Source organism: Pseudomonas sp. TE24901, from assembly GCF_054058375.1.
Genome location: NZ_JBSSAF010000006.1, coordinates 228,370 through 337,444, shown reverse-complemented (window position 1 = coordinate 337,444; position 109,075 = coordinate 228,370). Strand labels below are relative to the sequence as shown.

The following is a 109,075-nucleotide window of genomic DNA, read 5'->3' as shown; positions in this document are numbered from 1 at the left end:
AGGAGCGTTACGACGCTCAGTTCCCTCCAGAGGTCAGCGACAGCGACGAGGTTACGGACTGGCTTGAGCATTCGGCGGAGCGCCTGGTGTGCGGCGTCGACATCAAGTGGAAGCGCCGCTACGGCCAGTCCCAAGCGGTGACGTTCGATCGGTTCTGCACTGTTCTGCAAGGCCACCTGAACCAGCGCCAGATCGACGGCCTGGACCAGCGCGATTCGTTTGCCCGCCTGCTGCTGTCGGCAATGCTCGGCAGCCAGAGCGATGCCCGCGCCCACGCTGCCGACTTGCTGGGCCAGCAGCGTCCGATTGAGGCGGTCAAGAAGATCGCTGTGGCGCTGCTGAGACCCTACGCCGCCGACGCAGTAGCAGCGGAACGGGAAGAGGCAGAAGACGACGTGGATGCAGACCTATGAGCCCGCACATCCTGATCGATGAGGCGCTGGAAGCCCTGGAGCATCCCGCCAGCGAGCCCGGCGCCCAGGCGGTGGTGGTGCGGATGATCACCAACATGCTCACCGGCGACGCGATCACCGTCGAAGAATTCAACCACTACTGCCAGCGCCTGCTGAAAATCACCAGGCATCGCAAGGAGGCCGCATGAGCACCGCACCGGTTAAATTGCTGATCGACGAGCAGCTCGATGAAGTTGAGTCGAACCTGATCATGATGGGCTTTGGCCTTCCCTTCAATGAAGTGATCGGCCAGCCGCGTGAGCGCGCCGTGGCCACGCTGCCGAAGCGCTTGGCGGCAACCATGAAGGGCGGGCGGATCGCGGTGAGGGTTCGGCCGTGACCACGCACCAACGCACCCGGCGCCTAATCATCTGGCGCGGCTCTTTCTCTGCCCTCTCCGTCTGTACCTTCCTGATGTTGCTCAGCGCCCTTGCTGATCGAATCACTCAATAAACAACACCTCACAGCGCCTCGCAAGGATGGCGCGGGAGTATTGCCATGCTCGCAGCTATTGCAGATCGCATCCGTTCCAAGTCCTACGAACTTCCCCTGTCCCGCGATTACGTCCGCCACTGGGGCCTGAAAGAAGCCATACGAGAGCTGGTACAGAACGCCCTGGACAGCGAGTCGCCGTTTGAATACGCCTTCGCCGAAGGCCAGCTATTCATCACCAGCCGCTTTGCAAGGCTGGAGGCCAGCACCCTGGTGCTGGGCAGCACGTCCAAGTCTGACCGCGCCGATGCCATCGGTAGCTTCGGCGAGGGCTACAAAATCGCCCTGCTGGTACTGACCCGGAATGGCTACGACGTGAAGGTGCTGAACGGCAACAAACAATGGGTACCAGAGTTCCGGCACAGCGACCAGTTCGACGCCGAAGTGTTATGCATCAACGAGACCCCGGCGCACCGGCAGAATCAGGGCGTTGAGTTCGTTGTCTCCGGTCTCACTGAGGATGACGAAGCGGAAATCCGCAGCATGTGCCTGCGCATGCAGCCGCCAATGAGCGACGTCATCGGCACCAAATACGGCCACATCCTGCCTTCCCGGCCGGGGAAGCTCTACGTCGGCACGCTCTTCGTGTGCGACACCGACCTGACCTACGGCTACGACATCCTCCCCGAACACCTGCAGCTTGAGCGTGATCGCCAGACGGTCAGCGGTTGGGACTTGAAACAGGTATCTAAAAACGCCTGGATCGACACCGGGCGCCTGGATGAAGTGGCGGAGAAGATCGAGGCAGGAATTCCCGACGTTGAATACGTCGAGTATGGCAGCACTGAGCTTGTGAAGGAGGCCTGCTACAGGTTGTTCCAGCAGAAGCACCCCGGCGCCATTGCAGTTCAATCCCAGGAAGAGCTGAACAACCTGGTCAAGCAGGGAATGACCAACACCGTAGTGGTGAGCCGGACCTTCCACTCTCAGGTTTCAAACTCGACTTCGTACAAGCAGCAGGTCTCCCACGTCGTTGCCATCCAGACGCCCAAAGCCGCCTTGGAAGAATGGTATCGCGACCACAAAAAATACATGAGCAGGCTGCCGTCGGCTTCCTTCAAGGAGCTGGCCAAGCGTGCTGACAGCTGGAGGAACAAGTGATGTCTGAGAACACCAGGATATGGGATCAGGTCGAAACTACCGACCCCGAGGTCACCAAAAAATTTACGGGCGCAGGCGGTTTCAAGGGGACCGCCATCAGGCCCACTTACCTGATGCATCGGGCCACAGAGCTGTTTGGCCCGTGCGGTGAAGGCTGGGGCTGGACAGTGCTTGAGGATCGCTTTGACGAAGGCGCGCCCCTCCAGGCGCCAACGAAAGAGTGGCCTGGAGCACCAATGATCTGCGCGAAGGTGCATACCGTAAAGGTAGAGCTTTGGTACACGGGCAAGGCCGGGCAGAAATGCACAATCCAGCAGTACGGCCACACACCATTCGTATACCTGCAGCAGGGGAAAATCCTTACTGACTGGGATACGGCGAAAAAGTCCCTCACCGATGGCATCGGTAAGTGCCTGCAAGCCTTGGGCTTCGCGGCTGACATTTACCTGGGCATGTTCGACGACCCCACCTACGTCGACACCATCACCGAAGAATTCAAGATTGAGAAGGCTGAAGACAAAGACGCCGAAATTCTGCGCCAAAAACAGGAGCGCATTGACTGGCTCGCCTCGGCTGTCGAGACCATCGGCAAGGCGGTAACCGCCTACGAGCTGAAAACACTGAACGTGAAATACATTCGTGAGGCAACACGCCGCAACGAGCCGGCTTTCATCGCGCGGATCACCCGGGCGTTCGAAGAACGTAAAGCCACCCTGGAAAAATTGACTGAGGACGCAGCATGACTCAACTCTACGCACTGACCGGCAAGCTGGCTGAGCTCCAGGCCATGGCCGACACCGATGATGAGGGCCTGAAAGAGGCTCTTCAGCACGCCATGGACGAAGTGCAAGGTGACTTCAACGACAAGGCCGACAACATCGTCATGTTGCGCCGGAACATCGAAAGCGACGTGACAGCGATCGACAACGAGATCGAACGCCTGGCCGAACTCAAACGGATCAAATCCAACAGCTTGTTGCAGATCACCGATTACCTGCGCCGCAACATGGAAGCGGCCAACATCAAGTCGATTAAACGCCCGCTCTTCACCATCACCTTAGCCATGGGCAGCGAGCGCGTGATCGTGGACAACGAAGACGCAGTGCCGGACGAGCTGACCGCTGTGAAGTCGAGCATCACGCCGGACAAAAAGGCTATCGCCGCCAAGCTCAAGGAAATCCGCGATCACAACGCCGAAGTGCGCCAGCGAATGGATGCTGGTGAAGACGCAGAACACGAACTTCTACCCGAACCGACCTGGGCTCACTTGGAGCGCGGCGACAGTTCGATTCGTATCAAGTGAGGTCAGCATGATCAGCAATCACCTCAGCATGGTCGAGCAACTGCGCCCGGCCTCGGATGAACTCGCCGCCGCGGTCGATCAGTTCCTGGCGTCAGGCGGCAAGATCGATATAGCCGAGCCGATCGGCTACAAGCCAAAGCCCATCACCTACAGCAACCAGATGCCGCCGGCGCCAAAGCCTTTTGTTCGGCGCCGGGTTGAGCCGGTCGCCCCGCCGCCCCCTACTCCGCTGGAGATTCAGCAAGAGCAGCGCCGTAAGCGCGTTGAATGGGTGATGGAGCTTGCGCCCAATCACACCCAGAGCGAAGTGATCGACATCACCGGGATCGGCAGACGAACCTTGCTCAGCATGTCGAAAGAGTTCGACTTCAAGTTCAAGCGGTCCACGCACGGTGGGCACAACAGCCCTGGACGAATTAAGGCCGCAGCCGAGCGAGAAACAATCCTGATTGAGCGCATCAATGCATTCAAGACGCTCGGAATCAGCCGGCGCCGGCTCTGCGTGAAGCTTCACATCACCGGCACCACGCTGTCTCGGCTGCTTGAAAAGCACTCAATTGATTATCCGAAGTCTCGTGCAGGCGGCCAACGATGCGCCGCATAGCCCGCATCCAGCAACGCAAACGTCAAACCTGGCTCGCACTGCCGGCCAGCGGAATAGAAGAGGTAGGCCATGGCCATGGATCAGAAAGCGCGATCTGCAAAGAGCGCGGCGAAACGCAAGGAGCTTGGCGAAGAAGAGCTGAGGCACCGAGTACGGGCTGGCGAGAAGCAAATGCTCGCCGACCTCATGGCCTGGACTGAAGACACTGAACAGGCATCAGTGATGGCCGGCTCCCTCCGCTATGCCCACTCCCTCGGCCCCGCCGGTGCACGGGAGGCGCTTCGTTCGCTCCACAAAATCGAAGTTGACGAAAACGTGGCGGCAGAAATCTACGCCATAGGCCGGCGCCAAGCATCACGGCTCGACGCCGAAGAAGCATAACCCACCCTACTCGCTGCATCCGGTAACGGAGGGCGAAAGCGGTGTGAAATTGGCACTTTGGGATGTAGCTAGACCTTCGCTGCGCTCTTGATAATCCAAACACCAAACAGAACAAACACTGCTGATTTAGCCACGGCGAACAGAGAATCTCTTCCAGCAAACAACTCGAAAGCCGAAAATAGTAGTGAGATCGTCCCTACTACCACCAAACCATAGCCAACCGGGCGCACGTACTTGGGGAACATTTATTCATCTCCATGATAAAACAGAAATTGTAAATTTCCCCGCCCAGTAACGCCATCAATCATTCCGCCTCCATCCGATATCACGGAGGACGGCGCCTGACTGGAGATAATCCAATGCAAATTCAACGCGAAGGTTGCGTGTCGTTCGGCGAGGCGCGCCTGGCCGTGTGGGAGGAAGGTATTCCTCGCGAATGGGATGCCAAGGTGATCTGGGAACGCAAGTTCAAGCGCGAAGTGTTCAAGCGGATCATTCAAACGCTCAATCGGATCGGCTGGACCGTCGGCGAGCAGACCCATATCTTCACCGACAACAATTCACGTCATTGCGTGAAGGGTGACCTACAAGCCGACCTCAAGATCAGCGGGCGCAGCATCGAGCTGGAGTTTTTCCAGTCCGTGAATACACCGGATCGCGCAGACCACGGCGGTCGGTACCAAAGCGACAAAGAAAAGCACATGCCATACCTAGCACGCTTGGAAATGCAGCGGACACGCGCCCGCATTCGTGACTACCTGTGCAACGTCTTCACCGGCTATACGTTCAAAGCGCCAGGGCGAAAGTGTGGCTTGGGCGGAATGACCAATACCGAGTGGATAAATGCCGACTACGTGAGCGCTCGGCGCTTTGGCCCGCCTACCATTCCTGCCGCCGACTACAACTCAGGATCAGGCGACAAGAAAACCATTGAGCATGGCGCGAAGGTCTGGACGACCGACCGCAAAGGCCGCTGGTACCAGGGCACTGCGTTCGTGAACATCAACAACATGTGGTGGGTCGCTCATGGCAAGTACGGCTACGACAACAAGGCTTGCTTCGAGCTGTTTGTTGAGCGGCCGACAGACATCAGAGCCAAGAAGAACGAGCGAGCCCGTCGCCAGCGACTGGAAGAATTGATCGCCAGGGCGGTGGCCGGGATGAACTATCAGCGCGCAGAGGTGCTGCGCAAGGTGCTTTTCCCGGAGCCTGAGCCTTTGTTCATGATCCTTAACGTTAAGGATGGGGTCTACTTCCGGCCAAACTACAGCGGGTACACCAGTGACACGATCAGGGCTGGAAAGTACACCCGCGCAGAGCTGAAGCCCTACCTGGGCGATGCCGACGAGAAGGACGACCTGAAGGCTGTGCCGATTTCACAGGCTGCCTGATCCGGATCCATGCCGGTCACCCGTAATAACCCATATCAACGAATCACGCCAGCCGGCAAGTAACCATTTCAGAAAAATCAGTTTAAAAAAGCCTGCTTTTTGACCTCGTAAGATGAGCTATTGTCTTCATTTACATAAACGAAACGAAACTCTTGAGCGTTAATACGACCACTTCGAGTTTTGTATTCCACAACGATATTAAAGTCCTCCCACTCATGAAGCCCGCTAAATCTCACGAATCGACTCCCGCCGTTAATAAGTGGCTCTAGATCCCGCCTTTTGGGAGGACAATGCTGCGAGAACAATTTCATGCAAATAGACTCGCAATACTCGCCAGAGTTAACCAAGTCCAAATCAATTACGAAACCATCTTGGGTAAAATCTGCGTCTTTAACACTTATGTGCAATATCGGCTCCATCGATCTTTCATAATTCCGCAGACTTTCTTTCTGAGCAGCAACCAGTTCACTTTGCTGCGCGACAGAATTACTAAGCTCCTGCGCTTGTAGCTTTAGCGCCTTGGTGCCCTGACGAAGCTCGTCTCCTTGTTGGAAATACCCAAACACGAGCCACGCCAAAGCCAAAGGCCCAAAGACCCCTGCCAAAAAATCACCTAATGCGCTGAGTTGAAGACCAAAAAACTCTGACCACTTGAATGCAATAAGTAGTGCAATTCCAACTAGATATATAGCTGTGAACCACACAGCTATTTTCGTCCTGCGGTCCATATGCCCCTCCATTTTCTCGGACTATACCGACGAGGAACCAACATGCCCATCACTTACGGAAGCGTGTGCAGCGGTATCGAGGCTGCAACGCAGGCCTGGCATCCGCTGGGCATGCGCGCCGCCTGGTTCGCCGAAATTGAGCCGTTCCCCTCGGCGGTCCTGGCCCACCACTACCCCGACGTGCCGAACCTCGGCGACATGACCAAACTGGCAGCCTTGGTGCTGGCCGGCAAGATCCCGGCGCCGGACGTGCTGGTCGGCGGCACCCCGTGCCAGGCCTTCTCGGTCGCCGGTATGCGCGAAGGTCTCACCGACCCGCGCGGCGCCCTCACCATCAAATACGTGGAGCTTGCAGATGCAGTTGACTATGTTCGCGCTGGCCAGCGAAAGCCCGCCAGCGTTATCGTCTGGGAGAACGTCCCCGGCGTCCTCAGCGACAAAGGGAACGCCTTCGGATGCTTTCTTGGCGCGCTTGCTGGGGAAGACTGCGAGCTGCAGCCTCCAGGGAAAAAATGGCAGGACGCTGGTTGTGTGTATGGACCCAAAAGAACAATCGCGTGGCGGGTCCTGGACGCCCAATATTTCGGCCTGGCCCAACGACGCCGTCGTGTGTTCGTTGTCGCAAGTGCTCGTGACGGATTCGATCCCAGCGAGGTACTTTTTGAGCGAGAAGGCGTGCGCCGGGATACTGCGCCGCGCCGAGGCCAGGGGCAGGACGTTACCGGAACAGCTCCTTTCGGCCCTGCGCTCCAGTGCGGAGAAGGATGCGAGTACGTCTTCCCCGAGCAGTTAGGTGCCTATGGCTGCCCGAACTGCGAGGGTGACTTTGGTCCTGCCGTATCGATGTTCGGCGGTATCCCAGCCTTCGGCGCTGGGCGAATGTCCGGATCCATCGAGAAGGCAGGCACCCTCACCCACCACGAAGGCCGCAATGACCTGGACAGCGAGACGTTCTTTGTTCAGGACAAGCCAGTAGCTGCGCTGACAGCGAACGGTGTTGGCACTTGCGGGGCTGACGACAACCAGGCCCAGGCCGGGCACTTGATCGCAGGCACACTCAACGCCAACGGCAAGGCGGCTGGCAGCGCCACCAATCAGGATGCCGAGTCTGGCCTACTGGTAGTGCATGGCACACAAGACCCCGGCGTCAGCAACAAGCTCGCCTTTGCCCTGGGCAGGAACAACGGCCAGGAAAACGCGGTGCTCGCCTTCTCTTGCAAGGATCACGGCGCCGATGCTGGGGTTATCGCCCCTACCCTGCGGGCAATGAATCACTCAGGCAGCCACGCCAATGCAGGCGGGCAGGTCGCCGTGTGCATCACTGGAGACATCACGCACACGCTCAAGGCTGAGGGGTTCGACGGCAGCGAGGACGGGACCGGGCGAGGCCAGCCGATTGTGGCTGCATTCGCTGAGAACTCACGGGCCGAATTGCGATATGAAGATGGTGACGGCGGCATCACCGGCGCCCTCAGCGGTGGCGGTGGCAAAGCAGGTCAGGGAATGCCATCAGCTCAGATTGGCTCATCCGTCCGGCGTCTGATTCCGCGCGAGTGCGAACGCCTACAGGGCATGCCCGACGATTACACCCTGATCCCCTGGCGCGGCAAGCCAGCCAGTGAGTGCCCGGACGGCCCCCGCTACAAGGCGATCGGCAACAGCAAGGCCGTCACCGTGGTTCGCTGGATAGGCCGTCGCCTCCTGTCTCAGGTTGACACTACGTAGCGAACAGCTGATATGCCGCAACCTCCGCGCGGGAAATCACGGCAGGTTTGCCGGCAGCGATAAAACTATTTATGCATGACCTGGTGGCCGGGATATTGAAGCGGCTACCTCTTTTCCTCATCTCGTCCAGCACCGTTAACGATATCAAGTATTTTCCGCAGTCGGAGCACTCGACATCTCTGAACTCCCCCGGCGAATACCTTTCCTTGCCTTTCCCGCCACAGATAACGCAAACGTAATTGTCCATCACCACCTCCGTTTGGCTGATTGCTGAACTGTAGCTGATCCCCTTTCAAACTCCACCGCCCGGGCATGGCCCGGTAAGGACTCCCCGTGAAACGGATTTACCTGAGCGGCCCCATGACCGGACCGCCCGGCCTCAACTTCGCCGCCTTCCACGCAATGACCACCAACCTGCGCGCCGGAGGCCACACCGTCAGCAACCCCGCCGAGATCAACCCCGACGGCGGCACCTGGAACGATTGCATGCGCCGCGACATTGCCGCCCTGATGGACTGCGACACCGTGGCAACCCTGCCCGGCTGGGAGCATTCAAAGGGTGCCCGCCTGGAAGTCCTGATCGCCGAACGCCTCGGCATGACGGTTGTGAATGCCCATGATCTGGTAACGAGGGAGGCTGTATGAGCGAAGTTCATCGATACAACGTCGTGACGATGCTTTCAGCAGCGGGCGCGACCATTGGCTACGATCCGCATGGCCCTGAGGTTGTGATGGCTTCCGCCTTTGATGAGACCACTCGCCTGTTCTTGGATGCTGCCGAGCGCTGTGTTGCCTCGGAGCGCCGCGAGAAGGAGCTGCAACAGCGCCTGACCGCAGCGGATGAGCGCTGGGACGAGTTGGTCAGTGCGGTAAGGTCAATCAACCGCAGCCCGCACCATATGGTCAAAGCGATTGACGACGACCAACCGCAGTACAGGCAGCGCAAGGAATGGATTGATTGGGTGCTTGAGCTTTGCGATGCAGCGCCTACCTCCACTGAGCGATCCAACAAGGACTACGCCATCGAGCACGCCGAGTACATGGCCAAGTCAGCCGATGACGTGCAGGCGAAGTTCCAGGCGTACGGCCTGGCTCTGCTGGCCGTTGATGAGGGCGGTGACGACGGCGAAGGTGAGCTGATGGAGAATATCGATTCCGCCCGCGGCGACCTCCAGGAGTCACTGGTAGATCTGCGCAGCATGGTTTACGAGTTCCGCAAGCGCGCCGCGAAAACCCGATAGGAGTACATCCGTACTCCACCCGCAAAACCTGTACCCCCTCCCCCTTCAAAGTCAGCCGCTATAGCGGCAAGGACGAAGTCATGCCCAGAAAAAACCACCTGATCGTCGACTCAGGGTGCACTCAGGATAACGAGCGCTGGGCGCTCTCGGCCTGCGGGCTTAACGAAGATTCCGAGGTGGCGTGGGACGGTACCCACCAACGCGATTTTGTCAGCTGCAAACGGTGTCAGGCAAAAATGGCTAAGCCGCGCCCGGCGCCAGAGCCGCTCCATAAAGAGCGGCCCATTCTTTTCAACGGTGCAATGGTTCGCGCGATTCTGTCCGGACAAAAGACCGTCACGCGCCGCCTGGTCAAAGGCAATCAGATCCCGAGCCCTAGCAAATCCGATTCCCCGGAGCATCAGTGGATTGCCGTTGTTCAGGACCATCCGCGCTGGGGATTCGCCGCGTTCGGTGCGACCGAGCAGGAATGCGCCGCCGAGCTTGCCATGTACGGCGGCTGCCCATATGGCCGGAAACGCGATCGCCTTTGGGTGCGCGAGACGTTCATCGATCTGCGCGGCACCGGCGTCGAGCATCGACCAGACCCGGACGGCCCTCTCCAGCGCTACGCCTACGCTGCCGACTGCCGCCCAGGGTCACACAGCGATGAGGCCAGGAAAGACTTCGGACTCAAATACAAACCCAGCATTCACATGCCCCGCGCCGCGTGCCGCATCCTGCTGGAGATCACTGAAGTTCGCGTCGAGCGCCTACAGGCCGGCGAAGGCGAGACAGCATTCGAAAGCCGCTACGTCGCCGAGGGCATCAACCGAATCCATCAGGGCGACGGTGATTACGCTTTCCACCCATTCAAATCCGAACCAGGCCCGGGCAGCTGGACTGATCCTTTCGACGCCTGGCGCGAATTGTGGGTGGGGATCAACGGCGCCGAGTCCTGGAACGCCAACCCGTGGGTCTGGGTGGTCGAGTTCAAGCGGGTGACGCCATGATCGCCACCCTCTGGTTCGCCTACGTGTTCATCTACAGGGGGCCAAGGCCATGAGCAAGCGCCAACCAATGCAGCCGGTTGAAATAGCTGCAGATCAAGTCGTCAGGTTCAAGAAGAACCAAATCATCTGCGATATGCAGGAGTTGTGTGCACAGCATGGCCTGGACCTGAACGATATCGCCTTTCGCGAATACTCGAAGGATGATCGTTCCCAGCTCATGCAGCTGATCGGCTACAGCGTTTCTGCTTATGGCGGCCTTAGCTGCGCCAGAGCGAAGCACACCATGCGCGCCGATGAAAAAGCTGCCGCCCTTCGCGACAACGAACTTCCAAAATAACCCCAATCCCCCTACATGCCTGCCGGTGAGCGGCGGGCGGAGCTATTTCATGCCTAACTGGATTACGAACAAAGTAGAAGCCCCTCGCGAAGTTCTGGAAAGCCTGCTCAACGCAGAGGGCCGTATCGACTTCAACGCCATCATCCCCTTCATGGGCACCTACGATTGGAATGGTATCGATTGCGCGGCCGAGGAAGCGGCTGAGGTGATCACAGCTCAGCCCCTGAATGATCACCCGCTTATCGCATCCCTGCAGCGCGACAGCCGCACGAAGGTGGACGTGCTGAAATTAAGCGATGAGGGCTTCGAGCAGTTCGTGCAGATGCTGCGCAACAAACGCCAGCACGGGTACTTCCACAGCATGGACTTTGCCCGCGATCAGTGGGGCACCAAGTGGAACGCCTGCAATCAGGCTTTAAATCTGGATGATCAAGCGTTTGAGTTCGAGACAGCCTGGTCGTGCCCGCGCCCCATCTACAAGGCGCTCTCTGCCAAATTCCCTGACGCCACGATCGTCGTTCGGTTTGCTGATGAGGATATCGGCAGCAACTGCGGAACAATCGCCTGGAGCGGCGGCGAGGTGTCATCCGAGGATGTTGCAGGTAACTGGAACGAGATGAGCCGGCAAGACCAAGACAAGTGGAGCGCTTTTGCGCGCGACCTGACCGGGCGACCAGCTGACGACGAAGACGACGAATAACCCACCTTCTGCCGCCCAGCGCGGCAAGGACACAACATGACGACCAATTCAGCGCGGCCCGGAATGGGCTGCGGGAGATAGCTATGGGCGCTCAACAGCTGATCCCTCGATTCATCAGGGCAAAGGAAGCGCCTGGATACCTGGGCATGTGCCGGGCAATTTTCGACGAGACCGTCAGACCCTTCGTCAGCGAGTTCCCCATCGGCGGGCGCGGCGTCGGGTTTGACCGCCAGGAACTGGACGACTGGGCCACGGCGTACGTCGAGGCAAAGGCGATTGATAAAAAAGGCGCAACGGAGCAACAATCGCCCCGCAGCGAGCGCCAGAAAGGAGATAAATCATGGCGCGAAAATCGATCACAGGCCTCTCCCAAAGGAAAGGTATCTGGCATATCGACAAGAAAATCAACGGAGAACGACTTTACGAAAGCACTGGAACTGGTGACCGGGAAGAAGCGGAACGCTACCTGATCTACAGGTTGGAGCAGATCCGGCAGCAGAAGGTGTACGGCGTGAAGAAGGTCAGGACCTGGCGGGAGGCGGCAACTCGCTTCCTGCTGGAGTTCAAAGACCAGCCGTCTATCAAGCTTTCGGCGCATCACCTCTCACAGCTCGACCCATTCATTGGCGACATGCCGCTGACCCATATTGATGATCAGGCCCTGGTGCCTTTCATCAAAGACAGGTTGGCGACCAAGAAGCTGGAAGATGGGAAGGTGAAGAAGGGTGTCAGCAACAGAACGGTAAACATCTCGATCGAGCGTGTGGTTCGGGTTTTGTCGTTGTGTGCCAGGAAGTGGCGAGATGATGAGCGTAGGCCGTGGCTGGATAGCGTGCCGATGCTCACGAAACTGGAAGAGAAGAAGTCGAGCCGAAAGCCGTACCCGATGTCATGGCCGGAGCAGTCGATTCTTTTCGGAGAGTTGCCGGCTCACCTGCAAACCATGGCGCTGTTCAAAGTGAACACCGGCACGCGGGAGCAGGAGGTCTGCAAGCTGAGATGGGATTGGGAGATTGCGGTACCCGAACTGGGCACCAGCGTATTTCTGATACCGGCCGACTTTGGCGGTCGGCATGAGCGCTCAGGCGTGAAGAACGGTGACGAGCGGCTGGTGGTGCTGAACAGTGTGGCCAGGTCGATCATCGAGAAGCAGCGCGGCATCAGCAAGGAATGGGTTTTCCCATACAACGGCACCGCGATGCACCGCATGAACGACTCAGCCTGGAAGAAGGCGCGGGTGAGAGCGGCGAAACTCTGGCAGGAGGAAAACCTTCGCCCCGCTCACCCTGGGTATGCATCCATCAGGATCCATGACCTTAAACACACGTTTGGCCGGCGGCTCCGCGCAGCAGGCGTAACCGAGGAAGACCGCAAAGCCCTACTGGGCCACAAGAACGGCAGCATCACCAGTCACTACTCGGGCGCCGAGCTCGGGCATTTGATCGAAGCTGCGAACATGGTATCAGCAACCGATTCTCGCGGACCGGTTCTGACAATTTTGAAGAGGAAGCAGGCGTGAGAAAACGACAAGTCACGCAAATGTCACGCACATGAAAAAGGCCAATGCTGTAAACATTGGCCTAAGTCATTGAAAAATATGGTCGGGACGGAGTGATTCGAACACTCGACCCCTAGCACCCCATGCTAGTGCGCTACCGGACTGCGCTACGCCCCGACTAGGCGTGTTACTGGGTTCGCTTCTTGACGAAGCGAACCGGAATATACCGCAAGCTTTTGAAATGTGGAAGTATTTTAAAAGCTGAAATTATTTTTTCAGCACCACCAGCACATCTTCGAGTTCGGAGATCATCTGGCGGATCAGTTGCTTGTATTGGGTGGTGTCGTCTTTGGCTTCATCACCGGACATACGCTGGCGCGCGCCGCTGATGGTGAACCCCTGGTCGTACAGCAACGCACGGATCTGTCGGATCATCAGCACATCCTGGCGCTGATAATACCGACGGTTCCCGGTGCGTTTGACGGGGTTGAGTTGAGGAAACTCCTGCTCCCAATAGCGCAGCACGTGCGGCTTGACCGCACAGAGCTCGCTGACTTCACCAATGGTGAAGTAGCGTTTGCCTGGGATGACGGGTAGCTCGTCGTTATGACTTGGTTCCAGCATAAGCCTCAACTCGGGCCTTCAACTTCTGCCCTGGACGAAAGGTGACCACACGGCGAGCCGTGATCGGGATTTCTTCTCCCGTTTTTGGATTGCGGCCAGGCCGCTGGCGTTTGTCCCGCAGGTCAAAATTGCCGAAACCGGACAATTTGACCTGTTCGTTGTCTTCCAGAGCGTGTCGGATCTCTTCAAAAAACAGCTCGACCAATTCCTTGGCCTCGCGCTTGTTCAGACCCAGCTCTTCGTACAGACGTTCCGCCATCTCAGCTTTCGTCAAAGCCCCCATACGTCACTTCCTTAACGTGGCGTTCAACCTTTGTTCGAGCGAGGTGAGGATATTTTGTGTCGTGGTATTCACCTCATCGTCATTAAGAGTGCGCGATGGATGCTGCCAGGTCAAGCCAACTGCAAGGCTTTTTCTATGCGGATCAATGCCTTTACCCTGATAGACGTCAAATAGCCTGAGGTCTGTCAGCCATTCCCCTGCATTTTCACGGATTACATCCAGAACGGCAGTGGCGGCCACTTCACGGTCGGCAATCAGCGCGAGGTCACGACGCACTTCAGGGAAGCGCGACAACTCGCTGAATTTAGGCATCTTGCCCGACGCGACTTCAGCCAAGACTAGCTCAAAAACGAAGACCGGGCGGTCCAGGCCGAGGGTTTTCGACAGCTCAGGGTGAATGGCGCCGACAAAGCCCACCAAACGACCTTCACGCTCGATACGCGCAGTCTGGCCAGGGTGCAACGCTGGGTGGCTGCCAGGCAGGAAGGTAAAGTCATCCAAGGCACCGGCAAAGCCCAGCACCGCTTCCACGTCTGCCTTGACGTCGAAGAAGTCCACCGCATCGCGACCTTGCGCCCAGCCTTCCGGCAGGCGGCTGCCGCACACCACGCCCGCCAGCATCGGCTCTTGCTTCAGGCCGTCCAGTTGACCGACAAAACGCAGGCCGCTTTCGAACATGCGCACGCGGTCTTGCTGACGGTTCAGGTTGTGGGACAGGGCCTTCACCAAGCCTGGCCACAGCGACGAACGCATTGCGGCCATGTCATTGGAGATCGGGTTGGCCAGCAACAGCGGCTCGACGCCCGGGTTGAACAGTTCGAACTGCTTGGGATCGATGAAGCTGTAGGTCACCGCTTCCTGGTAACCACGGGCGACCAGCAGGCGACGCAGCTCAGGCAGGTGCGCACGCGCTTCGGCCTTGGGTTGCGGTGCCAGACGTGCTTGCGGGTAACGAACCGGCAGGCGGTTGTAGCCATACAGGCGGGCCAGTTCTTCGATCAGGTCGACTTCCAGGCTGATATCGAAGCGATGGCTTGGCACTTCAACGTGCCACTGCCCTTCCCCGCCGGCAGTGATACCCAGGCCGAGGGCGGACAACAGTTGCTCGATTTCAGCCGGCTCGATCACCAGGCCGAGCATTTGCTCTACGCTCTTGGCGCGCAGGGTGATCGGCGCAACGGACGGCAGGTGCTGCTCGCTGACGGTTTCAGTGATCGGGCCGGCTTCGCCACCGGTGATTTCCAGCAGCAGGCCAGTGGCGCGCTCCATGGCTTCACGGGCCAGCTTCCAGTCCACGCCACGCTCATAGCGGTGCGACGCATCGGTGTGCAGGCCGTAGGAGCGGGCCTTGCCAGCGATGGCGATCTGGTCGAAGAACGCGCTCTCAAGGAAAATGTCGCGAGTGGTGTCGGACACACCGCTGTGCTCGCCACCCATCACGCCGGCAATCGCCAGGGCACGGGAATGGTCGGCGATCACCAGGGTGTCGGCGCGCAGGCTGACTTCCTGGCCGTCGAGCAGCACCAGCTTCTCGCCTTCTTCGGCCATGCGCACGCGGATGCCACCGTTGATTTCGGCGAGATCGAAAGCGTGCAGCGGTTGACCCAGCTCCAGCATCACGTAGTTGGTGATGTCGACGGCCGCATCGATGCTGCGCACGTCGGCGCGACGCAGACGTTCAACCATCCACAGCGGGGTTGGCTTGGACAGGTCGACGTTACGGATCACACGCCCCAGGTAACGTGGGCAGGCGTTTGGCGCCAGCACTTCAATCGGGCGCACTTCGTCGTGCACCGCAGGCACGGCCGCAACGACCGGGCGGGTGACCGGGGCGTTGTACAGCGCGCCCACTTCACGGGCCAAGCCGGCCAGGGACAGGCAGTCGCCGCGGTTCGGGGTCAGGTCGACCTCGATACTGGCATCTTCCAGTTCCAGGTAAACGCGGATGTCCTGGCCCACGGGCGCATCGGCCGGCAGCTCCATCAGGCCATCATTGCCCTCGCCCACTTGCAGCTCGGCCTGGGAGCACAGCATGCCGTTGGACTCAACGCCACGCAGCTTGGCTTTCTTGATCTTGAAGTCGCCTGGCAACTCGGCACCGATCATGGCGAACGGGATTTTCAGGCCCGGGCGCACGTTGGGCGCTCCGCACACGACCTGGAAGGTTTCCGCGCCATTGCTGACCTGGCACACACGCAACTTGTCGGCATCGGGGTGTTGCTCGGTGCTCAGCACTTCGCCCACTACCACACCACTGAAAACACCGGCGGCCGGGGTAACGCTATCGACCTCAAGGCCGGCCATCGACAGACGAGCGACCAGCTCGTCGCGACCTACCTGCGGGCTTACCCAGCCACGCAGCCATTGTTCACTGAATTTCATCCTGCTCTCCTAAAGGTTCGTTACGACTAGCGAAATTGCGCGAGGAACCGCAAGTCGTTGTCGAAGAACAGACGCAAGTCGTTCACGCCGTAACGCAGCATGGCCAGACGCTCAACGCCCATGCCGAAGGCAAAGCCCGAGAATTCTTCCGGGTCGATCCCGGACATGCGCAGCACGTTCGGGTGAACCATGCCGCAGCCCATCACTTCCAACCAGCCGGTCTGCTTGCACACACGGCAGCCTTTGCCGCTGCACATCACGCATTCCATATCCACTTCAGCGGATGGCTCGGTGAACGGGAAGAACGATGGACGGAAACGCACCGCCAGCTCTTTCTCGAAGAACACGCGAAGAAACTCTTCGATGGTGCCCTTGAGGTCGGCGAAGTTGATGTCGCGATCAACCAGCAGGCCTTCGACCTGGTGGAACATCGGCGAGTGGGTGATATCGGAGTCGCTGCGGTACACACGGCCTGGGCAGACGATGCGGATCGGCGGCTTGTTCGCTTCCATGGTGCGGACCTGTACCGGCGAGGTATGGGTGCGCAACAGCATGTTCGCGTTGAAATAGAAGGTGTCGTGCATCGACCGGGCCGGGTGGTGGCCAGGGATGTTGAGCGCCTCGAAGTTGTGATAGTCGTCTTCGACCTCAGGGCCCTCGGCAATGCCGTAGCCAATATGGGTGAAGAACTGTTCGATACGTTCCAGAGTCCGGGTGATCGGATGCAGGCCGCCCGAGGCCTGGCCACGGCCAGGCAGGGTTACGTCAATGGACTCGGCGGCGAGTTTGGCCGCGAGATCGGCCTCCTCCATCGTCGCCTTGCGCGCATTGAGAACCTCTGTGACACGCTCCTTGGCGACGTTGATCAGCGCACCGACTTGCGGACGCTCTTCAGCCGGCAAATTCCCCAGGGTCTTCATCACCTGAGTCAATTCACCCTTTTTGCCAAGGTAGTGAACCCGGATTTGCTCCAGGGCATTGATATCTTCAGCGCTTTGCACAGCCTCAAGAGCTTGAGCGACGAGCGCGTCCAGGTTTTCCATGTACAGACTCCAGATACAAAATAGGGGAAGAGCTTGAAGGCTCTTCCCCTATTTATGACGTTTACCACCCTGGGCTGCAGGAGCAACCCAGAATGACTGTCGGGGGTACTTAAGCCAAGGTGGCTTTAGCTTTCTCGACAATCGCGGCAAACACCGCTTTTTCGTTCACTGCCAGATCAGCCAGAACCTTACGGTCGATCTCGATGGACGCTTTTTTCAGGCCAGCGATGAAACGGCTGTAGGACAGACCGTTAACACGTGCACCAGCGTTGATACGAGCGATCCACAGAGCGCGGAACTGACGTTTTTTCTGACGACGGTCACGGTAGGCGTATTGGCCTGCCTTGATTACCGCTTGCTTGGCAACACGGAATACGCGTGAACGCGCGCCGTAGTAGCCTTTAGCAAGTTTCAGAATTTTTTTGTGACGTTTACGGGCAATGACGCCACGCTTTACACGAGCCATGAGTTACTTCCTCTATTCTTGATCCAAAAATTAACGAAGGCGCAGCATGCGCTCGACTTTTGCCACGTCAGACGGATGCAGCAAGCTGCTACCGCGCAGTTGACGCTTACGCTTGGTCGACATTTTGGTCAGGATGTGGCTCTTGAAAGCGTGCTTGTGCTTGATACCGTTAGCAGTTTTCAGAAACCGCTTAGCAGCACCACTTTTAGTCTTCATCTTTGGCATGTTCGGATACTCCGCATTCAGTTGATAAACATAATCAGAAGGCCTGCCGTGCCCTGTTGATTACTTCTTCTTTTTCGGGGCGATGACCATGATCAGCTGGCGTCCTTCCATCTTAGGATGCTGCTCGACGGAACCGTACTCCAGCAGGTCAGCTTCAACCCGCTTGAGGAGTTCCATCCCCAGCTCCTGGTGGGCCATCTCACGGCCGCGGAATCGCAAGGATACCTTGGCCCTGTCCCCATCACTCAGGAAACGTACCAGGTTGCGCAGTTTTACCTGGTAATCCCCTTCCTCCGTCCCTGGACGAAACTTGATTTCTTTTACTTGAATCTGCTTTTGGTTCTTCTTCGCCGCAGCAATCTGCTTCTTCTTTTCGAAGATCGACTTGCCGTAGTCCATCACCCGGCAAACAGGCGGGACTGCGTCGGCGGAGATTTCCACCAGGTCCAACTTGGACTCTTCAGCGATACGAAGCGCTTCATCAATCGAGACGATGCCAATCTGCTCGCCGTCAGCGCCAATTAACCGAACCTCGCGTGCCGAGATATTCTCGTTGATCGGGGCTTTCGGTGCAGCTCGTTTATCTTGTCTCATTTCACGCTTAATAATAATTACTCCGAATCTGGGCGACCACGCCGGGAAACCGCTTGCGCGAGGAACTCAGCGAACTGGGCGACGGGCATCGAGCCCAGGTCAGCACCTTCACGAGTACGCACAGCGACAGTCTGCATCTCGACTTCCCGATCTCCGATAACCAAAAGATAGGGAACCTTGAGCAAAGTATGCTCGCGGATTTTAAAGCCGATCTTTTCATTTCTCAAGTCGGACTTGGCACGAAACCCGCTTTCGTTGAGAGTTTTTTCAACTTCAGCGGCAAAATCTGCCTGTTTATCAGTGATATTCATGATCACTGCCTGGGTCGGAGCCAACCACGCAGGGAATGCACCCTCGTAGTGCTCGATCAGGATCCCGACGAACCGCTCGAACGAACCGAGGATCGCCCGGTGCAGCATAACCGGGTGTTTGCGGCTGTTGTCTTCGGACACGTATTCGGCGCCCAGACGGATCGGCAGGTTAAAATCGAGCTGCAGGGTACCACACTGCCAGACACGACCAAGGCAATCTTTCAACGAGAACTCGATCTTCGGACCGTAGAAAGCACCCTCCCCCGGCTGCAGGTCGTACGCAAGGCCCGCGCTGTCAAGCGCTGCGGCCAGTGCCGATTCGGCGCGGTCCCACAGCTCGTCGGAACCGACGCGCTTTTCCGGACGAGTGGACAGCTTCATTTCGACTTCGGTAAAGCCGAAATCGCGGTAGACATCCATGGTCAGCTTGATGAACGCAGCAGACTCGGCCTGCATCTGCTCTTCGGTGCAGAAGATGTGGGCATCGTCCTGGGTGAAGCCGCGTACACGCATGATGCCGTGCAACGCACCCGATGGCTCGTTGCGGTGGCAGGCACCAAACTCGGCCAGGCGCATCGGCAACTCGCGGTAGCTTTTCAGGCCCTGGTTGAACACCTGCACGTGGCATGGGCAGTTCATGGGCTTGATGGCGTAGTCGCGGTTTTCCGACTGGGTGGTGAACATGTTGTCGGCGTAGTTGGCCCAGTGCCCGGATTTCTCCCACAGGCTACGGTCAACAACCTGCGGAGTCTTGATCTCCAGGTAGCCGTTGTCGCGCTGAACCTTGCGCATGTACTGCTCAAGCACCTGGTACAGGGTCCAGCCGTTCGGATGCCAGAACACCATGCCCGGCGCTTCTTCCTGGAGGTGGAACAGGTTCAGGCGCTTGCCGATCTTGCGGTGGTCGCGCTTCTCGGCTTCTTCGATGCGCTGGATGTAGGCAGCCAGCTGCTTCTTGTCAGCCCAGGCAGTACCGTAGATGCGCTGCAGTTGCTCGTTCTTTGCATCGCCACGCCAGTAGGCGCCGGACAGCTTGGTCAGCTTGAACGACTTGAGGAAGCGCGTGTTCGGCACGTGCGGGCCACGGCACATGTCGACATATTCTTCGTGGTAGTACAGGCCCATGGCCTGCTCGTCCGGCATGTCTTCCACCAGGCGCAGCTTGTAGTCTTCGCCACGGGCGGTGAATACGTCGATCACTTCGGCGCGCGGCGTGACTTTCTTGATCACGTCGTAATCTTTTTCGATCAGCTGATGCATACGCTGCTCGATCGCCGCCAGGTCGTCCGGCGTGAAAGGACGCTCATAGGCGATGTCGTAATAGAAGCCTTCTTCGATGACCGGGCCGATCACCATTTTCGCGGTCGGATACAGCTGCTTGACCGCGTGGCCAATCAGGTGAGCGCAAGAGTGGCGAATGATCTCCAGCCCCTCTTGGTCCTTGGGCGTGATGATCTGCAGGCTGGCATCGGTGGTGATCAGGTCGCTGGCATCGACCAGCTTGCCGTCGACCTTGCCGGCCACGGTGGCCTTGGCCAGGCCAGCACCAATGGATGCGGCGACATCGGCTACGGAAACCGCATGATCGAATGAACGTTGACTGCCGTCGGGAAGAGTAATAGTTGGCATGGCGCCTCCTCTCCTAGTGGTGACCCCTACCAAAGGTCACGTGGGTTGGGATGAGCCAGTACAAGATCCAATACCAGGCCGTTCAGTGATGAACGCCTGCCTTACAGCGGCAGGAGCCTTTCGGCCAACCGATAATCGAACCAGAGTGACTGGAGTGAGCTAAAAAGAACATGGCAAGGCGGCAAATGGCGCGCCTGGAAATAGCCAGGTCGACGATGCTAGCACAGATGAACGGTCGTCGTGCTTGCGCCATGTTATGTAATTACAAATTAGTCGTTGAAGCGGGGAAAGTGAACTTGAGCTGTACGCCACCCCTCAAACCCATCGAGAATTGCCGTTCGTCCTCACGACCTTAGGAGCATTTAATTATGCGTTTTTCCTCGACCTTCGCTCTTGCAGCATCCCTCACCCTCCTCTCCCTTGGCGCACAAGCCGCCGCCCCCTCGAACTGGCCTGCCGGCGCCCGCGATAGCTTCGTCAAGGATTGCAGCGCAGCAGCCCAGCAGAACGTCGACGCCAAAACCGCCAAAGACCATTGCGAATGTGGCGCCGACAAGATCAACGCCGAACTGACCACGGCGGAAATCACGGAGCTCATGAAAAACCCGAACGCCAGCCCAGCGCTCAAAAACAAAGCGGTCGCGGCGATTTCGTCCTGCAAAGTCGTAAAGAAATAAGCAGCCGCATCACTGTTCAGACGGTCGTCTCACTGAAAAAACACCCTGAAAACTGCCATTTCTCACAAATTACGCAGCTTTTACGGCTTTTTTTAACAGCTAATATTTCGTTCCAAAGCCCCGTAGATCGGGGCTTTCAGCCGATCGACGCACTAAACGCAACGCTATTGATTAGCAAACAATGCCTTGGGGGGGCTCCCAAGCCGAACATTTCGACTATGATAGCCCGGTGTGCCCAGTTGGCCTGAGCAGCACAGCACTACTGAAAATATATGTTTCTTGGAGATACACCATGTCTAATCGCCAAACCGGCACCGTTAAATGGTTCAACGATGAAAAAGGCTTCGGCTTCATCACTCCTCAAGGTGGCGGTGACGACCTGTTCGTACACTTCAAAGCTATCGAAAGCGACGGTTTCAAAAGCCTGAAAGAAGGCCAAACCGTTTCCTTCGTGGCTGAGAAAGGCCAAAAGGGTATGCAAGCTGCACAGGTTCGCGGCGAGTAATTCTCCGCTGAGCTAAAAAAACCCCGTCCATGTGACGGGGTTTTTTATGGGTGCTGCAAAAGCCTTGAAGCTATCAGCCGCAATTGACCCGCGTGATCACCAGGTTGTCGTCGGTGTTCAGGTTCAGGCGGTCGGAGCGGTATTCCAGGGTAATCATGTCGTTTGGCTTGAGAATCCGTGCGTTCTGCGCACCGGCACGGGTACGCGCCTGCTCCAGCAACTGGGGCGAGGCCTTCTGGCCGATTGCAAACTCGGCAGCTTTCGACTCACAGCGGGTATGAGCGACGTCAGCTGCGGCGGTTGCTTTGCCTGGCTCAGAGGCACCCGGGGTGCTGCAACCCGCCAACGCGAGTGCTGCCAACAAAGTACCGAATGATGCGAGCTTCCAAGGCATGAAGCCTCCTATGATAAAAAATGGACAGAGATCGTGCGACAGCGATATGACGGATTGGTTTCAAGACGTAAACCGCCGCAGGGCAAGTCTGCCCTACTCTCCAGCGGCATTCGCCCGATCAATCGTCACCAGATATGAACGCACTCAGTAGATATCGATGTAGTCGGACGAAGGCTTTGGCCAGTTCTGCTTCAGCGCATTGAAAATCTGGGTGACCCAGACCTCATCACTGGCAGCCACCTTACCGACGTAGCCTGAGCCCTTGGCCCAGGTCTCCAGGCGAAACAGCAGCCCTTCGATCTCGACGCCGCCCACCGCCCTGCCAGAAGAGAGATAAGCGATCCCAGCCTTGGTCACCCGCAACTGGGCATGTTCATCGTCACTGGCACTGGCAATCAACTGGCGCACTGTTGCCAAAGTCAGGTTTTCGGGGTTGTTCAAATCGATCTGCACGTGGTCATCCCCGGCAATTAAACAGGGCATCAGTGTCGCATAGCCCTTCCTTCATGCCTAAGTAGCAGTGCCAAACGCGGCGCAAAATGGTTAACTGCGCCGGCAAGAACCGCGTTCCAGCGCACTACCCAGTACTTTCAACACCGCGAGACAGCCATGAGCACTGTAACCCTCCAAGCCGATATCAAAGCCAAGTGGCCCCAAGGGCAAAGCTCCTACAGCCCCGGAAGCCCGGAAGAATTGGCAATCATCGGCATCGACCTGCTGGTCAAGGAATTGGGCACCCAAGCGGCGCAAGCCTTTATCGGCCAGGTATTCGAAAAATACCCGGCCGATCACATGGGCGCACACGACCCCGAGCGGGAATAAGAACCGGTCGACGAGCGTCGACCGGCAAACACCTTACTTCAAGCGTGCCAGGCGCTCAGTCAGCAGATCGAAGAAGCCCTGGGCGTCACCATTCTCGACCCAGAACACATTCTTTTCCTGCTTCAGGCCGTCGTACCAGTCGACGATGGTCTGACCGAACGTGGGGCCTTCGCGGCTATCAACCACCATATTGGCCTGACGGCCGCTGAACAGCGAAGGCTTGAGCAGATACGCAATCACCGTGGCATCGTGCACCGGGCCGCCGGGGATGCCGTAGTGCTCCATATCGCCTTTGACGTATTCGTTGAGGATATTGCTGACCACCTTGCTCGCGTTGTTGTTGAGATCGGCGATCTTCTTCAAGCGCGTTTCGCTGGTCAGGACCTTGTGGGTCACGTCCAGCGGCAAGTAGGTCAACTTGACGCCACTCTTGAGCACAATCTCGGCCGCAACCGGGTCGGCGAACAGGTTGAATTCAGCCACTGGCGTAATGTTGCCGCCATTGAAGTGCGCACCGCCCATCACCACGACTTCCTTGATGCCTTGAGTGATCTCCGGCGCCTGGGTCAGTGCCAGCGCCAGGTTGGTCTGCGGACCAAGCATGGCAATCGTGATGCTATGGGGCTTGGCGCTGCTCAGCGTCTTGATCAGGTAATCAACCGCATTGCCTTCGGCCAGGCCTTTCTTCGGCTCGTGCACGGTAACGCCGGAGATACCTTCCTTGCCGTGGATATTCTCGGCGTAGATCGGCGTGCGCAGCAGCGGCTTGGGCGCGCCGGCGTAGACCGGAATATCTTCGCGCCCTGCCCACTCGCGAGCCAGCCGCGCGTTGCGTGAAGTCTTGTCCAGGCGCACGTTGCCGGCAACAGTGGTCAGCGCTCGAATGTGCAACTCCTCAGGAGAAGCCATGGCAAACAGCAAGGCCACCACATCATCGGCACCCGGGTCGGTGTCGATGATCAGGTCGATTTTTTCCGCCGCATGGGCGCTGGCTGCAGTGAGTGCGGACAAGAGCAGGACACTCCGGAACAGGTTTTTCAGGGTGGGTAGACCACGTTGCATAAAACACTCCTTGTCATGGGTAACGCTAGAAAGTGACGCCGGACACCAGCGCGATGTTGCAATAAGGCTGGCACTCGCCCGTGCGCACGACGGCGCGAGCCTTGCGGCTCAGCTGCTTGAATTCTTCATGGCTGACCAGGCGGCGCTCGCCCAGGGCCGCCTGGTCGGTCAGGGTATTGAGTGCCGCCAGCGCCGGTGGCTGCTTGAGCAGGATCTCCTCGGCCAGCACATGGCTTTCCACTTGCATCTCGCTGAGCACAATGCGCAAGGTGCTGATGAAATCCGGAATACCTTGGGTCAGCGCCAGGTCGATCAACTCGACCCCTGGCGGCACGGGCAGGCCAGCGTCACCGATCACCAGCACATCGCCGTGACCCAGGGATGCGATGACGCGTGACAGCGCAATATTGAGCAATGGTGTCTTTTTCATGAGGGTACAAAACCTTGAACGTCGTGCAGCGTAGGAATAGAGGGTTGCGCACCGGCACGCGTCACTGACAGCGCCGCTGCCACTTGGCCAAATCGGATGGCCTCGGCTTCGCTCTTGCCATTGGCCAGTGCCGCCGCAAAGCCTCCGACAAAGGTGTCACCGGCCGCCGTGGTATCCACAGCCTTGACCTTTGGCGCCACCAGGTGCTCGAAGCCCGTGCCATCGGCAAACAGCGCGCCCTGCGCACCCAGGGTGATGATGACTTTGCCGGCGCCGGCCTTGATCAGGTGTGTCGCGGCAACCTTGGCGCTATCAAGGGAGTCCACCGTCACGCCGCTGAGGGCCGTGGCTTCGCTCTCATTGGGGATCAGGTAATCGATCGAGGCATACCAATCGTCCGGCAAAGGGCCACTAGCCGGCGCCGGGTTCAGAATGACCGTCTTGCCCAGTTCACGCCCGCGCTTGAGCGCATGGCCAACGGTCTCCATCGGCACTTCAAGCTGGCAGATGATCACATCCGCCGACTGCAGAACGGCGTCCGCGGCGTGCAGGGACTGTGGGGTCAGCTCGCCATTGCTACCAGCCACAATCACGATCGCGTTCTGGCTGCTGTCGTCCACCACAATCAATGCCACGCCGCTGGAGCCCTCCACCGTGGCGACGGCCTGGCAATCAATGCCTTCCACCCGCAGTGCATCGCGCAACTGAGTGCCGTACGCATCAGTACCCACGCGACCGACCATCGCCACCTCGGCCCCCAAACGCGCTGCCGCCACCGCCTGGTTGGCACCCTTGCCGCCAGGCACCGTGGTGAACGTCTGGCCGATCAGGGTTTCACCGGCGCGGGGCAACCGGCTGGCACGGGTCACCAGGTCCATGTTCAAGCTGCCTATTACCACTACTTTTGCTGGCATACATCAATACTCATCAATTCGGTTCAGCGGTATTGGGCGAAAACCCCGGCAAACGGTGCCGTGGACTCTCGCAACACAATACTCGGCGTCACGATGCGTTGATCGATCGGCAGTTGGGGGGTTGCAATTCGTTGCAGCAAAAGCTCGGCCGCCGTCTCGCCCAGTTGCACGATCGACTGCCCGACCGTGGTCAGCGCCGGGTACACGTAGCGGCCCATTTGAATATCATCAAAACCGATCACCGACAGCTCGCCCGGCACGCGGATGTTGCGCTCGGCCGCTGCGCGTAACACGCCGAAGCCAATCATGTCGTTGCTGGCGAAGATCGCGCTCGGCGGGTTCTGCGCCAATAGCTTCACCGCTGCGGCATAACCACCGGTGCTGGTGAAATCGCTTTCTTCGGTGCGCCCCGCTGCCACTTCCACGCCCGCCTCACGCAGCGCACGGTGATAGCCCGCCAGACGCATCTGCGCCACGCGGGTGTGCCCCGGGCCGCCGATGCAGGCAATGTCCCGGTGGCCAAGCTCAAGCAAATGCCGGGTTGCCAGGTAGGCACCCTCTTCATGGTCGATGCGCACCAGGTCGACATCAATACCGTCCAGTGCCCGGTCGACAATCACCATGGGCGTGCGCACCGCGCTCAAGCCGGCCGCGAGGCCGCTGTCGTCACCGCCCACCGAAGTCACGATCAAGCCGTCGATGCGTTTCTCCAGCAACACACGCAAATAGTTGCGCTGCTTTTCAGCGTTGTCGTCGGAGTTGCAAAGGATGACGCAGTAGCCATTGCGCTCGCAGTAATCCTCGATGCCCCGCGCCAGCTCCGCGAAATACGGGTTGAGGCTGTTGGGCACCAACAGGCCGATGGTGGCGGTGGTCTTGGCCTTGAGCGAGCGCGCAACCGCACTCGGCACATAGTCCAGTTGCTTGATCGCCGCCTCGACCTTGATCCGCACAGGCTCGCTGACCGGGCGCGTCTTGTTCACTACATGGGACACCGTGGTGTAGGAAATACCTGCAAGCGCTGCCACATCCTTGATCGTTGCCATGGTTCAGCCTCGCCGACTGGCGCGCTGGCTGCGGTAGGTATCGAGGACCACGGCGATCACGATCACGGCACCGGTAATGATGCGTTTTGTGGGCTCCGTGGCACCGATCTGCGCCAGGCCAGCCGCCAGTACCGAAATAATCAACACACCAAAGAAGGTGCTGATGACCGAACCGCGCCCGCCCATCAGGCTGGTGCCGCCGATCACCACGGCGGCGATCACCTGCAGCTCCAGGCCGGAGCCAGCATTCGGGTCAGCCGCTTCCAAGCGTGAAATCTGGAACAGTGCCGCCACGCCGGCCAGCAGCCCCATCAGGCTGAACACCAGGATCTTGTAGGGCTTGGGATTGATCCCCGCCAGGCGCACGGCCTCTTCGTTGGTGCCGATGCCGATCAGGTAACGACCGAACACCGTACGGGTCAACACCAACTGAGCCGCGATGATCACCAGCAGCGCAATGATAAACGATGGCGAAATGCCGAACGCCACCGGGTTCGACAGCCAGGCGAAGGAATCACCGATGTACGCCGTGCGCGAGCCCGTCATCTGGTAAGCGACGCCGCGGGCCATTTCCAGCACGCCGAGGGACACGATAAACGACGGAATCCGCCACGCCACGGTGATCGAACCGGTGATAGTACCGGCCAATGCCGCACAGCCCATGCCGAGCACAGCGGCCGGCAATACGCTCCAGCCCCAGCCCAGGATCGCCACGCTGACCGCCGACGCAGCCAGTGCCAGCACCGAGCCTACGGACAAGTCGATGCCACCAATGATGAGGATGAACGTCATCCCCACCGCCAACACCATCAGGTCCGGAATCTGGTTGGCGAGGGTGCTGAAAGTGTCATAGGACAGGAAGTGATCGCTGAGCACCGAGAACAGCGCAATCATCGCCAGCAACGCACCCGCCAGCCCAAGATAAGTGCCCAGGCCGTAGAAATTGCCGCCGGTTTTACCAGGGGAAGTTGTTGTTTTCATGGGGTATCCCTAAGCACTGCGTCGTTGAGCAGCGCATCACGTTTCTGATAGCCGGCAAAGGCGGCGGCGAGCAATTCATCCTGGGTCCAGCTGTCGCGCTCGAATGTCTCGATCAAGCGCCCGGCCGAGAGCACACCAATGCGATCGCAGATCAGCATCAGCTCACGCAAGTCACTGGACACCACCACCAGCGCTTTGCCCTGGCGAGTCAGTTCGCCGAGCAAGGCATAAATGTCGAACTTGGCCCCCACGTCGATGCCGCGGGTCGGCTCGTCGAACAGCATCACCGCACAATCACGCTCCAGCCAGCGGCCAATTACGACCTTCTGCTGGTTACCGCCCGACAACTCGGACACCAGTTGGGCCGGGCTGGAACTGCGGATGCGCATGGCATCGATCTGTCGCTTGGCCAACGCTGTTTCATCGCGTGCATTCACTACGCCACCGCCGGAGATTTCCGGCATGTTGCCCAAGGCAATGTTGGCGCTGATGGATTGGGTCAGCAGCAAGCCTTCGCCCTTGCGGTCTTCGGTGATCAGGGCGATGCCATGCCCGACCGCGTCCACCGGCGAACGGATGCTCACCACCTGGGCTGGAGACCCCAGGGCAACGGTACCGCTGTCTGCCAGGTCAGCACCGAAGATCAGGCGCAGCAATTCAGTGCGTCCGGCGCCGATCAAGCCGGAAATGCCGTAGATCTCGCCAGCACGCACTTCAAAGGACACATCGCGGACCTTGTCCGAGCGGGTCAAGCCTTTCACCGTCAGGGCCGGGCCGCCGATAGTGCGCGGCCCCAGGTCGATCTGCTCACCCAGTTCGCGACCGACCATCAAGGTGACCAGTTGCTCACTGTTGTAATTGGCCATCGGCTCGACACAGACCAGCTTGCCATCACGCAGTACCGCAATGCGCTGGGCGACACGGGCGAGTTCTTCGAGCCGGTGCGAAATATAAATGATCGCCACGCCGCGGGCCTGCAGGCGGGTGATTTGTTCAAACAGCATCTCGACTTCACGGGCGGTCAACATCGCCGTGGGTTCGTCGAGGATCAGCACATGGCAATCGCCAATCAGGTTGCGGGCGATTTCCACCATCTGCTGGTGGCCGATACCCAGGGTACCGACGAGGGTGTCCGGGTCAATCGCGTCCAGACCGACCTGGGCCATGGCCTCGATGGCGGCCTTGCGCAGTTGCTTGCGGCTGATCCAGCCACAGTGGCTGGGCAGGTTGTCCAGGAACAGGTTTTCAGCCACGGTCAGGGTCGGCAGCAGGTTGAGTTCCTGCATGACCATGCGCACGCCCAGCTCTTCAGCCTGGGTGCGGCTGCCCGGACGGAAGTCCTGGCCATTGAACTGCATGTGCCCGGTGGTGGGCGTGACCAGCCCGCCGATGATCTTCGACAAGGTGCTTTTACCAGCGCCGTTTTCACCGGTCAGCGCCAGCACTTCCCCACGGTTGAGCGTCAGGGTGATGTCGGACAGAACCGGCTGGGCATAGGTCTTGCCGATACCGCTGACCGAGAGGACAGCGTTCGGGGCGGAAGATGACATAGGAAAATCTCCAGGCGCCCGCTCAGGACAAGCGGGCGCTGTTGGGTGCTGCCAGGATTACTTCTTGAGGACGAGTTCGACCGGGGTTTCGATCACGCCGTCTTTGGCATCGACTTTCTCACCCTTGACCAGCTTGAGTGCGTTCTGGATACCGAACACAGCCTGCTGGGCCGCAGCCTGGTCGGCGGTGGCCAGGACACGGCCGTCCTGCAGCATCGGCTTGATGGCTTCGATGTTGTCGTAGCCTACCACCAGCACTTTGCCGGCCTTGCCTGCCGCACGTACGGCAGAAACGGCGCCCAGAGCCATGTTGTCGTTACCGGCCAACAAGGCCTTGAGGTCCGGGTACTCGCTCAGCATGGCGGAGGCCACTTTCTGGCCCTGGTCGATCTCCCAGTTACCGGACTGGGTGGAGACGATCTTCATGCCGGCAGCGTCCATCGCATCCTTGTAGCCTGCGGTACGTTGCTGGGCGTTGGTGGTGGTCGGAACGCCTTCGATGATGCCGACCTTGTCCCCCGAGGAAAGCTGCTTGGCCAGGTAATCGCCAACCAGCTTGGAGCCTTTGCGGTTATCCGGGCCTACGAACGGGATGTCGAGGTTTTTGCTTTTGAGCACGTCCGGGTCAAGACGGTTGTCGATGTTGACGACCTTGATACCGGCATCCGAAGCCTTCTTCAGCACGGTGACCAGTGCCTTGGAGTCGGCAGGGGCGATCACGATCGCGTTCACTTTGGCGAGGATCATCTGGTTGACGATATCGATCTGCGCGCTGGTATCGGTTTCGTTCTTGATCCCGTTGGTGATCATGTCGAAATCGGCGGCATGTTCTTTCTGGTAAGTTTTGGCACCGTCTTGCATGGTGACAAAGAATTCGTTGGCGAGGGATTTCATGACCAGGCCGACCTTGGGTTTGGCGGCGTCATCGGCAAATGCAGAGGAGAGAGGCAGGGCAGCGGATGCGGCAGCAAGCACAGCGACAGCAAGAAGACGTCCAGCAAATGGCAGCTTCATGGGTTCACTCCGATCTTATGATTATTGTGAGCAACGCTTGCACCGAAGAACGCTTCGGCAGCCGGCCCACCCGGGTGGCTGATACGAGCTGTCACGATACGCCAAGGGTGCATCGTGAAACATCTCGCAAACGTTTGCGTTACACCAAACTATGAGAACCTTGTCGAGATTTGTCAACGGGAGAAAACAGCCTTTCATCCACGCCCTCCCACCCCGGTCCTCGGGCCCCATGGTTGATCCTGTTAAACCTTCAACTGCTTGGGTCGTTCTCTAAAACGACAGGCGGCGCCGCCAGCCCCTGACGCTGACCGAGCACGTTTTCGGACAACCGAACGCCAGCCTACCCTAACGTTCGGAAAGCCGGACACCCACTCAAACTGAAAATCCGAAAATCAAAAACAAACTGATTAAAATCAATAAGTTAATTTATAACCACAGACACAATCGGCCTGGTACAAATCCTGCTCTTTCCCTGCACCTCGAGGCATTCAGAACTGCCCGGGTGTTCTAGATGAACCTGCACCAGCACTCATCAAAAACCAGAGAGAAAAATAATGAAATCTGCACTGAAGAACTTTGTTCCGGGCGCGTTAGCCCTCCTGCTGCTGTTCCCCCTTGCCGCCCAGGCAAAGGAAGCTGAAACCAAGGCCAAACTTTCCAACGTGGTCATCCTTGCCACCGGCGGCACCATTGCCGGCGCTGGCGCCAGCGCGGCCAACAGTGCCACCTACCAGGCGGCCAAGGTTGGCATCGAACAATTGATCGCCGGTGTTCCTGAGCTTAGCCAGATCGCCAACGTTCGCGGCGAGCAAGTGATGCAAATTGCATCTGAAAGCATCAACAACGAAAACCTGCTGCAACTGGGTCGCCGCGTGGCCGAACTGGCCGACAGCAAGGACGTGGATGGCATCGTGATCACCCACGGCACCGACACCCTGGAAGAAACCGCCTACTTCCTGAACCTGGTCGAAAAGACCGACAAGCCAATCGTCGTGGTCGGCTCGATGCGCCCAGGCACCGCCATGTCGGCCGACGGCATGCTCAACCTGTATAACGCCGTGGCCGTCGCCGGCAGCAAAGACGCGCGTGGCAAAGGCGTACTGGTCACCATGAACGACGAGATCCAGTCGGGTCGTGACGTCAGCAAGATGATCAACATCAAGACCGAAGCCTTCAAGAGCCCATGGGGCCCACTGGGCATGGTGGTCGAAGGCAAATCCTACTGGTTCCGCCTGCCTGCCAAGCGCCACACCATGGATTCCGAGTTCGACATCAAGACCATCAAGAGCCTGCCCGATGTTGAAATCGCCTACGGCTACGGCAACGTGAGCGACACCGCCGTCAAGGCCCTGGCCCAGGCTGGCGCCAAAGCCATCATCCATGCCGGCACCGGCAATGGCTCGGTGTCGTCCAAGGTCGTACCGGCCCTGCAGGAACTGCGCAAGCAAGGCGTGCAGATCATCCGTTCTTCCCACGTGAATGCCGGCGGCTTCGTTCTGCGCAATGCCGAACAGCCTGACGACAAGTACGACTGGGTTGCCGCCCATGACCTGAACCCGCAGAAAGCACGGATCCTGGCCATGGTTGCCCTGACCAAGACTCAGGACAGCAAAGAGCTGCAACGGATGTTCTGGGAATATTGATTCCTGACAACCTCTCGGCACGGGCGGTTGATCCGCCCATGCCACCTCCCCCCCTACACCCCGCCTGCATGAATTCGCCCAAACAGCCGTCAGATCTAACTCCTGAAGTTTAAGCAGTTGCGAAATTGCCCACAGTTAAATACTGTATGCACGTACAGCTCATTAAGGAATTCTCCGTGGCAACGTCCTCTTCCGCACTGCCGACTCCACCTGATGCCTACGAGCGCCTGGCCATTCGGGTGCAAAAGATCATCAACTCGACCCCCGCGCAGAAAGCCAAGGCCGCCCTGATCTTTCGTCTACCGGATGAGCCGGAGGAGGAATGGGAACGGCTGCTGGAAGAAATCGCGGAGAACGACAACGTCACCCTCGCCTACCGGGATGACGGCGGCGTGCAGATTTTCTGGGTTGTGCCGAAGGAAGATTGATTCAATGAGTATCCGTTTTACCGCTGTGGTTTGCTTGTTGTTTGCCGTCACCGCCCACGCCCAGGCGCCCCGAACCTTCAGCGAGGCCAAGAAGGTCGCCTGGAAACTCTACGCCCCACAATCCACTGAGTTTTACTGCGGCTGCAAATACAACGGTAATCGGGTAGACCTGAAAGCCTGTGGTTACGTCCCGCGCAAAAACGCCAACCGCGCCGCTCGTATCGAGTGGGAACACATCGTCCCGGCCTGGCAGATCGGCCATCAACGCCAGTGCTGGCAAGCTGGAGGACGCAAGAACTGCACACGACACGATGATGTGTTCAAGCGCGCCGAGGCCGACCTGCACAATCTGGTTCCCAGTATCGGCGAGGTGAATGGCGACCGTAACAACTTCAGTTTTGGCTGGTTGCCGGTGCAAAGCGGGCAGTACGGCTCCTGCCTGACTCAGGTGGATTTCAAGGCCAAGAAGGTGATGCCGCGCCCTTCCATCCGAGGCATGATCGCCCGCACCTATTTCTATATGAGCAAACAGTACGGTTTGCGCCTGTCAAAACAGGATCGCCAACTCTATGAAGCCTGGAACAAGACCTACCCGGTGCAACCCTGGGAGCGCCAGCGCAACCAGACTGTCGCCTGCGTGATGGGGCGCGGCAACGAATTTGTCGGCCCGGTGAACCTCAAGGCCTGCGGCTGAAAGGGGGCGGGTAACCCGCCCAGCCTTCCGCTTACTGCGCGGTCTTGTGTTCGATGACCTGCGACTCGGTATCGTTTTTCTTGGCGCGGGCCAGCTTCTCGGTCAACAGCGCCTGCTTGGCTTCGGCTTCGGACTTGCTGGCGAACGGCCCCAGCAATACCTGGTCCTTGCCGTCTTCCTTCACGATATAAAAATTGAAACCATGTTCCAGCAGCCAGGCGGTCAGGTCGGTAAGCGCCTGCAGCTTGTGATCCGGCGGGCCCACCCATACATCCCATTCCTGGGCAGCAATAGCGCCGGTCTGTGGCTGGCTTTCGGTCACGGCAGGCTTGGCCTTGGGGGCGTCGACGCTTTTGCCTTCACCGCAACCGGCCAAGGCCAACACCGCAATTGCCATCGCTACTTTACGCACTGCCCTGCTCCTTTAAGGATAAAGAGGCAACTTTATCATTCACTGTCTATTCTGGCCGTCATAAACGTTGGCTTAAACAATGCGAATGATGTACCGCAGACCTGTATGATGCCGCCATGGGAATTAATGTCGCCTCTATGCGTCTTAAAAGAGGCAGTCACAGGGAAGCGCTTAGCAGTAAGCTACACACATCCGACACCTGCCCTGTCTGAAACATGTGTCCTTAAAAGTAATCAAGGAGAAGTCCATGCTTATACTCACCCGCAAAGTTGGTGAAAGCATAAACATCGGTGATGACATCACGATCACCATCCTGGGCGTCAGCGGCCAGCAAGTACGAATCGGCATCAACGCTCCCAAGGATGTTGCCGTGCATCGCGAGGAGATTTACCAGCGCATCCAGGCTGGCCTGACTGCTCCGGATAAAAACCAGACGCCTTGATGCCCCCTCAGTAGCCAGCCCTTTCGTTCACTGTAACGGCTGGCGAAAACCCCTTTTGGACTGTTTACGGCGCTATCGCGTGATCAGTGCCCCCTCCCCCTGACTTCTCCGCAAGATGAAACTGTTTTAACACCCGGAACTTGTTGCGCCATTTGTAGCCGAAACTCCTGACCCACTCCCTGCCATCCGAGTGCACCCGGGAGCATATCGATGAGGCGAAGCACTGCGCAGCCCTTTGCATCTAGGTCCTGGGCGATCACGCTGCTGATAGGACTGGCCTTCGTGGGGCTGGAATATGGCTTGAGGTGTAAAGTTCAGACGGCTGACGCACGCCAGGCCCACTCCTGGCTGGACCTGACGTTATTCCTTTGTGCCTACCTGTTCATGTTCTGCCTGAAGCCAATCCAGAGGGCCGTCCAGCGCAAACTGTGCCAGCGTGCGCTCCACGCCTCACGCCCTAAAACCGCACGCTGACAGGCCCTGCATCGCGATTGGATCGCGGGGTATTTACAGCCTCACGGCAAGTTCTATGCTTGGGTTTGCACGGTCCGTAAAAGGCGCAAAAACAGATGGATACCCTGAGTAAATCCGAAATCGAATCCGCACTGGCAGCGCGCCTGCCCAGTTACAAGATCGCCTGCACGCTGCACGCCGACGGCACGCTGTCGGCCATTCTCAGTGGTCCCGAAACAGATCATTTCGCAATCACCGGCATCGTCCGCGCGCACTATCGTGGTGCCGAAGCCATTGCCCGGCTCGCCAATGAAATCCTCAGGGAGATGGTGCTGTCGCGCCAGGGCATGAAGAGCAGCCGGCTACAAACATCGCCTCTCGACAGCAACGAGGGCCACTAGCAGCCGGAGCCTCAGCCCACACGGTTCGATATCGACAATAACCCGCCATCGTCGCGCCGTACCTGCAACTGCCCATACCCATCGATCGAAAGGTGCGGCGTGTGCATTGGTTTCAGGTGCGTCGACGTCACCACGACCACATCTGCCCCCGCAGCCTCCCCCGCCCGAATACCGACCGTTGCGTCTTCGAACACCAAGCAATCCTGCACCGGCACGCCCAAACGCTGCGCGCCCAGCACATAACACGCCGGATCCGGCTTGCCCACTGCCACATCCTCGGCGGTCACCAGCACCGACGGCGGGCTGATACCGGCCGCTAGCAGGCGTCGCAACGCGAGTTCCCTTGGCGCAGAGGTCACCAACGCCCATTGATCGCCAGGCAAGCCCTTCAGGAACTCGACAGCACCAGGAATCGCCACGACCCCCTCGACATCCTTGATTTCAGCCTCGGTAATCCACTGCGCCTCAACCTCTGGATCAACGCCCGGCAACGCCTGGCGAGTAATGGTATCGATGGCCCTTGCCCCGTGAATGGTTGCCAGGAACGCCGCCACATCCAGGCCATGACGCGCCGCCCAAATGCTCCACACGCGCTCGGCTGCCGCGATTGAATTGAGCAAGGTGCCGTCCATGTCGAACAGAAAGGCGCGGTAACGTCGGGCAAAAATGGCAGGGGCGGAGATGGACACTGCTGGACTTCCTCTTGGGCAGGGACACGTAAAAGGCCCGATGCAATCTACGGATCACACCCGCGCTTGTAAACGACGACGGCGCAAACCGGGCCGATTGGATTACAGCTTTGTAATGAAGCTGTCAGTCTAGGCAGCACCCTCACTTCATACAGTGGAGTCGTCAGTCAGCCACACCGGTTGACGCCACTTCCCACTGATGAAAAAGGGTCCACCCATGAAGCCTGCAAGCAAACTTTGCCTGATCGCCGCCAGCCTGTTGATGCTGGGTACCGGCACCGCCATGGCCGGCACCGTCGCGCCGGTCAAAGCCAACAACGTGGTACTGGTGCATGGCTCCTGGGCCGATGGGTCGAGCTGGTCCGAAGTGATCACTCGCCTGCAAGCCGCCGGCCTGCACGTCACCGCGGTGCAAAACCCGCTGACCTCGGTCGCCGATGACGTTGCCGCGACCAATCGCGTACTCGATCAACAGGACGGCCCTACCGTGCTGGTCGGCCATTCCTACGCCGGCACCGTGGTCAGCGACGCTGGCGCGAACCCGAAAGTCAGCTCGCTGGTGTACGTCGCCGCCCGCGCGCCGGACGCCAACGAAGACTTCGTCGCCCTCTCGGCCAAATACCCGACCATGCCAGTACGTGCCGGCGTGGAAGACCACGATGGCTACCTTACCCTGAACCAGGACGCGTTCCTCAAGTACTTCGCCGCCGACGTGCCACGGGCCAAGGCCCTTGAGCTGTACGCCGTGCAGCAACCCATCACCAAGACCTTGTTCAGCGGCCGCACGGTGAACGCCGCCTGGCACACCAAGCCGTCCTGGTACGCAGTGTCGGCCAATGACCAGACCATCAACCCGGACCTGGAGCGCTTCCTCGCCAAGCGCATGAACGCCACCACCATTGAGCTGCCGTCGAGCCACCTGTCGCTGGTCTCCCACGCCAAGGAAATCACCGACCTGATCCTCGAAGCGTCCGGCCGCCAGCCTTAAGCCCTTCATTACGAACTTGTCATCATCCTGTTGGCTGGCTGTTTGCGTCACCTGGTTACCGTGAACTCACTGCCAGGACCTGGCAGCCAACCCTTAAAGAGAGATACCGCCATGAAACTGTTTATCCTCGGCTTTGCCGCTTTGCTCGCCACCGGTTCAGTGTTTGCTGCCGACACCGCCTCCGCCACCAACGTGATCCACGACAAGGTCGGCTTCTTTGTCCACCTGGATGTCGACAAAGTGCTGTCGAGCACCGACACCTACGGCCAATGCGGCATCGTCCCCGCCCGCCTCGACTACCTGGACCACCAGGGTCGCGAACACGTGCTGGACTACCAGGTGCAAGGCATCGGTTGCGCCAGTGACAATTGATCGGGCTACACTTGCGCAACGCGACGAACCAAGGCACTACCCATGAATATTCTCGTAGTCGAAGACGAACCCAAGGCCGGCAATTACCTGCTCAATGGCCTGCAAGAACTGGGCTACTCCGTGAGCCTCGCCCGTGATGGCGTGGACGGGTTGCACCAGGCGCTGGAAACGCCGTTCGACGTGATTGTACTGGACGTGATGATGCCAAAAATGGACGGCTGGGAAGTGTTGCGTCGCTTGCGCAAGGAAGCGGATACGCCCGTGTTGTTTCTGACCGCTCGCGATGACATCGCCGACCGCATCAAGGGCTTGGAACTGGGTGCCGACGATTACCTGATCAAACCGTTTTCCTTCGCCGAACTGGTCGCACGCCTGCGTACCCTGACCCGTCGTGGCCCCAGCCGCGAAGAGGAACAGCTGCAGATCGCCGACCTGCAAATCGACGTGCTCAAGCGCCGCGTCACCCGCGCCGGCACGCGCATTACCCTGACCAACAAAGAATTCGCCCTGCTGCATCTGTTCGCCACGCACCAGGACCAGGTGCTGTCGCGCTCGATGATCGCCTCGCGGGTGTGGGACATGAATTTCGACAGCGACACCAATGTGGTGGACGTGGCCGTGCGGCGCCTGCGCCTGAAAATCGACGACCCGTTCCAGCTCAAGTTGATCCACAGCGTGCGGGGCATTGGCTACCGCTTCGATACCCAGCCATGAACCGCACTCGCCATTACTCCCTGACCCAGCGCCTGGCGTTGATCTTCGCCTTGCTCGCCTTTGCGCTCCTGGCCACCCTGGGCGTGGCGTTGTATCGCGAGCTGGAACGCGAGTTGATCAAACGTGACGACGCCGCGCTGATCTATCGCGCAGACCAGTTGCGCAACCTGCTCAACGACAGCAACACGCTGGACCTGATCAAGACCAAGCCGGAGCTGTTCCAGAACATGCTGGGCAACAGCGAGTCAGTGCTGAGTATCGCGGCACCGGGCCAGACACCGTTGCTGCTGGTCAACCCGGGCAACATCGAAATGCCTACCGTGACCCCGGTGCCACGGGGCCATGAGCTGGGCTTTTCCGACGTGCACCATTTGCCTGGCGTGAATGGCGTGCCTTTCGCAACCGTGGCCGCCTCCATCGACTCCGGCGACCTGGGCAGCCTGCAGGTCACCACCGGGCGCTTGATGACCGAACGCACGGCCATGCTCGCCAGCTATCGCCTGAGCGTATTTGTGTTGGCGACCATTGCCGCGATCATCCTCGCCCTGGTGGGTTACCTGTTGGTCCACCGCGGTCTCGTGCCTCTGCGGCGCCTGGCCAAGCACGCCCAAGGCATCGGCGTGGGCAACCTGGCCGAACGCCTCGATAGCCACGGTGCGCCCAAAGAACTGCTGCCGATGATCGACTCCTTCAACACCATGCTTGAGCGGTTAGCCAAGGGCTTTGTGCAACTGGGCCAAGTGTCCACCGACATGGCCCACGAGCTGCGCACCCCCATCAACAACCTGTTGGGGGAAACCCAGGTGGCGCTGCAACAGCACCGCAGCATCGAGAGCTACCAGCAACTGCTGGCCTCCAACGTCGAAGAACTCGAACGCCTGGCGCGGATGCTCGACAACATGCTGTTCCTGGCCCGCACCGACCCCGCCAGCGCCTTGCGCCAGCGCCAGGAGCTGAGCGCAGCCGACGAAGTGGAGCGCATGGCCGATTACTTCGAAGGGCCGGCGAGCGATGTGGACATCAGCATTCTCGCGCAAGGTGACGGCGTGATCTGGGCCGAGCCGATGTTGCTGCGCCGCGCCCTGGCCAACCTGTGTGCCAACGCCATCAAATACGGCGCGCCGAGTTCCGAGCTGGTGATTGCGGCAGTGCCGAACGCCGAAGGCATCAACCTGAGCGTCAGCAACAGAGGGGAAACCATTGCGGCGGAGCATTTGCCCAGGCTGTTTGAACGCTTCTACCGGGTGGATGAGTCGCGGGAACGTTCGGCTCAGTCCAACGGGCTGGGATTGTCGATCGTGGCGACCATCATGCAGTTGCATAACGGGCGGTACAGTGTGAGCAGTGAGGCGGGAGTGACGCGGTTCGAATTGTTCTTTCCGCGTCGGGAAGCGTGACAGCTCCGCGCCACGGGCCGGTCAACTGACCTGCCCGCCCGCTTCACTGATATCCACTGTTGTTTGCCAGGCCGCCAAGACTGCCACCCGCAAGCCTTCAACCACCGTTTCCAGCGCCATCGAAGGCTGCCCCGCTTCCATCACCTGCTCCGGCAGGTTTGGCACATGAATAAAGCCACTGCGCACGCCAGACTCAACCAACGCGTGCTGCAATCGATAGAACACCAGGTTGCACACAAAGGTCCCTGCCGTTTGCGAGACTGAAGCCGCAATGCCCGCCTCTCTTACAGCCCTGACCATGGCCTTGGTCGGCAACGTGGAGAAATAGGCAGCCGGCCCATCAGGCACCACGGTCGTATCAATCGGCTGCGCCCCCAGGTTATCCGGGATTCGCGCATCGTTAAGGTTGATTGCCACTCGCTCGATTGAAATATCGCTACGCCCAGGCCCCAGACCTGTCGCAATCACCATCGACGGTCGCAACTGGTCGATCAACTGAACCAGGCAATCTCCCGCCGTGGCAAAAGCGCATGGCAGTCGACGCGCAACAATTTGCACATCGCTACCGACTTGCATGCCATCCAGCTGGCGAACCGCCTCCCAGGAAGGGTTTACCACGTCTTGATCAAAGGGCTCGAAGCCCGTCAGCAAAACAGTGTGCATCGTTAGCCTCACATCAACAGGTAGAGCAGGACAATATTGACCACCAGCATCATCAAGGCGGTCGGCAGCTGCGCCTTGATCACGGCATTCTTGTCGGGCAACTCGAGCAACGCTGCCGGCACGATATTGAAGTTGGCCGCCATCGGCGTCATCAGCGTACCGCAGTAGCCGGAAAACATGCCGATCGCAGCCATCACCGCCGGGTTACCACCATAGATCCCCACCAGCACAGGGACACCCACGCCTCCGGTCATCACCGGGAACGCGGCAAAGCCGTTGCCCATGATCACGGTGAACAAGGCCATACCCAGCACATAAACCATCACCGCGACCAGCTTGAAATCCAGGTTGATGTAAGTGGTGGTGACATGCGCTACCGCCGTGCCGACCCCGGCTTCGTTGAACAACAGCCCGAGCATGGCCAGCATCTGCGGCAGCACCATGGCCCAGCCCAAGGCTTCGGTCAGGCGTCGTGACTCGCGCAGGGCCTGCACCGGCGTGTCACGGGTCAGCCAGCACGCCAGGCCAAGGGCGATCAGGCAGCCAATGCCGAGGGAGACGAACGTGGTGTTCTTCGGGTCCAGCAACGCCACGCCGCCGATTTGGGTGTTCTTGAGCAGTACAGAACCAATCACCGTGGTCAACGGGATCGCCAGCGCCGGAATAAACAGTTTGTGGCCCAGGCGACCGGCACTGGCGCGGGCAGCCTTGTCGTGCAATTGGCCATGGGCCCCGCGCCCTACACCACCCAACCCTGCGATCAGCGCCATGACCACCACGCCCATCCCAATGACCACCGGCGGCAGGCGCTCGCCCACCAAAAACGGGATGGCGAAGAGTAACCAGAACAACGCAGTGGACCAGCGTTTGGGGTGGGTTCGATCCAGCAGGATCATGCCCGCCGTGATCAGCAGCAACACACCGGCCAGCCAGTACAGGTATTGAATGGAGATGATCATTGCGCAGCCTCCGCCGAGGTGGCTGCCGGCGTCATGTCGCGGGTGAGCCTTCGGTCAAATCGATGCAGGCGGATCGCGTGGATGATGAAGGCGCAGATCGCCGTCGGGATGCCCCACACGGCGATGTGCAGGGGCTCCACGTCGATACCTGAGCCCAGCAGGAAGGTGTGCATCAGTGCAATCGCACCAAAGGCGACGAAGATGTCCTCGCCAAAAAACAGGCCGACGTTGTCGGTCGCCGCGCACATGGCCAGCACTTTGTGGCGCAGTTTATCCGGCAGCTTGCCATAGCGTTTTTCCGCCGCGCCTTCCGCCATCGGCGCCAGCAACGGGCGCACCATTTGCGGATGCCCACCCAGGCTGGTCAAGCCCATGGCCGCGGTGGATTCGCGCACAAACAGGTAGATGATCAGCAGACGCCCGACCGTCGCACGCTCGAACCGCGCGATCCAGTTCTGTGCGTGCAGGCGCAGGCCATGGCGCTCCAGCAGGCCAATGACCGCCAGGGGCAATAACAGGATCAGTTGCAGGGCGCGGGTCTGAAGGAAACCTTCACCCATGCTGGCGAGAATTTTCTCCAGCGGAAACTGCGCTGCCAGCCCGGTGGCGATGGCGGCTGCGGTGACCACCAGCAGCGGATTGAAGCGCAAGACAAAGCCAACCACGATGACGAGTACGCCGATCAACGGCCATAGGTTCACAACAGTTTGCATGACGGTGAGGTCCTTGAATGCGCGCTGCGGCGCCGTGATAGCAGGTTGTGAACCAAGGGTTCACAGCATGAAGGTGGCGTGCAGCCCGGCGCGGTTTTTTATTGTTGACCTTGAAGGTCGAGCGTCAGTGGCGGCAACTTTGCTGCTTGGGGACGGGGGTGTCCAACAAGAAAAATTGTTGCTGCAAACCAATAATTCTTGTGGGTGATTGCAGGGCCGGAAGTAACAAGATGTGGACAAACAACCGGGTGGTCGAGCATCGTAGCGCCGCCCGATTCTCGGGTGCGGCGCCGACACCGGCGCCCCAACCTGCTGTGGATATGGAAATTCAATGAAAGCCCCAAAGGTCTTGATCGCTCTCTCGTGTGCTGTAGCCCTGTCCATGCTGGGTGGTTGCGCCGCCAAGGTAAAAAGCGGCGGTAGCGGCGCGCTGGCCATCCCCGAATCGGCCAAGCAGAACCTCGTGGTCAGCATCAAAGGCGAAAACCAGGTGGAGCAGAACCCGGACTGGAACCTGCTCAAGCGTGATTGGAACAACGCGCTTGCGGTGGAAGCGCGCCAGGCCGGCTTCAACCTCACGGAAAGCCCGTCGGTGGCCACCGGTGCCGAAGATGGCGTAGGCATCAGCATCAATGTGAGCAAGTTCCGCTACATCGAACCGGGTTCGCGCTACGTCGCCGGCGCCCTGGTGGGCAATGCCTGGGTATTCTCGCGTGCCGACTTCTCTGACCTGAAATCCGGTGCGCCCATCGGCTCACGCACCTACGACACCTCGTCGTCCGCCTGGGAAGGGATTGCCTCGGCGATGACCCAGAAACAAGTGCAGGCCATTGCCAAGCAATTGATCAGCGACATCAAGAGCGCCAAAGCCAAGTAATTCGCCTGCAAGAAAGCCTCGCTGATGGCCTGAAGGTCATCAGCGAGCCCTCCTCATTCACTCCGGCTTGAGCAACGCCTCATAATCCGGGCTGATCTCGGCCAGGATCATCAAGGCCGCCGCCCCCAACGCCACCGCATCCTGCCCCGCCGCGCCCATCTGAATACGCGGGTACTGGCGGCCCGAACGGCTGCTGATCGAACGGCTCAAGGGCTCAAGGCGGGTGATCAAGCGCGCCAGAATGGCGTCGGGCAGAAAGCCGCTGATCAAGATAGTCTGCGGGTCGAGCACCGACTCAAGAATGTTGATCGCCTGGCGCAACGCCGGCACCGCCTCATCCAGCCAACCCTCTACGCGCGCGTTGAGCACCTGATCGTTGGCGTCCCAGGTGCCGAGGTCATGATCGGCTGGATACCCCAGGTGCTCCAGCAACGCAGCGATGGAAATGTAGCGCTCCAGGCACCCCTGGTTGCCGCAGAAACACGCCTTGCCACCCGGAATGACGGTCATGTGACCGATCTCACCGGCATTGTGCCAATGGCCGGAATACAAACGGTTACCCAAATACAGGCCGGCGCCCAGGCCGCTGCCGATAAACAAGTGCACAAAATTGTTCAGGTCGCTGGCGATACCGTACAGGCGCTCGCCCATGGTTGCGGCGGTGGCGTCGTTTTCGATCAGCACCGGCAGGGCGATCTCTTGCTGCAAGCGCAACGGGATAGCGGGATCGTCCCAGCCAGACATCGCCGTCGGCCCCACGGCCGTCATGCCCTCGACGCTGAAAGGCCCGGGCAACGCGATGCCCACACCGAGAAAGCGGCCCCCAGGCCTTTGCTGCCGAAAGCCTTTGACGTGCTCAAGGATCAGCGGCAACGCCTGCTCGAAAGTGGGATAGCTGACCGTCAGGGTGACTTGAGCCACCGTCTCACCGAGCAGGTTTAGCAATACCCCGATGATGCGGTGCTGCTCGATATGAAACCCAATGGAATAGCCGCCCTCAGGGTTCAACGACAGCGGCACCGGCGGCTGGCCTCGCCCGCCCTTCTCGGCCGCGTGGGCCAGTAGCACGCCCTCCTCCTGCAACTCGGTGACGATGTTGGAAATCGTCTGCGCGGTGAGCGAGGTCAGCCGCGTGAGGTCGGCACGGGTCAGACGTCCGCTCTGGCGAATGGCTTCGAGAATCACCCGGCGATTATGCAAACGGGCGTGTTCGGCGTTGGTGCCGGTGGTGACGGTGCGTGTGTTCGGGAGGTTTTTCATGGGCCGATAATCCGTGCAGGCGATTAATTAAATCAAGTTGAATTAATACTCCTGCTGTGGTTTTCTAGGCGCCTCGGTCTCTCGCACCCACTGCGAATGCCGGTTACGCCCCATAAAAACAATGACGGGTCGACAGCACCCTCGATGGCAAGCAGGCCCTTTTGCAATCTGCCCTCACGCGTCTGTCACTCGAACAAGAGGTCGTCCCCATGAGCACGCTGACACCCGTCGATCCGGATTTGCCCAACGGCAAACGCAAAATCGGCCTATTCCCCGCCATCACCCTGAACATGAGCCAGATGTGCGGCGTGGGGCCCTTCATTACCATCCCGGCCATGATCGTGATCATGGGTGGCCCCCAGGCCTACCTGGGCTGGATCCTCGGCGCGCTATTGGCGCTGTGTGACGGGCTGGTCTGGGCCGAACTCGGTGCGTCGCTGCCGGGTGCAGGCGGCACTTACGTCTACCTTCGCGAAGCCTTTGGCAAACGCACCGGCAAGCTGCTGCCATTCCTGTTCGTGTGGACGGCGATGCTGTTTATCCCGCTGATCATGTCCACCGGCATCATCGGCTTCGTGCAATACCTCACCTGGTTCTGGCCCGACATGAGCCCGACGGCCGGCAACCTGATCGGCCTGGCCGTCATCTGGCTGATCATCGTCATGCTTTGGCGCAAGATCGAATCCATCGCCAAATTGAGCATTGTGCTGTGGGTGATCATGCTAATCAGCATCGGCGCGCTGATCGCCGCCGCGCTGTCCAACTTCCACGCCGACCTGGCGTTCACCTTCCCGGAAGGCGCGTTTAACCTGGCCGACAGCGGTTTCTGGTTCGGCATGGCGGGTGGCCTGACCATCGGCATCTATGACTACCTGGGCTATAACACCTCGGCTTACCTGGCTGGCGAAGTCGAGCAGCCGGGCCGTGTGATTCCCAAGTCGATCATCCTGTCGATCGTCGGCATCCTGACGATCTACCTGGTGATGCAAGTCGGCGTGCTGGGTGTGGTGGACTGGCACCGCATGCTCGATCCGGAATCGGCCGCGTACAAATCCGTCGCCTCCGTGGTGCTCAGCGAAACCTGGGGCAGCACCGCTGCGGGCATTGTTACCGTGCTGATCCTGATCACCGCCGTTGCCTCGGTGTTCGCCGGCTTGCTCGGCGGCTCCCGCGTGCCCTTCGAAGCGGCCAAGGACAACGTATTCTTCAGCGCTTTCAGCAAGACCCACCCCAAGCATGAGTTCCCCACCTGGGGCATCTTGAGCATGGGCCTGCTGACCTCCGTGGGTTTCATGATCGGCCGGCTGACTGACTTGAACACGCTGATCCAACTGCTGACGGCGGTGATGATTCTGGTGCAGTCGGTGGCGCAGATCGTCTCGTTGCTGGTGCTGCGCAAGACCAAGCCGCACCTGGCACGGCCTTACAAAATGTGGCTCTACCCAGTGCCCGCGCTGATTGCGTTGCTGGGCTGGGTCTATATCTATATGGCGTCCAACCACAATGCGCCCGGCGCCTACCCTATCCAGTGGTCGCTGGTGTGGGTGCTGGCCGGCAGCGTGGCCTACCTGTTCTGGGCACGGGTCCAGCGGTTGTGGCCTTTCAATAAGTGATCAATGCAATGCACCAGACAATGGAATCAACGGGCGCTACGGCGCCCTGGCAAGGCTTGCTGCTGGCGATCGACGTGGGCGGCACCAAGACGCAGGTGGCCTGCTACGACACCGCTCGCCAGCGCATGAATACGCGGATCCTCGCCACCCACGCCGACGGTTTGTCTGGCGTGCCGGCTTTGCAGCGCATCCTCGACGCCGCGCGCGACTGCGTGGCGGAGTTCGACAGCGCCCAAGTGCTGAGCGTGGCTGCGGTGTTCCCCGGCGTGGTTCGCGGCCCCACCTTGCTGATGGCGCCCAACACACCAGGCTTCGAGGGGCTCGACTTACAGGCATTGATCGCCCGGGCCTTCGGCAACGTGTGCGTCACCCTGGACAACGATGTGAAAGCCGGCGCCCTGGCGGAAGTCCGCTGGGGCTCATTGGCCGGTGTCGACAACGCGATCTACCTGAACCTGGGCACTGGGCTTTCTGCCGCCGCCATCGCCAATGGCAAGCTGATACGCGGGCATAACGGCGCCGCGATGGAAATCGGCTACTTGCTCTCGCCCTTTATCGACCCGGCGCACCCTGAGCAGTGGGCAACGTTCCAGAACGGCAACGCACCTCTGGAAGAACTGTTTTCCGGCAATGCGCTAAGCCGCTTGGCTGACGAAATACTCGGGCACGGGCACCAGCCGCTGGATCTGTTTACCAGCGCCAACCCCGACGTGCGCAGAGCCCTTGAGCTGCGCATCGCCGCGTGTGCCGTGCAGGTCGCCAACCTGGCGGTAGCGCTGGATGTGGAGCGCATCGCGATTGGCGGCGGCCTGTATCGCCAGGCCTCCCTGCTGGCACCGATGATCGAGCAACTGATCCAACGCGTGGTGCCCTTCCCACCCGCGCTCACCACCGCGTTTTTCACCCACGATGCGCCGCTCTGGGGCGCCTTCAGCATGGCCATGGACGCCGCCGAGTTGAACGCCCTCGCCCACCAGTTGATCGCCGCTGGCGAGTCCATCGACGCCCTTGGAGATTGATCATGTCGTTCATGTTGAGTGAAACCCTGTCCATCCCCGCGATCCTGCAGCGCATGCTCGACGAGGACAGCGCCGTGTGTGCACTGAGCCAGCAATGGGCGCAGGCGCTGCCCGAACTGATGATCACCGTTGCACGCGGCAGCTCGGACCATGCAGCCGCCTATTTCAGCTACGCCCTGATGAGCCAGGTGGGCGTGCCGAGCCTGTCGATTCCGTTGTCGCTGGTCAGCCTGCAACAGCCGCCACTGCGCCTGAAAAACGCGTGGGTCGCGGCTTTTTCCCAATCCGGCAAGAGCCCGGACCTGATCGACAGCGTGCACTACCTGCAGCAACGCGGTGCGCGCTCGGTGGCGCTGGTCAACACACCGGCCTCGCCGCTGGCGGCGGTGAGCGATCATGAAGTGCTGTTGCCGGCCGGCCTGGAACAAAGCGTGGCCGCCACCAAGAGCTATGTGGCGATGTTGATGGCGGGCGCTCAATCCGTGGCCTACCTGGCCGACGCGCTGGCCATCGACAGCGGGTTGAGCCAAGCCCTGCACACGCTGCCGGAGCAAATGCGCCAGGCGGCTAACGAAGACTGGTCGGCGCTGCACACGTTATTGGCGAGCGCCGACAAGATGATCGTGATCGGCCGAGGAGCAGCCTTACCTATCGCGCAGGAGGCCGCGCTCAAATTGAAGGAAACCTCCGGCATCCAGGCCGAGGCATTTTCCAGCGCCGAAGTGCGTCATGGCCCGATGGAGATCATCGAGGAAGGCTACCCCGTGCTGGTCTTCGCCCCTTCGGGTCCGGAGCAGCCAGGCAGCCTGGCATTTGCCGAAGAAATGCGCGCCCGCGGCGCCCAGGTGTTGGTGGTGGCCCCGCGCGGTACCGCCTGCGAAGGCTTGTTGCCCAGCGTACCGACGGCGCATCCATTGCTGGAGCCGTTCACGATGATCCAGGGGTTTTATCTGAGTGCTGCGCAGTTGGCGGTGGCGCGCGGGCGTAATCCCGATCAGCCGAGGTTTTTGAAGAAGGTGACCCAGACTCGCTGATGCCAGCCGTTAGCGGAACTCTGCGTGCCAGTCGTAGGGCCCGGGCGCCTCGGAGCGGCCCAGTAGCGCGACAAACTGATCGATGCTGCGAAGCACGTTCTCGTCGAACTTCGACGGGATCAGGCTGAGCACATCCTCCAGCTCGCACGCGTCCATCACCAGGTTGCAGAGGTCCGGGGAAATCCCTCGGTCCATCAACAGCTCATAGGTCCTGGGGGTAAAAAGCAGTTGTTCGGCTTCCTCCAGGCTCATCACGCCCCGCTGCACGGAGGTCAGCAGGCCAATCGCCAAGGCGGACAAAAACCGCACCACTTCCTCGGCGCCAAAGACCTCCGAGACCAGTGAAAACGGGGCCAGCGCATTGGCGTTGCCGCCTGCCAGGTAGTGGGTATCAAAGGTCATGGAGTCCACAATCTCCTGCAGTTTTTCAGGGTCAGCAGCACGGCCGAAATGGTACTCCAGGTATTTGGCGCCTTCAGGCGTCTCATGCCGTTCAACTCGGTAGCACAGGCACAGGTCTGCGCTGAGCACCTTGTCCAGCCACACGGACCTGCGCTCACCCAGAATGCGGAAAAACGCGCCGCTGGGGCCGCTGGGGCCGCTGGTGATGATGACGCGTTCACCGGTGTTGTGATCAATCATGTCAGCAAGGGCCTCCAGCAGGTTATGTGGCAGATACAAAAATGGGCCAACCTTTCGGTTGACCCATTTTTTTATCCAAGGTCAGAGCTGCTTGAGGGTTTCGCGCGACACTTCCTGCAAACCGGCCTCGGTGATCTTCTTCCAGTCGTTTTCAGTGACTGCCTGCATGCTTTCGTTTTTACGGGTGACCACATTCAGCTCAGTGGCGCCCGGTGTTTCGATGCGCAGGTGAGACTTGTTGCTGACGTCGACGTAGAAGAACCCCGGGGTGAACCACGACCAGAACTCAACGATGTGCACCTTCACGGCCGTTGCATCGGCGGTGCCCGGCTCGGTCACCACTTGGTAGCCAGCCTGCTTGTAGGCAGCGGCGACCGACTCATTCACCAACTGGGACACCGTGCGCCCCGACGGCAGCAGCACATCGCCCAGGCCTTTGCCATAGCTGTTGCGCTTGCGCGCAATGGCGCGCTCGGTGATCGACTTGTCCGTCACTTCATCGTTTTTCAGGGAGGGGACATCGGGGCTGCGAGGAGAGATCTGGAAGACACGATCATCGACGGTGCTGATCAGCACCTTCTTGCCATTGCTGGCGGCAGCCGCCTGCGTGGCACTCAGCGGTGCAACATTGACATCCACTTCCGAGCGGCTAGTGGCACAACCTGCCAACATCACCAGTGCTGCAACCCCAAACGCAATCCGAACGCTCATAACCACCACTCCCTATCGCCATCATTGGCTCGACCGGGTATCGGTCGGGGGCAATTGTACATAGATGATGGCACTTAGGCATTACTGATCAGATGTGAAAATACAGGGTTTCCATCGCCTCGCAGGCACAGTGCCAGCCCAACAGTGACGAATTCTGTTACAGACCTATACTCAATTCAGGCCTTGCGCGTTCCCGCGCATCGCCGACGGCACTGTTGCCGATCAAGAGGGTAGCCGCTATGTACGCCGGACAAATGGGAATGGCGACAACGAATGGTGAAATACGCTGCCAGATGGTTGTACAAATCATCTGCCTGCTGTCGGTGGCTACGCTTTTCTGCTGACTCTCCTGTAGCAACCGATATTGGCGATTCGGGCCAAGGCAGGTGCTCGCCCAAATTTCAGGCAACAAAAAAGGGCTCACCTTTCGGTGAGCCCTTCTAGACCGCCCAGCAGAGCGGATTTTGTTTGGTAGGCGCGATTGGACTCGAACCAACGACCCCCACCATGTCAAGAGCCACCATGCTAGGCGCTAGGCCACGCAGCCTATAGCACTAAGAGAACGCCCATTCACATTATGAGGCGTCAATCATGGCTAACATTCGATCCCTTCCCTCTGGCAACTGGAACGCTCAGGTTCGGTTGAGAGGAAGTCCCCCGCAATCCAAAACATTCCCCACTCAAGCATTGGCCCAGGCATGGGCAGACCAGTTAGAGGCTGTCACTAAGACGCACCAGACGCACACCCTGTACACGCTTGGCGTGACCTATTGCGAAACCATGCTCAAGGGCAAGGGTAGCTATGACCATGCAATCAAGATCGTTGATCAACTCTTTGCTGCCTTCCCTCAGTCAATCCATGACATCACCCCTCAGCTAGTCAATGACTTCAAGCTGAAGCGTCTACAAACGGTCAAGCCTGCTACCTGTCGCATACAGTTAGCGTTCATGTCTCGTTTCTTCAGGTTCGCTAAGCGTGGCCTGCTCATAGACATACACAACCCCGTAAGTGACATAGCCCTACCCAAGCCCGACAAGTCGAGCGACAAGGTAATCAGTGCTGGCGAGCTTAGACAGTTGCTCAACAAGCTCTCCCCAACCATGGCCCTAATCGTGGAACTGGCCTATGAGACAGCCATGAGACGCTCTGAAATACTCAAGCTCACAACCCAATGCCTTCACCTGGATGAGCGTATTGCGGATGTAGTGGATGGTAAGAACGGCACTAGGTCTGTGCCCTTGACCATGCGTGCCATAGAGCTATTGAAAGAGGCACAGAAGCTGGCTCTAGCAAACAAGGCACACAGAGGGAGACTGTTTATTGTGACGCCTCATGCAGTGTCACAGGCCGTTAGGCTGGCACGAAACAAGGCAGGACTTGACTGTAGCGTTAGGCTTCACCAGTTAAGGCATACGCGTATTACTAATGTAGCCAAGAAGGGATTCAACAACGCTCAGATAATGATTGTATCGGGGCATAGAGATACTAGGTCAGTGGCTAGATACTCACATTTGAATGCGAAGGATGTACTTCACCTCATTGATTAATCCACCTGTGAGCGCCCAGGAACGGCGATAGGCGATCAACTGCTATCCATATAGCAATGTAATTCTGCAGCCCCCCACAGGGGCTTACAGTGGCAAAGAGTAAAGGAATGGGTGTAACTGAGAGTTACGGATAGACATTATTTTTGAGATTCCTTGTCTCCGTTCCTCTCAGATTTAAGTATATACATATAGGCACTGAAAATATTTATGCCACGCCTTGTAGACCTTTACCCCAAAAAACCAGTATAGCTTATACCAGTATGAAGATTGCTTCCTCACACTGCTTACTCAGAGTCAGTAGGTTGCAGTCTTTTTTATTGCCTGGACAGTGAGCTTTCCAAAACGATACAGCTGAAGAGGAATCCATAGAGAGGACAATAATGGAAATCGAAAAAATCATAGAAAGTAAAGCCATGAGCCTTAACACAACTGACCGAAAGCTCATGTACTTGATGATCAGAAATAATAGCAACGATGGCGTACGCTGGTGTGAAATCTCTCTCACAGAGTTTTCTTCAGCAACAGGCAAGTCTCCTAGCGCATGCAGCAAAGTGATTCAACATCTAGTAAAGCATGAACTCATAGCCATCCGAAAGGTAAGACTTGGGTCTTCATATCGCAATCAATTTAAAACAATCCCCCTGGAGTATGACCAATGAACACAATAACCATGACAGAAATCAACGAACTCGCACGCCAGACAGGTAACACCTCCATGGCAGTTCTAACAGACCTTATCGAGCGAGGCTATCAGCTAGTAGAGGAACCACCTGCACCTAGAGGCAACCCGTTGACTTCATCTAAGGATGCCTTGGCACTATGGAAGGCATCTAAGCAGAAGGTACAAGACGAGCTCTATAAAGCGGACCCGCTTGTTCGACAGCTTACTGACTTGGATACAGCATATAACTCATCCGCTCAGCAGGCCAAGCAAAGCATTGTCCAACGTGATGCGTTTGGAAATATTACAGGCACCACTAAATCTGTACTCACTGGCGCGACCCAGAAAGAGCAAGCGGAACTGATGGCAGCCATTCGCGCAATGTACAACCAAGGAGAATAACTATGAAAGCAGTAGACCTAACACCAGCAGAAATTAAAGTACTAGAACAACGTCGCTCAGCGCTAGGCGCTATCGACTGTAGCATTGAGCAAAAGAACAAACTCATCTCAGGCATTAGGGACTACAAAGGGAGTGAGTATGGCATGACTCAATATGGTTCATATCAGGTGTTGTCTGTTAATGGTAGCAACTCGCTGCCCGCTGAGCTTGAGGGTACTTTCACAGACTCCAGACATATCACCAGAACGATAGATAACTTAATCACAGAAGGGAAACTGATTGAAGCCAAGTAACCCGAAGGTTATTTACGTAGCAGAAGCTACCCCAGGCACAGGTAAGACAGAACAATTCATTAAAGAACTGGATGCCGCCCCCTACAAGCGATACGTATACGCTGCTCCTACCAAGGTACTTACCAAAGACGTTGTGAAGCGTATTCATGCAATCGACATAGCTCATGCTTACGTAATCAATAGCGACACCCACAAGAACGTAACTGATACAGTAGAATGCTCACTCCTTGAAGATGACCCCAAGGTTCTTATCATTACACATAAGACCTTGCTAGACCTTGATCCTTGCTACCTACAAGATTGGATTGTAGTCATTGATGAAGTGCCCTCAGTCGCCAACAATCTTACCAAAGATATTGGCGACCATGCTTACACTAACTTCCTAGAGAAATTCATTGAGATTGATAGCGTATCCACCAGAGCGTCTATCAAGCAAGGAATGACGAAGGAAGCCAGAGCCACCTACTCTGACGTGGTAAACGACAAGGGCATGTCAACCATCTGCACCTGCCTTGGTGCTCTTCTAAGGGGTAAGGCTGATGTATTCATCAAAGAATACGTAGATAAGAAAGACAGCAGATGGAAGTGGCAAGTCAGGGTAATTGATTACTTTGACTTAAGCGGGATCTATGAGGCGGCTCAGGAAACACACATCCTAGGTGCCAACGTCACGGGTACGTTAGCTTACCAGCACGCCTTGACCAAGGGATACACTCTTGAAGTCTCCAATTTCACACCAGAATACAGGGGCTACAAGTTTCCAAGCTATATCTTTCCATTGATTGGCGGGAGCAAGGTTAGCAAGACCATGCTACTTACCCTCCCTGACGGCAGCATGGCCGATGAGTGGAGTGACAGAGTATACGGGCACACGCTTTTACGTGACGCCATTGAATTCGTACAAGGTGAACCCATCCTTGTTCAAGTTCATGAATGGTGTAAGTTTCCATTCGAGGATTACCCTAACGCAATACGTATACCTTTTGACGCTAGGGGATTGAATGGATATTCAAACGTACACCATACGCTCTCCCTGATTCATGGCAATCCAAACACTGTAGAGGATCAGAATAACTCTGAGATGCTTTGCAAGATGGCTATCTCCACCACAGTTGGCAAGCAAGCTCTACGCAATGAGCGTTATAGGGAGCTGATATTTCAAGCAGCTACACGAAGCAGCATTAGGACTTTCAATAACGACAGACCTACTATGCACTTCGTACCTACAGAAGAATCAGGACGACACCTAGCGTTCGATCTAACCGGGTGCCACTACATTCTAAAGGATCTAACTAGACTCGCCCCTACCAGTAACGCAAAGGGCAAGACTCAAAGCAATATCCTTACAGCAAAAGGATTGTCATCTGATGGACTCTCATTGCGAAGCATTGCAGCGACCATGGGCGCTAGCAAAAGCATAGTATCTAAGTGGTTAAAGTCTGAGCAATGAAGCTAGTCCTGTCCACTTTCTCTTAGAACTCTCTAAGGAAAAGTGGACACCTCCTACATCCACTTAAGATCAAGAGCAACGTCGGCAGAGCCGACAAAGAGCACGCATTAAAAAAGAATCAAAAGCAGAGCATGTACCAGTGTATCGCTTTTGATCTTTCTTTATGCGTATGCCACTCCGTGGCGTGCTCTTGCTTCTTTCACGCAGTGACGTTAAGAAAACTCACCCAGGACAATACAATGTCAGACAATGATAATATTAGAATACCTGACTTCACCTCCTTCGTAATTCATAGCATCACCATACGAAGGGGTTTAGCCAAAGAAATTATTGCTAAGCGTAAGGACCACCAAGCGTTGTATGACATCTCATACAACCAAGGTTTTTCCCTTCAAGCGGTAGGCTATCTATCAAGATGTAGGCTAGATAAAATTGAGGAAGCGTCAGCTATTAAAACGTGACCTACCTCTTAAGCGCCCTACTCCTCATACAATACACCCAGCTAGTAATACTTCAGATCATGCATGACTATAGCTTCATAGCTATAACACTTAACATCATCTGTTATTTACTCACCCTTATTATAACAATCAAATACCGAGACAAGCCATGAACCTTACAGACACAGACAAGACAGAATACATTGAGACAAACTCACATTGCGTCCTAGCCAAGCGCTTAGGCGTCAGCATGATTACGCTTGACACTTACGCAGAAGAACAAGGATGGAAAGAGGAACACCGTATCTATTGGCATGACAAATCAATTGAGATATTGAAGCAAGAGCTAGTCAATGGAAACATTGCTGCCGTTAAGGAGATGCTAAAGGTAACTGGTGGCGTAAGACCAGTAGGACGCCCACGTAAATTAGAGGCTGAACGTGAAATTGCTATCGACAAGCGCATTCAGGAAGAATACGACGCAGATATTCGACGAATGAAGCTTGTAGACAGAAAACCAGGATAATTATTTATTAAGACAGGAGGGATGCATTGACCCTGGAGGCTAGCGTTCAATTTAAAACAGTGGTATTGGACATAGCAAGGGCAGATAGAGCGTGATGCTCAGACTCTAGGCTAACCTAGATGCCCCTCAAGGGTGCTCAATGCGTTACCACACTGGCCGTTCTTCATAGAGGCGAAGCCCTCTATGCCTGATAGTTCAGCTACCAGTCACCTGCCCTTCTAACCACGCCAGAAGGGGTAAGCGTTCCACGTCTGAGCGTGGCTACTCCCACCGGTATTTAAACCACCGGCACTGTCCTCTCAGCGTTCACGCCACCACTACACCATCGAAGGTTCGCTATGACACTACTGACATTGAGGCGTCTCGCTCTCTGAGACGTACGGTTCAGCATCTGCCAGGGCCGTTTCCCACTTGTATTAATCTCCTTGAACCCCTGAAAAGTCAACAGCCAACTTCCATACTACCTTGGCGTCGAGTATCTTCTACGCATCGTCAGGAGTTTGTACTATGGATACGCTAGCACCGGAAGAATTGCTCCACTACGTTCGCATTGTTAGAGAGCTTAAAGAGCTAGCAGGCGGAAACAATCCTTGGGTGCCCCTTTGGTCAACCATTGCAGGCGCCCTACTCGCCTACATACCCTTGGCTGTAGGTGGATGGTGGCGCGCCAGAAAGGCAACCCAAGCAGTTCAGGCAGCGTTAATTGCTGAAATCTCTTATATGGTCGGGATAATAGAACTTCGTGGATACTTGAAAGGCCTTATAAGCACCCACAAAGAACTCGAAACGGACAACCTGAGAGACCGAGAATTCAGTCGCGTTAACAACACATTTTTCTCCGAGAACACCGAAACCACACTGATCACAATACCTGATGACTACAACAAAATTTACAAAGCCCACCTTGAAAAAATTGGGGCCCTACCTCCTAAAATCGCTACTGATATCGTTACGTTTTATGGATTGATAGATGCAGTTGTACAAGACTTAAGACCCGAGGGGGTTCTTAGAAACGAGGGTTACGCAGAGCAATACCAAGAAGCGATTCAACTTATGGAGGCGGCGCTTAAAATCGCCAACAAATTAACCAGATGACCAGAGCATGTAATTTTTCCTAGATATTTAAAACCACCATTGCATATATAAGCACCCCACCCCACACCCCCTGCCCCACCCCTAGAGAGACGCCCCCCGCCAGCCCTACAGCAGCACATAGAGCGTTCAGGATTCACCACAGAGCGTAGGGTGTTGAGCGTGGCCGACAGGCGTACCCGCCTCACAGCAGGCACGTAGCTCAGTTGGTTAGAAGCCTGCCCTTGCGAGGTACGAGCAACGGGCAAGGGAGTGAGCCTGCGAACGTACCACCACCTAGACAAGATAGTGAACGAGCCATGCATATCAATGGGTTAGGTAGAGTCGTTCACAAATCTGAGTGTGAACAGAGGCAGGCATGAATCCACGTTCACATTGCCTTGTGTGAACGAAGCCTATAATTTGTGAACGTTTTCTTAGGCAAAGAAAAAGGGGAACCCTTTCGGATTCCCCTTCACACCGCCCAGCAGAGCGGATTTTGTTTGGTAGGCGCGATTGGACTCGAACCAACGACCCCCACCATGTCAAGGTGGTGCTCTAACCAACTGAGCTACGTGCCTGCTGTGAGGCGGCATTCTACGGAATTCCGAAGGGGTGTCAACATCTTTTTTGCAGCTAACCCTATGAATATGCGAATTTTTTATTTGCGTGGGGTACACCCGTGGTTTTCGGGTGGCTGGCAGGCAATTTTCAACTCAGGTAGGATCTGGGCACTCGTAAAAAATATAAAACAGAGGTTCCAGGATGGCGAACACCCCCTACCCCCAGTCGTATTACGCCGCGTCCGCCAATGCGGTCCCGCCTCGCCCAATGCTGCAAGGGGAAGTCGAAACCGATGTGTGCATCATTGGCGCTGGCTATACCGGCCTCTCCAGTGCGCTGTTCCTGCTGGAGAACGGTTTTCGCGTCACGGTACTGGAAGCCGCCAAGGTGGGGTTTGGCGCGTCGGGCCGCAATGGCGGGCAGATCGTCAACAGCTACAGCCGCGATATCGACGTGATCGAGCGCAGCGTGGGCCCGAAGCAGGCGCAACTGCTGGGGCAGATGGCGTTTGAAGGCGGCAAGATCATTCGCGAGCGGGTCGCCAAGTATCAGATCCAGTGCGACTTGAAGGACGGCGGCGTGTTCGCCGCCCTCAACAGCAAGCACATGGGCCACCTGGAGTCACAGAAGCGCCTGTGGGAACGCTACGGGCATACGCAGCTGGAACTGCTGGACGAACGCCGTATCCGCGAAGTGGTGGCGTGCGACAACTATGTCGGCGGCCTGCTGGACATGAGCGGCGGCCACATCCACCCGCTCAACCTGGCACTCGGCGAAGCGGCGGCCGTTGAATCCCTGGGCGGCACCATCTACGAGCAATCGGCAGCAGTGCGCATCGAGCGCGGCGCCAACCCGGTGGTGCACACCGCAGAAGGCAAGGTCAGGGCCAAGTTCATCATCGTGGCCGGCAACGCCTACCTGGGCAACCTGGTGCCGGAGCTGGCGGCCAAGTCCATGCCCTGCGGCACGCAAGTCATCACCACCGCCCCACTGGGTGACGAGCTGGCAAAAACGTTGCTGCCCCAGGATTACTGCGTCGAGGACTGCAACTACCTGCTCGACTACTACCGCCTCACCCGCGACAAGCGCCTGGTCTTCGGCGGCGGTGTGGTGTATGGCGCGCGTGACCCGGCCAACATCGAAGCGATCATTCGTCCGAAGATGCTCAAAGCGTTCCCGCAGCTCAAGGACGTGAAGATCGACTATGCCTGGACCGGCAATTTCCTGCTGACCCTGTCGCGCCTGCCGCAAGTGGGTCGCCTGGGCGACAACATCTACTATTCGCAGGGCTGCAGCGGCCATGGCGTGACGTACACGCACTTGGCAGGCAAGGTGCTGGCCGAGGCGCTCAGAGGCCAGGCAGAGCGTTTTGATGCGTTTGCCGACCTGCCGCACTACCCGTTCCCGGGCGGCCAGCTGTTGCGCACACCGTTTGCCGCCATGGGTGCCTGGTATTACGGCCTACGCGACAAATTGGGATTCTGACTCAGCTTGCGGGCGATGGCGATTTCACGGATGCCATCGCCCGCGAGCGGGCTCCTACAGATCGTATTTATCAAATCGCAGAAACAAAAAACCCCGGTCTTTCGACCAGGGTCTTTGCTATCGGATCAAAGTAGCCAGTGGCTTTCTTTGTGCTTCAAGGCGTTCAGTGGGCCTCGAGGCAGATATGGCGCAGCGGACGGGACTCGAACCCGCGACCCCCGGCGTGACAGGCCGGTATTCTAACCGACTGAACTACCGCTGCGTATCGCTTGACTGATTGAGCGAAACCCCTCAACCGTCTTTAAACATCTGATCGACCAGCCTTGGCTGTTCAATCTCAAGCCCGACGTATCGAACCTGGAAAATATGGCGCAGCGGACGGGACTCGAACCCGCGACCCCCGGCGTGACAGGCCGGTATTCTAACCGACTGAACTACCGCTGCGCGTCGGTGCAACCTTTAACGTTGCGTCTTACCCTAAAGCAAAACTCTCAAGAAGTGGTGGGTGATGACGGGATCGAACCGCCGACCCTCTGCTTGTAAGGCAGATGCTCTCCCAGCTGAGCTAATCACCCTTTGCTTCGTTGAGGCCGCGAAATTTACGCAGGTAACGGACCTAAGTCAATACCCTGCTTGAAGTTTTTCTGAAAAAGACAAAATTGCTTCAAGACGGCCATCCGCCCTACTCGCTGTAAATCATCTTCTTGCTCATGCCACCGTCCACGACAAACTCTTGTCCGGTGACAAAACCGGCCTGGCGCGACAGCAACCACGCCACCATCGCGGCCACATCCTCCACCGTGCCCACCCGGCCTGCCGGATGCTGGGCATGATCAGCATCGCTCAACGGCTCGGCACGCCGTGCAGCCGGGTCACGCGCATCAATCCAGCCCGGGCTGACGGCATTGACCCGCACTTCCGGCCCCAGGCTCATGGCCAGTGCGTGAGTCAGGGCGAGCAAGCCGCCCTTGCTCGCCGCATAGGCTTCGGTGTCCGGCTCCGATTGACGGGCACGGGTCGAGGCCAGGTTGACGATCGCCCCGCCGTGAGCGCGCAGGTACGGCGCACAGTGCTTGGCCAGCAGCATCGGCCCGCTCAGGTTCACCGCCAGCACCCGGTTCCAGTAAGCCAGGTCGAGGCTTTCCAGGGTGATGTTGTGCGGGTCGGCCACGGCGGCGTTGCACACCAACGCGTCCAGGCGCCCGAACTGGCCGAGCACCTCGGCAACGCCCTGGGCCACCTGTTTCTCGTCAGCCACGTCCATGGTGATAAACCAGGCGTTGTCGCCCAGCACCTTGGACACCTTGGCACCGCGCTCGCGGTCCAGGTCGGTCAACACTACCTGCCAGCCTTCACTGATCAGCCAGGCCGCGATACCGAGGCCGATGCCCCGCGCGGCGCCCGTCACCAGCGCTACACGACCGTTACTGGCCGTCGCGGCCTCCATGGACCACTCGATCACAAGGCCGCCAGCCCGCGAGCCAGGTCCGCCTGCAGGTCGGCCACATCTTCCAGGCCGACCGCGATGCGGATCAGGCTGTCGCGGATACCGGCCGCTTCACGCTCCGCCGGCGCCAGGCGCCCGTGGGACGTAGTGCTCGGGTGGGTAATGGTGGTCTTGCTGTCACCCAGGTTGGCGGTGATGGAGATCAGCCGCGTCGCATCGATAAAGCGCCAGGCGCCCTCTTTGCCGCCTTTCACTTCAAAACTCACCACCGCACCGAAGCCACGCTGCTGGCGCTGGGCCAATTCGTGCTGCGGGTGGCTCTTGAGGCCGGCGTAATGCACCTTCTCGATACCGTCCTGCTGCTCCAGCCACTCGGCCAGCGCCTGGGCGTTGGCGCAATGGGCCTTCATCCGCAGGTTGAGGGTTTCCAGGCCTTTGAGGAAGATCCAGGCGTTGAACGGGCTCAAGGTCGGGCCAGCGGTGCGCAGGAAGCCGACGACTTCTTTCATCTGCTCGCTGCGACCGGCCACCACACCGCCCATGCAACGACCCTGGCCGTCGATGAACTTGGTGGCCGAGTGCACGACGATGTCTGCGCCCAACTTCAACGGCTGTTGCAGTGCCGGCGTGCAGAAGCAGTTATCGACCACCAGCATCGCGCCCTTGGCGTGAGCCACTTCGGACAACGCGGCAATATCCACCAACTCGGCCAGCGGGTTGGAGGGCGACTCGACGAACAGCAGCTTGGTATTGGCCTTGATCGCCTTATCCCAGCCAGACAAGTCCGCCAGGGGCACGTAGTCCACTTCGATACCGAAGCGCTTGAAATACTTTTCGAACAGGCTGATGGTCGAGCCGAACACGCTGCGCGACACCAATACATGGTCGCCCGCGCTGCACAGGCTCATTACCACCGCCAGGATGGCTGCCATGCCGGTTGCCGTCGCCACCGCCTGCTCGGCCCCTTCCAGCGCCGCGATACGCTCTTCGAACGCACGCACGGTCGGGTTGGTGTAGCGCGAATACACGTTGCCCGGCACCTCACCGGCAAACCGCGCAGCCGCATCGGCCGCAGTGCGGAACACATAGCTGGAGGTGAAGAACATCGGATCACCGTGCTCACCTTCCGGGGTGCGGTGCTGGCCAGCGCGCACAGCCAGGGTATCGAAAGCTACGCCATCGAGGTCGCTGTCCAACCGACCGGCATCCCATTCCTGACTCATGCTGCCACTCCTTACTCAATTCTTTATTTAAGATACAAAACCGGCCCCTCAGGGCCGGTGTTTACTCAGTTGTTGTACAGATCGATGATCGCGCTGACCGCCTGGGTCTTGATCTTCGACGAGTCATTACGCGCCTGCTCGATCTTGTTCAGGTAGGCCTCGTCGACGTCACCGGTCACGTACTTGCCATCGAACACGGCGCAGTCGAACTGCTCGATCTTGATCTTGCCACCGCCAACCGCTTCGATCAGGTCCGGCAGGTCCTGGTAGATCAGCCAGTCGGCGCCGATCAGGTCGGCCACGTCCTGGGTCGAACGGTTGTGAGCGATCAGCTCGTGAGCGCTCGGCATGTCGATGCCGTACACGTTCGGGTAACGCACAGCAGGCGCCGCGGAGCAGAAGTACACGTTCTTCGCACCGGCTTCGCGGGCCATCTGGATGATCTGCTTGCAGGTGGTGCCGCGCACGATGGAGTCGTCCACCAGCATCACGTTCTTGCCGCGGAATTCCAACTCGATGGCGTTGAGCTTCTGACGCACCGACTTCTTGCGCGCTGCCTGGCCGGGCATGATGAAGGTCCGGCCGATGTAGCGGTTCTTCACGAAGCCTTCGCGGAACTTGACGCCCAAGTGGTTGGCCAGCTCCAGCGCAGCGGTACGACTGGTGTCCGGAATCGGGATCACCACGTCGATGTCGTGTTCAGGACGCTCGCGCAGGATCTTCTCGGCCAGCTTCTCGCCCATACGCAGGCGCGCTTTGTAGACCGAAACGCCGTCAATGATCGAATCCGGACGCGCCAGGTAGACGTGTTCGAAGATGCATGGGGTGAGTTTCGGCGCCACGGCGCACTGACGGGTGTGCAGCTTGCCGTCTTCGGTGATGTACACCGCTTCGCCCGGCGCGAGGTCGCGGATCAGGGTGAAACCCAGCACGTCCAGGGACACGCTTTCGGAAGCGATCATGTACTCGACGCCTTCGTCGGTGTGACGTTGGCCGAACACGATCGGGCGGATGCCGTGGGGGTCACGGAAACCAACGATGCCATAACCGGTGACCATGGCCACGACGGCGTAGCCACCGACGCAACGGTTGTGCACGTCGGTCACGGCGGCAAACACGTCTTCTTCGGTCGGCTGCAGCTTGCCGCGCTGGGCCAGCTCGTGGGCGAACACGTTGAGCAGCACTTCCGAGTCGGAGCTGGTGTTGACGTGGCGCAGGTCAGATTCGTAAATCTCCTTGGCCAGCTGTTCAACGTTGGTCAGGTTACCGTTGTGCGCCAGGGTGATGCCGTAAGGCGAGTTGACGTAAAACGGTTGAGCTTCGGCCGAAGTCGAGCTACCGGCAGTCGGATAACGCACATGGCCAATACCCATGTGCCCGACCAGGCGCTGCATGTGACGCTGATGGAACACGTCACGAACCAGGCCATTGTCCTTGCGCAGGAATAACCGGCCGTCGTGGCTGGTCACAATACCGGCAGCGTCCTGGCCGCGGTGCTGGAGGACGGTTAGCGCGTCATACAGCGCCTGATTGACGTTCGACTTACCGACGATACCGACGATGCCACACATGCGACGCAACCCCTACTTAATGAATCTTGACTGAACACAACTTACTGAGGCGTTTTGGCCGGCAAGAGGTGCTCCTTGAACGGAAGGTCAGCGGGTACGCTGATTCCGCTGGCCAGCCACTGACTGCTCCACCCCAATATGAGGTTCTTGGACCAATCTGCAACCAATAGAAATTTTGGCACGAGTACCGACTCCTGCCACCACGAATCCTGCTGTACTGGCCCCAGGCTCAACAGCCCGACCGCCACAACCACCAGCAAGCCGCCACGTGCGGCGCCGAAGGCCATGCCGAGAAATCGATCGGTCCCGGAGAGGCCGGTGACACGTATCAACTCGCCAATAAGATAATTGACCATTGCCCCCACCAGCAGCGTGGCGATGAACATGATGGCGCAGCCCGCGATGACGCGAGCCGAAGGTGTCTCGATGTATCCGGCCAGGTAGACCGACAGTGAACCGCCGAACATCCAGGCTACGACTCCTGCGATGATCCAGGTCAGCAACGACAGTGCTTCTTTTACGAAGCCGCGGCTTAGACTGATCAAAGCGGAGATGGCGACGATGGCAACGATCGCCCAATCAACCCAGGTAAATGGCACAGTGCAGCCTACGGACAGATGAGGCGGCGCATTTTAGCAGAGCGCTGGGCTGTCGGTAAGCTGTGATTACGGCTGCGTTGCAAATCAATAGGTTGGGGTTAGAAAACCCGATTTCAACCACACCCCAAAACCCATGTGGGAGCTGACTTGCCTGCGATAGGGCCGGCACATTCAACATTACTGTTGAGTGACCCACCCTCATCGCAGGCAAGCCAGCTCCCACATTTGGCTTGCATTCCAATCAGAGACTGGCGGTATTAACCGCGCTCAGGCTGGAAACGGGTGACGAAACCCTTGAGGTTCTGCTGGCGATCCAGCAGGTCCCGCAGCCGGTCCGCCTCGGCACGCTCGATCAGCGGTCCGATAAACACGCGGTTCTTGCCATCGGCGCTGCGGATGTAAGCGTTATAGCCCTGGCTGCGCAGCTTTTTCTGCAAGGCGTCGGCACCTTCACGGTTGCCCAGGCTGGCCACTTGGATGGACCAGCTGATCGGCAAACCATTCGGGTCGATGCGGCTCTGACCCACATCCGGCTTACCCGGCGCAGCCGGTTGCGGCGCTACCGGTTTGGGCGCAGGTGCTGGGGCAGCGGGCTTCGCGGCTGCCACCGGCGCAGCAGGCGCTGGCTTGACCACTGGCACACTCGGCTGCACAGGCGCTGAAGGCGGCTGCTGGGCAGCCACTTCCGCATCGCTCGGCACCGGCTCTTCCTCCGGCAATGCCTGGGGCTCGGGCACCACCACCGGCTCAACCTGTACCTGGGGCACTGCAGGCGCCTGGGGCGCAGCCGGGGCCTCTACGACAACCTGGCGCTGCTCGTCCTGGCGGGAAAACAGCATCGGCAAAAAAATCACCGCCAACGCCACCAGAACCAGGGCTCCGACCATTCGCTGCTTGTATGCGCTATCCAGTAATGCCATGTGCAGCTTCCTCCGTGGAGCGCCGGGCCAACCACTCAAGCGCCTCGGCAACACAATAAAATGATCCGAACAACAGAATCTCATCGTCAGGTGTGGCAACGGCGCACTGCGCCTCAAGGGCATCAGTCACGCTTGCATACGACGCCACCGGCGCACCAAGGTTCTGCAAGGCCGCTTCAAGCTCGGCGGCCGGGCGGCTACGCGGCGTATCCAGCGGCGCTACAGCCCAGGCCTGGACATTGCCCAGCAAGGGCGCAACCACGCCCTCCAGGTCCTTGTCGGCCAGCAAGCCAAACACGGCCAGTCGACGACCGGCCGGCGGCGTGCGGGACAAACGCTGCGCCAAGTACTCGGCCGCATGGGGATTGTGCCCCACGTCCAGCAACAGGTTCAGGCGCTTACCCTGCCATTCGAACTCACGACGGTCCAGACGCCCCACCACGCGAGTCGCCAGCAAGGTAGCGGCGATCTGCTCGGCATTCCAAGGCAGGTCCAGCAGCAGATAGGCCTGCAGGGCCAGTGCGGCATTTTCCATCGGCAGGTTCAGCAACGGCAGGTCGCGTAACTCAACAACTTGGCCGCGCCCATCACGCCCACGCCATTGCCAGTGCTGCTCACCGATCTCCAGGCTGAATTCGCGGCCACGCAGGAAGAACGGGCAATCCAGCTCACGCACCTTGTCGAGCAAGGTGTGCGGCGGGTCAAGATCACCACACAGCGCCGGCTTGCCCTGGCGGAAGATCCCGGCCTTTTCAAAGGCGACGGACTCGCGGGTATTGCCCAGATAATCGGCGTGGTCCACACCAATGCTGGTGATCAACGCCAGGTCGGCGTCCACCACATTGACCGTGTCCAGGCGCCCGCCCAGGCCAACTTCCAGCACGACCACATCCAGCTGGGCACGCTCGAACAGCCAGAACGCCGCCAGGGTGCCCATTTCGAAGTAAGTCAGGGAAATCTCGCCACGCCCGGCATCGAGTGCGGCGAAGGCTTCGCAGAGTTGCTCATCAGTGGCTTCGACACCATTGAGCTGCACCCGCTCGTTATAACGCAGCAGGTGCGGGGAATTGTACACGCCCACCTTCAGCCCTTGGGCTTGCAGCAGCGCGGCGACAAAGGCGCAAGTAGAGCCTTTGCCATTGGTACCGGTCACCGTGATCACGCGCGGTGCCGGGCGGCCCAACCCGAGGCGGGCCGCTACCTGTTGCGAGCGCTCCAGGCCCATGTCGATGGCGGACGGATGCAACTGCTCAAGGTAGGCGAGCCATTCGCCCAGGGTACGTTGGGTCATAGGTTTGCAGGCACCGGTGGCACGACGATCGGTTCGACTTTAGGCGCAACGTACACAGGGGTAGGCAGGCCCATCATCTGTGCCAGCAGGTTACCCAGGCGTGGGCGCAGCTCGCCACGCGGGATGATCAGGTCGATGGCGCCGTGCTCCAGCAGGAACTCGCTGCGCTGGAAGCCTTCCGGCAGTTTTTCACGCACGGTCTGCTCAATCACGCGCGGGCCGGCAAAGCCGATCAGGGCCTTTGGTTCGCCAACGATCACGTCACCCAGCATCGCCAGGCTGGCGGAAACGCCGCCGTAGACCGGGTCGGTGAGCACGGAGATGAACGGGATGCCCTCTTCACGCAGGCGCGCCAGTACCGCAGAGGTCTTGGCCATTTGCATCAGGGAAATCAGGGCTTCCTGCATGCGCGCACCACCGGAGGCGGCGAAGCAGATCATCGGGCAACGGTTTTCCAGGGCGTAGTTGGCAGCGCGCACAAAGCGCTCACCGACGATGGCACCCATGGAGCCGCCCATGAACGAGAACTCGAACGCCGACACCACGACAGGCATGCCCAGCAGCTTGCCGCTGACGGAAATCAACGCGTCTTTCTCGCCGGTCTGCTTTTGCGCAGCGGTCAGGCGGTCCTTGTACTTCTTGCCGTCGCGGAACTTGAGACGGTCGACCGGCTCCAGGTCAGCACCCAGCTCGTTGCGACCTTCTGCATCAAGGAAGATGTCGATGCGGGCGCGGGCGCCGATACGCATGTGGTGGTTGCACTTGGGGCAAACGTCCAGGGTCTTTTCCAGCTCCGGGCGGTACAGCACCGCGTCGCAGGATGGGCACTTGTGCCACAGACCTTCAGGAACCGAGCTTTTCTTCACCTCGGAACGCATGATCGAAGGGATCAGTTTGTCTACTAACCAGTTGCTCATGCTTTCTTTCTCCAGTACCGGTGGCTTGAACACAGCCCCGCGTATGCCCTTGAGCTAAATTCATATGTGGCGATGACGCATGCAGGACGGGGTCAGGTGTTCGACCGGCCATTTCCTGCACACTTCCTCAGCCTTCCAGACAACCTGCCCGTGCAAGGTTGCCACTTCATTTCCGGGCCTCCCGCAGGCGGCGCCGGGCTGTTTTACACAGTGGTAGTTATGGACGGCGGCAGACTGCCAGCCGTCACATCCCGCCACTGCTGTTGCGCACGGCTTGCATGAATGCGCGAATCTTGGCGTGATCCTTGATGCCCTTGCCCTGCTCCACCCCACCGCTGACATCCACGGCATACGGGCGCACCTGCTCGATCGCAGCCCCGACATTCGCGGGGTTGAGCCCGCCCGCCAGGATGATCGGCTTGCTCAGGCCCTCGGGAATCAGCGACCAATCGAACGCCTCCCCCGTCCCCCCGGGTACGCCTTCGACATAGGTGTCCAGCAAAATCCCGCGAGCGCCGGTGTAGGCCGCGCATGCCGCCGCGATATCGTCGCCGGCCTTGACGCGCAACGCCTTGATGTAAGGGCGCTGGTAGCTTTCGCACTCATCAGGGCTTTCGTCACCGTGAAACTGCAGCATGTCCAGCGGCACGGCATCCAGGGTTTCGTTGAGTTCACAGCGGCTGGCGTTGACGAACAAGCCCACGGTGGTCACGAACGGCGGCAGCGCGGCGATGATCGCCCGTGCCTGCAAGACATTCACCGCACGCGGGCTCTTGGCGTAAAACACGAAACCGATGGCATCCGCTCCCGCCTCGACTGCCGCCAGCGCGTCTTCCATGCGGGTAATCCCGCAAATCTTGCTGCGAACGGCGGACATGTCGTGAAAACCTCAGGCATCGGACCGATAAAGTCCCGGATGGTAACAAAAGCTTTTCCGGGCGTCAGCCGCCAAGTTCGCTGAAACCGGTGAGGAAGTGTGGCCCGATGAAACGTTCCGGCAATTCGAACTCGTCGCGATACTCCACATCCACCAGGTACAGGCCGAAAGGGTGAGCCGTCACGCCGCCGGTACGGCGGATCCGGCTTTCCAGCACCTCCTTGGCCCATTCCACCGGGCGCTCGCCCGTGCCGATGGTCATCAACACACCGGCAATGTTGCGCACCATGTGATGCAGGAACGCCCCGGCGCGGATATCCAGCACGATCATCTTGCCGTGACGGGTCACCCGCAGGTGGTGGACTTCCTTGATCGGCGACTTGGCCTGGCACTGGCCGGCGCGGAACGCACTGAAGTCATGCACGCCTACCAGATACTGCGCGGCTTCGGCCATGCGGTCTGCGTCCAGCGGGCGGTGGTTCCAGGTGATTTCTTCGTTGAGGTGCGCCGGGCGGATCTGATCGTTGTAGATCACGTAGCGGTAGCGCCGGGCGATGGCCTTGAAGCGCGCATGAAAGTGCGCAGGCATGACCTTGGCCCAACTGACGCTGACATCATGGGGCAAGTTGATATTGGCGCCCATGACCCACGCCTTCATCGAGCGCTCGGCTTGGGTATCGAAGTGCACCACCTGGCCACAGGCGTGCACACCGGCGTCCGTACGCCCGGCGCACATCAACGACACCGGCGAGTCGGCGACCTTCGACAAGGCGTTTTCCAGGGTTTCCTGCACCGTCGGTACACCCGAGGCCTGGCGCTGCCAGCCGCGATAGCGCGAGCCTTTGTATTCCACGCCCAGGGCGATGCGGTAAAAGCCTGCGGCCGCCATTTCGGCAGCCGGGTTATCTATATTTGCCAAGAACTGAGAGCCTGATGAGTTGCGCAAAGGTGGCCATTATAAAGGCCGAAATAGCGAGATGGGCGCTTTTGTTAAGGACTGGCGCCGAGCCAAATGTGGGAGCGGGCTTGCTCGCGAATGCGCAGTGTCAGTCACTGCAAATGGTGACTGAACCATCGTATTCGCGAGCAAGCCCGCTCCCACATTAGAGTTTCGTCGCCCGTCAGATACGGCCGAGCATTTCCTTGGCCTCGCCGCGCTGAACCTCGTCACCTTCGGTCAGCACTTCGCTGAGAATGTCCCGCGCACCGTCGGCATCCCCCATGTCGATATAGGCCTGGGCCAGGTCCAGCTTGGTCGCGACTTCATCGGTGCCGGAGAGGAAGTCGAATTCCGGCTCATCGCCCCCCAGCGCCGCGTCTTCAGCAGTAAAGGACGGCTCGATGGGCGGATGCTCCAGACTCTGGGACAGACGATCCAACTCAGCGTTGACGTCATCCAGCTCCGACGCAAATGCATCGGGCTTGGCAACGCCAGGCGCCTCTGGCTCATCGGCCAGGGACAGGTCGAAGTCTTCCGGCAGGTCGAAATCGTCCAGCGCAGCCGGCGTGAGGGTCGGCGGTTCAACGGCTGGCACATCCTTCATCTGGTCTTCAAGGCCCGAGAGGAAGTCGTCATCGGACTGCGCAGAGCCCGGCGCGTCCAGTTGCAGGTCCAGGTCAAAGTCCGACAGGTCGTCCGGGCTGGCCTTGGCATCGGTCTGCTGTTGCAGCACCGACTCAAAGCTCAACTCATCATCCGGGATGACCACAGCCGGGGAAGCCGCTTCCAGGTCGTCCAGGCTCAGGTCGAAATCGGTGTCGAACGCATCAGCCTCGGGAGCAGGCGTCGGCGCCGGTGCGGCCGGCTTGTCTTCCAGCAGGTCCTTGACGTACTGGGCGTCCAGCGCGGCGGCGGCAACCGCGGCGCTGACACCAGCCGCCAACACGGCCATGGCCGGGAAGCGCGACTTGAGCTGTTCAACCTGGGCATGGTTTTCACCATTGGCCACCAGTTGACGCTCCTGGGTCACGAAACCGTCCTTATCGTTTTGCAGGCCGTAGACTTCCATCAGCTTCAAACGCAGGTCGCTGCGCTTGGGCTCGTGCTTGATCGCCTGCTCCAGCACATCGGCGGCCTGGTTCAGGTGGCCGCGATCGATATGGGACTGGGCCTGCGCCAAGGCGTCGCTGGAATTCATCGGGGCCACTGCAACGGCCAATGGCGCGAGCACGGAGGCAACGGTTGGTGTGATTACCGGCTCCTCAACCACCGGGGCGGGGGTTGGGGCCGCTGCCAGCTTTACATTGGGAGCTGGCACCTCCAGGCCTTCGAAGCTGTCTGGTGGCAGGTCATGATCGAGGTTGGAGGTGAACTCCGGCTCTTCCGCCAGCGCCCGCGCCATGCGCAGGTGTTTTTCCTCTTCGCGGCGAGCGTTGCGATGGCGCGCCCACAGCAGCAGGAGCAGCAACACCACCAGGCCCGCCGCACCGCCGACCACGCCGAGCACGATCGGGTTGGTCAGCAGGTCGTTGAATTTGTCTTCGGTCGAGGCAGGCGCGGCTTGCGGCTTGATCGGCTCAGGGGCTGGCGCAGTGGCTTCCGGGGTCGCAGGCGCAGGCGTGGCAGGTGCCGCGGCGGCCGGAGCGTTGGCCAACTGCGCCGACATCGCTGCCGTCGCAGGGGCAGCAGCCGGGTCGCCTTTTTCGGCCTGCAAGCGCGCCAGCTGATCGTTTTTCAGCTGGATCAGCTTTTGCAGCTTGTCCAACTGGCTTTGCAGATCGGCCGCACGGCTTTTCAGTTCTTCATTGTCGCGACGGGTGGTGTCCAGTTGTTCCTGAGTCATCGCCAGCTTGTCGCTCAGGGCGCGGTTGTCACCCGCCTTGCCCTTCGCGCCTTTTTTGGCGGACTCGGCCGAGACCAGGCTCAGGTTGTCCTGGGTGTTGGTGCTTGAGGGTGCACTGCCCGCCTGGGTCCGCTTGGTGGCGTCCAGTTGTTGCTTGCCGGCCACCGGGTTTGTTGCCGCGCGACGGCCCTGACGCCAGGCATTGTTCTGCGCAGTCACCTCGGCAATGGCCTTCGATTGCGGCAGGCTGGTGGCTTGCACACGATCCGGCAGGCGCAGGACCTGGCCGGTTTTCAAACGGTTGATGTTGCCATCGATGAAGGCATCCGGGTTGAGCGCCTGGATCGCCAGCATCGTTTGCTGCACCGACGCGCCATTACGGTTCTTCTCGGCGATTTCCCACAGGGTGTCGCGCGAAGTCGTGGTGTGCTGGGCCGGTTTACTGACGGCAGGCGCGGTATTCGCCGGCGCGCTCAAACGCACTGTCGGCGCAGGAGCCGCTGCCGTCGGTGCAGGTGTTGCCTGATCGAACTTGGCCGGGTCGAGCAGCACGCTGTAGTCGCGCATCAGGCGGCCATTGGGCCATTGCACCTGCAGCAGGAAGCGTATGTAGGAATCGGGCAACGGCTTGCTGGAGGTGACACGCACCACGCTGCGCCCGTTAGGGTTGATGACCGGGGTAAACGTCAGGTCATTGAGGAATGCCTGGCGATCGACGCCCGCATCCACAAACGCCTGGGACGACGCCAGGCTCGGGGTGATCTCGGACGCGGTGAGGCCACCGACATCGAGCAGTTCGATTTCCACCGACAACGGCTGGTTCAACTTCGACTTGAGGGTCATTTCCCCCAGCTGCAGCGCCTGCGCCATACCGGAGGACAGCGCCGAGGCGGCCGCTATTGCTAACACCAGTTTGCGAACTTGAACCATAGCCTCATCCTTTGTCTGAACACTCCCCGGCCCGCGAGAAGGTTGGTAACCGCTGCCATAAGGCATGGCGAGCCGATAGGTCACCGACGCGCATCTTTTGCTGCTTGGGGCCAAGCATAGCGCCTGGCTAGAATCAATCTACAAATTGCCGCCAAGTATCTTTTACGCAAGGCCTTTTATCAACAACTGCGCCAGCTGCACCGCATTCAGGGCGGCGCCTTTGCGTACGTTATCTGACGTCAGCCACAGATTTAGTTCCGCGGGGTCATCCACACCTGCGCGAACCCGGCCCACGTAGACCACGTCCTGGCCCACCGCATCGCCCACGGCCGTTGGGTAATCGCCCTCCTCGACCAGCTCGATACCCGGTGCAGCCTCAAGCACGCGGTTGACGACCGCCAGATCGACCGGCGCCCCCAGTTGCAATGACACAGTCAGGCTATCGCCAAAAAACACCGGGGCTTGAACGCAGGTTGCGGAAATCTTCAGCAACGGCATGTCCAGTACTGCGCGCAGCTCGTGTACGAGGCGTTTCTCCAGGGCTGTATGACCTTGGGCGTCTGGCTTGCCGACCTGGGCCAGCAGGTTGAAGGCCATTTGCCGATCAAAGAACTGCGGCTCCAGCGGTCGCACGTTCAACAGCTCGGCGGTCTGCCGGGCCAACTCACTGACGGCTTCGCGGCCCTGGGCCGACACCGCCAGGTTGGCGGTGACGCTGACGCGCTGGATATCGAGCAACCCGCGCAACGGCGCCAGCACCACTGCCAGATTGGTGGCCGATGGGCTTGGACTACCGAGCTGAAATGGTTTGCTCAGCCCGCTCAACACGTGCGCATTTGCCTCCGGCACAACCTGAGGCGCTTGTTCGGCCGGCAACGCACCGGACAGATCGATCACCGAGCAACCCGCCGCCGTAGCACGCGGGGCGAAGCTCAAGGTTACAGCCGGGCCCGCGGCAAAGAACGCCAACTGCACCTTGCTGAAATCGAACTCGTCGACTTCCTTGACCCGCACGTTCTTGCCGCGAAACGGCACCGACGCACCGGCCGAGTTGCTGCCGGCCAGCAAATGCAGGGCGCCGACCGGGAAGTCCAGTTCTTCGAGGATCTGCACCAGGGTTTCACCGACAGTGCCGGTGGCGCCGATCACGGCGATATCAAAGGTCTGGGTCATGGGGGCTGCCTCGGGCATTGCGGGGGGAGCGGCACTTTACCGGGTGGCTGGGGGTGAGGCAATTGAACCGGCTTATGCGGTGGAGCTGATGGCCCTATCGCAGGCAAGCCAGCTCCCACATTTGACCGTGTTCACAAATCAAAATGTGGGAGCTGCGGTGCGACGATTCGACTTGCCTGCAATGGCGACCTCAAGAACAACAAAAAACCCGCGCCTGTCACCAGAACGCGGGTTTTTCTTATTGCCTTACGCGATCAACGTTCCAGCAAGATCCGCAGCATGCGGCGCAGCGGTTCGGCCGCGCCCCACAGCAGTTGGTCGCCAACGGTGAACGCGCCCAGGTACTGGGTGCCCATGTTCAGCTTGCGCAGGCGGCCCACCGGTACGTTCAGGGTGCCGGTGACCTTGGTCGGGCTCAGCTCCTGCATGCTGATGTCGCGGTTGTTCGGCACCAGCTTGACCCATGGGTTGTGCTGGCTGATCAACGCTTCGATATCGGCGATCGGCACATCTTTGTTCAGCTTGATGGTCAGTGCCTGGCTGTGGCAGCGCATCGCGCCGATACGCACGCAGATGCCGTCCACCGGGATCGGGCTCTTGAAGCGACCGAGGATCTTGTTGGTCTCGGCCTGGGCCTTCCACTCTTCGCGGCTCTGGCCGTTCGGCAGCTCTTTGTCAATCCACGGGATCAGGCTGCCGGCCAATGGCACGCCGAAGTTCTCGGTCGGGTAGGCATCGCTGCGCATGGCTTCGGCCACGCGGCGGTCGATGTCGAGGATCGCGCTGGCCGGGTCGGCCAGTTGATCGGCCACGGCCGCGTGGGTCGCGCCCATCTGCTTGATCAGCTCACGCATGTTCTGCGCGCCGGCACCGGAGGCCGCCTGATAGGTCATGGCACTCATCCACTCGACCAGGCCGGCTTCGAACAAGCCACCCAGGCCCATCAGCATCAGGCTGACGGTGCAGTTGCCGCCGACGTAGTTCTTGGTGCCCGCATCCAACTGCTGGTCGATGACCTTGCGGTTCACCGGGTCGAGGATGATCACCGCGTCGTCCTGCATGCGCAGGCTCGACGCGGCGTCGATCCAGTAACCCTGCCAGCCGGCTTCGCGCAGCTTGGGGAAGACTTCGCTGGTGTAGTCGCCACCCTGGCAGGTCAGAATCACGTCGAGGGTTTTCAGCTCTTCAATGCTGTAGGCGTCCTTGAGCGGGGCAATATCCTTGCCCACAGACGGCCCTTGGCCACCCACATTCGAAGTGGTGAAAAACACCGGCTCAATAAGATCGAAATCCTGCTCTTCCAGCATCCGCTGCATGAGCACGGAACCGACCATACCGCGCCAACCGATCAGACCTACACGTTTCATCGCAACTACACCTTGTTAAAAAGTGGGCCGCCTGCAGCAAACTTCTGCAAGGGGGCCCGAGAGATTACAGATTCCGCAGCGCGGCGACTACTGCGTCGCCCATTTCTTGCGTTCCAACTTTGGTGCAACCCTGCGACCAGATGTCGCCGGTGCGCAAACCCTGGTCCAGCACCAGGCTCACGGCCTTCTCGATGGCGTCGGCCGCTTCACTCAGGTTGAAGCTGTAACGCAGCATCATCGACACCGACAGAATGGTCGCCAGCGGGTTGGCAATGCCTTGGCCTGCGATGTCCGGCGCCGAACCGTGGCAAGGCTCGTACATGCCCTTGTTGTTGGTGTCCAGGGACGCCGACGGCAGCATACCGATGGAGCCGGTGAGCATCGAGGCCTGGTCGGACAGGATGTCGCCGAACAGGTTGTCGGTGACGATCACGTCGAACTGCTTGGGTGCGCGCACCAGTTGCATGGCAGCGTTGTCGACGTACATGTGGCTCAGTTCGACATCCGGGTAGTCCTTGGCCACTTCTTCGACGATTTCACGCCACAGCTGGCTGGAGGCCAACACGTTGGCCTTGTCCACCGAGCAGACCTTCTTGCCACGCACACGGGCCATGTCGAAGCCAACACGGGCGATACGGCGGATTTCGCTTTCGCTGTACGGCAGGGTGTCGTAGGCCTGGCGTTCGCCATTCTCCAACTCACGCACGCCACGTGGCGAGCCAAAGTAGATACCGCCGGTCAGTTCACGCACGATCAGGATGTCCAGGCCCGCGACCACGTCCGGCTTGAGGCTCGACGCATCAGCCAATTGCGGGTAGAGGATCGCCGGGCGCAGGTTGCCGAACAGGCCCAGTTGCGCACGGATCTTCAACAGGCCGCGCTCAGGGCGGATGTCACGTTCGATCTTGTCCCATTTCGGGCCACCCACGGCGCCGAGCAGTACGGCGTCCGCCGCACGGGCGCGGTCCAGGGTTTCATCGGCCAGCGGTACGCCGTGCTTGTCGATGGCGGCGCCGCCGATCACGTCGTGGCTCAGCTCGAAGCCCAGGCTGTACTTGGTGTTGGCCAATTCCAGGACCTTGACCGCTTCGGCCATGATTTCCGGACCAATACCGTCGCCAGGGAGAATCAGAATCTGCTTGCTCATGGGTTCCTCATTTCATCAAGCGGCCTGCCCGCGGGCAGGTCGGGAAAAATCGATCAGCGCTCGGCAAACACCACCAGCACGTCGGTGCTGAAGGTGCCGTCGGCTTGAATGTCGTAGTAGTCACGCACTTCCTGACCCATCGCCTGTTGCAGCTCAAGGATGGCTGCGCGCAGCACCTCTGGCGTGCGCATGCGCTCGACCCACGAGGTGTATTCCAGGCGCAAGCGTTGGCGGCTGCTGTTGCGCACATGCAGGCCGGACTCACTGAGCTGCTGCATCCACTCGGCGGCGCTGTAGTCACGCACGTGGCTGGTGTCGCGCAGCACTTCGACGGTTTGCAGGTAAGTGTCCAACAGCGGGCTGCCCGGTGACAAGACGTCGACAAAGGCCGCCACGCCGCCCGGCTTCAGCACCCGGCGCACTTCGCGCAGGGCCAGGCCGAGGTCGCTCCAGTGGTGGGCCGAATAACGGCTGAACACGAAGTCGAACTCGCCATCGGCGAACGGCAAGCGTTCGGCGGCGCCGTGCACGGTGCGGATGTTGCCCAGGTTACGGTCTTTCGCAGCGGCGGCGACCACGTCGAGCATCTGCTGCGACAGATCGTAGGCCACCACTTCGTTGACCAGCGGCGCAACGTGGAAGCTGACATGACCGGCACCGCAGCCCAAATCCAGCAGTCGCGCACTGCCCTGCCCGGCCAGCTCGGCCTGCAGCAGCGCAAATTCGGTGCCTTGGGCGTGCACGGCACTGCTCAGGTAGGCGGAGGCTTGCTCGCCGAATTGTTTTTGCACGACTTGGGTGTGGGCGGTGGTGGTCATGGTGGTTTTTCCTTGGGTTTTGGGGTGGTTGTACGGGCGCTATCGCCGGCAAGCCAGCTCCTACAGTTGGAATGCATTCCAATGTGGGAGCCAGGCTTGCCCGCGATGGGGCCTGCACGGTCTACCGCCAATCAAGCATCGCGAAACAACCAAGGCTGGCTCGCCCGGTGCTTGGCTTCAAACGCGGCAATCGCGTCGCCGTCCTGCAAGGTCAGGCCGATGTCGTCCAGGCCATTGAGCAGGCAGTGCTTGCGGAAAGCGTCCACTTCAAAGTGATACACCTTGCCATCCGGACGGGTCACGGTCTGCGCGGCCAGGTCGACGGTGAGCTGGTAGCCCTCCTCGGCCTCCACTTGCTTGAACAGCTCATCCACTTCGGCATCGCTCAAGATGATCGGCAGCAAGCCGTTCTTGAAGCTGTTGTTGAAGAAGATGTCGGCATAGCTCGGCGCGATGATGCTGCGAAAGCCATATTCTTCCAGGGCCCATGGCGCGTGTTCACGGCTGGAGCCGCAACCGAAGTTCTCGCGGGCCAGCAGCACGCTGGCGCCTTGGTAGCGTTCGGCGTTGAGCACGAAGTCCTTGTTCAGCGGGCGCTTGGAGTTGTCCTGGTAGGCGTAACCCACGTCCAGGTAGCGCCACTCGTCGAACAGGTTGGGGCCGAAACCGGTGCGCTTGATCGACTTCAAGAACTGCTTGGGGATGATCTGGTCAGTGTCGACGTTGGCACGATCCAAAGGGGCGACAAGGCCGGTGTGTTGGGTAAAAGCACGCATCGGGTATTCCTCAGATCAATTCGCGAACGTCGATGAAACGACCGTTGACGGCAGCGGCAGCGGCCATGGCCGGGCTGACCAGGTGAGTACGCCCACCGGCGCCCTGGCGCCCTTCGAAGTTACGGTTGGAGGTGGAGGCGCAATGCTCGCCCGACTCCAAACGGTCCGGGTTCATCGCCAGGCACATCGAGCAGCCTGGCTCGCGCCATTCAAAACCGGCTTCGAGGAAGATCTTGTCCAGGCCTTCGGCTTCGGCTTGCGCTTTCACCAGGCCCGAACCCGGCACCACGATGGCTTGCTTGATGGTCGAGGCCACTTTGCGGCCTTTGGCGATGACGGCTGCGGCGCGCAGGTCTTCGATCCGCGAGTTGGTGCAGGAACCGATGAACACGCGATCCAACTGGATATCGGTGATCGCCTGGTTGGCCTGCAAGCCCATGTACTTCAAGGCGCGCTCGATGGAACCGCGCTTGACCAGGTCGGTTTCCTTGGCCGGGTCCGGCACGTTCTGGTCGACGGCCAACACCATTTCCGGCGAGGTGCCCCAGCTGACTTGCGGCTTGATCTGGGTAGCGTCGAGCTCGACCACGGTGTCGAACACCGCATCGGCGTCGGAGACCAGGTCTTTCCAGGCTTCGACAGCGGCCTCCCAATCGGCACCTTGCGGAGCGAATGGACGGCCTTTTACGTATTCAACGGTCTTTTCGTCCGCCGCCACCATGCCCACGCGGGCACCGGCTTCGATGGACATGTTGCAGATGGTCATGCGGCCTTCGATGGAGAGGTCGCGGATCGCGCTGCCGGCGAACTCGATGGCGTGGCCATTACCGCCGGCGGTGCCGATCTTGCCGATCACGGCGAGCACGATGTCCTTGGCGGTCACGCCGAACGGCAAGGTGCCCTCGACCTTGACCAACATGTTCTTCATCTTTTTGGCGACCAGGCACTGGGTGGCGAACACATGTTCCACCTCGGAAGTGCCGATGCCATGGGCCAAGGCGCCGAACGCACCGTGGGTGGAGGTGTGGGAGTCACCGCAGACCACGGTCATGCCCGGCAAGGTGGCACCCTGCTCCGGGCCGATCACGTGAACGATCCCTTGACGCACGTCATTCATCTTGAATTCGGTGATGCCATATTCGTCGCAGTAGTCGTCGAGGGTCTGCACCTGCAAGCGCGACACCTGGTCGGCGATGGCGTCGATGCCGCCTTTGCGCTCGGGAGTGGTCGGTACGTTGTGGTCCGGTGTGGCGATGATGGAGTCGACGCGCCAAGGCTTGCGCCCGGCCAGCCGCAGGCCTTCGAACGCTTGGGGCGAGGTCACTTCATGGATGATGTGACGGTCGATATAGATCAGCGACGAACCATCGTCGCGCCGTTTCACTTCATGGGAATCCCAAAGCTTGTCGTAAAGCGTTTTGCCGGCCATCAGTCGGTCCTCATCAGCGGTGTTTCATACGCCGGGCTTTTCAATAACCCTTTGGCTTGTGAGGCTGATGGTATGGCGCTACATTAAATAACTCAAATTCATATTTTTTATGCTTTGGATTACCAACTGGAATACAGCAATGGACCTGGCCAACCTCAATGCCTTTATCGCCATCGCCGAGACCGGCAGCTTCTCCGGCGCCGGCGAACGCCTGCACCTGACCCAACCGGCCATCAGCAAGCGCATTGCCGGCCTTGAGCAACAATTGAAGGTGCGCCTGTTTGATCGCCTGGGCCGTGAAGTCGGCCTGACCGAGGCCGGGCGGGCCTTGCTGCCCCGCGCCTATCAGATCCTCAACGTGCTGGATGACACCCGCCGCGCCCTCACCAACCTCACCGGCGAAGTCAGCGGGCGGCTCACTCTGGCCACCAGCCATCACATTGGCTTGCACCGCCTGCCCCCGGTGCTGCGCACCTTTACCCGGGAATACCCCAACGTGGCGCTGGATATTCAGTTCCTCGATTCGGAAGTGGCCTACGAAGAAATCCTCCACGGCCGCGCCGAAGTGGCGGTGATCACCTTGGCGCCCGACCCGCACAACCTCGTCCGCGCCACGCCGGTCTGGGATGACCCGCTGGATTTCGTGGTCGCGCCGGAACACAGCCTCACCAGCAACGGCACCGTCAGCCTGGCGGATATCGCCAAGCACCCGGCAGTTTTCCCCGGTGGCAACACCTTTACCCACCATATTGTCAGCCGGCTGTTCGAAGCCCAGGGCCTCACGCCGAACATCGCGATGAGCACTAACTACCTGGAAACTATCAAGATGATGGTCTCCATCGGCCTGGCCTGGAGCGTGTTGCCGCGCACCATGCTCGATGATCAGGTGGCAAGTATCGCTTTGCCGGGCATACAGCTCAGTCGCCAGCTAGGCTATATCGTGCACACCGAAAGGACGCTGTCGAACGCTGCGCGGGCTTTCATGAGCCTATTGGATGCACAGGTCGATCTGCCAGGGATACCGGCATGAAGCTGTGCGGCCTCAAGGCCTGAACCAACCCGCGCCGAACGCCCATCGAGCCAAGGCCCTTTGATAATGCGCAACCCCGTCGATTCCGTGCCACCCCTGCCCCGCATCTACGCCCTTGACCCTCAAGAGGCGGAACAGAGCTGGGACAGCGCCCCACAGCTGCTGGCAGCGCTGAACGCTGCCCGGCTGGGTGCATGGTGCTGGGAAATCGACAGCGGGCGCATCAGCTGGTCGCGGGGCACCCAGGCGCTGTTCGGCTTCGACCCCCGGCAGCCGCTGCCCAAGGACCTGGACTACCTCGACCTGCTCGCCCCCGAAGACAGTGCCCGTGTGGTGCGGGCCTTTCATGCCGTGCTGGCCGGCGAACCGTTCGAGCAGGCCATGCACCACCGCATCCAATGGCCCGACGGCAGCCTGCACTGGCTGGAAATCAACGGCAGCCTGGCGCCAGACAAGGCCGGCCGCCGTCGCATGATCGGGGTGATCCGCGAAATCACCCACCAGCGCGAACGGGAAAATGCCCTTGGCCACTCCGAAAAACGCTTCGCCACGCTGTTTCACCTGTGCCCGAACATGGTGTTGCTCACCCGCCAGTCCGACGGCCTGATCAGCGAGGCCAACCAGTATTTCGAGATGCTGTTCGGTTGGCCGGTCGCCGACGTCATCGGCCGTACCACCCTCGACCTTGGCCTGTGGCGCCACCCCGAACAGCGTGCGCTGCTGGTCAAGGCGACCCAGCGCAAAGGCGAGCCGATCACCATGGAGGTGCAGTTTTGTGCCAGCAACGGCCAGATCCACGATGGCACCCTCAGCGCGCAGAAAGTCGAGCTGGAGGGCGAGGCCTACCTGATCAGTACGTTCCTGGACACCACCGAGCGCAAAAACGCCGAGCAGGCCCTCAAGGACAGCCAGGAGCGCCTCGACCTGGCCCTGGACTCGGCGCAGTTGGGCACCTGGGACTGGCACATCCCCACCGGCATGCTCTACGGCTCGGCCCGCGCCGCCCAATTGCACGGCCTGCCGCCCGAACCCTTCCATGAATCCTTCGATGCATTTTTCGAGGGCATGTCCGATGAAGACCGCGAAGGCATGCGCAACGCCTACCGCAGCCTGCGCGAAGGCCCTGAAGGTAACTATCAACTGACCTATCGCGTGCTGATGGAGGACGGCAGCCCGCGCTATCTGGAAAGCCGCGCACGCCTGTACCGCGATGACGCCGGCAAGCCGCTGCGCATGGCCGGCACCTTGTTGGACATCACCGACCAGGTGGAACGCGAGCAACGCCTGACTGCTTCCGAAGAAAAGTTCGCCAGCCTGTTCCAGGCCAGCCCCGACCCCATTTGCGTCACGTGCTTGGACAGCGGCGAATTCATCGAGATCAACCCCGCCTTTACCCAGACGTTCGGCTGGACAGCCGCCGAGGTCATCGACAAGAGCGCCGACCAGATCGGCCTGTGGGACGACTCCAGCAAACGCCTGCAGCGCATCGAGCGAGTGATTCGCGAGCAATCGTTGAGCAATGTGGCGATTGTGGTGCATCACAAGAACGGCCAGAGCCTGACCTGCGTGATTTCCAGCCGGCTGATCAAGGTCGGCGACCAGCCGTGCATCGTCACCACCTTGCGCGACATTACCCAGCAACAGCGTTCGGAAGCGGCGCTGAAGGCCAGTGAAGAGAAGTTCGCCAAGGCCTTCCATTCCAGCCCCGACGCCATTTCCATCACCGAGCGCGATACCGGCCGGTACGTGGAGGTCAATGACGGGTTCTGCCGACTGACCGGTTATCGCGCCGAAGAAGCCATCGGCCTCACCCTGTACCAGATCGGCATCTGGGCCGATGAAAACCAGCGCGCTGCGCTGCTGGCCGAGTTGCAGATCAAGGGGCGCATCCATCACCTGGAAATGCTCTGGCATAACAAGCGCGGCGAGTTGCTGGCGGTGGAAGTGTCGGTAGAACCGATTACCCTCAACGAGACGCCCTGCCTGCTGCTGACCGCCCGCGACGTGAGCCTGCTGAAAAATGCCCAGGCGCAGATCCGCCACCTGGCCTACCACGACCCGCTGACCAACCTGCCCAATCGCGCCCTGCTGATGGACCGCCTGAGCCAGCAGATCGCCCTGCTCAAGCGTCACAACCTGCGCGGCGCCCTGCTGTTCCTGGACCTGGACCACTTCAAGCACATCAACGATTCGCTCGGGCACCCGGTGGGCGACACCGTGTTGAAAATCGTCACCGCGCGCCTGGAAGCCAGCGTGCGCATGGAAGACACCGTGGCGCGCCTGGGCGGCGACGAGTTCGTGGTGCTGCTCAGCGGCCTGGACGGCACGCGCACCGAAGTCAGCGCCCAGGTGCAGGAACTGGCCGACACCTTGCGCGAGCTGCTCTCGGAACCGATGTTCCTCGACGGCCACCGCCTGCAGGTCACGCCGAGCATTGGCGTGGCGCTGATCCCCGATCACGGCTCCACCCCGGCCGACCTGCTCAAGCGCGCCGACATTGCCCTGTACCGCGCCAAGGATTCGGGGCGCAACACCACGCAGATGTTCCACAACAGCATGCAGAAAACCGCCAGCGAACGCCTGCGCATGGAAACCGACCTGCGCCTGGCCTTGTCACGTGGCGAGTTCAGCGTGCATTACCAGCCTCAGGTGGATGCGCGTGGCAACAAGATCATCGGCGCCGAAGCCCTGGTGCGCTGGCAGCACCCGCAACTGGGCGCGCAATCGCCCACGGAATTCATCAAAGTGCTGGAAGACAGCGGCCTGATCCTGGAAGTGGGCACCTGGATCCTCGACGAAGCGTGTGCCGCCTTTCAGCAATTGATCGCCGACGGACTGGTAGACCCGCTGAAGTTCAGCCTGTGCGTGAACATCAGCCCGCGCCAGTTTCGCCAGAACGACTTTGTGGAACGGGTGCAGCGCAGCCTCAGCCAGCACCAGCTGCCGTGCAGCCTGCTGAAACTGGAGATCACCGAAGGCATCGTGATCCAGAACCTGGACGACACCGTAGCCAAGATGCGCCGCCTGAAAAAACTCGGCGTGAGTTTTGCGATGGATGACTTCGGTACCGGCTACTCCTCGCTCACCTACCTCAAGCGCCTGCCGGTGGATGCGCTGAAGATCGACCAATCGTTTGTGCGCGATGCAACCCACGACCCCAACGACGCCGAAATCATCCGCGCCATCGTAGCCATGGCCCGCAGCTTGAACCTGGAGGTGATCGCCGAGGGCGTGGAAACCCCGGAACAATTGGCGTTTTTGCAGAGGCTGGGTTGCCACGTGTTCCAGGGGTATTTGCATAGCCGGCCGTTGCCGATCGAGGGGTTCAGGCGGTTGTTGGGGTAGCCGTCATACCAACTTCTGCGCCCACAAACTATTGCTCATCCAACTCGATGAAAGAAGGCTTTCCTTCTTCCCAAACAGGTCGAGGGCGCCATCAATCACGGCCACTGAATGCCCATTACCGGCCAAGGTACCAATGGCGCCCTTGGCCAGTTCCTCCGCATTGCTTTCGCGTATGTAGGCAAACAAGCCCAATCGGCGCAGTGCATTACCAGGGAAATCACCGTCGTTGAGCGTCTGCATGGCCACTTCGAAACTCTGCCTTGCGCGAAAGTCGTTGTTCTCCGATTGCGCTCGCTTTGCGCTCACCGCATACAAGAAGTTGGCATCCTCCAGCAACGCCGGATCAGCCCCCGTCAATTGCGACACCCGCCTGGCCTTGGCCAGTTCTTCATGAGTAAGCGTTAAGGGGAAGCCGTCGCGCATAGTGACTTCAAAACCCTCGGGGCGCTCAGTCACCGTACGAAAAATATCCTTCGGTTTCTGCCCAAATCTCATCATCGCAGCCTTGATCGCCGACACTGTCGCGCAATTGCCATTGGCGCCCTGATAAAAGCCGCTCCAGATATTCTTAGGCTTTTCACTGGTGGGCACTGCCCCAGCCGAACTCGACCGCGAAGTACTGGGGAACAATCTGTAGCCATAGCGATTACCGACTGGCATTGGAAAGCCATCGCGGCGACCGACCCCGTCCACGACCAATGTGCTGCCAAAGTTGTGGGTACCCATCACCGCCACCACGCCCTCGCCCACCATCTCACCCGGCGACACATATTGGGACAGGCCATACACCCCCATCCCCTGCAAGCATCTCAATGTGGTTTCACCCTGGAGCGTCTTGGCCAGCGCCGCCGCAAAACTCGCATACCCCCCGACGCTCTGCTTGCGTTTCACAAAGACCGCCAATGCAAAGTTGGCAGCCCTGACCACCTCAACGTCATCACCACCAAACCTCGATGCCTGGGCCACTTGGCTCAATTCATCCTGCGAGACATGCACTTTGAATTCATCTTTCATCGTCACGTCGTAGCCGCTACCAGAAGACGTGACTTGATCGAACATGTCGGCCGGCGCAGGACCCAGTGTCGCCATCATCATTTTGATCACGGCAGCATGGCTTGTGCCGTCAAAGTTCTCACCAAACCGTCGCTCGGCGACATTAAAAGCGTTAGCCCAGTTGGTGGTTTTTTCCGCCACCGGCACTGAAGGCTGCCCCGCGGAGAACGGGTACTGAGGCGGTGATGCAAAAGCGGGGGCGTTTAATACCGGAGCATTCATGAACCATGATTCCTGAGGGATGTACCCGAGGTTCGTGGGCTCCAGCGTTATTCGGTTCCGACCATCCCATTTCACAATAAGAAAAGGGCGCCAATGGCGCCCTTTCTTGAAGAGGTATCGCTACGCCGCGACGGCGGGATGTGGCATGCCCAGCAAGCGGCTGACCTGCTCCAGCTCGGTCTCCCGGCGCAAGGCCGTGAACAGCTCCACCGCCTCGGGGTAGTTGCGTGTCAACATTGCCAGCCATTGTTTCAAGCGGCCCGGCGCCTGGCGCTCGGTCAGTTGCTCGACCGATTGGGTCCAGAAATCCTGGAGCATGGGTTGCATCTGCGCCCAGGTCATTTCCACCACCTCTTCGCCGGCGCGCGCGGCGGCAATCTGGCGCGCCAGGTCGGGACGTGCCACCAGGCCACGGCCGAGCATGATGTCTTCGGCGCCACTGACTTCACGGCAGCGCTTCCAGTCTTCGACACTCCAGATGTCGCCATTGGCGAATACCGGCACCTTGACCACGTCCTGCACACGCGGGATCCACTCCCAATGGGCGGGCGGCTTGTAGCCATCGGTCTTGGTGCGCGCATGCACCACGATATGCGCCGCGCCGCCTTCGGCCAGGGCCGTGGCGCACACCAGCGCGCCGTCCGGGCTGTCGAAGCCCAGGCGCATCTTGGCAGTCACAGGGATGTGCGCAGGCACCGCACGACGTACGTGCTCAACGATCTGATTGAGCAACTCCGGCTCCTTGAGCAGCACCGCACCGCCACGAGACTTGTTCACCGTCTTGGCGGGGCAGCCGAAGTTCAGGTCGATCACTTGCGAACCCAGCTCACAGGCCAGGGCGGCGTTTTCCGCCAGGCACACCGGGTCGGAGCCGAGCAATTGCACGCGCAGTGGCACACCCGCCGCGGTGTGGGCACCGTGCAGCAGCTCCGGGGCAAGCTTGTGAAAATAGGCCGGGGTGAGCAGGCGATCATTGATGCGGATGAACTCGGTCACACACCAGTCGATACCGCCGACACGGGTCAGCACGTCCCGCAGGATGTTGTCGACCAACCCCTCCATGGGCGCCAAAGCAATTTGCATGGAAAACACTCAACAAAAATCGTGGCGCAGTTTACTGGGTTTCCCACCGCAACCGCTAACCCCCCGTCAGTTGCGCAGCGCCGGGCCGTAACCGTCGAGGAACTCGGGCGGCATGCGCTTGGGCTTGCCAGTGGACAGTTCGATGCACACAAAGGTGGTTTGCGCACGCAGCAGGGTCGCGCCATCGCGAGGGCGCATCAGCTGGAAGCGACGGGTCATTTTCAGGCGCTGGTCCCAGTCGACGATCCAGGTGGCCAGTTGCAGCTCGTCGCCCTCATAGCCGGCGGCCAGGTAGTCGATCTCATGGCGCACCACGGCCATGGCACGGTCCAGGCGGCGGTACTCGGTAAGGTCCAGCCCCAGGCGCTGGGAATGGCGCCACGCGCAGCGCTCCAGCCAGGACACGTACACCGCGTTATTGGCGTGCCCCAGGCCGTCGATGTCTTCAGCGGCGACCTGCAGGTCGATGATAAACGGTGTTGCCAGATCCCAGCCCATGCCTTGCTCCAGTCGATTGATGTCGGCGGGAGCAGTGTATCAGGCGGTTTGCCGCTCCTGCACACGACGACCGGCCAGCAGGGCCAATACGCCCTCGATCACGCGGGGATCGGCCAGCACGCGCTGGTGCCCGCCCTGTTCCAGGCGCAGCAGGCGGCTGTCGAACCAGGCCTCGTGGATGGCCTGGGACGCCTTGACCGGTACGAACGTGTCGTCTTCGGCGTGCACGATCAGGCCGGGCATATTCATCTGGTAGTGAGCCACATCCAGGTGCTTGAGCGGCATGCCGAAGGTCAGCTCGACCTCCTGGATAAACGCCGAGCGCGCACGCGGCGGCAAACCCACCATTCGGGTAAAGCCGCGCAGCACATCGAGAAAGCGCGACGGCGCAGCAATACTGACCAGCGCCTCGGTGCGCAACCCCAGTTGCACCGCCAGCATCGCGCTGGCGCCGCCCATGGAGTGACCGACCACGGCGTGCAAGGGTGGCAACTCATTGGCCGCCTCCAGCATGGCTCGGGCGAACAGCAGCACGTGCGCCTCACGCCCCGGCGAACGACCATGAGCCGGGCCATCCAAAGCAATCACCGAATACCCGTTTTGCACCAGGGCGGTGATCAGGCTGGCAAACTGTGTAGGGCGCCCTTCCCAGCCGTGCATCAACAGCACCGCAGGACCTTGCCCCCAACGCAGGGCGGACAGACCGAAACGCAAGGTGATGCGCTCCGATTGCGCCAGTAGTGGCAGCTCCCAGTCACGCGGCGGCAGGTCGCGCGGGGTCATGAAGGTACGCCGCATTCTGCCCGCCACCGTGTGCGGCGCCAGGCGGCCAACGGTGTTATTGAAACCACGAATCCATGTCAGGGCGCCCATGATGCGAATCCTCTCTTAGCGCACGGCCGACTTGGCTGCGCGTAACACACGGTCGGACAACTCACCCGGGCCCAAGGCGCGAGCCAGGGCCAGGCCACCGATCATCAACGCCATGTCGGCCAGGGCCTTGTCGGTGTCTTCGGGGCTGGCGGCCAATTGGGCGGCCATCAGCTCCACGTGTTCGTTCAAGGCGTCGCGGAAGGTGTCCGGCAGGCGCGCCATCTCGCCGACAGTGGCGGGGATCGGGCAGGCCTGGGCCGTGGAGTCGCGGTGCTTGCGCGACAGGTAGAACGCGGCTACCAGGCTCCTGCGCTCTTCACCGGTCAGTTGCTCGTCCATGTCGTCGATCGACGCGCGGCGCTTGGCCAACAGTTGAGTGAAAGCCTCCAACATCAGCGCGTCCTTGCTTTCAAAGTGCGCGTAGAACCCACCGACGGTGAGCCCTGCCGCTCCCATGACTTCCCCGACGCTCGGCTCGGCCGGGCCGCGCTGGATCAACGCCGCACTGGCAGCCTGCAGAATGCGTTCGCGGGTTTGCGCTTTTTTATCGCTCATCAAAGCCTCCGTTTCTCATGGGTTGAATATTATTACCATAATAATATTTGGCAAGCCACCAGCATGACCGCTCGTCTGAGCGCCCCCTCTGCAAATAATGGAATAAAACCGTCGCTTCAGCCGTTGTCGATGCAACACACCCTACAGCGGAGAGAACGTCATGGCCTGGACGCAGCAAAACGAGAACTGCGCATGGGTGGCGGGCGAGGCACCCTATGTTTTCGACAATGAATACACGGCCAACTTCATCAGCGGTTTTCGCACGGTGCTGATCGCGAAGATCGAAGCCGAAGGCGTGGGCAACCAACCGTTCGGCAAATTCTTCAACGACCGGGACGGGCACGCTGAAGCCAACTTCCTGGAGGCGCTGCGGGCCAATGAATGGGTATTCGATGCGGGCTATCAGGAAATCGTGGTGAGCATCAACAACTCGCCGTGTCGCCAGTGCTGCGTGCTGTTCAAGCAATACATGGAAGAGATTCAGCTGCGCTTTCCGAATACCACGCTGGTCATCGAGACCGCCAACATCTATCACCCGAACGACCCGCAAGACCAGGCCTGCCTGCGCGCCTTGTCACGCTTGCCCGGCATTCGCGTGGAGATGTGGAACGTCGCACTGATCAACGCCCAGAACCAGGGCCCGGAAGTCAGCCCTGCGCAGGAACTGGCGCGCATCAACAAATCCTTGCGCACCGCCCATGTGGTTCGACGAATGCCGTAACCAGGTGAGGTAAAAACCCAAACGCCAGACAAACAAAAGGGCCATTCAATAATTGAATGACCCTTAAAAATCCCGCAGAGCGGGTAATCGTGGCGTCCCCTAGGGGACTCGAACCCCTGTTACCGCCGTGAAAGGGCGGTGTCCTAGGCCACTAGACGAAGGGGACACAAACCTTCTATACAACTGATCAGTGCTGAGAACTGATCGATTCAAAGCCGGTGTGGCCAGACCTTGAACCTGTAAATTGGTGGAGCTAAACGGGATCGAACCGTTGACCTCTTGCATGCCATGCAAGCGCTCTCCCAGCTGAGCTATAGCCCCAGATTTTTCGTCTCGCGACGCAGCAGGCCTTTCGAACTGCTTGTTGAAACTGGCGTCCCCTAGGGGACTCGAACCCCTGTTACCGCCGTGAAAGGGCGGTGTCCTAGGCCACTAGACGAAGGGGACAAAACCTTCTGTACAACTGATCAGCGCTGAGAACTGATCGATTCAAGGACGGTGTGGCCAGACCTTGAACCTGTAAATTGGTGGAGCTAAACGGGATCGAACCGTTGACCTCTTGCATGCCATGCAAGCGCTCTCCCAGCTGAGCTATAGCCCCTCATCGGTGAGGACGGGGCGAATCTTAATGGCGCTTTGGAAACGTGTCAAATTTATTTTCAACAATTTTCAAAATTTTTTGCCGGGATAACAATCACTTACCGGCGAAACCCCGGAAAACCGGGGTTTCGTCGTTGTAGCAGGCTGATTAAGCGATAGCGCCCAACAGCTTTTCCCACTCTTTGTTTTCTTTCTTCGACACACCACCAAGCAAATCAAGGGCTTGGCGCAGACGGAAACGCGTGAGGTCCGGACCGAGGATTTCCATCGCATCGAGCACCGACACCGAACTCGCCTGCCCGGTGATCGCGGCAAACATCAGCGGCATGGCATCACGCAACTTCAGCTCCAGGGACTCCACCACCGCCTGGATCGTCGCGGTGATCGCGTCCTTCTCCCACTGGCGCAGGCTTTCGAGCTTCCACAGGATCAACTGCATCAACTGGCGCACCTGGTCGCCCGAGAGCTTCTTGGACTCGAACAGCTTGGCATCCGGGTTCACGCCCCCGGCAAAGAAGAAACTCGCCAACGGCGCGACCTGGCTGAAGGTCTCCACCCTGCCCTGCACCAGCGGCGCGATCTTCATCATGTACTCAGGGTTCAGCGCCCACTGCTGCACACGGCTGGCGAACTCTTCCACCGGCAGGTCACGCAGCCATTGGCCGTTGAGCCACGACAGCTTCTCGATATCGAAAATCGGCCCGCCCAGGGACACACGGGACAGGTCAAAGTTGTCGACCATTTCCTGCAGCGAGAACTTCTCGCGCTCGTCCGGCATCGACCAGCCCATGCGGCCCAGGTAGTTGAGCATCGCCTCAGGCATGAAGCCCATGCGCTCGTAGAAGGTCACCGAAGTCGGGTTCTTGCGCTTGGACAGCTTGCTCTTGTCCGGGTTACGCAGCAGCGGCATGTAGCACAGTTGCGGCTGTTCCCAACCGAAATATTCGTAGAGCAGGATCAGCTTCGGCGCCGACGGCAGCCATTCTTCGCCACGCAGCACGTGGGTGATGCCCATCAGGTGGTCGTCGACCACGTTGGCCAGGAAGTACGTCGGCAGGCCGTCGGTCTTCATCAGCACCTGCATGTCCATGCGGTCCCACGGGATCTCGACGTCGCCACGCAGCATGTCCGGCACCACGCACACGCCTTCGCTCGGCACCTTCATGCGGATCACATGGGGTTCACCGGCCGCCAGGCGGCGCGCCACTTCTTCTTTGGACAGCAGCAACGCACGGCCGTCGTAGCGCGGGGTCTCGCCACGGGCCTGTTGCTCGGCGCGCATCTGGTCCAGCTCTTCAGCCGTGCAGAAGCACGGGAACGCATGGCCCATGTCGACCAGCTGCTGGGTGTACTGCTTGTAGATGTCGCTGCGCTCGCTCTGGCGATACGGGCCGTGCGGGCCGCCGACGTCCGGGCCTTCGGCCCAGGTAATGCCCAACCAGCGCAGGGCATCGAAGATCTGCTGTTCCGACTCGCGGGTGGAACGCAGTTGATCGGTGTCTTCGATCCGCAGGATGAATTCACCGCCGTGCTGCTTGGCAAAGCAGTAGTTGAACAAGGCGATGTAAGCAGTGCCGACGTGGGGATCCCCAGTAGGCGATGGCGCGATGCGCGTGCGGACGGTGGTCATGGCAGGTCTCGAATGGGCGATAAATCTGAAAATTGAAACAAGGGGCGAATGGTAACACCAGCTTGGGTGATTCTGGCAGACCGAGGTGCCTGCATTCGCGAGCAAGCCCGCTCCCACATTCAACCGATTTCCAACATGAGAATGCGGTCAAGTGTGGGAGCGGGCTTGCTCGCGAAGGCGTCAGCCTCGTCACCGCAAATCACACTGCCAACAAACGCTCGCGCAACTTGCCAATCTCATCCCGCGTCTGCGCCGCCGCCTCGAACTCCAGGTCCCGCGCCAGCTGGTACATCTTCTCTTCCAGTTGGCGAATACGCTTGGTGATCTCACTCGGCGAACGCAATTCGTTCTCGTACTTGGCGCTTTCCTCGGCCGCCTTGGCCATGCCCTTGCGCTTCTTGCTGCGCGAGCCCGGCACGGTGGCGCCTTCCATGATGTCGGCGACGTCCTTGAACACGCCCTTGGGCGTGATGCCGTTGGCCAGGTTGAACGCGATCTGCTTGTCGCGCCGACGCTCGGTCTCGCCGATCGCCCGCTCCATGGAGCCGGTGATACGGTCCGCATACAGGATCGCGCGACCATTGAGGTTACGCGCCGCACGGCCGATGGTCTGGATCAACGAACGCTCAGAACGCAGGAAGCCCTCCTTGTCCGCATCGAGGATCGCCACCAGCGACACCTCCGGCATGTCCAGGCCCTCTCGCAGCAGGTTGATGCCCACCAGCACGTCAAAGGTGCCCAGGCGCAGGTCGCGGATGATCTCCACGCGCTCCACGGTGTCGATGTCCGAGTGCAGGTAACGCACGCGCACGCCGTGGTCGGCCAGGTAATCGGTCAGGTCTTCGGACATGCGCTTGGTCAGCGTGGTGACCAGCACCCGCTCTTCCAGGGCCACGCGCTTGGTGATTTCCGAGAGCAAGTCGTCCACCTGGGTCAATGCCGGGCGGATTTCGATTTCCGGGTCCACCAGGCCGGTCGGGCGCACCAACTGTTCGATCACACGGCCCGCATGCTCGGCCTCATAGTTGCCCGGCGTCGCCGACACAAAGATGGTCTGCGGGCTGATGCTTTCCCATTCGTCAAAGCGCATCGGCCGGTTATCCAGGGCCGACGGCAGGCGGAACCCGTATTCCACCAGGGTTTCCTTACGCGAACGGTCGCCCTTATACATGGCGCCCACTTGCGGCACGCTGACGTGGGACTCGTCGATCACCAGCAGTGCGTCAGGCGGCAGGTAGTCATACAGCGTCGGCGGCGGCGCGCCGGATTCACGACCCGACAGGTAGCGCGAGTAGTTTTCGATGCCGTTGCAGTAGCCCAGCTCCAGGATCATCTCCAGGTCAAAGCGCGTGCGCTGCTCCAGGCGCTGGGCTTCCACCAGCTTGTTGTTGGAGCGCAGGTACTCCAGGCGCTCGGCCAGTTCCACCTTGATGCCCTCGACGGCCCCCATCAGGGTTTCGCGTGGCGTCACGTAGTGGCTTTTCGGATAGAAGGTAAAACGCGGCAACTTGCGGATGACCTCGCCGGTCAGCGGGTCGAAGGCCGACAGGCTCTCCACTTCATCATCGAACAGCTCGATGCGGATCGCTTCCAGGTCGGATTCGGCCGGGTAGATGTCGATCACATCGCCGCGCACGCGGAAGGTGGCGCGGGCAAAGTCCATGTCGTTGCGGGTGTACTGCAGGCTCGCCAGGCGGCGCAGCAGTTCGCGCTGGTCCAGCTTGTCGCCACGGTCGACGTGCAGCACCATCTTCAAATAGGTTTCCGGGCTGCCCAGGCCGTAGATGCACGACACCGTGGTGACGATGATCGCGTCCTTGCGCTCCAGCAACGCCTTGGTCGCCGACAGCCGCATCTGCTCGATGTGGTCGTTGATCGAGGCGTCCTTCTCAATGAAGGTGTCGGAGGACGGCACGTAGGCTTCGGGCTGGTAGTAGTCGTAGTAGGAAACAAAGTACTCCACCGCGTTGTTCGGGAAGAAGGACTTGAACTCCCCGTACAACTGCGCGGCCAGGGTCTTGTTCGGCGCCAGCACCAGGGTGGGCCGGTTGATCTGCGCGATCACGTTGGCGATGCTGAAGGTCTTGCCCGAACCGGTCACCCCGAGCAGCGTCTGGTGCGCCAGGCCGGCTTCAATGCCTTCGACCATCTGGCGAATGGCTTCCGGTTGATCGCCGGCGGGTTCGAAGCGGGTGACGAGCTGGAAATCCGACATAACGTACCTCGTGAAGTCACCCCAGACTCAAAACCGCCAGGGACGAAATAGCTCAGCAACCCGCGAATAGTCATCGCAGGTTGCAGGAAAAAACCATGATAGCTGTAGAAGTGGTGCCGAATGTGACGGGTTTCAAGGCAATCGTCCTACCTGCCGCTCAGGATCAATGTTGCAATAAGACTAACGGTCAGCAAATAAACCGAAAAACTTGGCCTAAAAGCCGTTTCGGTTGTCGCCTCAGGCGGTGATGGCCTCTATACTAGCTCCCCGTTTGTGCACCGCTCTAGTGCATTCGGCTGGAGCGCGACACGTCCCTCCCTTCCCCCATAGAGCTGCCGCAAAAATGAGCCTGTTCTCCGCTGTCGAAATGGCACCACGCGATCCTATCCTGGGCCTCAACGAAGCATTCAACGCCGACACACGAACCACCAAGGTCAACCTTGGCGTGGGCGTTTACTGCAACGAAGAGGGGAAGATTCCACTCTTGCGTGCCGTTGCCGAAGCGGAAGCCATTCGCGTGGCGCAACACGCCGCGCGTGGCTACTTGCCCATCGACGGCATCGCGGCCTACGACAAGGCCGTGCAAACCCTGCTGTTCGGCGCTGAGTCGCCCCTGCTGGCCGCTGGCCGCGTCACCACCGTGCAAGCGGTCGGCGGCACCGGCGCACTGAAGATCGGCGCAGACTTCCTCAAGCAACTGCTGCCAGACGCCGTCGTGGCCATCAGCGACCCAAGCTGGGAAAACCACCGCGCCCTGTTCGAAACCGCCGGCTTCCCGGTGCAGAACTACCGTTACTACGACGCCGCCACCCACGACGTGAACCGTGCCGGCCTGCTCGAAGACCTCAACGCCCTGCCGCCGCAGTCCATCGTGGTGCTGCACGCCTGCTGCCACAACCCGACCGGCGTCGATTTGAGCCCGGCCGACTGGCAGAACGTGCTGGACGTGGTCAAGGCCAAGAAACTGGTACCGTTCCTCGACATGGCCTACCAGGGCTTCGGCGACGGCATCCACGAAGACGCCGCAGCGGTGCGCTTGTTCGCTGAGTCGGGCCTGACCTTCTTTGTGTCCAGCTCGTTCTCCAAGTCGTTCTCCCTGTACGGCGAGCGCGTGGGCGCACTGTCCATCGTCGGCGAGTCCAAGGAAGAAAGCGCGCGCATCCTGTCCCAGGTCAAGCGCGTGATCCGCACCAACTACTCCAACCCGCCGACTCACGGCGCGGCGATCGTGGCAGCGGTGCTGAACAACCCTGAGCTGCGCGCCCAGTGGGAAGCCGAGCTGGGCGAAATGCGCCTGCGCATCCGCGGCATGCGCGAGCAGATGGTGGCCGACCTGGCCAAGGCTGCTCCGGGCCACGACTTCAGCTTCGTCGGTCGCCAGCGCGGGATGTTCTCCTACTCCGGCCTGACCGTTGAGCAAGTCACCCGCCTGCGCAGCGAGTTTGGCATCTACGCCCTCGACACTGGCCGTATCTGTGTGGCGGCGTTGAACCAGTCGAACATTGATGCGGTCACAAAGGCAATTGTTCAGGTGCTTTAAGCCGGTAACCGTTGCACAGAAGGGGAAGCCAATGGCTTCCCCTTTTTCGTCGCCAGCCCCTAGACTGAACCTTGCCCGCCCCTTTGCTGTGAGAGCCTTATGAGAAACGACGACCTGGACCTGCGCGCCGACCGCGACGAACTGCATGACTACGCCCCGCGCGCGCCACAGGCCAAGCGGCAGAAGAGTCTGGTGTTGCAGGTGGCGCTGGGTGTTTTCCTCGGCGGCCTGGCGTTGTGGCTGGTGCAGCTGGGCGCCGCAGCGATCATGGCGAAACTGGCCATGGGCACCCTGCAATTCGGCGGCTGATGAAGATCAAAATGTGGGAGCTGGCTTACCTGCGATGCAGACGACTCGATCTTCCTGCATGACCGAGTAGATGCCATCGCAGGCAAGCCAGCTCCCACAGTTGATCTATGCTGGCTCTAGAACGCGCTCTTCCAGCAGTTTTACGAAGCTGTTCAGGCTCTGCGACACCGTCCCCCGCCGCCAGATCAACCACGTGTGCAGAATCCGGAAGCTATCGCTCAGCGGCCACACACTCACCGCCGTAAACCCCGGCATGCTTTCCAGCATGCTGCGTGGCATCAGCGCCAGGCCCGCACCGGCGCTGACGCAGGCGAGCATGCCGTGATAAGACTCCATCTCGAAAATCCTGCCCGGCACCGCGCCATCCTGTGAGAACCAGCGCTCGAAGTGATGGCGGTACGAACAGTTCGAGCGGAACGTATAGATGCTCTCCCCCGCCACATCCTGCCCCCGGGTAATCGGCGCATGGTGCAGCGGTGCGATCACCACCATTTCCTCCTCGAACACCGCCACGCCTTCCAGGGTCGCGTGCAACACCGGCCCATCCACAAACGCCGCCGCCAGTCGCCCCGACAACACCCCTTCAATCATCGTGCCTGAGGGCCCGGTGCTCAGGTCCAGTTCGACCTTGGTGTGCTTTTGGTTATACGCCGCCAATAACGCCGGAATGCGCACCGCCGCCGTGCTCTCCAGCGAACCCAGGGCAAACGCGCCCTGGGGCTCCTCCCCCGCCACCGTGGCGCGGGCCTCTTGCACCAGGTCGAGAATGCGCCGCGCATAGCCGAGGAAGTTCCAGCCGGCCGGCGACAGGCGCAGGCGGCTCTTCTCGCGGATGAACAATTCAACGCCCAGGTCCTGCTCCAGTTGCTTGATGCGCGTGGTCAGGTTCGACGGCACACGATGAATCAACTGCGCGGCGGCGCTGATGCTGCCTTGCTCGGCAACGGCCTTGAAGATTTCCAGCTGCACCAGATCCACATCATTCTCCAATCGTGAATGTATTGCTTAATATTATTCAGTTTCCAGAAAAGAGATAGCCCCGTAGCCTGAACCCAATCCATTCATTCAGCAGGACGGTGCCATGAACGCAACCACCCACGCTCTCTCGATCAACCCGGCCACCGGCGAAACCGTCGGCAGCTACCCCTACGAAAGCGCCGCGCAACTGGACGCCGCCCTGAACCGCGCCACCGCCGCCTTCCGCACCTGGCGCCGCCAGCCGGTCGGCCAGCGCGCCGAACTGCTGCTGGCCCTGGCCGCCGCCCTGCGTGAACAAGCCGAAGACATGGCGCAGATGATCACCCTGGAAATGGGCAAGCCCATCGCCCAGGCCCGTGCCGAAATCGAAAAATGCGCCCTGCTCAGCGAATGGTACGCCGCTCACGGCCCGGCCATGCTGGCGCCGGAACCGACCCTGGTGGACAACGGCAGCGCCCAGATCGAATACCGCCCGCTGGGCCCGATCCTCGCCGTGATGCCGTGGAACTTCCCGGTGTGGCAAGTGCTGCGCGGCGCCGTGCCGACCATGCTCGCCGGCAACACCTACGTGCTCAAGCACGCCCCAAACGTGATGGGCAGCGCCTACCTGATTCAGCAGGCCTTCCACAAAGCCGGTTTTGCCGAAGGCCTGTTTGAAGTGATCAACGTGGGCAACGAGGGCGTGTCCAGCGCCATCGCCGACCCGCGCATTGCCGCCGTGACCCTCACCGGCAGCGTGCGCGCCGGTATCGCCATCGGCTCCCAGGCCGGGGCTGCGCTGAAAAAATGCGTGCTGGAACTGGGCGGCTCCGACCCGTTCATCGTGCTCAACGACGCCGACCTCGACGCCGCCGTGCAAGCCGCCCTGATCGGCCGCTTCCAGAACAGCGGCCAAGTCTGCGCCGCCGCCAAGCGCCTGATCATCGAAGCCGGCGTGGCCGAAGCCTTCACCGCCAAATTCGTCGAAGCCAGCCGTGCCCTGGTGATGGGCGACCCGACCCTGGCCACCACTTATGTGGGCCCGATGGCACGCTTCGACCTGCGCGACGAGCTGCACGGCCAGGTCCAGGCCACCCTCGAAGAAGGCGCCACCCTGCTGCTGGGCGGCAATAAAGTCGCGGGTGCCGGTAACTACTACGAGCCGACCGTGCTGGCCGGCGTCACCGACCAGATGACCTCGTTCAAACAGGAACTGTTCGGCCCGGTGGCCTCGATCATCACCGCCCGCGACGCCGACCACGCCGTGGCCCTGGCCAACGACAGCGAATTCGGGCTCACCGCCAGCATCTTCACCACCGATGCGACCAAGGCCCGCGACATCGCCAACCAGTTGGAAACCGGCGGGATCTTCGTCAACGCCTTCAGCGTGTCCGACCCTCGGGTGGCGTTTGGCGGCGTGAAAAAGAGCGGCTTTGGCCGTGAACTGTCGCACTTCGGCGTACGCGAATTCTGCAACGCCCAAACCGTGTGGCTGAACCGCAAATAACCCACCGCCCTGTAGTGGGCGGGCTTGCCCCGCTCACTACAGTTGGGTCACAAATACCCTCCGCCGACGCCATCGCTGGCAAGCCGGCTCCTACGGGGGATCGGGTTTTCTCTCCCCCTTGGCAGTACGATCGACTACCATACCGCGCCGGTTCCCAAACGGGACTAATAGGGAATCCGAAGCGCGGCCCCTCGCGTCAATCGGAACTGCCCCCGCAACTGTAGGTGCTGAGCCTGCTCCACACTGCCACTGAGCCCTGCTCGGGAAGGCCGGAGCCTGGCGACGACGCACGAGTCAGGAGACCTGCCGGCCAAGCGTTATCACGACCGGCGGGGTGTCCGGGAAGGACATCCTTGCCCTGCCCTTCGGCAGCGTCCATGGCTGTATTTCCACGACCGTACCTCCCCCTGCTCACTGTACGGTTCAAACGGAGATTGCCCCATGCTGCCACGCGTTACCGCCCTGCTCACCGGCCTCGGCTTCTGCACCCTGGCCCAGGCTGCGCCCACCCATTACCCGCTGACGCTGGAAAACTGCGGCAGCACCCAGACCTTCCAGCAAGCCCCCGCCCGCAGCGTAACCATCGGCCAGGCCGCCACCGAAATGCTCTACGCACTGGGCGTGGGCGACAAAGTGGTGGGCACCTCGCTGTGGTTCAACAATGTGTTGCCGCAATTCAAGGCCCAGAACGACACCATCGAGCGCCTGGCGAACAACGAGCCGAGCTTTGAGTCGGTGATCGCCAAGCGCCCGCAACTGGTGGCCGCCGAGCTGGAATGGGTGGTCGGCCCCCAAGGCGTGGTCGGCACCCGCGAGCAATTCCAGGAACTGAAGATCCCCACCTACCTGCTGCCCTCCGACTGCGAAGGCAAGGACAACCTGGTGGGCGCCGACGGCACGCGGCTGGAGCCATTCCGCATCGAGACCATTTACAAAAGCATCAGCCAGCTGGCGCAGATCTTCGACGTGCAGGACCGTGGCCAACAGCTGAACGACGACCTCAAGGCGCGCCTGGCCAAGTCGGTCGCCACCGCCCAAGGCAAAGGCCTCAAGCAGGCCAGTGCGCTGGTGTGGTTCTCCAGCGCCGAGATGGCCGCCGATCCTTACGTGGCCGGCCACAAGGGCGTTCCGGAATTCATGCTGCAGACCCTTGGCCTGACCAACGTGGTGCAGTCCGATGAAGAGTGGCCCGCCGTCGGCTGGGAAACCATCGCCAAGGCCAACCCCACGTTCCTGGTGATCGCACGCATGGACCGCCGCCGCTACCCGGCCGACGACCATGAAAAGAAACTGGCTTTCCTGCGCAGCGACCCGGTGACCCGCAACATGGACGCGGTGAAAAACAACCGCATCATCATCCTCGACGCCCTGGCGCTGCAGGCCAGCCTCCGTACGTTCGACGGCCTTGAACAACTGGCCACGGCCATCGACGGCTACGACCCACTCAAATGACCCGTACCCTGCTCGCCCTGGCCCTGCTCCTGGCCGCCGTGCTCGCCGGCGTGGCCATCGGCGAAACCGCCATCTCGCCGCAGGTGGTGCTGCAAGTGCTCGCCAATAAACTGTGGACGGCGGGCTACGTGCTCGACCCCATCGACGAAGGCGTGGTGTGGAACTACCGCCTCACCCGCGCCCTGGTGGCCGCCGCGTGCGGTGCGGGCCTGGCAACCTGCGGGGTGATCTTGCAGTCGCTGCTGCGCAACCCGTTGGCCGACCCGTACCTGCTCGGCATCAGCGCCGGCGCCTCCACCGGCGCAGTGCTGGTGGCGTTGATCGGCGTCGGTGGCGGGCTGGTGTCGTTGTCGGCCGGGGCGTTCGTGGGGGCGATGGCGGCGTTTGCCCTGGTGATTCTGCTGGCACGCGCCAGCGGTTCGGCCAGCGGTACCGGCCAGATCATCCTCGCAGGCATTGCCGGCTCGCAGTTGTTCAACGCCCTCACGGCATTCCTGATCACCAAGTCGGCCAGCTCCGAACAGGCGCGCGGCATCCTGTTCTGGCTGCTGGGCAACCTCAGCGGCGTGCGTTGGCCGTCGGTGTGGCTGGCGGTGCCGGTGGCGGTAGTGGGCTTGGCGGTGTGCCTGTGGCACCGCCGTGCGCTGGATGCGTTTACCTTCGGCACTGACTCGGCGGCGTCCCTGGGCATCCCGGTGCGCCGCGTGCAGTTTGTGCTGGTGGGGTGTGCCGCGCTGGTGACGGCCGTGATGGTGTCGATTGTCGGCTCCATCGGCTTTGTCGGGCTGGTGATCCCCCACGCCGTGCGCCTGCTGCTGGGCACCGGGCACTCGCGCCTATTGCCGGCGAGTGCCTTGGGTGGTGCGCTGTTCCTGATTGCGGCGGACGTGCTGTCGCGCACCCTGATCAAGGGCCAGGTGATTCCGGTGGGCGTGGTCACCGCATTGGTTGGCGCGCCAGTGTTTGCGCTGATTCTGATCGGCCGGAGGCACCCGCGATGAGTGTGCTCAGTTGCAGCGGCCTGGGCTTCAAGGTGCGCGACGCGGAGTTGCTGCGTGATGTTCACCTCGACGTCGAAAAAGGCGAAACCCTCGGCATCGTCGGCCCTAACGGCTCCGGCAAATCCACCCTGCTCAAGTTGCTCGCCGGGTTGCGCACGCCAGCGAGCGGCGACGTGCGGCTGGGCGGCCAACGCCTGGGCAGTTTGTCCCGGCGCACCATCGCGCAACAACTGGCGGTGGTGGAACAACAGGCCGACACCGACGACGCCATCCGCGTCTTCGACGCCGTGGCCCTGGGCCGCACGCCCTGGCTGTCGGCGCTGAGCCCGTGGTCGGCGGAAGACGACGCCATCGTGCACCAGGCTCTGCACGACGTCGACGCCACTCACCTGAGCCAGCGCGCCTGGCGCAGCCTCTCCGGCGGCGAACGCCAACGCGTGCACATCGCCCGCGCCCTGGCGCAACGGCCGCAGATTCTGTTGCTGGATGAGCCGACCAACCACCTGGACATCCAGCATCAGCTTGGCATCTTGAAGGGCGTGCAAGCGCTGCCCGTCACCACGCTGATCGCCCTGCACGACCTCAACCAGGCGCTGACCTGCGATCGCTTGGCCGTGCTCGACCACGGCCGTTTGGTCGCCCTCGGCAAACCGCTGGACGTGCTCACGCCACAACGGTTGCAGGACACGTTCGGCGTGCAGGCGCACTACCTCACCGACCCGTTCGACGGCGCGCAAATCCTGCGACTACGCCCCCATTAAACAGCCTACCGCCATCTTGTAGTGAGCGGGCTTGCCCCGCGCCGCGGTGTGTCAGGTATATATAAAGGACCTGACACACCGCCGTGCGGGGCAAGCCCGCTCACTACAAAGCTGTTTATATCTCCCTCAGAAATCGTTCTGCTAGCATCGCCAACCTCTGCGCTCAACCCGCGTTCGCCGAGCACACCTTCGAATACGCCGACGTTAGCGTCATCAACGTAAACCAAGAGGGCTAAAATGACTGAACTCCCCATGGCCGACGCACGCCAAACTGATAAAAATCGCAAGATCATTCAGGCCGCTATCAAGACAAGAAACCTGGCAAGCGCCGCGAACAACACCAAGTGGAACGAACTGATCACACACATGCGCCAGCGCACGGAATGGCGTCCGTCCTATCGTTCAAAATCCATCACCGGCTATATCTCTGAATGGGATGTGGAATGGTTCTGCCACCTGCCGTTCCCCTTTGCGTATGTCCAATGGTTCGACATTGGTTTGTGGCAAGAAGCCCCCTCGTTGGGCGTGTTATTGCCACGCACGTACATTGACCACACCCAGGAAATCTCTCAGGTCGTCTCGCAAATAGGCTTCGAATTTGAAGTGCAGGCCGACGTGCTGAGGATCTGGGGCTACCTGCCAAAATGCTACGAAGACTTTCCGCCCGCACCCGAACTGTAGGAGCCCGGCTTGCCGGCGATAGCGGTAGCCGCGACGATGTGGTCGTCATGGCGCACCACCAGAAATCGCCCGTCGCCCTGAATATAGGTCGCCTCAAATCGTGCCAGGTCATCCGGCACGCCACTCGCGCTGAGCTTTGGAAACAGCTCGGCACGGGCGTTGAGCACAAAGCTCAGCACCTCGGGAATACATTCCAGCGTGACGGGCTGGATGATCATCCCGCCGTCCCCTCCAACCGGGCACTGATCCACCTGCGGCTATAAGCAAGCACGCTACCCGCCATCGCGACCGGAAAATGGATAAACCCGTGCGCCGCCTCCGGCAACAAATGTGCCTGCGCCCCCGGCCAGCGCTCGGCGATCAACAGCGTGTCGTCCTTCAGCGGGTCCAACGCCCCGACAAACATCAACGCAGGGGGCAGGCCGCTCAAGTCCCCGTACAGCGGTGACAACGGCGGCTGCCGGCGCGCCTCATCACTCAACCCCGGCGTCAGCAGCGCCAGGGCCGTGACCATGCCCGGTCCGTCCAGCAGCAAGGTGTCCGGCCCCGCCGCGCGCACGCTGGGGGTGCCGGTCAGGTCGTACACGCCGTAATACAACACCGCCCCGCTCACCCGTTGCAGCAGCGCCGGCCATTGTTTCAGCGCCAGCAACGTCGCCGCAGCCAAATGCCCACCGGCCGACTCGCCGACGACAATCGCCGGCAAGCCGGCAAACTCATCGGTCGTCAGCAACCACCGTGCGGCCGTGAGGCAATCCTCCATCAAGCCTTCCACCGGCGTGTCGACCGCCAGCCGGTAATCCACCGACACCACCGCCACGTCGCACGCGTTGACCATGCCCAGGTTCAAATCGTCATCCATCTGCGCATTGCCAATCACCCAGCCGCCACCGTGGATATCCAGCACCACGCCCTTGGGCTGGCCGCTCGGTAGCAAGATGCGCACCGGCACCTGCTGGCTGCCCACGCCTATCAGCCGGGTTTGCGCAGGGTGTTGTTTCCTGACTTTTTGACTGACGCGCAACAACGCCTGGATCACACGCGGCGTCACACGGTTGCGGATTTTAAAGCGCGGCATCCAGGCCAGCTTCTTGTTGAACGCGCGCATCTGCGCCAGCTCGGGCTCGCTGGCCGACCAAGGGGTATGAGCCATCAGCGGTTACTGCGCAGGATCGAGAAATTCAACGCCACCGCCACACTCAACCACGCCAGGTACGGGAACAGGATCAAGCCGGTGATCAAGTCCAGCCGCAACGCCATCACCACCAACGCCGCCACCACCAGCCACAGCAGCACAATCACCACCATGCCCGCGACGATGTGATGGGCGCCGAAAAACACCGGCGTCCACAGTGTGTTCAACGCAATCTGCGCCGCCCATAAGCCCAAGGCCAGTTGGCTGCCGGGGATCATCGTGAGGCGGTAACCGGCCCACGCCAGCAGCAGATAGATGACTGTCCAGGCCACGGGGAAAAGCCAATTGGGCGGGGTAAAGCTGGGTTTGACGAGGGATTCATACCATTGGCCCGGTTTGAAGATCAGGCCAGTACTGGCGGCGGCGCCGCAGGCGATAAGGAAAATCAGGAAGATCATGGCCTGTCCTTAGCTGGGATCAGCTGTAGAGGGTGTGTTTCAGAATAGGACGCCTGAAGAATGGGTAAAAGTTCACCGCAGGTTTCAGGAATGTTCCGGCGTCACGATCTTCAACCAGGGCCAACGCGCCTGATAACTGAGGGCTTTACGCTCAAACAACTCGCGCTCCGGATGCAACGGGTTGATGCGCAGCACGCCCTGCGCCACATCCTCCAAGCCATACGGCGCATACAACTCGCCCGTTTCAATCTCCAGGCCGATGCAGGTGCCCGCCACCAGGTAACGGTCCACGCCCTGCTTGGCCGTGTGCAATTGCGGGTAAGGCCGGCCAAAGCGCTGGCCATACCAAAGATGAACCCGCGCCTGGTTCTTGACCTCGACGTTGACGCCCAGGTCCTGGAATAAGCGCTCGGCGGCGCGGATGACGTTGTCTTCCGCCTCGTAGGACAGGTCGGTGTCGAAGTAAAAAACGTCGTAGTCCTTCACCCCATGATCGGCCGGCAAATTCGACTGATGATTCCACACCGCCTGGAACAGGCAGCCCGCCGTGAGCATGCACTGCTCGACACCAAGGGCTGGCAGGCGTGCGGTGATTTCGGCGTTGATGGGGTTGGCCATGGCCAGTGCGAGCAGGGTGTCGACGGTCAATGTCATGTTCAGTCCTTTGAAAGCAGATGCGCTGGAGCATGCAACCTTACACTTTCCCATGATGAGTTTCGTGACAGCTCCACTCCCTCGTGGCGAGGGAGCTTGCTCCCGCTGGGCTGCGCAGCGGCCCCAAAACCTGACGCCGCGTAATGCAGGGGTAAAATTCGATAGCCCAGGGGCCGCTTCGCGACCCAGCGGGAGCAAGCTCCCTCGCCACAGGGGGCGGTGAAGTCAGCTTTTTAGTTCGGTGGCGCGGTGGCTCGCGGCGTCGTCGTAGGCCACATACAACGCTTCGGCGACTTGGCTTTTGATGGCCTTGGTGGACTCCAGCCCCAGCACAAACCCTTCCGCCTTGCCGCCTGCGCGGTTGAGGGCTTCGTGGGTGTCGGCGCCGGTGATGGCGTCGAGAAGCTTGGTGGCGTGGGGGCCTACGCCTTTGGGGAGGCTGATCTGGTCGATGGACATGGCGATACCTTCAAAGAGAGCAATCGGTAGCGCGTGTAACCACTGCCGGGGTGGCATGGTAGTCCTGTTTGCGCACAAAGGGGGGCCAGTTCAGCCGGCAATCGCCTGCGCCGCCAACGCCAGCCGCTGAATCGCGGTGCGGATTTCCGCCTGATCGAGCGAAGCAAACCCCAGCCGCAGGGCATTCTCCCGCTGGCCAAACGGCGAAAACAGCCGACCGCTGCGCACCACCAAATCCAGCGCCAGCGCCTTTTCACACAGCCGGTCGACATCGATTGCATCGGCAAACTTCACCCACAGCGCCAGCCCGCCTTCCGGCTCCTGCACGCTGATCTGCTCGCCAAACGCTTCCCGCAGGCCCGTCAACAACACCTCACGGCGCTGACGGTACTCTTTGGAAACCCGGCGCAGGTGCTTCTTCAACTCGCCATCGTTGATCAAGTCCCCCAGCATCCGCTGCATCACCGCATCCCCCTGCCCCAGGCTCACCGCCGCCGTGCGCTCCAGCACCTGGATCACATTCGACGGCGCCACGATATAGCTGCAGCGGAACGTGCTGCCGAGGGACTTGGACAGCGAACCAATGTAGATCACATGCCGCTGCGCGCTGTCGCTGGCCAGCGGCAGATAAGGCCGCCCGGCAAAGTGATACTCGTGGTCGTAGTCTTCCTCGACGATGCAGAAGTCATGCTGCCGCGCCAGTTCCAGCAAGTGCTGGCGGCGCCCGGCGCGCAGGCTGACGGTGGTGGGGAATTGGTGATGGGGCGTGAGGTACATCATCCGCACGTCGTGCTGGCGGCACAGCGCATCGAGCTGATCAACCCGGCAGCCCTCGTCGTCCAACTCCACGGTGACCAGCCGCGCACCCAACTGGCGGAAAATCTCCCAGGCCGGTGGGTAACTCAGGCGCTCCACCAGCACCACATCACCGGGCTTGAGCAACACGCTGGCCGTGAGGTACAGCGACATCTGCACACCCTGGGTCAGGCAAATCTGCTCGGCGCCCACCGTGAGGCCACGGTTATGCCGCAGCATTTCGGCCAGCGCCCGGCGCAGGTAGGCGCTGCTGCCTTCGCTGCCATGGCGCACGGTGTTGGTGGTGAAACTGTGGCGCAGCGCATTGCGGTAATAACGGTGCAGCACCGCTTGCGGCAGCAATCGGTGGTCACTGGCGCCGTTATCGAAAAACAGCGCACCCGGCCGGTGTTGCAGCGCGACGGCCTGTTCGCCCGGGGAGAAATAATCCGCCGCTGGCGTGTCGCGCAGCGTTAGGGCAAAAGGCTGGAGCGCGCTGGGCGCCGCTACCGCGCCGGTGGCCAGTTGCGTGCTCACAAAGGTGCCGCGCCGCTGGATGCTCACCAGCCAGCCTTTGGTCACCGCCTCTTCGTAGGCGAGGATCACCGTCTTGCGGTTGACGTTGAGCAGCTGCGCCATCTCCCGCGTGCCGGGCAGCAAGGTGCCGGGGCGCAGGCGGCCTTCGGTGATCGCACTCACCAGGCCCTCGATGATCTTGCGGTACGACGCCTGAGGCTGCGCGCCATCGAGTTTGAGCAACGGGCGCCATTTGCGAAGCTGGACCATGTGAATTATCCAAAACTGGAGGTTCTTCTGGTCCTAGTCTACCGCAACAATCGAGCCTCAATTGCCCCGAGGTGTTTATGCACAACCGCCATGTCGTTGAACTGTTGCCCTCGGGCAAATCCTTCGAAGCTGCCGACCATTTGCTGCTCGACGCCATGCTCGCCAGCGGCCTCGCCGTGCCCTTTTCCTGCCGTCGCGGCGCCTGCGGTTCGTGCAAGGTCAAGGTGGTGGCCGGCGAGTACCGCGCCAAACAGCTCGCGCCCGACGCCCCCGTGCCCTCCTACCCCCTCGCGCCGGACGAAATGTTGCTGTGCCAGAGCCACGCCTGCAGCGACATGCGCCTGGAAATCCCCGGCTGGTCGCTGGACACGCCGACACTGGAAACCACCGCGCAAGTGGTCAGCAATCGCCCATTGAGCGCCGATATCATCGAACTGGTGCTGCGCACCGCCCAGCCCCTGGACGTACGCCCCGGCCAATACCTGCGGTTCCGCCTGGACGATGGCGACAGCCGCTGTTTCTCCATCGCCAACCTGCCTGCCCAGGACGAGGGCCAGCTGGTGTTCCATATCCGCCAGGTGCGCGGCGGCCGGTTCTCCGAAGGCATCCTGCCAAACCTGCACGCGGGCGCTAGCGTGAACCTCGAAGGCCCGGTGGGCGCCTGCACCTGGCAACACAAGGGGGAGCGCCCGGTGGTGCTGTTCGCCACCGGCACCGGGTATGCCGGCATCAAGCCGTTGTTGCTGAACGCCCTGGAGCGTGGGGCCGAGGTGACCCTGTACTGGGGCAACGCAGCGTCGGCGGATTTCTACGACGCGGCGTTTCTCGACCAGGCCAGCCAGGCGCACCCACGTTTTCGCTGGCATCGGGTGCTGTCCGTCGACGCCCGCGTGCAGCAGGTCGCCCTCACGCAGCCCCACGACTGGCCCGACAGCCAGATCTACGCTTGCGGCAACAGCGGCATGATCAGCCAGGTGCGCGAAACCTGCCTGGCCGCCGGCGCCCAGGCCCATCGCTTTGTCGCCGAAGCCTTCGTGCCCAGCGGCGCCTTGGCGCCCACCGCGTCACTCAACGCCCTGGACCCGGTGCTGGAAAAAGTCGGCCCGCGCTACTCGCTGGACGGCATGCTCGCCGCCCGCGAACAAACCGTACGGGCCCTGGCCGCCATCGCCGAGCAATTGAAGGTGGGCATGACCACCGCCCAAGCCCTCGACATGGCCGGCCAAACCTTGCAGGCCATGGGCGCGTCCCACACCTGGCACCCCACCTACATCCGTTTTGGCGACGACACCGTGCGCACACCCCGCCAAGGCATCGACCCGCAGCGCAAGCTACGCGCCACCGACATCGCCGTGGTCGACCTCGGCCCGGTGTGGGACGGCTACGAAGGCGACTACGGCGACACCTTCGTGTTCGGCGGACACCCGTTGCATGAAGCCTGCGTCAAGGCCCTGCACCAAGTCTTCGACGAAACCCGCGACGCCTGGCACCAAGGTCTTACCGGGCGCCAGCTGTATGACTTCGCCGAAGACAGCGCCCGCGCCAAAGGCTGGCGCCTGGAGCGTAACCTGGCCGGGCACCGCATCGCCGACTTCCCCCACGCCCTGTTCAGCCAGGACAAGCTCGCCGACGTCGAGATCGTGCCCAGCGACATGGTCTGGGTGCTGGAAATACAGCTGTGCCACCCCACCCTACCGATCGGCGCGTTCTTTGAAGATATCCTGATTGGCGAGCCCACCTACCAGCGCCCTAACGCCATGGCCCAATCCCACGCATAAACCGGCCCGATCCCGCGCGCCAATTTCCCGCCCTTCCGAGCATGCTGGCTCGCGACACCTCAGCCCTGAGGCGTCGCAGCCCATTAAGACCGACCAAAAACAACAAAGAGGTTCTTATGCCCGTGCTCCCTCGCCCGTCCTCGCGCTTTGAGCGCCGCCCGCTGCGGGTACTGATGTGCGCATCCACTCTCGCGCTGTCGCTGGCCGCCAGCGCCACCCACGCCGACACCGCCAAACCCTACCCCCACGCACAAGAGCCGATTGGCGACGTGCAAGCCATCTACGACGGCCGCCTCAGCCCGGAACTGGCGATCACCACCTTCCGCAACACCGACCGCCTGTTCCCGGTGCGCACCATCAAGGCCGGCGACCACCCGTTCCCGCTGCCGCGCAGCGCAAAACCTTTGGCCCCCGTGGCGTTCGAGTTCAAAGGCAAGCACTACAGCCTCGACGACTACGTGACCACCAACCGCGTCACCGGCCTGCTGGTGCTCAAGGACGGCAAGATCGTCGACGAGCGCTACGCCCACGGCAACACCGCCGAGACCCGCTGGATGTCGATGTCGGTGGCCAAATCCGTCACTTCGACGCTGGTCGGCGCGGCCCTGCAAGACGGCGCCATCAAAAGCCTGGACGACAAAGTCACCCACTACCTGCCCGCCCTGGCCGGCAGCGCCTACGACCAGGTCACCGTGCGGCAGATCCTGGCGATGCGCTCCGGGGTCAAGTGGAACGAAAAATACACCGACCCGTCCTCCGACGAACGCCACCTGATCCAGCTGCGCAGCGAACAAGTGCCCGGCTCCCTGCTCAAGTTCATGGCCACCCTCAGCACCGCCGCGCCACCCGGCACGCGCACCAACTACAGCACCGGCGAAACCCAAGTGCTGGGCCAACTGGTCAGCGCCGCCGTGGGTAAGCCGCTCACCCAATACCTCAGCGAAAAAATCTGGGGCCCATTCGGCATGCAGACCGACGCCAAATGGTGGCTCGACGGCGCCAACGGCAACGAAGTCGGCGGCAGCGGCATCAGCGCCACGCTTGAGGACTACGGCCGCTTCGGCCAATTCGTACTCAGCGGCGGCAAGGCCGGTGGCAAGCAAGTGTTGCCGGAAGGCTGGTTGAGCTTCGCCAGCGCGGTCACCGGCTCAGACGCCGCCTACGGCGACTTCGCCTCCATGTGGTGGCCCGGCTGGACCGACGCGTCCAAGGCCGACAAAGCCTTCACCGCCGCCGGCACCTTTGGCCAGTACGTCTACATCAACCCGACCAAAAACGTGGTGATCGTGGTGTGGCAGGCCCAGACCCAGCCGACTGGCGGTAAAGTGATCGACGACATGGTCGCGTTTGACGCCATCGCCAAGGTGTTGCCGTAACGAAAAAAGGGGGGCGGACCATTCTGACGCTGGCCTGTCCCCTTTCCGCGCATTGCCCCACAGCTGTCCCACACCTACAGTGAATGCCTCATTGATCAACACCGAGGTCATCACCCATGGCACGCATTGTCCGACTCCACGCCTACGGCGACGCCAGCGTCTTGCAACTCGACGACATCGACGTCCCCGCCCCCGCTGCCGATGAAGTGCAAATCGACGTCAAAGCCTTCGGCCTCAACCGCGCCGAAGTGATGTTCCGCAACCACGCCTACCTGCAAGAAGCCGAATTCCCCAGCCGCCTGGGCTACGAAGCGGCCGGCGTGGTCGCCGCCGTCGGCGCCAACGTCACCGACCTTAAAGTCGGCGATGCCGTCAGCGTCATCCCACCGCTCGACATCGCCCGCTGGGGCACCTACGGCGAAGTGGCCAACGTGCCCGCCCACCTCACCGTCAAACACCCGCACACCCTCAGTTTCGTCCAGGCCGCCGCCTCGTGGATGCAATACGTCACCGCCTGGGGCGCCCTGGTCGAACAAGCCAAACTCACCACCGGCGACGTCGTACTGGTGACCGCCGCCTCCAGCAGCGTCGGCCTCGCCGCCTTCCAGATCGCCCGCAGCGTCGGCGCCACCGCCATCGCCGTCACCCGCACCCGCGCCAAACAACAAGCCCTACTCGACGCCGGCGCCCACCACGTCATCGTCAGCGACGAAGAAGACCTGGTGCAACGCGTGATGCAACTCACCAACGGCCAAGGCGCCCGCGTGGTATTCGACCCCATCGGCGGGCCGGGCTTCGAAGCCCTCACCCAGAGCATGGCCCAGGGCGGGATCTTGCTGGAATACGGCGCACTGAGTGCCGAGCCGACGCCGTTTCCGTTGTTTACCGTGTTGGGCAAATGTTTGACGCTCAAGGGGTACCTGTACGCCGAAATCGTCGCTGACCCTTTGGTGTTGGCGCGGGCCAAGGCGTTTATTTTGGATGGGCTGGCATCGGGCGCGTTGGCGCCGGTGATTGCGAAGACGTTTGGGTTGGATGAGGTGCAGGACGCGCATCGGTATTTGGAGGCGAACCAGCAAGTGGGCAAGGTGGTGGTGACGGTATAGGGGAATCGTCCTAGGACATTTCCCAAAGGTGGAGAGCGGGTTGCCCGATGGCCTACGCGTAGCCCAGAATCCGCTGGCTTGTGTGCTGGGGTGGTGGAATTTATGGTTGCGCGGTCGCTGAATTTTTCGGTGATCGGGTTTAGTAGCCCACGATTTAACCTAACACGTGCATGAGCATCATCCTTCAGACGGCCTCCGTCTGTGCTTGATGGTGGCTGTGCGCAGGGCGCCCTCGGGCGCGCCGGTTTTGTTAGGTTCCACCGGTCTACTAACCTGCGTACAGCTGCCGCCCTTTTGTTTAGTAGCGATGGGGTGGTGGCATCAAGGTAAGGAACTTAACGATGGTTAATGATTCGACCACGCTTTTCATTGTCGCTCCTGACGTTAGCAACGAAGCGCTCATTATCAATAGCTACGAGACCTTTAGCTCGGTTAGCACGTTGCTGCTCGACCTATCGGAAGACCTCAGCGGTAAACACCGTGACATTGCGCTAGCGATTCATCAACTGAGCGAACTGGGTGTGCTCATGACGGCAAGACTCCTCGACCACGAAGCACCCTGCCCTCGTTGAACAACAGAAATCCCAGTCACTAGCGGGCTGCTCGCCGAATCGTCGTATGCGGCAGTTACGATTCGGCGATCTTGCTTCCCATGCCATGAAATCGTGAATTCCGGAGTAGACCTAAACTCTCCATTTCACCTATGGAGTTCAGGGTCTGCTTTCGACCAGAAGCAGTCATTGCAGGCGCTGAATCGGACGTAGTTGACGTCTGAAGTGATGAGGGTTCGAATCTCTCCTTCACCGCCAAATTACGAAAATGCAAACCCCTGATTTTCCTAGAGAAAGTCGGGGGTTTGTGGTTTTTGGCGTCCCAAAAATAGCCCCATGGGACCACCGTGGGACTGGCGCTCTATTTTGGTGCGAAATTGCGCCGTTCAGTGACTGAACTTGAGCGTCGTATTTCGCACGTCGCATTGAGGACATGAGCGGCACCGGTTTTGCAGCCGCCAAGTGGTTCCCGTCTCCGCTGAGGTGGCATAAAATTCTTAAGCCATCTTAGAGTTGAGCGGGGGTTATGTATGGACAAGATTGGGATGCGCCTCAAAGAAGAGCGTGCTCGGTTGAATTACACACAGCAGAGGTTCGCAGCCATTGGCGGCGTTCTGGCGAATGCGCATTCTAAGTATGAGCGGGGTGAGCGAAGCCCGAGCGCGCTATATTTGGCGCAGCTAGCTCAAGTCGGCGTCGACGTCTTATATGTGTTAACCGGTCAACGGTTAAGTCGCGCTGAGGACAGTGATTTTGGTGTGGCATTTAACGGATTACCCGCGCGCGAACGCAGGGTGATAGCTGAACTAGTTGAATGCATTACTAGGCGCGCTTGAGAGAAGAATCCAATGCCCAGCGCTTATGAACTCTGAATCTTTTTAGCGATAGCTTGCAGCTCGTCCCATGGCCTGTGTTTCTGACCCTGGTACCAGCAGCTCGGAGTGTGCAGGAACAGTTCGGTCTGATCGTTTTCACGTTGTTGGGAACCGCAACTCCTACAGGAAACGACCCCTCCAGAAATTTGCCATCTACTATTCCAATTTATCAAATCGTCTTGCGCGGTCATGAAAATCTCTACAAACGCGTACTTTTTGTAAAGGATACTGGAGTCTGGCATTTGTTCCGCAAAATTTTGGCGGATAGCCCGCGTCACAACTGATTCTGATAACGCCGCTTATGTTCAAAAGGCCCCCACACCGAACCGGGTGTGGGGGCTTTTTTTGGGCGCCTGGAAACCATTTCCCCTTACACTGGTCCACCACAGCCCCCAGATATTGGTTACCCACATTCAACCATTCGCCGGAAGAGGTTCGCGCTTATGAGCGACAACACCGCAAACCCTGCTGGGCCGCAATACGGAAGCGCACGGCGAGACACTTCACCGAGCGGGGTAACTCTCCAGACGCACTTTCTCAACTATGCGTGGGACCTTGAGTTGGCTCATATAGTTAAGGCGCCCGGCGCGGAGCTTGTTCAGTATCACGTTGCGCGTTCGCAAGGGTTTGCCTGGGGGCTGCGCGCCGCTGACCTGATCAATGAAGACGTGCTCAAAGCGATGACCGAGGCAATCGCTGGTGCTGAGCAGAATGCTTATGCACGTATCGCGCAAAATGATCATGAGAGCGGTTGATCCATGTGGATTGCCAATCGGAGCATTAGAAAGTGCCTCTCTCTTGGCGGCTAAAATTGGGCATATCACTTTCTTAGACCTCCATGCTCTAGGCGAGAATGGCCCCAGAGCGAAAATGGCGTTAGCATTCCGCCTCACTCGGCTTAAACAGCCTGTTTTTCAGATCAGGGTCGCATCGTGGAAAAGCTAAAACGCCTCCAAAGTGGAATCGAAGGGCTCGACGCTCTGCTCAAGGGAGGGCTGGTCGCGGGCGCTTCATACATAATCCAAGGGCGGCCAGGTTCTGGCAAAACGATCCTAGCCAACCAACTCGGGTTCCATCATGCGAACAATGGAGGTCGGGTTCTGGTCGCCACACTGCTGGCCGAGTCACACGATCGTCTTTTTCAGTTTCTTTCCACTCTGAGCTTTTTCGATGCTTCTAAAGTGGGCGCTGAAATTCAGTTTGTCAGTGCGTTTGACACCCTTGAGAATGAAGGACTAGACGAGGTTGTGAAGCTGCTTCGGCGTGAAATAAGCCGGCAAAAAGCCACAGTGATGGTGGTAGATGGCTTGCTGAACGCTCGCTCAAAAGCCGACTCGCAT

The 109,075-nt window shown here is 60.0% G+C and carries 113 protein-coding genes, 9 tRNA genes and 1 riboswitch (2 of these 123 running past the window's edge); of the genes, 57 read left to right on the top strand and 65 right to left on the bottom strand.

Features of this window, described 5'->3' with window-relative positions; translation table 11 throughout:
- The 9 genes from ACVWVP_RS14740 to ACVWVP_RS14700 all read left to right on the top strand — a co-directional run.
- A protein-coding gene (locus ACVWVP_RS14740) for a hypothetical protein (RefSeq protein ID WP_457406755.1) crosses the window boundary here: on the top strand, window positions 1–413 show its 3' portion. Its footprint begins 25 nt before the window's first position; 413 of the gene's 438 nt are visible here — the last part of the coding sequence; its start codon lies beyond the left edge, outside the window; its stop codon occupies window positions 411–413.
- Window positions 410–601 carry a hypothetical protein gene (locus ACVWVP_RS14735; protein ID WP_099491213.1) on the top strand — a complete coding sequence of 64 codons (192 nt, stop codon included), beginning with the start codon at window positions 410–412 and terminating at the stop codon, window positions 599–601. The genes ACVWVP_RS14740 and ACVWVP_RS14735 overlap by 4 nt, the downstream gene beginning before the upstream one ends.
- Entirely contained in the window at window positions 598–792 is a 195-nt protein-coding gene (locus ACVWVP_RS14730) for a hypothetical protein (RefSeq protein ID WP_457406753.1), read from the top strand. The genes ACVWVP_RS14735 and ACVWVP_RS14730 overlap by 4 nt, the downstream gene beginning before the upstream one ends.
- Before the next feature lie 158 nt (window positions 793–950).
- On the top strand, window positions 951–2,045 hold the full coding sequence (locus ACVWVP_RS14725) for a hypothetical protein (RefSeq protein ID WP_457406750.1): 1,095 nt from the start codon (window positions 951–953) through the stop codon (window positions 2,043–2,045).
- Window positions 2,045–2,788: a hypothetical protein gene (locus tag ACVWVP_RS14720; protein WP_315413017.1), complete on the top strand. Its 744-nt coding sequence runs from the start codon at window positions 2,045–2,047 to the stop codon at window positions 2,786–2,788. Before ACVWVP_RS14725 ends, ACVWVP_RS14720 begins: the two co-directional genes overlap by 1 nt.
- Window positions 2,785–3,348: a siphovirus Gp157 family protein gene (locus ACVWVP_RS14715; RefSeq protein ID WP_457406747.1), complete on the top strand. Its 564-nt coding sequence runs from the start codon at window positions 2,785–2,787 to the stop codon at window positions 3,346–3,348. Before ACVWVP_RS14720 ends, ACVWVP_RS14715 begins: the two co-directional genes overlap by 4 nt.
- 7 nt (window positions 3,349–3,355) lie before the next feature.
- A complete protein-coding gene (locus ACVWVP_RS14710) occupies window positions 3,356–3,952 on the top strand; it encodes a hypothetical protein (protein ID WP_457406744.1) in 597 nt (198 codons plus the stop codon).
- A 69-nt stretch (window positions 3,953–4,021) separates the two neighbouring features.
- On the top strand, window positions 4,022–4,333 hold the full coding sequence (locus ACVWVP_RS14705; protein ID WP_457406742.1) for a hypothetical protein: 312 nt from the start codon (window positions 4,022–4,024) through the stop codon (window positions 4,331–4,333).
- 359 nt (window positions 4,334–4,692) lie between these two features.
- Window positions 4,693–5,724, top strand: a complete 1,032-nt coding sequence (locus ACVWVP_RS14700) for a hypothetical protein (protein WP_457406740.1) — start codon at window positions 4,693–4,695, stop codon at window positions 5,722–5,724.
- A 77-nt stretch (window positions 5,725–5,801) separates the two neighbouring features.
- Here the strand turns inward: ACVWVP_RS14700 and ACVWVP_RS14695 are convergent, their stop codons facing one another.
- Complete coding sequence (locus tag ACVWVP_RS14695; protein WP_457406737.1) at window positions 5,802–6,452, bottom strand: hypothetical protein; 651 nt, start codon at window positions 6,450–6,452, stop codon at window positions 5,802–5,804.
- 42 nt (window positions 6,453–6,494) lie between these two features.
- Here ACVWVP_RS14695 and ACVWVP_RS14690 point away from each other — a divergent pair, with 42 nt between their 5' ends.
- The 8 genes from ACVWVP_RS14690 (at window position 6,495) to ACVWVP_RS14655 (ending at window position 12,966) form a co-directional block, all read left to right on the top strand.
- Window positions 6,495–8,177 (top strand): DNA cytosine methyltransferase, encoded by a 1,683-nt coding sequence (locus tag ACVWVP_RS14690; RefSeq protein WP_457406734.1) that lies wholly within the window; start codon window positions 6,495–6,497, stop codon window positions 8,175–8,177.
- A gap of 333 nt (window positions 8,178–8,510) precedes the next feature.
- On the top strand, window positions 8,511–8,822 hold the full coding sequence (locus ACVWVP_RS14685) for a DUF4406 domain-containing protein (RefSeq protein ID WP_457406732.1): 312 nt from the start codon (window positions 8,511–8,513) through the stop codon (window positions 8,820–8,822).
- Window positions 8,819–9,418 (top strand): hypothetical protein, encoded by a 600-nt coding sequence (locus ACVWVP_RS14680; RefSeq protein ID WP_457406730.1) that lies wholly within the window; start codon window positions 8,819–8,821, stop codon window positions 9,416–9,418. The genes ACVWVP_RS14685 and ACVWVP_RS14680 overlap by 4 nt, the downstream gene beginning before the upstream one ends.
- Window positions 9,419–9,498: 80 nt before the next feature.
- A complete protein-coding gene (locus ACVWVP_RS14675; protein ID WP_457406729.1) occupies window positions 9,499–10,410 on the top strand; it encodes a hypothetical protein in 912 nt (303 codons plus the stop codon).
- Between the two features lie 49 nt (window positions 10,411–10,459).
- On the top strand, window positions 10,460–10,747 hold the full coding sequence (locus ACVWVP_RS14670; protein ID WP_457406726.1) for a hypothetical protein: 288 nt from the start codon (window positions 10,460–10,462) through the stop codon (window positions 10,745–10,747).
- Window positions 10,748–10,796: 49 nt separating this feature from the next.
- Complete coding sequence (locus ACVWVP_RS14665; RefSeq protein WP_457406723.1) at window positions 10,797–11,447, top strand: DUF1281 family ferredoxin-like fold protein; 651 nt, start codon at window positions 10,797–10,799, stop codon at window positions 11,445–11,447.
- Between the two features lie 83 nt (window positions 11,448–11,530).
- A complete protein-coding gene (locus tag ACVWVP_RS14660; RefSeq protein WP_421547405.1) occupies window positions 11,531–11,917 on the top strand; it encodes a helix-turn-helix transcriptional regulator in 387 nt (128 codons plus the stop codon).
- A complete protein-coding gene (locus ACVWVP_RS14655; RefSeq protein ID WP_457406927.1) occupies window positions 11,803–12,966 on the top strand; it encodes a tyrosine-type recombinase/integrase in 1,164 nt (387 codons plus the stop codon). The genes ACVWVP_RS14660 and ACVWVP_RS14655 overlap by 115 nt, the downstream gene beginning before the upstream one ends.
- 79 nt (window positions 12,967–13,045) lie before the next feature.
- On the opposite strand, the gene ACVWVP_RS14650 is transcribed toward ACVWVP_RS14655, so the two are convergent.
- From ACVWVP_RS14650 to thrS, 9 genes are all read right to left on the bottom strand, one after another.
- Window positions 13,046–13,122 (bottom strand) — tRNA-Pro (locus tag ACVWVP_RS14650).
- Between the two features lie 90 nt (window positions 13,123–13,212).
- The gene (locus tag ACVWVP_RS14645) at window positions 13,213–13,569 is read right to left on the bottom strand and encodes a MerR family transcriptional regulator (protein ID WP_003174972.1); all 357 of its coding nucleotides are present in this window, start codon (window positions 13,567–13,569) and stop codon (window positions 13,213–13,215) included.
- Complete coding sequence (gene ihfA / locus ACVWVP_RS14640) at window positions 13,550–13,852, bottom strand: integration host factor subunit alpha (protein WP_002553164.1); 303 nt, start codon at window positions 13,850–13,852, stop codon at window positions 13,550–13,552. Before ihfA ends, ACVWVP_RS14645 begins: the two co-directional genes overlap by 20 nt.
- Window positions 13,853–13,855: 3 nt before the next feature.
- Window positions 13,856–16,234, bottom strand: a complete 2,379-nt coding sequence (gene pheT, locus ACVWVP_RS14635) for a phenylalanine--tRNA ligase subunit beta (RefSeq protein WP_457406721.1) — start codon at window positions 16,232–16,234, stop codon at window positions 13,856–13,858.
- A 26-nt stretch (window positions 16,235–16,260) separates the two neighbouring features.
- Complete coding sequence (gene pheS / locus ACVWVP_RS14630) at window positions 16,261–17,277, bottom strand: phenylalanine--tRNA ligase subunit alpha (RefSeq protein ID WP_017737822.1); 1,017 nt, start codon at window positions 17,275–17,277, stop codon at window positions 16,261–16,263.
- Between the two features lie 109 nt (window positions 17,278–17,386).
- The gene (gene rplT / locus ACVWVP_RS14625; RefSeq protein WP_007913489.1) at window positions 17,387–17,743 is read right to left on the bottom strand and encodes a 50S ribosomal protein L20; all 357 of its coding nucleotides are present in this window, start codon (window positions 17,741–17,743) and stop codon (window positions 17,387–17,389) included.
- A gap of 30 nt (window positions 17,744–17,773) precedes the next feature.
- Window positions 17,774–17,968: a 50S ribosomal protein L35 gene (rpmI, locus tag ACVWVP_RS14620; RefSeq protein ID WP_002553160.1), complete on the bottom strand. Its 195-nt coding sequence runs from the start codon at window positions 17,966–17,968 to the stop codon at window positions 17,774–17,776.
- 60 nt (window positions 17,969–18,028) lie between these two features.
- On the bottom strand, window positions 18,029–18,580 hold the full coding sequence (gene infC / locus ACVWVP_RS14615; RefSeq protein WP_169850653.1) for a translation initiation factor IF-3: 552 nt from the start codon (window positions 18,578–18,580) through the stop codon (window positions 18,029–18,031).
- Entirely contained in the window at window positions 18,580–20,502 is a 1,923-nt protein-coding gene (gene thrS / locus ACVWVP_RS14610) for a threonine--tRNA ligase (protein ID WP_178925176.1), read from the bottom strand. The genes infC and thrS overlap by 1 nt, the downstream gene beginning before the upstream one ends.
- Before the next feature lie 365 nt (window positions 20,503–20,867).
- On the opposite strand from thrS, the gene ACVWVP_RS14605 reads away from it, so the two are divergent.
- Window positions 20,868–21,179: a hypothetical protein gene (locus tag ACVWVP_RS14605; RefSeq protein ID WP_178925269.1), complete on the top strand. Its 312-nt coding sequence runs from the start codon at window positions 20,868–20,870 to the stop codon at window positions 21,177–21,179.
- A 292-nt stretch (window positions 21,180–21,471) separates the two neighbouring features.
- Window positions 21,472–21,684, top strand: coding sequence for a cold-shock protein (locus ACVWVP_RS14600; RefSeq protein WP_003234260.1), 213 nt, complete (start codon window positions 21,472–21,474; stop codon window positions 21,682–21,684).
- A gap of 73 nt (window positions 21,685–21,757) precedes the next feature.
- On the opposite strand, the gene ACVWVP_RS14595 is transcribed toward ACVWVP_RS14600, so the two are convergent.
- Both ACVWVP_RS14595 and ACVWVP_RS14590 read right to left on the bottom strand, forming a co-directional pair.
- Window positions 21,758–22,078: an I78 family peptidase inhibitor gene (locus tag ACVWVP_RS14595; protein ID WP_178925174.1), complete on the bottom strand. Its 321-nt coding sequence runs from the start codon at window positions 22,076–22,078 to the stop codon at window positions 21,758–21,760.
- Window positions 22,079–22,222: 144 nt separating this feature from the next.
- Complete coding sequence (locus ACVWVP_RS14590; RefSeq protein ID WP_457406925.1) at window positions 22,223–22,531, bottom strand: hypothetical protein; 309 nt, start codon at window positions 22,529–22,531, stop codon at window positions 22,223–22,225.
- Window positions 22,532–22,687: 156 nt separating this feature from the next.
- On the opposite strand from ACVWVP_RS14590, the gene ACVWVP_RS14585 reads away from it, so the two are divergent.
- Window positions 22,688–22,900: a hypothetical protein gene (locus ACVWVP_RS14585; protein ID WP_176998756.1), complete on the top strand. Its 213-nt coding sequence runs from the start codon at window positions 22,688–22,690 to the stop codon at window positions 22,898–22,900.
- Between the two features lie 33 nt (window positions 22,901–22,933).
- On the opposite strand, the gene ACVWVP_RS14580 is transcribed toward ACVWVP_RS14585, so the two are convergent.
- The 7 genes from ACVWVP_RS14580 to ACVWVP_RS14550 are packed head-to-tail and all read right to left on the bottom strand — an operon-like array spanning window position 22,934 to window position 29,897.
- Window positions 22,934–23,962 (bottom strand): nucleoside hydrolase, encoded by a 1,029-nt coding sequence (locus ACVWVP_RS14580; RefSeq protein WP_178925172.1) that lies wholly within the window; start codon window positions 23,960–23,962, stop codon window positions 22,934–22,936.
- A 25-nt stretch (window positions 23,963–23,987) separates the two neighbouring features.
- Window positions 23,988–24,392 carry a D-ribose pyranase gene (rbsD, locus tag ACVWVP_RS14575; RefSeq protein WP_457406717.1) on the bottom strand — a complete coding sequence of 135 codons (405 nt, stop codon included), beginning with the start codon at window positions 24,390–24,392 and terminating at the stop codon, window positions 23,988–23,990.
- Complete coding sequence (gene rbsK, locus ACVWVP_RS14570) at window positions 24,389–25,306, bottom strand: ribokinase (protein ID WP_457406715.1); 918 nt, start codon at window positions 25,304–25,306, stop codon at window positions 24,389–24,391. The genes rbsD and rbsK overlap by 4 nt, the downstream gene beginning before the upstream one ends.
- A gap of 23 nt (window positions 25,307–25,329) precedes the next feature.
- Entirely contained in the window at window positions 25,330–26,352 is a 1,023-nt protein-coding gene (locus tag ACVWVP_RS14565) for a LacI family DNA-binding transcriptional regulator (RefSeq protein ID WP_178925167.1), read from the bottom strand.
- Between the two features lie 3 nt (window positions 26,353–26,355).
- The gene (locus ACVWVP_RS14560; RefSeq protein WP_176998751.1) at window positions 26,356–27,333 is read right to left on the bottom strand and encodes an ABC transporter permease; all 978 of its coding nucleotides are present in this window, start codon (window positions 27,331–27,333) and stop codon (window positions 26,356–26,358) included.
- Entirely contained in the window at window positions 27,330–28,883 is a 1,554-nt protein-coding gene (locus tag ACVWVP_RS14555) for a sugar ABC transporter ATP-binding protein (protein WP_176998750.1), read from the bottom strand. The genes ACVWVP_RS14560 and ACVWVP_RS14555 overlap by 4 nt, the downstream gene beginning before the upstream one ends.
- A gap of 57 nt (window positions 28,884–28,940) precedes the next feature.
- Complete coding sequence (locus ACVWVP_RS14550; RefSeq protein WP_259173554.1) at window positions 28,941–29,897, bottom strand: sugar ABC transporter substrate-binding protein; 957 nt, start codon at window positions 29,895–29,897, stop codon at window positions 28,941–28,943.
- A gap of 554 nt (window positions 29,898–30,451) precedes the next feature.
- Between ACVWVP_RS14550 and ACVWVP_RS14545 the strand changes: the two genes are divergently transcribed.
- The 3 genes from ACVWVP_RS14545 to ACVWVP_RS14535 all read left to right on the top strand — a co-directional run bounded on the left by ACVWVP_RS14545 (window position 30,452) and on the right by ACVWVP_RS14535 (window position 32,662).
- Window positions 30,452–31,540: an asparaginase gene (locus ACVWVP_RS14545; RefSeq protein WP_457406712.1), complete on the top strand. Its 1,089-nt coding sequence runs from the start codon at window positions 30,452–30,454 to the stop codon at window positions 31,538–31,540.
- 176 nt (window positions 31,541–31,716) lie between these two features.
- Window positions 31,717–31,968 carry a DUF1654 domain-containing protein gene (locus ACVWVP_RS14540; RefSeq protein ID WP_259173557.1) on the top strand — a complete coding sequence of 84 codons (252 nt, stop codon included), beginning with the start codon at window positions 31,717–31,719 and terminating at the stop codon, window positions 31,966–31,968.
- 4 nt (window positions 31,969–31,972) lie between these two features.
- Window positions 31,973–32,662, top strand: a complete 690-nt coding sequence (locus ACVWVP_RS14535; RefSeq protein ID WP_457406709.1) for an endonuclease — start codon at window positions 31,973–31,975, stop codon at window positions 32,660–32,662.
- Between the two features lie 31 nt (window positions 32,663–32,693).
- On the opposite strand, the gene ACVWVP_RS14530 is transcribed toward ACVWVP_RS14535, so the two are convergent.
- Window positions 32,694–33,059 carry an SPOR domain-containing protein gene (locus tag ACVWVP_RS14530; RefSeq protein WP_178924497.1) on the bottom strand — a complete coding sequence of 122 codons (366 nt, stop codon included), beginning with the start codon at window positions 33,057–33,059 and terminating at the stop codon, window positions 32,694–32,696.
- Between the two features lie 262 nt (window positions 33,060–33,321).
- On the opposite strand from ACVWVP_RS14530, the gene csrA reads away from it, so the two are divergent.
- Window positions 33,322–33,516 carry a carbon storage regulator CsrA gene (gene csrA / locus ACVWVP_RS14525; RefSeq protein WP_003192511.1) on the top strand — a complete coding sequence of 65 codons (195 nt, stop codon included), beginning with the start codon at window positions 33,322–33,324 and terminating at the stop codon, window positions 33,514–33,516.
- Window positions 33,517–34,085: 569 nt separating this feature from the next.
- A complete protein-coding gene (locus tag ACVWVP_RS14520; RefSeq protein ID WP_259173573.1) occupies window positions 34,086–34,370 on the top strand; it encodes a hypothetical protein in 285 nt (94 codons plus the stop codon).
- 11 nt (window positions 34,371–34,381) lie between these two features.
- Here the strand turns inward: ACVWVP_RS14520 and ACVWVP_RS14515 are convergent, their stop codons facing one another.
- Entirely contained in the window at window positions 34,382–35,059 is a 678-nt protein-coding gene (locus ACVWVP_RS14515) for an HAD family hydrolase (protein WP_259173574.1), read from the bottom strand.
- Between the two features lie 217 nt (window positions 35,060–35,276).
- On the opposite strand from ACVWVP_RS14515, the gene ACVWVP_RS14510 reads away from it, so the two are divergent.
- The 4 genes from ACVWVP_RS14510 (at window position 35,277) to ACVWVP_RS14495 (ending at window position 38,530) form a co-directional block, all read left to right on the top strand.
- Window positions 35,277–36,047: an alpha/beta fold hydrolase gene (locus ACVWVP_RS14510; protein ID WP_178924410.1), complete on the top strand. Its 771-nt coding sequence runs from the start codon at window positions 35,277–35,279 to the stop codon at window positions 36,045–36,047.
- Between the two features lie 111 nt (window positions 36,048–36,158).
- Window positions 36,159–36,419 (top strand): DUF2790 domain-containing protein, encoded by a 261-nt coding sequence (locus tag ACVWVP_RS14505; RefSeq protein ID WP_259173583.1) that lies wholly within the window; start codon window positions 36,159–36,161, stop codon window positions 36,417–36,419.
- A 42-nt stretch (window positions 36,420–36,461) separates the two neighbouring features.
- Complete coding sequence (locus ACVWVP_RS14500; RefSeq protein WP_016970977.1) at window positions 36,462–37,133, top strand: heavy metal response regulator transcription factor; 672 nt, start codon at window positions 36,462–36,464, stop codon at window positions 37,131–37,133.
- A complete protein-coding gene (locus ACVWVP_RS14495; protein WP_457406705.1) occupies window positions 37,130–38,530 on the top strand; it encodes a heavy metal sensor histidine kinase in 1,401 nt (466 codons plus the stop codon). Before ACVWVP_RS14500 ends, ACVWVP_RS14495 begins: the two co-directional genes overlap by 4 nt.
- 21 nt (window positions 38,531–38,551) lie before the next feature.
- On the opposite strand, the gene pcp is transcribed toward ACVWVP_RS14495, so the two are convergent.
- From pcp to ACVWVP_RS14480, 3 genes are read right to left on the bottom strand one after another with little or no spacing between them, the layout of a single operon-like run.
- A complete protein-coding gene (gene pcp / locus ACVWVP_RS14490) occupies window positions 38,552–39,193 on the bottom strand; it encodes a pyroglutamyl-peptidase I (RefSeq protein ID WP_457406703.1) in 642 nt (213 codons plus the stop codon).
- Window positions 39,194–39,201: 8 nt separating this feature from the next.
- Window positions 39,202–40,152, bottom strand: coding sequence for a DUF979 domain-containing protein (locus tag ACVWVP_RS14485; RefSeq protein ID WP_178924418.1), 951 nt, complete (start codon window positions 40,150–40,152; stop codon window positions 39,202–39,204).
- The gene (locus tag ACVWVP_RS14480; protein ID WP_178924420.1) at window positions 40,149–40,865 is read right to left on the bottom strand and encodes a DUF969 domain-containing protein; all 717 of its coding nucleotides are present in this window, start codon (window positions 40,863–40,865) and stop codon (window positions 40,149–40,151) included. The genes ACVWVP_RS14485 and ACVWVP_RS14480 overlap by 4 nt, the downstream gene beginning before the upstream one ends.
- 331 nt (window positions 40,866–41,196) lie before the next feature.
- Between ACVWVP_RS14480 and ACVWVP_RS14475 the strand changes: the two genes are divergently transcribed.
- On the top strand, window positions 41,197–41,742 hold the full coding sequence (locus ACVWVP_RS14475) for a DUF4410 domain-containing protein (RefSeq protein WP_178924422.1): 546 nt from the start codon (window positions 41,197–41,199) through the stop codon (window positions 41,740–41,742).
- A gap of 57 nt (window positions 41,743–41,799) precedes the next feature.
- Here the strand turns inward: ACVWVP_RS14475 and ACVWVP_RS14470 are convergent, their stop codons facing one another.
- The gene (locus ACVWVP_RS14470) at window positions 41,800–43,002 is read right to left on the bottom strand and encodes an ROK family transcriptional regulator (RefSeq protein WP_259173606.1); all 1,203 of its coding nucleotides are present in this window, start codon (window positions 43,000–43,002) and stop codon (window positions 41,800–41,802) included.
- 209 nt (window positions 43,003–43,211) lie between these two features.
- On the opposite strand from ACVWVP_RS14470, the gene ACVWVP_RS14465 reads away from it, so the two are divergent.
- The 3 genes from ACVWVP_RS14465 to ACVWVP_RS14455 are packed head-to-tail and all read left to right on the top strand — an operon-like array spanning window position 43,212 to window position 46,668.
- A complete protein-coding gene (locus ACVWVP_RS14465) occupies window positions 43,212–44,615 on the top strand; it encodes an APC family permease (protein ID WP_457406699.1) in 1,404 nt (467 codons plus the stop codon).
- A gap of 8 nt (window positions 44,616–44,623) precedes the next feature.
- Complete coding sequence (locus ACVWVP_RS14460) at window positions 44,624–45,634, top strand: ROK family protein (protein WP_457406697.1); 1,011 nt, start codon at window positions 44,624–44,626, stop codon at window positions 45,632–45,634.
- A 2-nt stretch (window positions 45,635–45,636) separates the two neighbouring features.
- The gene (locus ACVWVP_RS14455) at window positions 45,637–46,668 is read left to right on the top strand and encodes an SIS domain-containing protein (protein ID WP_457406695.1); all 1,032 of its coding nucleotides are present in this window, start codon (window positions 45,637–45,639) and stop codon (window positions 46,666–46,668) included.
- A gap of 9 nt (window positions 46,669–46,677) precedes the next feature.
- On the opposite strand, the gene ACVWVP_RS14450 is transcribed toward ACVWVP_RS14455, so the two are convergent.
- The gene (locus ACVWVP_RS14450) at window positions 46,678–47,310 is read right to left on the bottom strand and encodes a DUF3969 family protein (protein WP_457406693.1); all 633 of its coding nucleotides are present in this window, start codon (window positions 47,308–47,310) and stop codon (window positions 46,678–46,680) included.
- An 81-nt stretch (window positions 47,311–47,391) separates the two neighbouring features.
- Entirely contained in the window at window positions 47,392–48,021 is a 630-nt protein-coding gene (locus tag ACVWVP_RS14445) for a YajG family lipoprotein (RefSeq protein ID WP_178924434.1), read from the bottom strand.
- 591 nt (window positions 48,022–48,612) lie between these two features.
- Between ACVWVP_RS14445 and ACVWVP_RS14440 the strand changes: the two genes are divergently transcribed.
- The 6 genes from ACVWVP_RS14440 (at window position 48,613) to ACVWVP_RS14415 (ending at window position 54,436) form a co-directional block, all read left to right on the top strand.
- Window positions 48,613–49,569 carry a tyrosine-type recombinase/integrase gene (locus tag ACVWVP_RS14440; RefSeq protein WP_457406690.1) on the top strand — a complete coding sequence of 319 codons (957 nt, stop codon included), beginning with the start codon at window positions 48,613–48,615 and terminating at the stop codon, window positions 49,567–49,569.
- Window positions 49,570–50,224: 655 nt separating this feature from the next.
- Complete coding sequence (locus ACVWVP_RS14435; protein ID WP_457406687.1) at window positions 50,225–50,632, top strand: hypothetical protein; 408 nt, start codon at window positions 50,225–50,227, stop codon at window positions 50,630–50,632.
- Between the two features lie 2 nt (window positions 50,633–50,634).
- Window positions 50,635–50,925: a hypothetical protein gene (locus tag ACVWVP_RS14430; RefSeq protein WP_457406684.1), complete on the top strand. Its 291-nt coding sequence runs from the start codon at window positions 50,635–50,637 to the stop codon at window positions 50,923–50,925.
- A complete protein-coding gene (locus ACVWVP_RS14425; RefSeq protein WP_457406682.1) occupies window positions 50,912–52,375 on the top strand; it encodes a DEAD/DEAH box helicase family protein in 1,464 nt (487 codons plus the stop codon). The genes ACVWVP_RS14430 and ACVWVP_RS14425 overlap by 14 nt, the downstream gene beginning before the upstream one ends.
- 609 nt (window positions 52,376–52,984) lie before the next feature.
- Window positions 52,985–53,341: a hypothetical protein gene (locus tag ACVWVP_RS14420; protein ID WP_457406680.1), complete on the top strand. Its 357-nt coding sequence runs from the start codon at window positions 52,985–52,987 to the stop codon at window positions 53,339–53,341.
- Between the two features lie 507 nt (window positions 53,342–53,848).
- A complete protein-coding gene (locus ACVWVP_RS14415) occupies window positions 53,849–54,436 on the top strand; it encodes a hypothetical protein (protein WP_457406677.1) in 588 nt (195 codons plus the stop codon).
- Window positions 54,437–54,916: 480 nt separating this feature from the next.
- On the opposite strand, the gene ACVWVP_RS14410 is transcribed toward ACVWVP_RS14415, so the two are convergent.
- Window positions 54,917–54,993 (bottom strand) — tRNA-Val (locus tag ACVWVP_RS14410).
- A gap of 184 nt (window positions 54,994–55,177) precedes the next feature.
- Between ACVWVP_RS14410 and ACVWVP_RS14405 the strand changes: the two genes are divergently transcribed.
- Window positions 55,178–56,461 (top strand): NAD(P)/FAD-dependent oxidoreductase, encoded by a 1,284-nt coding sequence (locus ACVWVP_RS14405; RefSeq protein ID WP_457406674.1) that lies wholly within the window; start codon window positions 55,178–55,180, stop codon window positions 56,459–56,461.
- Window positions 56,462–56,646: 185 nt separating this feature from the next.
- Here the strand turns inward: ACVWVP_RS14405 and ACVWVP_RS14400 are convergent.
- The 19 genes from ACVWVP_RS14400 to leuC form a co-directional block, all read right to left on the bottom strand.
- Window positions 56,647–56,723: transfer RNA gene (locus ACVWVP_RS14400), tRNA-Asp, on the bottom strand.
- Window positions 56,724–56,828: 105 nt separating this feature from the next.
- A tRNA-Asp gene (locus tag ACVWVP_RS14395) sits at window positions 56,829–56,905 on the bottom strand.
- Between the two features lie 55 nt (window positions 56,906–56,960).
- Window positions 56,961–57,036 (bottom strand) — tRNA-Val (locus tag ACVWVP_RS14390).
- A 107-nt stretch (window positions 57,037–57,143) separates the two neighbouring features.
- On the bottom strand, window positions 57,144–57,908 hold the full coding sequence (locus tag ACVWVP_RS14385) for an SDR family oxidoreductase (protein WP_178924499.1): 765 nt from the start codon (window positions 57,906–57,908) through the stop codon (window positions 57,144–57,146).
- 11 nt (window positions 57,909–57,919) lie between these two features.
- Window positions 57,920–59,131 (bottom strand): O-succinylhomoserine sulfhydrylase, encoded by a 1,212-nt coding sequence (locus ACVWVP_RS14380; RefSeq protein ID WP_178924436.1) that lies wholly within the window; start codon window positions 59,129–59,131, stop codon window positions 57,920–57,922.
- Between the two features lie 65 nt (window positions 59,132–59,196).
- A complete protein-coding gene (gene purF / locus ACVWVP_RS14375; RefSeq protein WP_058426877.1) occupies window positions 59,197–60,702 on the bottom strand; it encodes an amidophosphoribosyltransferase in 1,506 nt (501 codons plus the stop codon).
- Window positions 60,703–60,743: 41 nt separating this feature from the next.
- Entirely contained in the window at window positions 60,744–61,301 is a 558-nt protein-coding gene (locus tag ACVWVP_RS14370) for a CvpA family protein (protein WP_003212681.1), read from the bottom strand.
- A gap of 257 nt (window positions 61,302–61,558) precedes the next feature.
- Window positions 61,559–62,221 (bottom strand): SPOR domain-containing protein, encoded by a 663-nt coding sequence (locus ACVWVP_RS14365; protein ID WP_178924438.1) that lies wholly within the window; start codon window positions 62,219–62,221, stop codon window positions 61,559–61,561.
- Window positions 62,205–63,512: a bifunctional tetrahydrofolate synthase/dihydrofolate synthase gene (gene folC, locus ACVWVP_RS14360; RefSeq protein WP_457406670.1), complete on the bottom strand. Its 1,308-nt coding sequence runs from the start codon at window positions 63,510–63,512 to the stop codon at window positions 62,205–62,207. Before folC ends, ACVWVP_RS14365 begins: the two co-directional genes overlap by 17 nt.
- Window positions 63,509–64,429 (bottom strand): acetyl-CoA carboxylase, carboxyltransferase subunit beta, encoded by a 921-nt coding sequence (gene accD, locus ACVWVP_RS14355; RefSeq protein ID WP_025856447.1) that lies wholly within the window; start codon window positions 64,427–64,429, stop codon window positions 63,509–63,511. The genes folC and accD overlap by 4 nt, the downstream gene beginning before the upstream one ends.
- 244 nt (window positions 64,430–64,673) lie before the next feature.
- The gene (locus tag ACVWVP_RS14350) at window positions 64,674–65,306 is read right to left on the bottom strand and encodes a phosphoribosylanthranilate isomerase (protein WP_259173650.1); all 633 of its coding nucleotides are present in this window, start codon (window positions 65,304–65,306) and stop codon (window positions 64,674–64,676) included.
- A gap of 64 nt (window positions 65,307–65,370) precedes the next feature.
- Window positions 65,371–66,195, bottom strand: a complete 825-nt coding sequence (gene truA / locus ACVWVP_RS14345) for a tRNA pseudouridine(38-40) synthase TruA (protein WP_178924501.1) — start codon at window positions 66,193–66,195, stop codon at window positions 65,371–65,373.
- 232 nt (window positions 66,196–66,427) lie between these two features.
- On the bottom strand, window positions 66,428–69,019 hold the full coding sequence (locus ACVWVP_RS14340) for a FimV/HubP family polar landmark protein (protein WP_457406666.1): 2,592 nt from the start codon (window positions 69,017–69,019) through the stop codon (window positions 66,428–66,430).
- A 162-nt stretch (window positions 69,020–69,181) separates the two neighbouring features.
- Entirely contained in the window at window positions 69,182–70,192 is a 1,011-nt protein-coding gene (locus tag ACVWVP_RS14335; RefSeq protein ID WP_178924445.1) for an aspartate-semialdehyde dehydrogenase, read from the bottom strand.
- Window positions 70,193–70,446: 254 nt separating this feature from the next.
- A complete protein-coding gene (gene asd / locus ACVWVP_RS14330) occupies window positions 70,447–71,559 on the bottom strand; it encodes an aspartate-semialdehyde dehydrogenase (RefSeq protein ID WP_178924447.1) in 1,113 nt (370 codons plus the stop codon).
- 64 nt (window positions 71,560–71,623) lie between these two features.
- On the bottom strand, window positions 71,624–72,706 hold the full coding sequence (leuB, locus tag ACVWVP_RS14325) for a 3-isopropylmalate dehydrogenase (protein ID WP_178924449.1): 1,083 nt from the start codon (window positions 72,704–72,706) through the stop codon (window positions 71,624–71,626).
- 53 nt (window positions 72,707–72,759) lie between these two features.
- Window positions 72,760–73,524: a class I SAM-dependent methyltransferase gene (locus tag ACVWVP_RS14320; RefSeq protein ID WP_178924451.1), complete on the bottom strand. Its 765-nt coding sequence runs from the start codon at window positions 73,522–73,524 to the stop codon at window positions 72,760–72,762.
- Between the two features lie 131 nt (window positions 73,525–73,655).
- Window positions 73,656–74,300 (bottom strand): 3-isopropylmalate dehydratase small subunit, encoded by a 645-nt coding sequence (gene leuD, locus ACVWVP_RS14315; RefSeq protein WP_259173683.1) that lies wholly within the window; start codon window positions 74,298–74,300, stop codon window positions 73,656–73,658.
- A gap of 10 nt (window positions 74,301–74,310) precedes the next feature.
- A complete protein-coding gene (gene leuC / locus ACVWVP_RS14310; RefSeq protein ID WP_457406661.1) occupies window positions 74,311–75,729 on the bottom strand; it encodes a 3-isopropylmalate dehydratase large subunit in 1,419 nt (472 codons plus the stop codon).
- Window positions 75,730–75,868: 139 nt separating this feature from the next.
- Between leuC and ACVWVP_RS14305 the strand changes: the two genes are divergently transcribed.
- Together ACVWVP_RS14305 and ACVWVP_RS14300 are read left to right on the top strand one after the other, a co-directional pair.
- Complete coding sequence (locus ACVWVP_RS14305; RefSeq protein WP_178924457.1) at window positions 75,869–76,759, top strand: LysR family transcriptional regulator; 891 nt, start codon at window positions 75,869–75,871, stop codon at window positions 76,757–76,759.
- A gap of 66 nt (window positions 76,760–76,825) precedes the next feature.
- Complete coding sequence (locus tag ACVWVP_RS14300) at window positions 76,826–80,104, top strand: EAL domain-containing protein (protein ID WP_259173684.1); 3,279 nt, start codon at window positions 76,826–76,828, stop codon at window positions 80,102–80,104.
- A 3-nt stretch (window positions 80,105–80,107) separates the two neighbouring features.
- Here ACVWVP_RS14300 and ACVWVP_RS14295 read toward each other — a convergent pair whose 3' ends face one another.
- The 5 genes from ACVWVP_RS14295 to ACVWVP_RS14275 all read right to left on the bottom strand — a co-directional run bounded on the left by ACVWVP_RS14295 (window position 80,108) and on the right by ACVWVP_RS14275 (window position 84,388).
- Window positions 80,108–81,379 carry a hypothetical protein gene (locus ACVWVP_RS14295; protein ID WP_457406658.1) on the bottom strand — a complete coding sequence of 424 codons (1,272 nt, stop codon included), beginning with the start codon at window positions 81,377–81,379 and terminating at the stop codon, window positions 80,108–80,110.
- A 120-nt stretch (window positions 81,380–81,499) separates the two neighbouring features.
- On the bottom strand, window positions 81,500–82,462 hold the full coding sequence (locus ACVWVP_RS14290) for a tRNA dihydrouridine synthase (protein ID WP_457406656.1): 963 nt from the start codon (window positions 82,460–82,462) through the stop codon (window positions 81,500–81,502).
- Window positions 82,463–82,528: 66 nt separating this feature from the next.
- On the bottom strand, window positions 82,529–82,960 hold the full coding sequence (locus tag ACVWVP_RS14285) for an acyl-CoA thioesterase (protein WP_259173690.1): 432 nt from the start codon (window positions 82,958–82,960) through the stop codon (window positions 82,529–82,531).
- A gap of 39 nt (window positions 82,961–82,999) precedes the next feature.
- On the bottom strand, window positions 83,000–83,833 hold the full coding sequence (locus ACVWVP_RS14280; RefSeq protein WP_178924467.1) for an alpha/beta hydrolase: 834 nt from the start codon (window positions 83,831–83,833) through the stop codon (window positions 83,000–83,002).
- 15 nt (window positions 83,834–83,848) lie between these two features.
- A complete protein-coding gene (locus tag ACVWVP_RS14275) occupies window positions 83,849–84,388 on the bottom strand; it encodes a TetR/AcrR family transcriptional regulator (RefSeq protein ID WP_178924469.1) in 540 nt (179 codons plus the stop codon).
- 160 nt (window positions 84,389–84,548) lie between these two features.
- On the opposite strand from ACVWVP_RS14275, the gene ACVWVP_RS14270 reads away from it, so the two are divergent.
- A complete protein-coding gene (locus ACVWVP_RS14270; protein WP_259173694.1) occupies window positions 84,549–85,109 on the top strand; it encodes a hypothetical protein in 561 nt (186 codons plus the stop codon).
- A gap of 90 nt (window positions 85,110–85,199) precedes the next feature.
- On the opposite strand, the gene ACVWVP_RS14265 is transcribed toward ACVWVP_RS14270, so the two are convergent.
- The 6 genes from ACVWVP_RS14265 to uvrB form a co-directional block, all read right to left on the bottom strand.
- Window positions 85,200–85,275, bottom strand: a tRNA-Glu gene (locus ACVWVP_RS14265).
- Between the two features lie 79 nt (window positions 85,276–85,354).
- A tRNA-Ala gene (locus tag ACVWVP_RS14260) sits at window positions 85,355–85,430 on the bottom strand.
- 50 nt (window positions 85,431–85,480) lie between these two features.
- A tRNA-Glu gene (locus tag ACVWVP_RS14255) sits at window positions 85,481–85,556 on the bottom strand.
- Window positions 85,557–85,634: 78 nt separating this feature from the next.
- Window positions 85,635–85,710: transfer RNA gene (locus ACVWVP_RS14250), tRNA-Ala, on the bottom strand.
- Between the two features lie 147 nt (window positions 85,711–85,857).
- Window positions 85,858–87,339, bottom strand: a complete 1,482-nt coding sequence (gene gltX, locus ACVWVP_RS14245; protein WP_058427800.1) for a glutamate--tRNA ligase — start codon at window positions 87,337–87,339, stop codon at window positions 85,858–85,860.
- Window positions 87,340–87,538: 199 nt separating this feature from the next.
- Window positions 87,539–89,554 carry an excinuclease ABC subunit UvrB gene (gene uvrB / locus ACVWVP_RS14240; RefSeq protein ID WP_176998708.1) on the bottom strand — a complete coding sequence of 672 codons (2,016 nt, stop codon included), beginning with the start codon at window positions 89,552–89,554 and terminating at the stop codon, window positions 87,539–87,541.
- A 343-nt stretch (window positions 89,555–89,897) separates the two neighbouring features.
- On the opposite strand from uvrB, the gene ACVWVP_RS14235 reads away from it, so the two are divergent.
- Complete coding sequence (locus ACVWVP_RS14235) at window positions 89,898–91,094, top strand: amino acid aminotransferase (RefSeq protein ID WP_178924473.1); 1,197 nt, start codon at window positions 89,898–89,900, stop codon at window positions 91,092–91,094.
- A gap of 99 nt (window positions 91,095–91,193) precedes the next feature.
- A complete protein-coding gene (locus ACVWVP_RS14230) occupies window positions 91,194–91,403 on the top strand; it encodes a hypothetical protein (RefSeq protein WP_178924475.1) in 210 nt (69 codons plus the stop codon).
- A gap of 105 nt (window positions 91,404–91,508) precedes the next feature.
- Here the strand turns inward: ACVWVP_RS14230 and ptrR are convergent, their stop codons facing one another.
- Window positions 91,509–92,381, bottom strand: a complete 873-nt coding sequence (ptrR, locus tag ACVWVP_RS14225; RefSeq protein WP_259173702.1) for a putrescine utilization regulator PtrR — start codon at window positions 92,379–92,381, stop codon at window positions 91,509–91,511.
- 103 nt (window positions 92,382–92,484) lie between these two features.
- Between ptrR and ACVWVP_RS14220 the strand changes: the two genes are divergently transcribed.
- The 5 genes from ACVWVP_RS14220 to ACVWVP_RS14200 all read left to right on the top strand — a co-directional run bounded on the left by ACVWVP_RS14220 (window position 92,485) and on the right by ACVWVP_RS14200 (window position 97,762).
- Window positions 92,485–93,867 (top strand): aldehyde dehydrogenase family protein, encoded by a 1,383-nt coding sequence (locus ACVWVP_RS14220; protein ID WP_457406649.1) that lies wholly within the window; start codon window positions 92,485–92,487, stop codon window positions 93,865–93,867.
- 131 nt (window positions 93,868–93,998) lie between these two features.
- Window positions 93,999–94,192: riboswitch (cobalamin riboswitch) on the top strand.
- A 116-nt stretch (window positions 94,193–94,308) separates the two neighbouring features.
- Window positions 94,309–95,319: an ABC transporter substrate-binding protein gene (locus tag ACVWVP_RS14215; RefSeq protein ID WP_176998702.1), complete on the top strand. Its 1,011-nt coding sequence runs from the start codon at window positions 94,309–94,311 to the stop codon at window positions 95,317–95,319.
- Window positions 95,316–96,320 carry a FecCD family ABC transporter permease gene (locus tag ACVWVP_RS14210; protein WP_457406646.1) on the top strand — a complete coding sequence of 335 codons (1,005 nt, stop codon included), beginning with the start codon at window positions 95,316–95,318 and terminating at the stop codon, window positions 96,318–96,320. The genes ACVWVP_RS14215 and ACVWVP_RS14210 overlap by 4 nt, the downstream gene beginning before the upstream one ends.
- Entirely contained in the window at window positions 96,317–97,081 is a 765-nt protein-coding gene (locus ACVWVP_RS14205; protein WP_457406643.1) for an ABC transporter ATP-binding protein, read from the top strand. Before ACVWVP_RS14210 ends, ACVWVP_RS14205 begins: the two co-directional genes overlap by 4 nt.
- Before the next feature lie 237 nt (window positions 97,082–97,318).
- Window positions 97,319–97,762, top strand: coding sequence for a DUF6678 family protein (locus tag ACVWVP_RS14200; protein WP_457406641.1), 444 nt, complete (start codon window positions 97,319–97,321; stop codon window positions 97,760–97,762).
- Here ACVWVP_RS14200 and ACVWVP_RS14195 read toward each other — a convergent pair.
- The 6 genes from ACVWVP_RS14195 to pdxR all read right to left on the bottom strand — a co-directional run bounded on the left by ACVWVP_RS14195 (window position 97,729) and on the right by pdxR (window position 102,049).
- Window positions 97,729–97,980, bottom strand: a complete 252-nt coding sequence (locus ACVWVP_RS14195; protein WP_457406638.1) for a hypothetical protein — start codon at window positions 97,978–97,980, stop codon at window positions 97,729–97,731. The genes ACVWVP_RS14200 and ACVWVP_RS14195 overlap by 34 nt on opposite strands.
- The gene (locus tag ACVWVP_RS14190; protein WP_457406635.1) at window positions 97,977–98,915 is read right to left on the bottom strand and encodes an alpha/beta hydrolase fold domain-containing protein; all 939 of its coding nucleotides are present in this window, start codon (window positions 98,913–98,915) and stop codon (window positions 97,977–97,979) included. Before ACVWVP_RS14190 ends, ACVWVP_RS14195 begins: the two co-directional genes overlap by 4 nt.
- Complete coding sequence (gene tspO, locus ACVWVP_RS14185) at window positions 98,915–99,355, bottom strand: tryptophan-rich sensory protein TspO (RefSeq protein ID WP_176998696.1); 441 nt, start codon at window positions 99,353–99,355, stop codon at window positions 98,915–98,917. Before tspO ends, ACVWVP_RS14190 begins: the two co-directional genes overlap by 1 nt.
- 84 nt (window positions 99,356–99,439) lie before the next feature.
- Window positions 99,440–100,009 carry a nucleotidyltransferase family protein gene (locus tag ACVWVP_RS14180; RefSeq protein ID WP_457406631.1) on the bottom strand — a complete coding sequence of 190 codons (570 nt, stop codon included), beginning with the start codon at window positions 100,007–100,009 and terminating at the stop codon, window positions 99,440–99,442.
- A 225-nt stretch (window positions 100,010–100,234) separates the two neighbouring features.
- A complete protein-coding gene (locus ACVWVP_RS14175) occupies window positions 100,235–100,468 on the bottom strand; it encodes a hypothetical protein (protein ID WP_457406629.1) in 234 nt (77 codons plus the stop codon).
- 90 nt (window positions 100,469–100,558) lie between these two features.
- Window positions 100,559–102,049: a MocR-like pyridoxine biosynthesis transcription factor PdxR gene (pdxR, locus tag ACVWVP_RS14170; protein WP_457406626.1), complete on the bottom strand. Its 1,491-nt coding sequence runs from the start codon at window positions 102,047–102,049 to the stop codon at window positions 100,559–100,561.
- Window positions 102,050–102,126: 77 nt separating this feature from the next.
- On the opposite strand from pdxR, the gene ACVWVP_RS14165 reads away from it, so the two are divergent.
- The 7 genes from ACVWVP_RS14165 to ACVWVP_RS14135 all read left to right on the top strand — a co-directional run.
- Window positions 102,127–103,827 carry a M24 family metallopeptidase gene (locus tag ACVWVP_RS14165; protein ID WP_457406623.1) on the top strand — a complete coding sequence of 567 codons (1,701 nt, stop codon included), beginning with the start codon at window positions 102,127–102,129 and terminating at the stop codon, window positions 103,825–103,827.
- A 116-nt stretch (window positions 103,828–103,943) separates the two neighbouring features.
- Entirely contained in the window at window positions 103,944–105,203 is a 1,260-nt protein-coding gene (locus ACVWVP_RS14160) for a serine hydrolase domain-containing protein (RefSeq protein ID WP_457406620.1), read from the top strand.
- A 116-nt stretch (window positions 105,204–105,319) separates the two neighbouring features.
- On the top strand, window positions 105,320–106,309 hold the full coding sequence (locus ACVWVP_RS14155; RefSeq protein ID WP_457406618.1) for a zinc-dependent alcohol dehydrogenase family protein: 990 nt from the start codon (window positions 105,320–105,322) through the stop codon (window positions 106,307–106,309).
- Window positions 106,310–106,650: 341 nt separating this feature from the next.
- A complete protein-coding gene (locus tag ACVWVP_RS14150; RefSeq protein WP_457406615.1) occupies window positions 106,651–106,881 on the top strand; it encodes a DUF6124 family protein in 231 nt (76 codons plus the stop codon).
- 509 nt (window positions 106,882–107,390) lie between these two features.
- Window positions 107,391–107,696, top strand: coding sequence for a helix-turn-helix domain-containing protein (locus ACVWVP_RS14145; protein ID WP_457406613.1), 306 nt, complete (start codon window positions 107,391–107,393; stop codon window positions 107,694–107,696).
- A gap of 482 nt (window positions 107,697–108,178) precedes the next feature.
- The gene (locus tag ACVWVP_RS14140) at window positions 108,179–108,490 is read left to right on the top strand and encodes a hypothetical protein (protein ID WP_457406610.1); all 312 of its coding nucleotides are present in this window, start codon (window positions 108,179–108,181) and stop codon (window positions 108,488–108,490) included.
- Window positions 108,491–108,664: 174 nt separating this feature from the next.
- On the top strand, window positions 108,665–109,075 hold the start of the coding sequence (locus ACVWVP_RS14135) for an ATPase domain-containing protein (RefSeq protein ID WP_259175044.1). Its footprint extends 1,032 nt past the window's final position; only the first 411 of its 1,443 coding nucleotides appear in the window; its start codon is at window positions 108,665–108,667; the stop codon falls past the right edge of the window.

Bases quoted from the DNA above. Each gene is read 5' to 3' on its own strand.
- ACVWVP_RS14445 (WP_178924434.1), bottom strand. From the start codon at position 48,021: ATGAGCGTTCGGATTGCGTTTGGGGTTGCAGCACTGGTGATGTTGGCA.
- ACVWVP_RS14280 (WP_178924467.1), bottom strand. From the start codon at position 83,833: ATGGGCGCCCTGACATGGATTCGTGGTTTCAATAACACCGTTGGCCGC.
- ACVWVP_RS14700 (WP_457406740.1), top strand. From the start codon at position 4,693: ATGCAAATTCAACGCGAAGGTTGCGTGTCGTTCGGCGAGGCGCGCCTG.
- ACVWVP_RS14520 (WP_259173573.1), top strand. From the start codon at position 34,086: ATGGATACCCTGAGTAAATCCGAAATCGAATCCGCACTGGCAGCGCGC.
- pheT (WP_457406721.1), bottom strand. From the start codon at position 16,234: ATGAAATTCAGTGAACAATGGCTGCGTGGCTGGGTAAGCCCGCAGGTA.
- ACVWVP_RS14190 (WP_457406635.1), bottom strand. From the start codon at position 98,915: ATGGCTCATACCCCTTGGTCGGCCAGCGAGCCCGAGCTGGCGCAGATG.
- ACVWVP_RS14155 (WP_457406618.1), top strand. From the start codon at position 105,320: ATGGCACGCATTGTCCGACTCCACGCCTACGGCGACGCCAGCGTCTTG.
- ACVWVP_RS14500 (WP_016970977.1), top strand. From the start codon at position 36,462: ATGAATATTCTCGTAGTCGAAGACGAACCCAAGGCCGGCAATTACCTG.
- ACVWVP_RS14270 (WP_259173694.1), top strand. From the start codon at position 84,549: ATGGCCTGGACGCAGCAAAACGAGAACTGCGCATGGGTGGCGGGCGAG.
- ACVWVP_RS14150 (WP_457406615.1), top strand. From the start codon at position 106,651: ATGGTTAATGATTCGACCACGCTTTTCATTGTCGCTCCTGACGTTAGC.
- thrS (WP_178925176.1), bottom strand. From the start codon at position 20,502: ATGCCAACTATTACTCTTCCCGACGGCAGTCAACGTTCATTCGATCAT.
- ACVWVP_RS14535 (WP_457406709.1), top strand. From the start codon at position 31,973: ATGAGTATCCGTTTTACCGCTGTGGTTTGCTTGTTGTTTGCCGTCACC.
- ACVWVP_RS14665 (WP_457406723.1), top strand. From the start codon at position 10,797: ATGCCTAACTGGATTACGAACAAAGTAGAAGCCCCTCGCGAAGTTCTG.
- ACVWVP_RS14600 (WP_003234260.1), top strand. From the start codon at position 21,472: ATGTCTAATCGCCAAACCGGCACCGTTAAATGGTTCAACGATGAAAAA.
- ACVWVP_RS14205 (WP_457406643.1), top strand. From the start codon at position 96,317: ATGAGTGTGCTCAGTTGCAGCGGCCTGGGCTTCAAGGTGCGCGACGCG.
- ACVWVP_RS14350 (WP_259173650.1), bottom strand. From the start codon at position 65,306: ATGTCCGCCGTTCGCAGCAAGATTTGCGGGATTACCCGCATGGAAGAC.
- ACVWVP_RS14160 (WP_457406620.1), top strand. From the start codon at position 103,944: ATGCCCGTGCTCCCTCGCCCGTCCTCGCGCTTTGAGCGCCGCCCGCTG.
- ACVWVP_RS14230 (WP_178924475.1), top strand. From the start codon at position 91,194: ATGAGAAACGACGACCTGGACCTGCGCGCCGACCGCGACGAACTGCAT.
- ACVWVP_RS14465 (WP_457406699.1), top strand. From the start codon at position 43,212: ATGAGCACGCTGACACCCGTCGATCCGGATTTGCCCAACGGCAAACGC.
- ACVWVP_RS14670 (WP_457406726.1), top strand. From the start codon at position 10,460: ATGAGCAAGCGCCAACCAATGCAGCCGGTTGAAATAGCTGCAGATCAA.
- ACVWVP_RS14210 (WP_457406646.1), top strand. From the start codon at position 95,316: ATGACCCGTACCCTGCTCGCCCTGGCCCTGCTCCTGGCCGCCGTGCTC.
- ACVWVP_RS14340 (WP_457406666.1), bottom strand. From the start codon at position 69,019: ATGGTTCAAGTTCGCAAACTGGTGTTAGCAATAGCGGCCGCCTCGGCG.
- gltX (WP_058427800.1), bottom strand. From the start codon at position 87,339: ATGACCACCGTCCGCACGCGCATCGCGCCATCGCCTACTGGGGATCCC.
- ACVWVP_RS14505 (WP_259173583.1), top strand. From the start codon at position 36,159: ATGAAACTGTTTATCCTCGGCTTTGCCGCTTTGCTCGCCACCGGTTCA.
- ACVWVP_RS14720 (WP_315413017.1), top strand. From the start codon at position 2,045: ATGTCTGAGAACACCAGGATATGGGATCAGGTCGAAACTACCGACCCC.
- ACVWVP_RS14415 (WP_457406677.1), top strand. From the start codon at position 53,849: ATGGATACGCTAGCACCGGAAGAATTGCTCCACTACGTTCGCATTGTT.
- ACVWVP_RS14660 (WP_421547405.1), top strand. From the start codon at position 11,531: ATGGGCGCTCAACAGCTGATCCCTCGATTCATCAGGGCAAAGGAAGCG.
- ACVWVP_RS14725 (WP_457406750.1), top strand. From the start codon at position 951: ATGCTCGCAGCTATTGCAGATCGCATCCGTTCCAAGTCCTACGAACTT.
- ACVWVP_RS14140 (WP_457406610.1), top strand. From the start codon at position 108,179: ATGAGCGACAACACCGCAAACCCTGCTGGGCCGCAATACGGAAGCGCA.
- folC (WP_457406670.1), bottom strand. From the start codon at position 63,512: ATGACCCAACGTACCCTGGGCGAATGGCTCGCCTACCTTGAGCAGTTG.
- leuC (WP_457406661.1), bottom strand. From the start codon at position 75,729: ATGGCCGGCAAAACGCTTTACGACAAGCTTTGGGATTCCCATGAAGTG.
- ACVWVP_RS14450 (WP_457406693.1), bottom strand. From the start codon at position 47,310: ATGATTGATCACAACACCGGTGAACGCGTCATCATCACCAGCGGCCCC.
- ACVWVP_RS14365 (WP_178924438.1), bottom strand. From the start codon at position 62,221: ATGGCATTACTGGATAGCGCATACAAGCAGCGAATGGTCGGAGCCCTG.
- pheS (WP_017737822.1), bottom strand. From the start codon at position 17,277: ATGGAAAACCTGGACGCGCTCGTCGCTCAAGCTCTTGAGGCTGTGCAA.
- ACVWVP_RS14705 (WP_457406742.1), top strand. From the start codon at position 4,022: ATGGCCATGGATCAGAAAGCGCGATCTGCAAAGAGCGCGGCGAAACGC.
- ACVWVP_RS14715 (WP_457406747.1), top strand. From the start codon at position 2,785: ATGACTCAACTCTACGCACTGACCGGCAAGCTGGCTGAGCTCCAGGCC.
- ACVWVP_RS14145 (WP_457406613.1), top strand. From the start codon at position 107,391: ATGGACAAGATTGGGATGCGCCTCAAAGAAGAGCGTGCTCGGTTGAAT.
- ACVWVP_RS14430 (WP_457406684.1), top strand. From the start codon at position 50,635: ATGAAAGCAGTAGACCTAACACCAGCAGAAATTAAAGTACTAGAACAA.
- ACVWVP_RS14175 (WP_457406629.1), bottom strand. From the start codon at position 100,468: ATGTCCATCGACCAGATCAGCCTCCCCAAAGGCGTAGGCCCCCACGCC.
- ACVWVP_RS14645 (WP_003174972.1), bottom strand. From the start codon at position 13,569: ATGCTGGAACCAAGTCATAACGACGAGCTACCCGTCATCCCAGGCAAA.
- ACVWVP_RS14165 (WP_457406623.1), top strand. From the start codon at position 102,127: ATGCACAACCGCCATGTCGTTGAACTGTTGCCCTCGGGCAAATCCTTC.
- ACVWVP_RS14555 (WP_176998750.1), bottom strand. From the start codon at position 28,883: ATGTCATCTTCCGCCCCGAACGCTGTCCTCTCGGTCAGCGGTATCGGC.
- ACVWVP_RS14305 (WP_178924457.1), top strand. From the start codon at position 75,869: ATGGACCTGGCCAACCTCAATGCCTTTATCGCCATCGCCGAGACCGGC.
- ACVWVP_RS14560 (WP_176998751.1), bottom strand. From the start codon at position 27,333: ATGAAAACAACAACTTCCCCTGGTAAAACCGGCGGCAATTTCTACGGC.
- leuD (WP_259173683.1), bottom strand. From the start codon at position 74,300: ATGCGTGCTTTTACCCAACACACCGGCCTTGTCGCCCCTTTGGATCGT.
- pcp (WP_457406703.1), bottom strand. From the start codon at position 39,193: ATGCACACTGTTTTGCTGACGGGCTTCGAGCCCTTTGATCAAGACGTG.
- csrA (WP_003192511.1), top strand. From the start codon at position 33,322: ATGCTTATACTCACCCGCAAAGTTGGTGAAAGCATAAACATCGGTGAT.
- asd (WP_178924447.1), bottom strand. From the start codon at position 71,559: ATGAAACGTGTAGGTCTGATCGGTTGGCGCGGTATGGTCGGTTCCGTG.
- ACVWVP_RS14420 (WP_457406680.1), top strand. From the start codon at position 52,985: ATGAACCTTACAGACACAGACAAGACAGAATACATTGAGACAAACTCA.
- ACVWVP_RS14545 (WP_457406712.1), top strand. From the start codon at position 30,452: ATGAAATCTGCACTGAAGAACTTTGTTCCGGGCGCGTTAGCCCTCCTG.
- rplT (WP_007913489.1), bottom strand. From the start codon at position 17,743: ATGGCTCGTGTAAAGCGTGGCGTCATTGCCCGTAAACGTCACAAAAAA.
- ACVWVP_RS14485 (WP_178924418.1), bottom strand. From the start codon at position 40,152: ATGATCATCTCCATTCAATACCTGTACTGGCTGGCCGGTGTGTTGCTG.
- ACVWVP_RS14380 (WP_178924436.1), bottom strand. From the start codon at position 59,131: ATGAGTCAGGAATGGGATGCCGGTCGGTTGGACAGCGACCTCGATGGC.
- ihfA (WP_002553164.1), bottom strand. From the start codon at position 13,852: ATGGGGGCTTTGACGAAAGCTGAGATGGCGGAACGTCTGTACGAAGAG.
- ACVWVP_RS14275 (WP_178924469.1), bottom strand. From the start codon at position 84,388: ATGAGCGATAAAAAAGCGCAAACCCGCGAACGCATTCTGCAGGCTGCC.
- rpmI (WP_002553160.1), bottom strand. From the start codon at position 17,968: ATGCCAAAGATGAAGACTAAAAGTGGTGCTGCTAAGCGGTTTCTGAAA.
- ACVWVP_RS14710 (WP_457406744.1), top strand. From the start codon at position 3,356: ATGATCAGCAATCACCTCAGCATGGTCGAGCAACTGCGCCCGGCCTCG.
- ACVWVP_RS14335 (WP_178924445.1), bottom strand. From the start codon at position 70,192: ATGACCCAGACCTTTGATATCGCCGTGATCGGCGCCACCGGCACTGTC.
- ACVWVP_RS14690 (WP_457406734.1), top strand. From the start codon at position 6,495: ATGCCCATCACTTACGGAAGCGTGTGCAGCGGTATCGAGGCTGCAACG.
- ACVWVP_RS14470 (WP_259173606.1), bottom strand. From the start codon at position 43,002: ATGAAAAACCTCCCGAACACACGCACCGTCACCACCGGCACCAACGCC.
- ACVWVP_RS14180 (WP_457406631.1), bottom strand. From the start codon at position 100,009: ATGACATTGACCGTCGACACCCTGCTCGCACTGGCCATGGCCAACCCC.
- ACVWVP_RS14235 (WP_178924473.1), top strand. From the start codon at position 89,898: ATGAGCCTGTTCTCCGCTGTCGAAATGGCACCACGCGATCCTATCCTG.
- ACVWVP_RS14580 (WP_178925172.1), bottom strand. From the start codon at position 23,962: ATGCAACGTGGTCTACCCACCCTGAAAAACCTGTTCCGGAGTGTCCTG.
- ACVWVP_RS14385 (WP_178924499.1), bottom strand. From the start codon at position 57,908: ATGGAGGCCGCGACGGCCAGTAACGGTCGTGTAGCGCTGGTGACGGGC.
- ACVWVP_RS14440 (WP_457406690.1), top strand. From the start codon at position 48,613: ATGGCTAACATTCGATCCCTTCCCTCTGGCAACTGGAACGCTCAGGTT.
- ACVWVP_RS14680 (WP_457406730.1), top strand. From the start codon at position 8,819: ATGAGCGAAGTTCATCGATACAACGTCGTGACGATGCTTTCAGCAGCG.
- ACVWVP_RS14475 (WP_178924422.1), top strand. From the start codon at position 41,197: ATGAAAGCCCCAAAGGTCTTGATCGCTCTCTCGTGTGCTGTAGCCCTG.
- uvrB (WP_176998708.1), bottom strand. From the start codon at position 89,554: ATGTCGGATTTCCAGCTCGTCACCCGCTTCGAACCCGCCGGCGATCAA.
- ACVWVP_RS14585 (WP_176998756.1), top strand. From the start codon at position 22,688: ATGAGCACTGTAACCCTCCAAGCCGATATCAAAGCCAAGTGGCCCCAA.
- ACVWVP_RS14695 (WP_457406737.1), bottom strand. From the start codon at position 6,452: ATGGACCGCAGGACGAAAATAGCTGTGTGGTTCACAGCTATATATCTA.
- rbsK (WP_457406715.1), bottom strand. From the start codon at position 25,306: ATGCCAGCAAAAGTAGTGGTAATAGGCAGCTTGAACATGGACCTGGTG.
- ACVWVP_RS14195 (WP_457406638.1), bottom strand. From the start codon at position 97,980: ATGATCATCCAGCCCGTCACGCTGGAATGTATTCCCGAGGTGCTGAGC.
- rbsD (WP_457406717.1), bottom strand. From the start codon at position 24,392: ATGAAAAAGACACCATTGCTCAATATTGCGCTGTCACGCGTCATCGCA.
- ACVWVP_RS14565 (WP_178925167.1), bottom strand. From the start codon at position 26,352: ATGGCAACGATCAAGGATGTGGCAGCGCTTGCAGGTATTTCCTACACC.
- ACVWVP_RS14530 (WP_178924497.1), bottom strand. From the start codon at position 33,059: ATGGCAATTGCGGTGTTGGCCTTGGCCGGTTGCGGTGAAGGCAAAAGC.
- ACVWVP_RS14405 (WP_457406674.1), top strand. From the start codon at position 55,178: ATGGCGAACACCCCCTACCCCCAGTCGTATTACGCCGCGTCCGCCAAT.
- ACVWVP_RS14595 (WP_178925174.1), bottom strand. From the start codon at position 22,078: ATGCCTTGGAAGCTCGCATCATTCGGTACTTTGTTGGCAGCACTCGCG.
- ACVWVP_RS14735 (WP_099491213.1), top strand. From the start codon at position 410: ATGAGCCCGCACATCCTGATCGATGAGGCGCTGGAAGCCCTGGAGCAT.
- tspO (WP_176998696.1), bottom strand. From the start codon at position 99,355: ATGATCTTCCTGATTTTCCTTATCGCCTGCGGCGCCGCCGCCAGTACT.
- purF (WP_058426877.1), bottom strand. From the start codon at position 60,702: ATGTGTGGCATCGTCGGTATCGTCGGTAAGTCGAACGTCAATCAGGCG.
- ACVWVP_RS14435 (WP_457406687.1), top strand. From the start codon at position 50,225: ATGAACACAATAACCATGACAGAAATCAACGAACTCGCACGCCAGACA.
- ACVWVP_RS14675 (WP_457406729.1), top strand. From the start codon at position 9,499: ATGCCCAGAAAAAACCACCTGATCGTCGACTCAGGGTGCACTCAGGAT.
- leuB (WP_178924449.1), bottom strand. From the start codon at position 72,706: ATGAGCAAGCAGATTCTGATTCTCCCTGGCGACGGTATTGGTCCGGAA.
- ACVWVP_RS14200 (WP_457406641.1), top strand. From the start codon at position 97,319: ATGACTGAACTCCCCATGGCCGACGCACGCCAAACTGATAAAAATCGC.
- ACVWVP_RS14480 (WP_178924420.1), bottom strand. From the start codon at position 40,865: ATGCAAACTGTTGTGAACCTATGGCCGTTGATCGGCGTACTCGTCATC.
- ACVWVP_RS14510 (WP_178924410.1), top strand. From the start codon at position 35,277: ATGAAGCCTGCAAGCAAACTTTGCCTGATCGCCGCCAGCCTGTTGATG.
- ACVWVP_RS14220 (WP_457406649.1), top strand. From the start codon at position 92,485: ATGAACGCAACCACCCACGCTCTCTCGATCAACCCGGCCACCGGCGAA.
- ACVWVP_RS14295 (WP_457406658.1), bottom strand. From the start codon at position 81,379: ATGAATGCTCCGGTATTAAACGCCCCCGCTTTTGCATCACCGCCTCAG.
- ACVWVP_RS14550 (WP_259173554.1), bottom strand. From the start codon at position 29,897: ATGAAGCTGCCATTTGCTGGACGTCTTCTTGCTGTCGCTGTGCTTGCT.
- pdxR (WP_457406626.1), bottom strand. From the start codon at position 102,049: ATGGTCCAGCTTCGCAAATGGCGCCCGTTGCTCAAACTCGATGGCGCG.
- ACVWVP_RS14285 (WP_259173690.1), bottom strand. From the start codon at position 82,960: ATGGGCTGGGATCTGGCAACACCGTTTATCATCGACCTGCAGGTCGCC.
- accD (WP_025856447.1), bottom strand. From the start codon at position 64,429: ATGAGCAACTGGTTAGTAGACAAACTGATCCCTTCGATCATGCGTTCC.
- ACVWVP_RS14300 (WP_259173684.1), top strand. From the start codon at position 76,826: ATGCGCAACCCCGTCGATTCCGTGCCACCCCTGCCCCGCATCTACGCC.
- ACVWVP_RS14290 (WP_457406656.1), bottom strand. From the start codon at position 82,462: ATGCAAATTGCTTTGGCGCCCATGGAGGGGTTGGTCGACAACATCCTG.
- ACVWVP_RS14455 (WP_457406695.1), top strand. From the start codon at position 45,637: ATGTCGTTCATGTTGAGTGAAACCCTGTCCATCCCCGCGATCCTGCAG.
- ACVWVP_RS14495 (WP_457406705.1), top strand. From the start codon at position 37,130: ATGAACCGCACTCGCCATTACTCCCTGACCCAGCGCCTGGCGTTGATC.
- ACVWVP_RS14215 (WP_176998702.1), top strand. From the start codon at position 94,309: ATGCTGCCACGCGTTACCGCCCTGCTCACCGGCCTCGGCTTCTGCACC.
- ACVWVP_RS14460 (WP_457406697.1), top strand. From the start codon at position 44,624: ATGCACCAGACAATGGAATCAACGGGCGCTACGGCGCCCTGGCAAGGC.
- ACVWVP_RS14730 (WP_457406753.1), top strand. From the start codon at position 598: ATGAGCACCGCACCGGTTAAATTGCTGATCGACGAGCAGCTCGATGAA.
- truA (WP_178924501.1), bottom strand. From the start codon at position 66,195: ATGGCGGCCGCAGGCTTTTACCGCATCGCCCTGGGCGTGGAATACAAA.
- ACVWVP_RS14320 (WP_178924451.1), bottom strand. From the start codon at position 73,524: ATGACCACCACCGCCCACACCCAAGTCGTGCAAAAACAATTCGGCGAG.